At 71.1% G+C, this 115,343-nt stretch carries 85 protein-coding genes (2 of these 85 cut by a window edge); 38 read left to right on the top strand and 47 right to left on the bottom strand.

What is annotated here, in order from left to right; translation table 11 throughout:
• Positions 1 to 1,078 carry the 3' portion of an MFS transporter gene (locus HH310_RS23260; RefSeq protein WP_169177733.1) on the top strand. It extends 356 nt beyond the left edge of the window, so only the last 1,078 of its 1,434 coding nucleotides appear in the window; the start codon falls outside the window, past its left edge; its stop codon occupies positions 1,076 to 1,078.
• A gap of 350 nt (positions 1,079 to 1,428) precedes the next feature.
• On the opposite strand, the gene HH310_RS23255 is transcribed toward HH310_RS23260, so the two are convergent.
• The 7 genes from HH310_RS23255 to HH310_RS23225 form a co-directional block, all read right to left on the bottom strand.
• Positions 1,429 to 1,608 carry a hypothetical protein gene (locus HH310_RS23255; protein ID WP_169177732.1) on the bottom strand — a complete coding sequence of 60 codons (180 nt, stop codon included), beginning with the start codon at positions 1,606 to 1,608 and terminating at the stop codon, positions 1,429 to 1,431.
• 1,717 nt (positions 1,609 to 3,325) lie between these two features.
• Positions 3,326 to 3,679, bottom strand: coding sequence for a DUF6331 family protein (locus tag HH310_RS23250; protein ID WP_169177731.1), 354 nt, complete (start codon positions 3,677 to 3,679; stop codon positions 3,326 to 3,328).
• A gap of 383 nt (positions 3,680 to 4,062) precedes the next feature.
• Positions 4,063 to 6,078: an alpha-galactosidase gene (locus tag HH310_RS23245; RefSeq protein WP_169177730.1), complete on the bottom strand. Its 2,016-nt coding sequence runs from the start codon at positions 6,076 to 6,078 to the stop codon at positions 4,063 to 4,065.
• Positions 6,079 to 6,080: 2 nt separating this feature from the next.
• Positions 6,081 to 7,301: a cellulase-like family protein gene (locus tag HH310_RS23240; RefSeq protein WP_169177729.1), complete on the bottom strand. Its 1,221-nt coding sequence runs from the start codon at positions 7,299 to 7,301 to the stop codon at positions 6,081 to 6,083.
• Complete coding sequence (locus tag HH310_RS23235) at positions 7,298 to 8,179, bottom strand: carbohydrate ABC transporter permease (protein WP_169177728.1); 882 nt, start codon at positions 8,177 to 8,179, stop codon at positions 7,298 to 7,300. The genes HH310_RS23240 and HH310_RS23235 overlap by 4 nt, the downstream gene beginning before the upstream one ends.
• Complete coding sequence (locus tag HH310_RS23230; RefSeq protein WP_169177727.1) at positions 8,179 to 9,084, bottom strand: carbohydrate ABC transporter permease; 906 nt, start codon at positions 9,082 to 9,084, stop codon at positions 8,179 to 8,181. The genes HH310_RS23235 and HH310_RS23230 overlap by 1 nt, the downstream gene beginning before the upstream one ends.
• Positions 9,081 to 10,358 carry an ABC transporter substrate-binding protein gene (locus HH310_RS23225; protein WP_169177726.1) on the bottom strand — a complete coding sequence of 426 codons (1,278 nt, stop codon included), beginning with the start codon at positions 10,356 to 10,358 and terminating at the stop codon, positions 9,081 to 9,083. Before HH310_RS23225 ends, HH310_RS23230 begins: the two co-directional genes overlap by 4 nt.
• Positions 10,359 to 10,459: 101 nt before the next feature.
• On the opposite strand from HH310_RS23225, the gene HH310_RS23220 reads away from it, so the two are divergent.
• The 8 genes from HH310_RS23220 (at position 10,460) to HH310_RS23185 (ending at position 18,740) form a co-directional block, all read left to right on the top strand.
• Entirely contained in the window at positions 10,460 to 11,200 is a 741-nt protein-coding gene (locus tag HH310_RS23220; protein WP_169177725.1) for an SDR family NAD(P)-dependent oxidoreductase, read from the top strand.
• 12 nt (positions 11,201 to 11,212) lie between these two features.
• A complete protein-coding gene (locus tag HH310_RS23215; protein ID WP_169177724.1) occupies positions 11,213 to 11,932 on the top strand; it encodes a FadR/GntR family transcriptional regulator in 720 nt (239 codons plus the stop codon).
• On the top strand, positions 11,913 to 13,064 hold the full coding sequence (dgoD, locus tag HH310_RS23210; RefSeq protein ID WP_169177723.1) for a galactonate dehydratase: 1,152 nt from the start codon (positions 11,913 to 11,915) through the stop codon (positions 13,062 to 13,064). The genes HH310_RS23215 and dgoD overlap by 20 nt, the downstream gene beginning before the upstream one ends.
• On the top strand, positions 13,058 to 13,792 hold the full coding sequence (locus HH310_RS23205) for a hypothetical protein (protein ID WP_169177722.1): 735 nt from the start codon (positions 13,058 to 13,060) through the stop codon (positions 13,790 to 13,792). Before dgoD ends, HH310_RS23205 begins: the two co-directional genes overlap by 7 nt.
• Entirely contained in the window at positions 13,789 to 14,661 is an 873-nt protein-coding gene (locus HH310_RS23200) for a sugar kinase (protein ID WP_169177721.1), read from the top strand. Before HH310_RS23205 ends, HH310_RS23200 begins: the two co-directional genes overlap by 4 nt.
• Positions 14,658 to 15,251, top strand: coding sequence for a bifunctional 4-hydroxy-2-oxoglutarate aldolase/2-dehydro-3-deoxy-phosphogluconate aldolase (locus tag HH310_RS23195; protein ID WP_169177720.1), 594 nt, complete (start codon positions 14,658 to 14,660; stop codon positions 15,249 to 15,251). The genes HH310_RS23200 and HH310_RS23195 overlap by 4 nt, the downstream gene beginning before the upstream one ends.
• 11 nt (positions 15,252 to 15,262) lie before the next feature.
• Positions 15,263 to 17,287 carry a glycoside hydrolase family 27 protein gene (locus HH310_RS23190; RefSeq protein ID WP_312034273.1) on the top strand — a complete coding sequence of 675 codons (2,025 nt, stop codon included), beginning with the start codon at positions 15,263 to 15,265 and terminating at the stop codon, positions 17,285 to 17,287.
• Positions 17,288 to 17,471: 184 nt separating this feature from the next.
• Positions 17,472 to 18,740: a radical SAM protein gene (locus HH310_RS23185; protein WP_169177719.1), complete on the top strand. Its 1,269-nt coding sequence runs from the start codon at positions 17,472 to 17,474 to the stop codon at positions 18,738 to 18,740.
• Here HH310_RS23185 and HH310_RS23180 read toward each other — a convergent pair.
• Genes HH310_RS23180 through HH310_RS23165 form a run of 4 tightly spaced genes read right to left on the bottom strand, consistent with a single transcriptional unit; the run spans position 18,706 to position 22,717 of the window.
• A complete protein-coding gene (locus HH310_RS23180; protein WP_169177718.1) occupies positions 18,706 to 19,065 on the bottom strand; it encodes a hypothetical protein in 360 nt (119 codons plus the stop codon). The genes HH310_RS23185 and HH310_RS23180 overlap by 35 nt on opposite strands.
• 60 nt (positions 19,066 to 19,125) lie before the next feature.
• Positions 19,126 to 21,153 (bottom strand): hypothetical protein, encoded by a 2,028-nt coding sequence (locus HH310_RS23175; RefSeq protein WP_169177717.1) that lies wholly within the window; start codon positions 21,151 to 21,153, stop codon positions 19,126 to 19,128.
• Positions 21,150 to 22,367 carry a YqgE/AlgH family protein gene (locus tag HH310_RS23170; protein WP_169177716.1) on the bottom strand — a complete coding sequence of 406 codons (1,218 nt, stop codon included), beginning with the start codon at positions 22,365 to 22,367 and terminating at the stop codon, positions 21,150 to 21,152. Before HH310_RS23170 ends, HH310_RS23175 begins: the two co-directional genes overlap by 4 nt.
• An 8-nt stretch (positions 22,368 to 22,375) precedes the next feature.
• Complete coding sequence (locus HH310_RS23165) at positions 22,376 to 22,717, bottom strand: effector-associated constant component EACC1 (protein WP_169177715.1); 342 nt, start codon at positions 22,715 to 22,717, stop codon at positions 22,376 to 22,378.
• 189 nt (positions 22,718 to 22,906) lie between these two features.
• Here HH310_RS23165 and HH310_RS23160 point away from each other — a divergent pair, with 189 nt between their 5' ends.
• Positions 22,907 to 23,683 (top strand): SDR family NAD(P)-dependent oxidoreductase, encoded by a 777-nt coding sequence (locus HH310_RS23160; RefSeq protein WP_169177714.1) that lies wholly within the window; start codon positions 22,907 to 22,909, stop codon positions 23,681 to 23,683.
• A 7-nt stretch (positions 23,684 to 23,690) separates the two neighbouring features.
• Here the strand turns inward: HH310_RS23160 and HH310_RS23155 are convergent, their stop codons facing one another.
• Positions 23,691 to 24,491 carry a tyrosine-protein phosphatase gene (locus HH310_RS23155; protein WP_211192499.1) on the bottom strand — a complete coding sequence of 267 codons (801 nt, stop codon included), beginning with the start codon at positions 24,489 to 24,491 and terminating at the stop codon, positions 23,691 to 23,693.
• 143 nt (positions 24,492 to 24,634) lie between these two features.
• Here HH310_RS23155 and HH310_RS23150 point away from each other — a divergent pair, with 143 nt between their 5' ends.
• Together HH310_RS23150 and HH310_RS23145 are read left to right on the top strand one after the other, a co-directional pair.
• Positions 24,635 to 25,111 carry a hypothetical protein gene (locus tag HH310_RS23150; RefSeq protein WP_169177712.1) on the top strand — a complete coding sequence of 159 codons (477 nt, stop codon included), beginning with the start codon at positions 24,635 to 24,637 and terminating at the stop codon, positions 25,109 to 25,111.
• A 29-nt stretch (positions 25,112 to 25,140) separates the two neighbouring features.
• Positions 25,141 to 27,855 carry an AAA family ATPase gene (locus tag HH310_RS23145; RefSeq protein WP_169177711.1) on the top strand — a complete coding sequence of 905 codons (2,715 nt, stop codon included), beginning with the start codon at positions 25,141 to 25,143 and terminating at the stop codon, positions 27,853 to 27,855.
• A gap of 34 nt (positions 27,856 to 27,889) precedes the next feature.
• Here HH310_RS23145 and HH310_RS23140 read toward each other — a convergent pair whose 3' ends face one another.
• A complete protein-coding gene (locus HH310_RS23140; RefSeq protein WP_169177710.1) occupies positions 27,890 to 28,741 on the bottom strand; it encodes an alpha/beta fold hydrolase in 852 nt (283 codons plus the stop codon).
• A 140-nt stretch (positions 28,742 to 28,881) separates the two neighbouring features.
• Between HH310_RS23140 and HH310_RS23135 the strand changes: the two genes are divergently transcribed.
• Positions 28,882 to 29,982, top strand: a complete 1,101-nt coding sequence (locus HH310_RS23135) for a hypothetical protein (RefSeq protein ID WP_169177709.1) — start codon at positions 28,882 to 28,884, stop codon at positions 29,980 to 29,982.
• Between the two features lie 16 nt (positions 29,983 to 29,998).
• On the opposite strand, the gene HH310_RS23130 is transcribed toward HH310_RS23135, so the two are convergent.
• Genes HH310_RS23130 through HH310_RS23110 form a run of 5 tightly spaced genes read right to left on the bottom strand, consistent with a single transcriptional unit; the run spans position 29,999 to position 34,572 of the window.
• Entirely contained in the window at positions 29,999 to 30,259 is a 261-nt protein-coding gene (locus HH310_RS23130; protein ID WP_169177708.1) for a hypothetical protein, read from the bottom strand.
• Positions 30,223 to 30,951 carry a hypothetical protein gene (locus tag HH310_RS23125; protein ID WP_169177707.1) on the bottom strand — a complete coding sequence of 243 codons (729 nt, stop codon included), beginning with the start codon at positions 30,949 to 30,951 and terminating at the stop codon, positions 30,223 to 30,225. Before HH310_RS23125 ends, HH310_RS23130 begins: the two co-directional genes overlap by 37 nt.
• A 54-nt stretch (positions 30,952 to 31,005) precedes the next feature.
• Positions 31,006 to 32,793: an ATP-binding protein gene (locus HH310_RS23120; protein WP_169177706.1), complete on the bottom strand. Its 1,788-nt coding sequence runs from the start codon at positions 32,791 to 32,793 to the stop codon at positions 31,006 to 31,008.
• 33 nt (positions 32,794 to 32,826) lie between these two features.
• Positions 32,827 to 33,870, bottom strand: a complete 1,044-nt coding sequence (locus HH310_RS23115; protein WP_169177705.1) for an LLM class flavin-dependent oxidoreductase — start codon at positions 33,868 to 33,870, stop codon at positions 32,827 to 32,829.
• Between the two features lie 48 nt (positions 33,871 to 33,918).
• The gene (locus tag HH310_RS23110) at positions 33,919 to 34,572 is read right to left on the bottom strand and encodes a DUF3152 domain-containing protein (RefSeq protein WP_248294333.1); all 654 of its coding nucleotides are present in this window, start codon (positions 34,570 to 34,572) and stop codon (positions 33,919 to 33,921) included.
• Between HH310_RS23110 and HH310_RS44045 the strand changes: the two genes are divergently transcribed.
• Positions 34,523 to 34,756 carry a hypothetical protein gene (locus HH310_RS44045; RefSeq protein WP_248294337.1) on the top strand — a complete coding sequence of 78 codons (234 nt, stop codon included), beginning with the start codon at positions 34,523 to 34,525 and terminating at the stop codon, positions 34,754 to 34,756. The two genes, HH310_RS23110 and HH310_RS44045, sit on opposite strands and share 50 nt — an antisense overlap.
• A 61-nt stretch (positions 34,757 to 34,817) precedes the next feature.
• Positions 34,818 to 35,663, top strand: coding sequence for a PfkB family carbohydrate kinase (locus HH310_RS23105; RefSeq protein ID WP_169177703.1), 846 nt, complete (start codon positions 34,818 to 34,820; stop codon positions 35,661 to 35,663).
• 13 nt (positions 35,664 to 35,676) lie between these two features.
• On the opposite strand, the gene HH310_RS23100 is transcribed toward HH310_RS23105, so the two are convergent.
• From HH310_RS23100 to HH310_RS23085, 4 genes are all read right to left on the bottom strand, one after another.
• Positions 35,677 to 37,029 carry an FAD-binding oxidoreductase gene (locus HH310_RS23100; RefSeq protein ID WP_169177702.1) on the bottom strand — a complete coding sequence of 451 codons (1,353 nt, stop codon included), beginning with the start codon at positions 37,027 to 37,029 and terminating at the stop codon, positions 35,677 to 35,679.
• A 50-nt stretch (positions 37,030 to 37,079) separates the two neighbouring features.
• Positions 37,080 to 37,916 carry a helix-turn-helix transcriptional regulator gene (locus HH310_RS23095; RefSeq protein WP_169177701.1) on the bottom strand — a complete coding sequence of 279 codons (837 nt, stop codon included), beginning with the start codon at positions 37,914 to 37,916 and terminating at the stop codon, positions 37,080 to 37,082.
• Positions 37,913 to 38,449, bottom strand: a complete 537-nt coding sequence (gene def, locus HH310_RS23090) for a peptide deformylase (RefSeq protein ID WP_169177700.1) — start codon at positions 38,447 to 38,449, stop codon at positions 37,913 to 37,915. The genes HH310_RS23095 and def overlap by 4 nt, the downstream gene beginning before the upstream one ends.
• An 83-nt stretch (positions 38,450 to 38,532) precedes the next feature.
• Positions 38,533 to 39,357 carry a helix-turn-helix domain-containing protein gene (locus HH310_RS23085; protein WP_211192498.1) on the bottom strand — a complete coding sequence of 275 codons (825 nt, stop codon included), beginning with the start codon at positions 39,355 to 39,357 and terminating at the stop codon, positions 38,533 to 38,535.
• Between the two features lie 142 nt (positions 39,358 to 39,499).
• Between HH310_RS23085 and HH310_RS23080 the strand changes: the two genes are divergently transcribed.
• Positions 39,500 to 41,734 (top strand): ATP-binding protein, encoded by a 2,235-nt coding sequence (locus HH310_RS23080; RefSeq protein WP_169177698.1) that lies wholly within the window; start codon positions 39,500 to 39,502, stop codon positions 41,732 to 41,734.
• A 177-nt stretch (positions 41,735 to 41,911) separates the two neighbouring features.
• Here the strand turns inward: HH310_RS23080 and HH310_RS23075 are convergent, their stop codons facing one another.
• Positions 41,912 to 43,450 (bottom strand): MFS transporter, encoded by a 1,539-nt coding sequence (locus tag HH310_RS23075; protein WP_169177697.1) that lies wholly within the window; start codon positions 43,448 to 43,450, stop codon positions 41,912 to 41,914.
• Positions 43,451 to 43,682: 232 nt separating this feature from the next.
• Here HH310_RS23075 and HH310_RS23070 point away from each other — a divergent pair, with 232 nt between their 5' ends.
• Positions 43,683 to 44,339 (top strand): TetR/AcrR family transcriptional regulator, encoded by a 657-nt coding sequence (locus HH310_RS23070; RefSeq protein WP_169177696.1) that lies wholly within the window; start codon positions 43,683 to 43,685, stop codon positions 44,337 to 44,339.
• A gap of 3 nt (positions 44,340 to 44,342) precedes the next feature.
• Here HH310_RS23070 and HH310_RS23065 read toward each other — a convergent pair whose 3' ends face one another.
• Both HH310_RS23065 and HH310_RS23060 read right to left on the bottom strand, forming a co-directional pair.
• On the bottom strand, positions 44,343 to 46,208 hold the full coding sequence (locus tag HH310_RS23065) for a CBM35 domain-containing protein (protein ID WP_211192497.1): 1,866 nt from the start codon (positions 46,206 to 46,208) through the stop codon (positions 44,343 to 44,345).
• Positions 46,209 to 46,241: 33 nt separating this feature from the next.
• On the bottom strand, positions 46,242 to 47,414 hold the full coding sequence (locus tag HH310_RS23060) for an ROK family transcriptional regulator (RefSeq protein WP_211192496.1): 1,173 nt from the start codon (positions 47,412 to 47,414) through the stop codon (positions 46,242 to 46,244).
• Positions 47,415 to 47,514: 100 nt separating this feature from the next.
• Between HH310_RS23060 and HH310_RS23055 the strand changes: the two genes are divergently transcribed.
• From HH310_RS23055 to HH310_RS23030, 6 genes are all read left to right on the top strand, one after another.
• Complete coding sequence (locus HH310_RS23055) at positions 47,515 to 49,602, top strand: alpha-galactosidase (RefSeq protein WP_169177695.1); 2,088 nt, start codon at positions 47,515 to 47,517, stop codon at positions 49,600 to 49,602.
• Between the two features lie 17 nt (positions 49,603 to 49,619).
• A complete protein-coding gene (locus HH310_RS23050) occupies positions 49,620 to 50,876 on the top strand; it encodes an ABC transporter substrate-binding protein (RefSeq protein ID WP_169177694.1) in 1,257 nt (418 codons plus the stop codon).
• Positions 50,877 to 50,880: 4 nt separating this feature from the next.
• Positions 50,881 to 51,834: a carbohydrate ABC transporter permease gene (locus HH310_RS23045; RefSeq protein WP_169177693.1), complete on the top strand. Its 954-nt coding sequence runs from the start codon at positions 50,881 to 50,883 to the stop codon at positions 51,832 to 51,834.
• 56 nt (positions 51,835 to 51,890) lie between these two features.
• On the top strand, positions 51,891 to 52,700 hold the full coding sequence (locus tag HH310_RS23040) for a carbohydrate ABC transporter permease (protein ID WP_248294307.1): 810 nt from the start codon (positions 51,891 to 51,893) through the stop codon (positions 52,698 to 52,700).
• Between the two features lie 6 nt (positions 52,701 to 52,706).
• Complete coding sequence (locus HH310_RS23035; RefSeq protein WP_169177691.1) at positions 52,707 to 53,654, top strand: acetylxylan esterase; 948 nt, start codon at positions 52,707 to 52,709, stop codon at positions 53,652 to 53,654.
• A gap of 106 nt (positions 53,655 to 53,760) precedes the next feature.
• Positions 53,761 to 55,152, top strand: a complete 1,392-nt coding sequence (locus tag HH310_RS23030; protein WP_312034272.1) for an FAD-binding oxidoreductase — start codon at positions 53,761 to 53,763, stop codon at positions 55,150 to 55,152.
• A 10-nt stretch (positions 55,153 to 55,162) separates the two neighbouring features.
• Here the strand turns inward: HH310_RS23030 and trpC are convergent, their stop codons facing one another.
• The 6 genes from trpC to HH310_RS23000 all read right to left on the bottom strand — a co-directional run bounded on the left by trpC (position 55,163) and on the right by HH310_RS23000 (position 61,818).
• Positions 55,163 to 55,960: an indole-3-glycerol phosphate synthase TrpC gene (gene trpC / locus HH310_RS23025; protein WP_169177741.1), complete on the bottom strand. Its 798-nt coding sequence runs from the start codon at positions 55,958 to 55,960 to the stop codon at positions 55,163 to 55,165.
• A 120-nt stretch (positions 55,961 to 56,080) separates the two neighbouring features.
• Positions 56,081 to 56,722, bottom strand: coding sequence for an NADPH-dependent F420 reductase (locus HH310_RS23020; protein WP_169177690.1), 642 nt, complete (start codon positions 56,720 to 56,722; stop codon positions 56,081 to 56,083).
• Entirely contained in the window at positions 56,715 to 57,224 is a 510-nt protein-coding gene (locus tag HH310_RS23015; protein WP_169177689.1) for a MarR family winged helix-turn-helix transcriptional regulator, read from the bottom strand. The genes HH310_RS23020 and HH310_RS23015 overlap by 8 nt, the downstream gene beginning before the upstream one ends.
• A gap of 86 nt (positions 57,225 to 57,310) precedes the next feature.
• On the bottom strand, positions 57,311 to 60,088 hold the full coding sequence (locus HH310_RS23010) for a BTAD domain-containing putative transcriptional regulator (RefSeq protein WP_169177688.1): 2,778 nt from the start codon (positions 60,086 to 60,088) through the stop codon (positions 57,311 to 57,313).
• A 121-nt stretch (positions 60,089 to 60,209) separates the two neighbouring features.
• Complete coding sequence (locus tag HH310_RS23005; protein ID WP_169177687.1) at positions 60,210 to 60,647, bottom strand: hypothetical protein; 438 nt, start codon at positions 60,645 to 60,647, stop codon at positions 60,210 to 60,212.
• A 31-nt stretch (positions 60,648 to 60,678) separates the two neighbouring features.
• Positions 60,679 to 61,818 (bottom strand): DUF6745 domain-containing protein, encoded by a 1,140-nt coding sequence (locus tag HH310_RS23000; protein WP_169177686.1) that lies wholly within the window; start codon positions 61,816 to 61,818, stop codon positions 60,679 to 60,681.
• Between the two features lie 186 nt (positions 61,819 to 62,004).
• On the opposite strand from HH310_RS23000, the gene HH310_RS22995 reads away from it, so the two are divergent.
• Entirely contained in the window at positions 62,005 to 62,448 is a 444-nt protein-coding gene (locus tag HH310_RS22995; protein WP_169177685.1) for a thioesterase family protein, read from the top strand.
• Positions 62,449 to 62,453: 5 nt separating this feature from the next.
• Here HH310_RS22995 and HH310_RS22990 read toward each other — a convergent pair whose 3' ends face one another.
• The 4 genes from HH310_RS22990 to HH310_RS22975 all read right to left on the bottom strand — a co-directional run bounded on the left by HH310_RS22990 (position 62,454) and on the right by HH310_RS22975 (position 71,332).
• On the bottom strand, positions 62,454 to 65,687 hold the full coding sequence (locus HH310_RS22990; protein ID WP_169177684.1) for a S8 family serine peptidase: 3,234 nt from the start codon (positions 65,685 to 65,687) through the stop codon (positions 62,454 to 62,456).
• Between the two features lie 115 nt (positions 65,688 to 65,802).
• Positions 65,803 to 66,285, bottom strand: coding sequence for a sigma-70 family RNA polymerase sigma factor (locus HH310_RS22985; protein WP_211192494.1), 483 nt, complete (start codon positions 66,283 to 66,285; stop codon positions 65,803 to 65,805).
• Between the two features lie 1,632 nt (positions 66,286 to 67,917).
• The gene (locus HH310_RS22980; protein ID WP_169177682.1) at positions 67,918 to 68,466 is read right to left on the bottom strand and encodes an NADAR family protein; all 549 of its coding nucleotides are present in this window, start codon (positions 68,464 to 68,466) and stop codon (positions 67,918 to 67,920) included.
• Positions 68,467 to 70,360: 1,894 nt separating this feature from the next.
• Positions 70,361 to 71,332, bottom strand: a complete 972-nt coding sequence (locus tag HH310_RS22975) for a helix-turn-helix domain-containing protein (RefSeq protein ID WP_169177681.1) — start codon at positions 71,330 to 71,332, stop codon at positions 70,361 to 70,363.
• A gap of 95 nt (positions 71,333 to 71,427) precedes the next feature.
• Here HH310_RS22975 and HH310_RS22970 point away from each other — a divergent pair, with 95 nt between their 5' ends.
• Complete coding sequence (locus HH310_RS22970; protein WP_169177680.1) at positions 71,428 to 75,606, top strand: carboxypeptidase regulatory-like domain-containing protein; 4,179 nt, start codon at positions 71,428 to 71,430, stop codon at positions 75,604 to 75,606.
• Positions 75,607 to 75,649: 43 nt separating this feature from the next.
• On the opposite strand, the gene HH310_RS22965 is transcribed toward HH310_RS22970, so the two are convergent.
• Positions 75,650 to 77,059 (bottom strand): M20/M25/M40 family metallo-hydrolase, encoded by a 1,410-nt coding sequence (locus HH310_RS22965; RefSeq protein WP_312034271.1) that lies wholly within the window; start codon positions 77,057 to 77,059, stop codon positions 75,650 to 75,652.
• The gene (locus HH310_RS22960; RefSeq protein ID WP_169177679.1) at positions 77,056 to 77,877 is read right to left on the bottom strand and encodes a GNAT family N-acetyltransferase; all 822 of its coding nucleotides are present in this window, start codon (positions 77,875 to 77,877) and stop codon (positions 77,056 to 77,058) included. Before HH310_RS22960 ends, HH310_RS22965 begins: the two co-directional genes overlap by 4 nt.
• Positions 77,878 to 77,972: 95 nt before the next feature.
• Here HH310_RS22960 and HH310_RS22955 point away from each other — a divergent pair, with 95 nt between their 5' ends.
• Complete coding sequence (locus tag HH310_RS22955) at positions 77,973 to 79,553, top strand: AMP-binding protein (RefSeq protein ID WP_169177678.1); 1,581 nt, start codon at positions 77,973 to 77,975, stop codon at positions 79,551 to 79,553.
• A gap of 69 nt (positions 79,554 to 79,622) precedes the next feature.
• Positions 79,623 to 79,943, top strand: coding sequence for a YbaB/EbfC family nucleoid-associated protein (locus tag HH310_RS22950; protein WP_169177677.1), 321 nt, complete (start codon positions 79,623 to 79,625; stop codon positions 79,941 to 79,943).
• A 1-nt stretch (position 79,944) separates the two neighbouring features.
• Here HH310_RS22950 and HH310_RS22945 read toward each other — a convergent pair whose 3' ends face one another.
• On the bottom strand, positions 79,945 to 80,778 hold the full coding sequence (locus HH310_RS22945) for a hypothetical protein (protein ID WP_169177613.1): 834 nt from the start codon (positions 80,776 to 80,778) through the stop codon (positions 79,945 to 79,947).
• A 105-nt stretch (positions 80,779 to 80,883) separates the two neighbouring features.
• On the opposite strand from HH310_RS22945, the gene HH310_RS22940 reads away from it, so the two are divergent.
• From HH310_RS22940 to HH310_RS22900, 9 genes are all read left to right on the top strand, one after another.
• On the top strand, positions 80,884 to 81,450 hold the full coding sequence (locus HH310_RS22940) for a hypothetical protein (RefSeq protein ID WP_169177676.1): 567 nt from the start codon (positions 80,884 to 80,886) through the stop codon (positions 81,448 to 81,450).
• Complete coding sequence (locus HH310_RS22935) at positions 81,447 to 81,902, top strand: WXG100 family type VII secretion target (protein ID WP_169177675.1); 456 nt, start codon at positions 81,447 to 81,449, stop codon at positions 81,900 to 81,902. Before HH310_RS22940 ends, HH310_RS22935 begins: the two co-directional genes overlap by 4 nt.
• 94 nt (positions 81,903 to 81,996) lie before the next feature.
• Positions 81,997 to 87,642, top strand: coding sequence for a hypothetical protein (locus tag HH310_RS22930; protein WP_169177674.1), 5,646 nt, complete (start codon positions 81,997 to 81,999; stop codon positions 87,640 to 87,642).
• On the top strand, positions 87,639 to 90,257 hold the full coding sequence (locus tag HH310_RS22925) for a right-handed parallel beta-helix repeat-containing protein (protein ID WP_169177673.1): 2,619 nt from the start codon (positions 87,639 to 87,641) through the stop codon (positions 90,255 to 90,257). Before HH310_RS22930 ends, HH310_RS22925 begins: the two co-directional genes overlap by 4 nt.
• Positions 90,254 to 94,258 (top strand): type VII secretion protein EccCa, encoded by a 4,005-nt coding sequence (gene eccCa / locus HH310_RS22920; protein WP_169177672.1) that lies wholly within the window; start codon positions 90,254 to 90,256, stop codon positions 94,256 to 94,258. Before HH310_RS22925 ends, eccCa begins: the two co-directional genes overlap by 4 nt.
• Before the next feature lie 10 nt (positions 94,259 to 94,268).
• The gene (locus HH310_RS22915; protein ID WP_169177671.1) at positions 94,269 to 102,617 is read left to right on the top strand and encodes a hypothetical protein; all 8,349 of its coding nucleotides are present in this window, start codon (positions 94,269 to 94,271) and stop codon (positions 102,615 to 102,617) included.
• A gap of 30 nt (positions 102,618 to 102,647) precedes the next feature.
• Complete coding sequence (locus tag HH310_RS22910; RefSeq protein ID WP_169177670.1) at positions 102,648 to 102,977, top strand: WXG100 family type VII secretion target; 330 nt, start codon at positions 102,648 to 102,650, stop codon at positions 102,975 to 102,977.
• Between the two features lie 14 nt (positions 102,978 to 102,991).
• Positions 102,992 to 103,309, top strand: coding sequence for a WXG100 family type VII secretion target (locus HH310_RS22905; protein WP_169177669.1), 318 nt, complete (start codon positions 102,992 to 102,994; stop codon positions 103,307 to 103,309).
• Positions 103,306 to 104,664 (top strand): EsaB/YukD family protein, encoded by a 1,359-nt coding sequence (locus tag HH310_RS22900; protein WP_169177668.1) that lies wholly within the window; start codon positions 103,306 to 103,308, stop codon positions 104,662 to 104,664. Before HH310_RS22905 ends, HH310_RS22900 begins: the two co-directional genes overlap by 4 nt.
• A gap of 46 nt (positions 104,665 to 104,710) precedes the next feature.
• On the opposite strand, the gene HH310_RS22895 is transcribed toward HH310_RS22900, so the two are convergent.
• The 7 genes from HH310_RS22895 to HH310_RS22865 form a co-directional block, all read right to left on the bottom strand.
• Positions 104,711 to 105,631, bottom strand: a complete 921-nt coding sequence (locus HH310_RS22895) for an RICIN domain-containing protein (RefSeq protein WP_169177667.1) — start codon at positions 105,629 to 105,631, stop codon at positions 104,711 to 104,713.
• A 119-nt stretch (positions 105,632 to 105,750) separates the two neighbouring features.
• Positions 105,751 to 106,956 carry a D-mannonate dehydratase ManD gene (gene manD / locus HH310_RS22890; protein WP_169177666.1) on the bottom strand — a complete coding sequence of 402 codons (1,206 nt, stop codon included), beginning with the start codon at positions 106,954 to 106,956 and terminating at the stop codon, positions 105,751 to 105,753.
• Complete coding sequence (locus HH310_RS22885) at positions 106,953 to 107,768, bottom strand: ABC transporter permease (RefSeq protein ID WP_169177665.1); 816 nt, start codon at positions 107,766 to 107,768, stop codon at positions 106,953 to 106,955. The genes manD and HH310_RS22885 overlap by 4 nt, the downstream gene beginning before the upstream one ends.
• Positions 107,765 to 108,697 (bottom strand): ABC transporter permease, encoded by a 933-nt coding sequence (locus tag HH310_RS22880; RefSeq protein ID WP_169177664.1) that lies wholly within the window; start codon positions 108,695 to 108,697, stop codon positions 107,765 to 107,767. The genes HH310_RS22885 and HH310_RS22880 overlap by 4 nt, the downstream gene beginning before the upstream one ends.
• Complete coding sequence (locus HH310_RS22875; RefSeq protein WP_169177663.1) at positions 108,694 to 109,740, bottom strand: ABC transporter ATP-binding protein; 1,047 nt, start codon at positions 109,738 to 109,740, stop codon at positions 108,694 to 108,696. Before HH310_RS22875 ends, HH310_RS22880 begins: the two co-directional genes overlap by 4 nt.
• Positions 109,737 to 110,972, bottom strand: a complete 1,236-nt coding sequence (locus HH310_RS22870; RefSeq protein ID WP_169177662.1) for an ABC transporter substrate-binding protein — start codon at positions 110,970 to 110,972, stop codon at positions 109,737 to 109,739. Before HH310_RS22870 ends, HH310_RS22875 begins: the two co-directional genes overlap by 4 nt.
• 12 nt (positions 110,973 to 110,984) lie before the next feature.
• Positions 110,985 to 111,968, bottom strand: a complete 984-nt coding sequence (locus HH310_RS22865; RefSeq protein ID WP_169177661.1) for a LacI family DNA-binding transcriptional regulator — start codon at positions 111,966 to 111,968, stop codon at positions 110,985 to 110,987.
• Between the two features lie 194 nt (positions 111,969 to 112,162).
• Here HH310_RS22865 and HH310_RS22860 point away from each other — a divergent pair, with 194 nt between their 5' ends.
• Entirely contained in the window at positions 112,163 to 112,861 is a 699-nt protein-coding gene (locus HH310_RS22860) for a ThuA domain-containing protein (RefSeq protein WP_169177660.1), read from the top strand.
• A 5-nt stretch (positions 112,862 to 112,866) separates the two neighbouring features.
• On the opposite strand, the gene HH310_RS22855 is transcribed toward HH310_RS22860, so the two are convergent.
• Together HH310_RS22855 and HH310_RS22850 are read right to left on the bottom strand one after the other, a co-directional pair.
• Entirely contained in the window at positions 112,867 to 114,051 is a 1,185-nt protein-coding gene (locus HH310_RS22855; protein ID WP_169177659.1) for a hypothetical protein, read from the bottom strand.
• A 105-nt stretch (positions 114,052 to 114,156) separates the two neighbouring features.
• The gene (locus tag HH310_RS22850; RefSeq protein ID WP_169177658.1) at positions 114,157 to 114,879 is read right to left on the bottom strand and encodes a hypothetical protein; all 723 of its coding nucleotides are present in this window, start codon (positions 114,877 to 114,879) and stop codon (positions 114,157 to 114,159) included.
• An 85-nt stretch (positions 114,880 to 114,964) separates the two neighbouring features.
• Here HH310_RS22850 and HH310_RS22845 point away from each other — a divergent pair, with 85 nt between their 5' ends.
• A protein-coding gene (locus HH310_RS22845) for a response regulator transcription factor (RefSeq protein WP_169177657.1) crosses the window boundary here: on the top strand, positions 114,965 to 115,343 show its 5' portion. It continues 299 nt past the right edge of the window; 379 of the gene's 678 nt are visible here — the first part of the coding sequence; its start codon is at positions 114,965 to 114,967; its stop codon lies off the right edge, out of view.

The raw sequence follows: 115,343 nt of genomic DNA, 5'->3' as shown, positions 1-115,343 counted from the left end.
CGCGCTCACTCCGCAGGTGATCGCATCACTCACCACCGTGTACACCGGCAACGCCCGGGCCCGGGCGGTCGACGCGTACGCGTTCACACTAGGGATTGCCGGCGTGCTCGGCCAGCTCATCGGCGGCGCTCTGCTCCGGCTGAACATCGCCGACAGTAGCTGGCGTGCATGCTTTCTGGTCAACATTCCGGTTGGCGCGGCGATCGTGCTGGTCGGCCGGCGCTACCTCGTGGCCATCCCGACGCACCGCAACCGTTTCGATCCGGTCGGCGCTGGACTGCTGGGCGCCGGCTTGTTCCTGGTCATTCTGCCGCTGGTGGAGGGGCATTCACAGGGCTCGCCACCCTGGACCTGGGTGTGCCTGGCCGTGAGCCCGATCGTGATCGCGTTCTTCGTGCGGTACGAACGTCGCTTCAGCCGCCGCGGCGGATCCCCGATGATCGAGATGGCGCTGTTCCGCGAGCGCGCCTTCGCCACTGGAATTGGTGTACAGCTGGTGTTCTGGATCGGGCAGGGCGCGTTGTACTTTGTCCTCGCCCTCTATTGCCAGGACGGACTCGAGCTCGAGCCGATCAAGGCTGGACTCGTCATCCTGCCGGCGGGCGTCGGCTATATGCTGACCGCGACCATCAGCCGCCAGCTCGCCGCCCGGTTCGGCAAGCAGGTCCTGGCCGGTGGCTCGCTCGTGATGATCATCGCGCAGGCGGCCCTCCTGACGCTCCAGTCGCACGCCTCGCACGGCGATCCATGGCTGCTCTGTGCGCCCTTGTTCGTCAACGGACTCGGCACGGGACTGCTGGTCGCGCCGTTGGTGAGCACCGTCATGGCAGGCGTCGACACTCGGCACATCGGTTCGGCCGCCGGTGTGCTCAACACCGGGGTACAGGTCGGCACCGCCGGGGGCGTCGCGTTGATCGGCATCCTCTTCTACCGCGAACTCCACGGCGACTCAGCGAACGACGCCGTCCGGCACGCGTTCGTGCACGTGATTCCGTACCTGATCGGCCTGGCAGCTCTGGTCGCACTCCTGGCACAGCTGCTACCAGGTCGTGAGCCCGCGTCGGCTCGAAGCAGCTAGGGCCGTCTGGCGTATATATCACAATGAAGGCACTTGCCGAAGCGTACGCTTCGGAACTATCGTGGTTTGCATCGGACGATTCTTCACCTGCCGTTTGGAATATGACACCCGGCTCAGGTGCGATGAAATTGCACGTGGGTCCACAGGCTGCTTGTGGTGTCCGCCTTTCCTTCCTTTGGGCGGACCGAGACGTGGCTTGGCGCTGTGTGGCAGAGCGGTGCCAAGCCACGTTTTTGCGCGACCGGAAAAGTGTGGGGATCACGTGCTGAGTAACAAAGACGTGCGTGCCCCGAAGCGTATGGTTCGGCAACGTGGCGACAATTACAGGCGGCAGCCGCCTGCTGTGCGCGTCATATCAAGCCGGCCGCGCTGCGCAATTTCACGGCACGGAGTTTGCCGGCACCACCGACGACAAGGAGTCCTTCCGGCAGATCCTGTACGCACAGTTCCATCCGGCGGGTACATGTCGCATCGGCGACGACGAGAACGTCGTCCTGCGCCCTGTCGGTGACCGCCACCGGGTTCGACATGCAAGCTGATGGTCCACGGACTCACCGGGCAGCGTGTCCGATGCCTCGGTGATGTTCACGTCCATCCGGGCCAACCTCAACGCGACGGTGCTGGCCATCGGTGAGCGGGCGTCTCTGTTCAGCACGATGGGAAAGGACGAGTTGATGTCAGCGATCTGATCGCCGTCCGCCCGCCCACCGCCACCCTCTCGCATATCCGACATTTCTCGAGATTCAGTCGGCTCGGCTGGGCCGCTGCACGGCTGGGCTCGGCGCGCGGCTACACGGCGCTTCCATTCCGTGAGACAGGCGACCGCCTGCTGAGACCCGCGCCCGCATCATGGACCCACCGTCCGCGATGTGGGATCAGCGTCCATTGTAGAGAGTAGCTTTGTCACGTAACGAGGCTTTCGTCCCGCAGATTTCCCCGGCCGAATGTGAACCTTGGAGAGTTATGGCTCGTATGTGGGCGCAACTCTCCAAGGTTGACAAAATCCACGACGTGGAACTGTTCAGCTGGTTTTCGCGCCGCTCACCCTCCGATGCGTTGGCCTTCCGTGGCGGACCTGAGGGCCGCGGCTGTGGGGAGCTGGGACGTTTCGGCCGTGGCGGGTGCCCACACCTGCGGTGGGTCGCCACGTGTGGGGAGCCGCGGCCTTTCAAGCCGTCGCGACTGCCCACACCCGGGTGGGGTGGTCGTGGTGTGGGGGGAGCCGTAGCGTCCCCGGCGTCGCGATTTCCCGTACGTGGGTGGGGGTGGTCGTGGTGTGGGGAGCCGTAGCGTCCCCGGCGTCGCGATTTCCCGCACGTGGGTGGGGGTGGTCGTGGTGTGGGGAGCCGTAGCGTCCCCGGCGTCGCGATTTCCCGTACGTGGGTGGGGGTGGTCGCGGTGTGGGGAGCCACAGCCTTCCCGGCGTCGCGATTTCCCGTACGTGGGTGGGGGTGGTCGCGGTGTGGGGGGCCGTAGCGTCCCCGGCGTCGCGACTTCCCACACGTGGGTGGGGGTGGCCGTGGTGTGGGCAGCCACAGCCTTCCCGGCGTCGCGACTTCCCACACGTGGGTGGGGGTGGCCGTGGTGTGGGCAGCCACAGCGTCCCCGGCGTCGCGACTGCCCACACCCGGGTGGGGCGCCCATTGTGGGGAGCCGGGACCTGCCCGGGCCTGGCGGCGCCGCCTCGCACGGGGACTCCCGGCCGACGGAGCCAGCTGAACAGGTACACGATGTGACCGCGGTGTCCACATCGCGGGACCGCCCGGCCGTGAGTGGATCGCCACAGCGCCTCAGCTCTGCCACTACCGCGCCACCCGCCAGGCCGTGACCAGGTCGCTCACCCACGGTTAGGGCTTACTCGTCCAGGGCTACCTGGGTGAGTTCGCGCCCGTCTGACCACTGCCTTCATCGCGCCGGTCCGCCGGCGAGGTCGCATCCCGACGCCGGAAAATAACTGATCAGCGACCTTCGACTTCTCCCCTCCATGCTTGGCGCGTACCTGGCCACCCCGGGTATAACTCGCGGCGCCTTATCGCATTTCGGTCCCGCAAACCGCGCGTATCGCCCTCTGGGGCGTCGCCTGCCGCGCGGATCGCTGCCAGATGGCGGGGACGCGGGTGGGGTGCGTGGCGCAGCAAATGCCTGATCATCCGCGACTCCACCTCGCCGGCAGCCGAGCCCCGGTCCTCGGCAGGCATCCGGACGCCTGATCGCGCGGTGTGCCCGCCGTGGCGACGGCGTGGTCCGTCAGAAATCCTCGATTGACCAGCTCGCTCGTGATGCAAAACTGTCCGACAGTCCTACCTCGAACGCGGCCAGGAAGTTCAGCAGCTCGAGCCGTGCGGCGTCATTGATCGTGCGGTGGTTCAGGAACGTCGATGTCACGAGGTTCGAGCGATCCTCGACCAAGTCGATCAGGTCGGCAAGCTGACGGTGAGCGTCGATCGTCGCGTCCGGCCCGACCTCACGGCACCAGGCGTCGATAAGGTCGCGATCGGTGGAGACGGCGTCGATCCCGCAGCACCCGCGCACGCACACGACCTCGCACGCGATGATGCACTCCCTCAATGGCGAGGGTATTTCGACCGTTACGTCCATCATCGCCGCTCCCTCCGCCGAGCCCGCACCGGACCGGCCGTCGACGCTAGCTCCTGACCCGGCCGCACTCCAGCTATATGTCGGCCGGGGAGGCGGGCGCGACAATCTCGCACTTGGCAGACGTCCGCACCGACGTTGACGCTCGGTTACCGGAATTGAGCTCTCGCTGCCGGACCGGGTTGGGGTCAGACCAGGCCGTCACATGACGCATGCCCCTCGGCCACGTCGTGGACAGGGGACCCAGCCTCGCGGAGGCCATCCCAGACCGGGATGCGGGTCAGGTTGGGAAATGAGGTGGGACGGGGACGGTGTGGCGATCGAGGGGCCGCCGGGCACGACCAGGCCGGTGCCGGTCCCGCCCATCTCGGCCGGGTAGCAGCCGATGATCATGCGGGCTGTGCAAGGAGTGAGAACAGGTCGGCGTCGTACGACGGCGTCCAGCGCACGGGCAGGCCCACGGACATCAGGTGGCTGCCGGAATAGACAGCGTCGCCGCAACGGTAGCGCGCGGCCGGATCGAGACCGCGCAGCGGCAGCCGGACGTCGCGGCCGGGCACCAGATCGCGGCCGTCCAAGCCTCCCGCGTTCCACGCCAGCACCACGGTTCGTTCGTTCAATGTGTACTGGACGGCGCACCGAGCCGAATCCGGGTCGCCGATGCGATGCACCTCGCCGCGGGTGATCACGTCACGTACATCCTTGTACCGGGCCACCCACGCGGCCGCCTCCGAACGCTGCGCGGGCGTCCAGGTGGTGATGTCCGCGCCGATCCCGAGCACCCCGGCGCTGGCGAGCACGAACCGGAAGGCGAGCGAGCGGGGCCGCACGTCGAACATCCCGGTCGCGTCGGTCACCCACGAGCTCATCAGGTGCGGCGAGTGCGCGGACAGGAACCCGTGCTGAATCCGCAACCGGTCGAGCGGCGCGGTGTTGTCGCTGGGCCACACCACGTCGGTGCGGGCCGCGATCGCGTAGTCGACCCGGGCGCCGCCGGCCGCACACCCTTCGACGGTCACGTCCGGATGGACCGCCCGCAGGTGGTCCAGCACGCGGTACAGGTTGCGGACGTGCGCGCCGTCCAGGTCGGCGGACGGGGCAGCCTCGGTGCGCGGCCGGTTGAAGTCCCACTTCAGGTAACTGATCGGGTACGTGCTCAGCAGGGAGTCCAAGGTGTTCCGGACGAACTCGAAGACGTCCTCGCGTCCGAGGTTCAACAGGTACTGGTTCCGGATGGTTGTCCGTGGTCGCCCGTCGGTCTGATAGATCCAGTCCGGGTGCTTCTCGAACAGCGCGGACCGCGCGTTCACCATCTCCGGCTCGACCCACAGCCCAAACTCCATACCACGGGCCCGAACCGCGTCCACAAACGATCCGAAGCCGTCGGGGAACTTGGCTGGATCCGGTGTCCAGTCACCCAACCCGCCGGTGTCGTCGTGCCGCCCCACGAACCAGCCGTCGTCCACGACGAACGTCTCGACGCCCAGCGAGGCCGCGATGTCCGCGAGCGCGAGCTGCCCGTCGGCCGTCACGTCGAAGGTGGTCGCCTCCCACGAGTTGTAGATGACCTTCCGGGTACGCCGGAGCCGGTCCCCGGCGAGATGCCGCTCGTAGGCGTGCCATTGCCGCGCGACCCCGTCCACCCCGTCCGCGCTGTAGACCCCGGCCGCGACCGGCGTGGTCACCGACTCGCCGGGCCCGAGCGTGACCGGCGACCCGTCGAGCGACCGCCCGGCCTGCACCCGGGTCAGCCCCGCCACGTCCGCGGATGCCGTGATGTGCCAGGACCCGGACCAGGCCAAGCCGACGCCGTACGTGGCATCCCCGTTACCAACCGCAAGATACGGCGAGAACTGGTGTCCGGTAACGCCTTGCGCACTGCCGATCTGAAATCGACCACGATCGAGCCGGACCGAAGCCGGCGTGAACTCCTGTGCCCACTGCCCCCAGAGGTACGACAACGTCACGCCGGAGGGCGAGGGTATCGAGAACCCGGCCGAGTCAAGGCGCGTGACGGAAACCGGCGCCGAGCCGCCATTGTGGACCACAACCCAACGTTCGATGACGTCGGTGCCTGCCGCGAAACGCCACCGCAGCGTGACCCGCAACCCGGTCACGTCGTCGACGAAGAGCGCCCGCAGCCCGTCCTCCTCGGCAACCGAATCCAGCCGCCACGTCAGCACCTGCCCCGCCACCGCGAGGTCGGCCCCGAGGAATGGCCGCACCCCGTCCGGCGCGTACTCGGTCGCCGCCACGTCCCCGGGAAGCATGTACTGCACCTTCCCGTGGAACGCGTACGGCGAAGGGCCGTCGCTGACCCCGTGCGGCCCCCAGGCGACCAGGTCGATCCGGTCGCCGCCCGCGGCCACGGTGTATTCGGTGGCGGCACCGGTGATGGTCCACATGCTCAGCGGTTCTCCCGGAACTCGTCGTTCAAGCGGCGTTGCAGCGTCACGTTGTTCCACATCGGATGGTGCGGTGCCGCGTTCGAGCACACCACCGTCCCCCAAGCGCCGAGGGACCGCGCCTGACGCACGGCGTGCGCACAGATCTCGGCCCCGACCGGCCCTTCCTCGAAGCCGGCGTACAACGGGGTGTAGCCCACCCAGCCCTCGCCGAAGACCAGCGGAATGTCCCGCGACGCCGCATAGTCGGCGGCCACCGCCAGCCAGGTGTCCAGCGTCTCGCGCATGGCGATCCGGTGCGCGCCGTACCGATCATAAAGCCATTTGTCCCATTTAAGGGGGTCGCACCAGTCGTGGGTGTAGACCTCCCGATGCGGCACGATCGTCGCGTCCGTCTTCCACGACTCCGGCGGACGCCAGTCGGCCAGCATCGGCGCGTCCTCGCGCAGCAGCTCCGCGAAGGCCCGCTCCTGCGGGAACGGCCGCGTGGTGTCGCGCAACGCGAACTCGTCGTAGAGCTGCCCGAGTACGCCGTACACGTAAGGATGGAAGACCGCGACGTCCTGGTTGCGCGGCAGCCCGCGCATGGCACCGACCGGCACGCGGCTGTAGTTGGCGGCCATCAGGACGTCCGGATGGCGCTTCTTGAACCGGTCGATGCCGCGCTCCAGCGAGCGCTGGATCCCGAGCACGCCCGACCCGTCGTTGAGCCCGCTGTGCGTGACCTCGTTGTGCAGCTCGACGTAGGCGACCACGTCGTCCAGCCCGTGGTCGCGCAGGAAATCGATCAGCGCGGCGTGCGCGTCGGCCAGCACGACGGTCCGGTCGGCGAACGGCACCGCTTGCAACGCCTGGTGCCAGGCCGGGGACACCGAGAACGACGGGCTCTGCTGGTACTCCCAGCTCGACACGATCACCCGGCAACCGTGCGCCTTCGCCGCCCGGAACAGCGACAACAGATGCTGCCGGCCATCCAGGGCCGGCCCCGAGGAAGGCACGTCGTACCAGCGGGTCCGCTGGCCGAATGAACCGCCCAGACCGGAGAACCGCAGCGCCGACGTGTCCAGCCCGGAGCCGAACAGCAGGTACGGCATGGCGCAGATCCGGACCGTGTCGTAGCCGCGCTCGACGGTGTCCCGGAAGGCGCGTCCGAGATCGGCGAACTCAAGACCGGCCCGCGTGTACCAGCTGAAATCCCACAGCGTGATGGTCAGTGGCGTCATTTCGACGATCCCACCAGGAGGCCGGACACGAAGTGCCGCTGGAAGGCGAAGAAGACGATCGCGGTCGGCACCGCGGCGATCACCGAGGCGGCCGCCACCACGTTCCAGTTGCTCACGTATCCGCCCTGCAGGTTCAGCAGCGCCGCGGTGACCGGCAGTTTCGCCTCGGTGCGCAACACCGTGATGGCCCAGATCAGGTCGTTGAAGATCCAGGTGGTGGCGAGCGCCGCGAGGGCCGCCAGCGACGGCCGGCACAACGGCATGATGATCCTGGCGTAGATCGACACCACGCCGGCGCCGTCGATGCGGGCCGCCTCGGTCAGCTCGCCCGGCAGCGACCGCATGAACCCGTACAGCACGAAGGTGTAGAAGCCGAGCCCGAAGCCGACGTGGATGGCGATCAGCGCGACGAGCGTGTCGTACAGGCCGAGCGACTCCATCACCCGCGACACCGGGATCAGCAGGATCTGCGGCGGCAACAGGTTGCCCGCCAGCATGGTGAGCAGAATGGCGCGTCGCCCGGGGATTTCAAACCTACTGAGCGCGTACGCCGCCCACGACGCCAGCAGCAACGTGATGATGACGGCGGGCACCGTGACCTGGACGCTGATCCAGAGGGCCCGGCCCATCTCGCCGCGGCCGAACGCCTCCCGGAAGCCGTCCAGCGAGAACGACGTGGGCAGTGCGGCCGTCCCGCGTCCGGCGATGTCGTCGAACGAGCGGAACGCGAGCATCAGCACGAACACCATGGGCGCCACCCAGATGACGGCCAATGGCGCCATCACCGCGTGAAAACCCCATCGGCGGCGCTTGCGGTTCGGTGGCGTACCGGAAGCAACGGTGTCCTGGCGTACGGGATCGAGGGTTGCGGCGGTCATCAGCCGGCCTCCTCCTTCGTGGCCCTGATCAGATAGGTGATGATGAAGACGAGGGCCAGCGCGAAGATGACCACGGCGATCGCGGACGCGTAGCCGAGGTTCAGGAACGTGAAGCCCTGCTGGAACATGTACGTGCTGAGCAGCTCGGACGAGTGGTACGGACCGCCCTGCGTCATGGCCCAGACGATGTCGAAGGTGCGCAGCGAGTCGATCACGGTGACCGCGAACACGACGGTGTTGACCCCGCGCAGCTGCGGCCACGTGACGAACCGGAACCGCTGCCACGCGCTCGCGCCGTCCATCGCCGAGGCGTCGTCCAGCGTCGGGTCGGTGCCCTTGAGCCCGGCCAAGTAGAGAACCATGACGTAGCCCACCTGGCGCCACACCGCGGCCACCAGCACCGCGTACAGGGCGGTGTCCGGGTTGGCCAGCCACTGCTTCTCCCAGCCGTCCAGGCCGACCGCGCCGAGCAGCGTGTTGATGGTTCCGTCCGGCTGGTACTGGACTCGCCAGAACAGACCGGTCACCGCCAGCGAGAACACCATCGGGAGGTAGATCGCGCTGCGGTACAGGCCGACCCCGCGGCGAGGCCGGTTCAGAGCCACGGCCAAGGCCAGCCCACCGAGCACGGACAACCCGCCGAATCCGATGGCCCACACCACGTTGTTCTTCAGCGCGCCGAGGAACACGTCGTCGGAGAACAGGTTCCGGAAGTTCGCCAGCCCGACGGGCTTGGCCGCACCAAGCCCGTTCCACTCGGTGAGCGACAGGTAGAAGCTGTTCACCGCCGGCCAGAACACCATGCCAACCTCGACCAGCGCCGGGACCAGCAGGAACAGCCAGACCACCTTCGGGACGGCGCGCAGCCGGGATCGGCGCCGCGCCGGCGCCGCGACCGCGGTCACGAGCCCAGGACCTTCTTCGCGGACGCCTGCCACTCGGTGAGGATCGCGTTGACGTCACCGGGTTTGTCGAGGAACTTCGTCAGCGCGGTGTCGGCGGTGGTCTGCAACTCGTCGCTGGAGTCACGGTTGAAGAACTGGGTGAGACCCTTCGCCTCGCCGAGCATCTTGATGCCCTTCTGCACCAGCGGCGAGAACGTGCTGGTGTCGACCTGTGTGGAGGTCGGCAGGTTCGACGACTTGGCGAGCTGGATGAACTGCTGCTGCGCGGGCGCGGATGCCAGGTAGGACAGCAGGTCCTTGGCGCCGGCCGGGTTCTTCGACTTGGCGCTGGCGAAGTATCCGTCGGTCGGCGCCTCCTCGGCCACCGGCACGCTCGGATCGATGATCGGCACCTGGAAGAAGTCGAGGTCGTCGACCACGTCCGCGGGAACCGCCGAGGTGATGAAGGCGCCGATCAGGTACATGCCGGCCTTCTTCGACGCGAGCGGGGTGACCGCGTCCTGCCACGAGTACGACCGGCCCTTCGGGTCGATGAACTCGAGAAGCTGCTTGTAGTGGTCCATCACGGCCTTGACCTCGGGGCCGTCGAAGGGGTGCTTGCCGGCGAGCAGGTCGCGGTGGAACTCGGCACCGTTGATCCGCAGGTTCAGGTAGTCGAACCAGCCGGAAGCCACCCACGCGGTCGAGCCGGTGCCCATGGTGATCGGCGCGGCGCCCTTGCTCTTGATGGTCTTGCAGACGGTGATGAACTCGTCCCACGTCGTCGGGACCTGCACGCCCCACTGCTGGAACATGGACTTCCGGTAGAAGACGCCCCACCAGTAGTAATTCGTCGGCACGAAGATCTGCTTGCCGTTCGCGGTGGACAGCTCCTTGAGGGCGGGCGAGAAGTTCGCGCACGCGCCGTTGCCGGTCCACATGTCGGAGACGTCGAGCAGGAAGCCCTTGCTGGCGTAGTCGCGGGCGACCGAACCGGCGTACCAGGTCAGCACGTCGGGTGGGTTGCCCGAGTTCAGGTAGGTGGGCAGCTGCGCCCGGAAGGTCTCGATCGCGATGGTGTTGAGCGTGGTCTTCGTCTTGGTATAGCCCTCGACCACCTTCGTCAGGGCGGCCTTCGGGTCGGGGTCCGAAAGCGAGGACTGCAGGGTCAGCGTGCTGGAGGCGGCGCTGGAACCGCTGTCACTCCCGGTAGCGCATGCACCGAGGAGTCCGGCCGCACCGATGCCGCCGATCCCGGCGAGGAACCCACGGCGACTGAGGGGAGCAGAGATCATTCGTGCCTCCTGGTTGGTGTTTCCAGAAGGTTGCATCAGTGTCGATGGCCTGTCAACATATCTTCGTAATTAATGAAGACTTCTCGACGGCAGGGGTGTGCATGACCGGTCGTTTCGCAGGTCGTACGGCGGTGGTCACCGGAGCGGCCGGGGGCATCGGGGCGGCGGTGGCCCGGCGGCTGGGTGCCGAAGGGGCGGCCGTGGTGCTCGCCGACATCCGTCCCGCCGACGATGTGGCCAAAGAGATCCCGCGCGCGGTGGCGGTCGTGGCGGACGTGTCCGACGAGGACGACTGGGCTCGCGTGGCGACTACCGCACGTGACAATTTCGGACCGGTCGATGTGCTGGTGAGCAACGCGTACACGGTGGACGTGGCCCCGCTGGACGCGACAAGCCGCAAGTCGTGGGAGCGTCAGATCGGCGTCAATCTGACTGGTACATTTCTCGGGATAAAAGCTCTCTTATCCGATTTGTGCTCGACGGAGCGAGGCAGCGTCGTGGTGGTCTCGTCGGTCCACGCGATGATCGGGCTGCCCGGCCGGCCCGCCTACGCCGCGGCCAAGGGTGGCCTCGTCGCGCTGGCCCGCCAGCTCGCCGTCGAGTACGGTCCGGCGCTGCGGGTGAACACCGTCATTCCAGGACCGATCATGACGGCCGCGTGGGACTGGGTGTCCGAAGAGGACCGTGCCGCGAGCGTCGCCGAGACGGTGGCCGGCCGGTTCGGTACGCCGGACGAGGTGGCCGCCGCGGTCGCCTTCCTGGCATCGCCGGAGGCCTCCTACGTGACCGGGACGAGCCTGGTCGTGGACGGCGGCTGGACCGCTACCAAGTCCTCCACATGAAAAGGGATGCGCATGCAGTCGTACTCGCCCCGGGGCGTACACGGACAGACGGTGGAGCTCCTCGCCCAGCGGATCCTCACCGGCCAGCTCGCCGAGGGCGCGATCCTCGACCTGTCCGCCCTGCAGACCGAGTTCGACGTGAGCCTGACCGTGCTGCGCGAGGCGCTGCGGGTGCTGGCGGCCAAGGGACTGGTCGACGCCCGGCCCAAGCGCGGCACGTTCGTGCGGCCACGCGCCGCCTGGAGCCTGCTCGACGGTGACGTGCTGCGCTGGCAGTTCGCCCGCTCGCATCGCCCCGGCCTCTTCGACGACCTGCACGAGCTGCGCACCATCGTGGAACCCGGCGCTGCCTCACTGGCCGCCGACCGGGCCACCCCGGCGGACCTGGAAGCGCTGGACACGGCGCTGGCTGCCATGGCGGAGGCCGGCGACGACCCGGCCGCCGCGGTCGCCGCCGACCTCGCCTTCCACCGCGCGCTGCTCGCCGCGACCCACAACGAACTGATCCAGCGCATGGAGGTGGTCATCGAGACGGGCCTCGCCGAACGTGACCGGATGGTGCACGGCGCCGCCGGTCCCACCGACCCGGTGCCGAGCCACAAAGCCGTGGTGGACGCGATTCGCCGGCACCATCCCGCCCAGGCCGCGCGCGCCATGGGCACGTTGCTCGACCAGGCCATCGAGGACGTGGCCCGGTTGGAAAGGACCCGGCTTGAAGATCGACAGGATTGAAACCTTCCTGGTACCCCCGCGCTGGCTCTTCTGCCGCGTCCAGACCGACGAGGGAATCATCGGCTGGGGCGAGCCGGTCGTGGAGGGGCGGGCCGAGGTGGTCCGGGCCGCGGTCGACGTCCTCGCCGAGTACCTGATCGGCGAGGATCCGCTGCGCATCGAGCATCACTGGCAGGTGCTCACCAAGGGCGGCTTCTACCGCGGCGGGCCGGTGCTCTCCAGCGCGGTGGCCGGCCTCGACCAGGCGCTCTGGGACATCGCCGGCAAGGTGTACGGCGCGCCGGTCCACGCGCTGCTCGGCGGGCCGGTGCGGGACAAGGCCCGGGTGTACGCCTGGGTGGGCGGCGACGAGCCCGGCGAGATAGCGGACGCGGTCGCCGCACACGTCGAGGCCGGGATGACCGCGGTCAAGATGAACGCCAGCGGACGCCTGTCGCCGGTTCCGACCACCGCCGAGATCAACGACGTGGTGGCCCGGGTCGCGGCCGCCCGCGCGGCCGCCGGCGACGACCGGGACGTGGCCATCGACCTGCACGGCCGGTCCAGCCTGCCGGCCGCCCGGATGATCCTGCCGGCGGTGGCGCCGCTGCGGCCGTTGCTGGTCGAGGAGCCGCTGGTGCCCGAACAGACCCATCTGCTGGCCGATCTGGTGCGCTGCTCGCCGATCCCGGTGGCGACCGGGGAACGGCTCTACGACCGGGCCGGCTTCCTGCCGGCGCTGCAGGCCGGCGTCAGCGTGGTGCAGCCGGACCTCGCGCACGCCGGGGGCATTTCCGAGGTACGCCGGATCGCCGCGCTCGCCGAGACGTACGGCGCGTTGCTGGCCCCGCATTGCCCGCTCGGCCCGATCGCGCTGGCCGCTTCGCTGCAGGTCGCGTTCGCCACGCCCAACTTCCTGATCCAGGAGCAGAGCATGGGCATCCACTACCACCAGGGTTCGCCGGCCGATCTGCTGTCCTATGTGGCCGACGCGTCGCCGTTGCGGATCGAGGCCGGGCACATCGCCCGCTTCGACGGTCCGGGCCTGGGAATCACGATCGACGAGCAGGCCGTACGCCACGCCGACGCGACCGGCCACGCCTGGCGTAACCCGGTGTGGCGCCACGAGGACGGGTCGTTCGCCGAATGGTGACCGTTACCTTCGACGCGGCGCTGGGCGGTCGCTGGACCTCGTTGTCGGCCGCCGGGCGCGAATGGCTGTGGCACCGCCCCGCCCCGGACCGAGCGTTCCCCTCCGCCTCCTTTGTGGACGCCGGTGGGGTGGAGGAGTGCATCCCGACCGTCCGCGGCAACCCGGACCACGGAGACGCTTGGTCACGGCCGTGGGCGGTCCATGACGGCAGTGCCACGGTCACCACCAAAAATTTCTGGCTAAGTCGGAAATTTACGGAGGATGGAGACCGCCTGGTGGTCTCCTATCGGCTGACGGCGGCACCGGGGTGGCGGTTCCTGTGGGCCGCCCACGCCCTGCTCGACGTGTCCGAGGACGCGATCCTCCAGGCCCGTCCCGGCACCCGGACCCGCATCGACGGGACAGTCGACGCGACCTGGCCGACCCCGTTGCACAAACTGGGCCCGGACGACGGCACGGCGACCGGCGCGATCCTTCTGGACTGCCCAACCGCCACCATCGCCGACGGCCAACGGCTCACCTTTGGCCTCGAGGCGCCCGGCCAGCCCGTCTCCACCGCCCTCTGGCGCAACCTGCGCGGCTGGCCGGCCGGGAACCCGTACCGCAGCATCGGTGTCGAGCCGATGCTGGGCCACGTCTGGGACCTGGCCGAGGCCGGGCCGGGCGACGCCGCGGTCGTGCCGGCCTCGGGCGTCTGCGAGTGGCGTCTGACGGTGACCGCCGCATGAAGGACGTGGTCTGCGTGGGGGAGACCATGGCCCTGGTCACCCCCGACCCGCCCGTGAGCCTCGCACTCGGTGGGCCGGCGCGGCTCGACGCCGCCGGTGCGGAGTCCACGGTGGCCTGTTATCTCGCGCAGCTCGGCCTCGACGCCGCCTGGGTCAGCCGGCTCGGCGACGACCCGCTGGGCGAGCTCGTCCGCGGCACGGTCGCCGGTTTCGGGGTGGACGTCAGCCCGGTGACGGTGGATCCGGACCGGCCGACCGGGGTCTTCTTCAAGGATCCGGACGGCGAGAAGACCCGGGTCTTCTACGTTCGCGCCGGGTCCGCCGCGTCCGCCATGAGCCCGGCGATGAACGTTCCGGAGGCGCGGATCACGCACCTCAGCGGCATCACCGCGGCCCTGTCCGCGTCGTGCGCCGCGCTGGTCGAGCACCTTCTGACCACGCGGCGGTGCGGCTTCGACGTCAACTACCGGCCGCGACTGTGGCCGGTCGGCCGCGCCGCACCCGTTCTGCGCGGCCTGGCCGCCCGCGCCGCCGTCGTGTTCGTCGGCCTGGACGAGGCGCTCACCCTGTGGGACACGCGCACACCGGACGAGGTCCGGGCCCTGCTGCCCGAGCCGGAAATCCTGGTCGTCAAGGACGGCGCGGTCGGCGCGACCTCGTTCCATCCCGGCGGTGTCACCTTCGCACCCGCTCCGCGCGTCGACGTCGTCGAGGCGGTCGGCGCGGGGGACGCCTTCGCCGCCGGCTACCTGGCCGGCCTTCTCCGCGACCTCGGCGAGCCGGACCGGCTGTGCCTGGGCCACCGCACCGCGGGCGCGGCCCTGCGCACCACCGGGGACGTCGCCACCCTTCGAGAGGAGCACGCATGAGCTTCGACGCCATCTTCGACGGGCAGTCCGTCATGGCCATCCTGCGCGGGCTGGCCGCCGCCGAGACGGTCCGGCTGGCCGAGCGGCTCTGGGACGCGGGAGTGACCGTCCTCGAGGTCCCGATCGGCGCGCCCCCCGCGGTGGCCTCCCTCGCCGCCGCCGCCCACGCCGCCCGCGAACGCGGCTTGCACGTGGGCGCCGGCACGGTCATCACCGTGGATCAGGTGCGGGCGGCCGCGACCGCGGGCGCTCAATACACCGTCGCGCCGGGCCTCGATCTCACCGTCTCCGCCGCCAGCGTCGCGGCCGGCATGCCGCACCTGCCCGGCGTCGGCAGCGCCACCGAGGTGCAGCGCGCCTGGCTCGCCGGGCACCGATGGCTGAAAGCCTTTCCCGCGAAGGCCCTCGGCCCCGCCTGGGTCGCGGCGCTGCGCGGGCCGTTCCCCGACGTGCGGTTCGTCGCCACCGGCGGGCTCACCGCCGGCGACGCGCCCGCCTTCCTCGACGCCGGAGCGCGCGTGGTCGCGCTCGGCGCCGCGCTGGCCGACCCCGGCCAGCGAGAGCAGATCGGCAATTTGCTCCACAAATAGAAGGAGTATCCGTGCGCTTCCTCCGTACCGCTGCTCTCTCCCTCGCCGCGATCCCGTTGATGGCAACACCGGCGATGGCATCCCCCACCCCGGCCCCGGCGCATCATGCCGCCGCGCGGCCCCTGACCCCGTACATGGGCTGGAACACCTACTACGGCCTGGGCGGTGACCCCACCGAGGCCGAAATCAAGTCCATCGCTGGTTTCATGGCCTCGCACGGCCTGCGCGAGGCCGGCTACCGGACCATCTGGATCGACGGCAACTGGGCCGCCCCGGTCCCGCGCAACGCCGCCGGTGATTTGGTGGCCGACCCGGCCCGGTTCCCGTCCGGCATGAAGAACCTGACCAAGTACCTGCACGACCGCGGCTTCCAGGCCGGCATCTACACCGACGCCGGCCCGTACATCGAAGGCCAGTGCGGGCTCGGCAGCTACGGCCACTACCGCGACGACGTCAAGCTGTTCGCGTCCTGGGGCTTCGACGCGCTCAAGGCCGACTGGCTGTGCGGCCGCGCCTCCGGCATGGACCCGGAAACCGCGTACCGTCAGCTCGCCGCCGAGGTCGACCGCGCGCCGCGGCCCATGTTCCTGAACATCTGCAACCCGGTGAGCAGCGACTGGGGCGGCGGCCCGTATCCGCCGCAGAACCTGTCGACGTGGAGCTACACGTACGCCCCGGACGTGGCCACCTCGGCGCGCACCTACACCGACGTCGGGGTGGGCGACCCGACGCCGCAATGGCAGTACCAGTGGGTGCTGCGCAACATGGACGTCAACGCGTACCACCCGTCGGTGACGCGGCCCGGCTACTTCAACGACCCGGACTACCTGCTGCCGATGCGGCCGCTGCCGGACGGCACCGGGACCGAGCTCACCTTCGACGAATCCAAGACACAGCTGGGCATGTGGGCGATGATGGCGTCGCCGCTCGTCATCGGCTCCGACCCGCGGACGCTCCCGGCCGAGATGATCGCCGCGCTGAACAACCCGGAGATCCTGGCGGTCGACCAGGACCCGCCGGTGCGGCAGGGCGTCAAGGTGGCCGACCCGTCGGGGACGACCCAGGTGTGGAGCAAACCGTTGTCCGGCAATGGAAAGCGGGCGGTCGCTCTGCTGAACCGGGGGGACACCGCGCAGCAGATCACGGTCACCTTCGCGAACGTTGCGCTCGGTGGTGGCGTACGGGTGCGGGATCTTTGGGCGCGGCAGGATGCCGGCACCTTCACCGGTGGCTATACCACCACGGTTGCGGCGCACGGCGTCGCGATGCTTGGTCTTACCGGCACCGACCAGGTGGCCGGCACCGACCTGGGTGCCGCGTCGGCCGCACCCGCCATCGCCGGCGGGCAGGTCTTCGCACGCGGCACCGACGGGACGCTGCTGGGCAAGAAAATCGAAGGGCAACCGGCCGCGTACGCCTCCCCGGGCGGCCGCATCGACGTGTTCGCCCGTGGCACCGACAAGAAGATCTGGCACCGCGTCTCGACCGGCGGTGGCTGGGGTCCGTGGACCTCGCTGGGCGGCGCGGCGGCGGACGACCCGTCGGTGGCGTTCGCCGGCCCCACCGACTGGACCGTCTTCGCCCGCTTCGACGACAACCTGATCCACTTCCGGAGCGCGACCGGCGCGTGGACGCTGTTCGGCGGCCCCGACGGCAAGGCGGTGCGCGGCCGTCCGAGCGTGGCGATCGACGGTTCCGGGGCCGTGCATGTGGCGGTGCGAGGGCGTACGGAGGAAATCTCGGAGCGGGTGTTGTCCGGCGGTGTCTGGTCGGACTGGCAGAACCTGGGTGGCACGCTGAGCGGCAGCCCGACCCTGGTCGGCGCGTCCGGCCGCGTCTACATGTTCGCGGTGGCGGCGGACAACCGGTTGTGGCAGCGCAACTACGTCGACGGCGCGTGGGGCGGCTGGTTCCAGCGCGGCGAGTTCGCCACCGACGAGATCCAGGGCGCGGTGGCCGCCGAACCGGAGGCGGACGGCCACGTGACCGTCGTGCTGCGCGGCATCGACGGCCACCTGCATCGCACGTCGCTTTAGAGCGCCGGGCTCCCGGCAGCGGTGCCGGGAGCCCTTCCGGCGATGCACCGCGCGGTGGAATTTGTCGGTCTAACGTTACGAAGAGCCATTGCACAGGGTTATGACTGCCGGAAGGATGCACTCCGCATGGGTGACCGGCCGCGAGCCGGTATACCCGAATGACACTTGAGTTCGAGGACCGCCCGTGCCCGCAACCGACAGCCTTCCGCGCGCCGCCGACAACGACCCTCCGTTACGGGGTGGTCGCGCGCGGGCGGTCCGGTTACGTACGGAGAGATTCGGCTCGATCGTCTACGTGCCGGAACGGGATCATTTCTACGCTCTCGACCGGGAACACACCATAGCGCTTTCCCGGCTGGGCACCGGGCGCCCCGTCCCGGCGTACGATCGCGACCTGGTCGTCGCCATGGCGTCGGCGGGCATCTGCCGGACCGATCCGCCCACCCCGCAACGCGCCTTCTACGGCCGTTCGTTGCTCGGCTCGTTCGCCGGCGGAATCCCGCCCGTCCGGAAGCCCATGGTGGTCAATTGCTTCGCCACGGCACAATGCCCGCTGCGCTGCGGCTACTGCCATGCGGACGACCTGATGGCGTCCTACCGGGAGGAGGAACGACCGGAGTGGCTCGACGAGGTCATCCGGGTCGCGGCCGCCACCCCGGCGATGGTCGGCGTGGTGACCGGCGGTGAGCCACTCGCCCGCCCGGACAACGCCGAGCGGCTGCTGACCGCGCTGGCCCGCGACAAGGCGGTCGTGCTGGACACCTCCGGCGTCGGCGACCTGCGCCGGCTGGTGCCGACGCTGCGCCGCCACGACGCCCACGTGCGTTTCTCACTCGACAGCGCGCAGGCGTCGGTCAACGATCGTCTGCGCCCGATCCACCGGCGGTCCCTGCCGCCGGGCAGCGGCTCGTTCCGCGCCGCCACGGACGGCATCCGGCTGGCCGTGAGCGAGGGACTGGCGTGCAGCGTGCAGACCGTGGTGACGGCGCGGAACTGCGACCCGGCGGGCCTCGCCGAGCTGCGGGACAGACTGCTGAGCGCCGGGGTGCGCACGTGGGCGCTGCACGTGGTGGTGCCGGCCGGCAAGGCGGCCCGCAACGCCCGGGGGCTGCTGGTCGGCGACGACGCGGTGACCACACTGACCGGGCTCGTCGCGGAGACGGCGGCCCAGCGTCTGCCGATCGACATCCGGGTCACCAGCACGCACCGCGCGCCGAACTCGACAGTCCTCATCAGCGCCCGGGGAGAGCTGGCTATCCAGCAACCGGAGGGCGGCGGCAAGGAGATCGCGCCGGTTCCCCGGATCATGGCCCGGCGGAGCGTCCTGCGCCACTTCCGCCGGTTCGTCGACCCCGGGGGGCACGCCAGCCGCTACCTGAACGGGACCCTCGACCTCTACCCGGCGGCCGGGCCCGGCGTCACCGCGGTGCTGCCTGCGGCTGCCGCTGTGTGAGCCACTGGCTCGCGGCCTCCGCCACCATCGTGCCGATCGCCTCGTCCTCGCCTTTGTCGCGGATCACCCGCGCCGGCACATCGCCGGCGGCGCCGGCCTCGCGTAGCCACGGCTCGACCATCGCGAGCCTGTTCTCCGCGTGGAAGACCGCGATGACCCGGCCGGCCGCGGCGAGCCGGGGCGCGACGCGCCGCATGGCGACGTCACTGGACAGCCAGCGGCGGTACTCGCCGAGCGAGCGAGCCCCGGCCAGGTAGGCGATGAGTGACGGATCAAGAATCGCCGCGCAGAGCTCGGCATCCCTTGAGGCGGTTGGCGGACCCACGACCATCCCTCGACGGTAGTCGGCGACGCCCCGTCGCGCAGTCGGCCACGCGGCCCATTGCTAGCCCGCGGTCGTGCCTTGATACAGCTCAGTGGCCCGATGTGCCAGCATCTCGAGAACTCGCTCACCGTCGGCGAGCGCGGTCGCGAACGCGGCCCACGAGTCGATGACGTGGCCACCCACGGCCGGCAGCTCGAGCCTGGTCAGATAGGTCGGGAGCAATACCGCGTTCTGGAACAGCCAGTGGATGTAACGGCCCTCGTCGTCCCAATAGGGCAGCTCACGGAAGCGGTTCAGCTGATCGGCCAGCTCGTCCACGGAGTTCCAGCGCACCATGCCCGACTCGTGGGTGAGGCTCTTGATCCGCGGGTTGTACAGCTGGCTGATCCCGAATCCGTAGATCTGGCGCCACTGCTCCCAGAACAGGCCCTCGTCGCGGCCACCGAGGGTGATCAGCGAGGTGGTCGGGTTCTCGCGCAGCAGGTTGTGCAGGTAGGCCCAGGTCGTGGTCGGGGTCAGCAGCCGGTCGGCGTGGTGCCGCTGCAGGTCCTGCACGATCTTCGCGGCGTTGTCGTCCAGCTCGTAGGGCGCGAGATGCGGCAGCGCCTTGACCGCCGCGAGAGCCGTGTAGAGCGACACCGGGCGCCCGTAGAAGTCGCGGGCCACGCGCCAGGGATCGATCGGCCGTACGAGGGCTTCGTCGGTGGGCTGATCGGCCGGCTCCGGCGTGCCGACGAACGCCGACAGCGACTGCACCCGCACGTCGGCGTCCGGCGTGACGTAGCCGATCCACCGCCGCAGATCCGCCTCGAACGTCTGCCGTGGCTCGACGCCGGCCGGGACGCTCAGGTCTTCCAGCGCCACGACGATGCGGGCGTCACGCGCGGCGAGGGCGCCGGCGGCGAACGCCTGCACCATGTGGATCACCGAGGTCCGGCGACGCAGCCGGACCGGCCAGTACACGAGGGACGGTCCCTCCAGCGGCCCCGGCTCGGCCCACTCCACCCGCCAGGCGAACCGGCGCTCCAGCTCGCGCAGCAGGTCGGGCGGGTCGTCGGGCGGCGCGTTGTCCGGCTGGGAGACGAACAGCCGCTCCCAGGCCGGATGACGCACCTGCACGTTCCTGGTCGGCTCGGACGGCACCGCGACGTCCAGCCGCCGGGCGAGCAGGGGGAGCAGGTGCGAGTTGTCGATCGGGAAGACGTGACTGAGCGGCACGCGCTCCGGCAGCGCCGGCCCCGTGACCGGGGTGCCGCGGCCGTGCGACACCCAGATCACCTGCACCGGGTCCGGCATCGCCTCGATCGCCGCCCGGACCGTTCCGGACCGGTCGCCGGTGCCGAGCACGCACACCACGTCGCCGTCCAGAAGCGCGGCCGCGGACCGGCCGATCCGCAGCGCGGCGTCCTCGTCGAGCGCGTCGCTCAGGCGTGCCGGGGGCGACAGCGGCAGGGGGCGCCAGAAACCGTGCAGGTGATAGACGAGGATCGTGCCGACGGGGGCGGGGCTGGTGTCACCGACCAGGCGGCTCTGCGCGCGGCCCCAGGCCCGCCGGATCGCGATCTCCAGAAGCGGGTCGACGTTCGTCGTCAGAACGTGATGGCCGAACAGTTCGCGGCGGCCCGCCAGCAGGGCGCCCAGCGCCCGCATCGACGCCGGCATCCGCCACGACTCGCGATCGTTCTCCAGCGCCTCGCCGGTCCGGAAGGTCACCGGCTGCCACGAACCACGGCTGCTGAGCGCGGTGGCGTGCGGATCGTGCGGGCGGTACTGCTGCAGCACCGCCTGCTGGGCGATGGCGTCGAACTCGTCCGCGGACAGCCAGCCGGTCAGCACCCGCCGGTACTGCGGGTAGAGCGCGGCCAGCGACTGATCCGCGCAGTCCTCGCTCGCCTGCCGCAGAGCCTTCTGCAGGTCGCCGTCGTCGTTACGCCCGTCTGCGAAGCGGTCCGCCAGCTCGATGAAGTGCGAGACCTGCGGAACGTACTGGTCGTCGAGGCCGGAGCCGACCACCAGGGTGATGTGCTCGCCGTTGCGGTCGCTCTCCAGCAGCCGGTCCACGAGGGCGGCCGAGGCATCCTCGGTCACGGTGCGCTCTCCCTCGTGAAGGTGGCCCGCGGCGCCGGGAGATCGGCCACGGTCAGCACATCGTCGTTGATCAGCCGCTCCAGGCCGCCGGGCGCCCATCCCAGGTAGCCGACGAAGATCCGCATGTCGGCCACGCACTCGCGGACCGAGGGCTGCGCGTCGGTCAGCGGCAGGGAGCCGAGCTTGCCCTTGATCGGGGTGAACCGGATCGGGTCGTCGACTCCCGTCTTGATCCGGACCAGCGCGATGAACGCGTCGCGGGCGATCGGGCCGCCGTCGAAGAGCCTCTTCGGCTCACTGATCTTCGGCCGCCATCCGTTCATCGACTCGGGCAACGGATCGGACGGGCGGTTCAGGCGTACGCCGATGGCACCCGTGTCGTTGTGCCGGAGCACGAGCAGCCGCGCACCGCGGAGCTCACGGTCGGTGACGTCCTTGGCGGCCTCCAGCACCGAGCCCGTCAGATCCCGCCGCCAGATCCGGATGTTGCGCGCGAGCGGCAGGTCGGCCGCCCGGTTGCTCAGGCGCAACTCCGGCTTCTCGTGTCCGCCGGCGAGCAGCTGCTGCGTCACCTCGTCGGCGATGGTCCGGATGGTGAGCACCGGGTCGCTCAACGCCGAGCCGTTGGCCAGCAGATCCAGCAAGGCGCCGGTGAAGGCCGTGTTGCGCTCCCGCAGCGGGGCGCTGGCCGGCCGGTTGGCGCCGGCCGCGAGCAGCAGACACGCGTCCTCAGCGTCGTGATGCCCGAGCCGGTGCGCGGCGTCGGCGGCGGACAGCACCTCCCGGCCCGCGCGGCCGGCGAAGCAGCAGTCGAGCATGATGACCCGGCGCGGCGTACGGCTTTCGCGGGTGGCTTCGCGCAGCTTGGCGTACGGCAGGGTCTGCTCGTCGGGGTGCCGCGGATCCGTGTCGGGCAGGCCGAGCATGAGATCACTGGTGTCGATCAGCCCGTGACCGGCGTAGTAGTAGAGCAGCAGGCCGTCGGGCCGGGTGGCTCGCGCCGCCTCGCGCAGGGCCTGGTAGACGGTGACCGGGCTGGCCGGGTCGTCGATGACGGTGACGTTCCCGGCCGGCAGCCCCCACACGTCCGCATTGGTCAGCGCGTCCCGGAGATCGTCGAGATTGGCGCGGACGGACGGCAGCGGTGTCAGCTTGTCGTAGGTCGACGAGCCGATCAGCACCGCGCGCGAGCTCGCCGGGTTCGCGACATCCATGGTGCGTGTCAGCCGTTGTCCAGCCTGCGCACGATCTCGGCGACGGCATCGGGATCGGACGACTCGACGCGCACCACCGTCCCGTCGGGACGCTCCTGGGTGACCGTGACCGCCGGGGGACCGGGCCGGGTGCGCCGCCAGTCGAGAATCTGCAGGATCAGGCCGCCCGTGGTCAACGCGCTGCTGATCGCCAGCGACAGGACGTCGATGTCGACGCCCTGGTGCTCCGGGTCGGTGGCGCGGCCGTAGCGCAGATCACCGTCACGCTGCACGTTCGCGTCCGCTGCCAACCAGTCACGCAGGGACTCCGTCTCCTCCGGACCCGCTTCCACGCGGAGCTGCAATCGCACGTCTTCGTCCCATTTCTTGGTTCGGTGGCATAGGAACGATATCGAAGGGGATTGAATCTGTCACTATTCGTAATCGTCGGGAAATGGTCAGAGCGTTGCGCGGTCCGGTGCGGAAGGTCAGCGGCCGGCGAAAGCGAAATCCTCCGCATGTTCCGCGGCCGGTGTGCGGGCGGGGGAGACTTGACCGCTATGCGCCTTGATCTGACCGGTAAGACGGCACTCGTGACGGGATCCACCTCGGGCATCGGCCTCGCCATAGCGGCCGGGTTAGGTGCCGCGGGCGCCCGGGTCGGGGTGAACGGGCGTACGAAGGAATCGGTTGATCGTGCCCTGGGCGAGCTGCGGGAGGGCGATTTCGTGGGGGTGCCGGGGGATGTCACCACGGACGCCGACGACGTGCTCGCGGTGCTGCCGCGGGTCGACATTCTGATCAACAGCCTGGGGATCTACGGGGCACAGCCGGCCATGGAGATCACCGACGACGACTGGCGGCGATACTTCGAGACCAACGTGCTCGCCGGGATCCGGCTCACCCGCGCCTACCTGCCGGGCATGCGCGAGCGCGGCTGGGGTCGCGTCGTGTACATCGTCGGCGAGTCGGCGGTGGCGATCCCGGCGCACATGATTCACCTGGGGATGACGAAGACGGCGCTGCTGGCGGTGTCGCGCGGGTTCGCGAAGGAAGCAGCCGCCTCGGGCGTCACGGTGAACTGCGTCGTCGCCGGGCCGGCGCACACCGGTGGCAGCGAGGACTACGTCCGTGAGGTGGTCGGCAACGAGCTGCCGTGGGACGAGGCGCAGCGCGAGTACATGCGGCGCGTCCATCCGCAGTCGCTGATCCAGCGCCTCATCGAGCCGGCCGAGATCGCCAACATGGTCGTCTACCTGTCGTCGCCGATGGCCTCGGCGACGACAGGCGGTGCCCTCCGGGTGGACGGTGGGTACGTCGACTCCATCCTGCCGTGACGACGAACTAGACGAGCATGCGGGCCTTGATGGCGGCGATGTCGGCGTCGGTCAGGTGCAGGCCCTGGTGCAGGTAGCCGTCGAAGCTGCCGTACAGGTGGTTGGCCTCGGCGAACGCCGTGCGCAGCCAGGACACCTCGACCGCGTCCGGCTCGCCCAGGTAGGTGTTGCTGGCCAGGAAGTCGGACTCCACGGTGGACATCGGGACCCCCAGCAGGGTCAGCAGCACGGCGGTGGTCCAGCCGGTGCGGTCCTTGCCGGCCGTGCAGTGGTAGGCGATCGCGCCGCTGCCGTGGTTCTCGACGGCGACCAGGACGTCGTGGAACGCGTAGTCGGCGCCCACGAAGTTCACCATGAACGGGTAGCCCACCGACTGTCCCAGGTCGGACGAGCCGGAGAACAGGCCGGCGGCGAGGGCGGCGGCGAGCGTGCCGGCCGCGTTCTCGTGGAACTTGATGCCGTGGCTCAGCGACACCACGTCGGCGACCTGGTACGCGACGCCCGCCGCCGGACGGTCCGGGTCGTCCGAGCGCTCGACCGCGTTGCGCAGGTCGATGTCCAGGTTGACGCCGTGGCCGGTGACCGTCTGCCATTCGGCCGCGGTCAGGTCGTTCAGCTTGTTCGACCGGTACACCACGCCGGTGCGTACGGTGTGCCCGTCCGCCGTGGCGTACCCGCCGATGTCGCGGAAGTTCTTCGCGTCGGCCAGGTGCAGCGACCGGTCGAAGTCGGCGTGCGCCGGAGTGGCGACGCCGCCGAGGAAAGTGGCGGCCAGTGCCGTGGCGAGTACAGCGCGCAAGGGATTCATGCGGCTCATCACAGACCCGCCGGGGTACCGCGACGTGACGGCCGGTTGTAGGACGTACTGCCAGCCGGAAAACGGGGACGCGGGGAATCCATATCCGGCGGCGGCGACGGAGTCCGCCTCGGGCACGCCCTATTGTGATGCCCGTGAATCCGCTGCCCGATCACCTCAAGCGCCGGATTCCGGCTGCCGGTGTCGTTCTTTCCGTCGCCATGGTGCCGCTCGCGATCTGGGCGATCGTGTTGTTGTGCACCGACACCCGCGACGACTCGTTCGCCTGGCTGAGCGGCGCGAGCCGGGGCGTCACCGTGACCGAGCCGTGCCGCGGCGACTTCTGCCGTGGGGTGTGGGAAGACCCCACCGGCCGGAGCGTGCAGGGCCCGGTCCACCTGAGCTCGCCGCTGAAATACGCGCGGCCCCGCCCGTTCTTCGAGACCGCGGAGGTCAACGACGGAACGGCGTATCTGTACGGCCTGCGCAGCCTTCTCGGTCTGCTCGCTCCGGTGCTGCTGGTCATCGCCGCGTTGGAGTTGTTGCGGCAAGTGGTTCTGCACCGTCGCCGGGAACGGCGCCGGCACGAGGCGATCCGGGTCTGGCGGGCCCGGTACGAGCCCTCCTCATAACGAGCTGACCTCGGTGTACGCTGCCGGGAATGCGGTTGCGCGGACGCCGGCGGGAGCTCGCCATGCTCGACACGCTGCTGCGGAGCGTCCGCGCCGGGGACAGCCGCGTGCTCGTGCTGCGCGGGGAGGCGGGCGCGGGCAAGACCGCCCTGCTCGACCACCTGGCCGCGCACACGCCGCCGGGCCTGCTGACCCGGGCCGCCGGCGTCGAGGTGGAGACCGAGATCGCCTACGCCGCCCTGCACCAGGTCTGCGCCCCGCTGCTGGCCCACCTGGACCGGCTGCCCGAACCGCAGCGCGACGCTCTCGCCACCGCGTTCGCCCTGCGCACCGGTGAGCCGCCGCAGGAGCTGGTCGTCGGGCTCGGGGTGCTCGGCCTGTTCGCCGGGGCGGCCGCCACGCAGCCGGTGATCTGCCTGGTCGACGACGTGCAATGGCTCGATCCGATGTCCCGGCGGATCCTCGCGTTCGTGGCCCGGCGGCTCGGCGACGAGTCGGTCGCGCTGATCTTCGCGGTCCGCTCGCCCGGCGACGAGACCATCCTGACCGGCCTGCCGGAGCTGCGGGTCGAGGGCCTGCCCGAGGCGGACGCGCGGGCGCTGCTCGAGTCGGTGCTGGCCGGGCCGGTCGAGCCCGGCGTCCTCGACCGGATCGTCGCGGAGACCCGCGGCAACCCGCTCGCCCTGCTCGAACTGCCCCGCGGTCTCAGCCCGGCCGAGCTGGCCTTCGGCTTCGGCGTGCGGACGGCGGTGCACAGCCCGGCGCCGCTGGCGGGCCGGGTCGAGCAGGGCTTCCAGCGCCGCATCGCCACGCTGCCCGCATCGACCCGCACGCTGCTGCTCACCGCCGCCCTGGAACCGGTCGGCAACGTGCCGCTGCTGTGGCGGGCGGCGGACCGGCTCGGCATCCCGCCGGAGGCCGCGGAACCGGCCCAGACCGCCGGGCTGGTCGACTTCGGCACCCGGGTCCGCTTCCGGCACCCGCTCGTGCGATCCGCGCTGTGGCGGTCCGCGAAACCCGCCGAGATCCGGGCGGCGCACCGCGCCCTGGCCGAGGTCACCGATCCCGAGCGTGAACCGGACCGGCGGGCCTGGCACCGGGCCGGCGCCGCGGTCGGCCCGGACGAGCAGGTCGCCGCCGAGCTGGAGGTCGCCGCCGGCCGGGTGCTGGCGCGCGGCGGCCGGGCGGCGGCGGCCGCGTTCCTGGAACGGGCCGCGGAGCTGACCGTGGACCCGGGCCGGCGCGCGTCCCGGCTGCTGGCCGCGGCCCGGGCCCGGCTCGACGCGGGCGCCCCGAACCTGGTACCGGATCTCCTCGCGGCCGCCGAGATGGGCCCGCTCGACCCGCTGCAACGCGCCGGGGTGCAGCGCATGCGGGCGCAGATCGCGTTCGTGCTCAACCCGGGCTCGGCGGCCGGTCCCGCTCTGCTGGACGCGGCCCGCCGGTTGGAGACCCTGGACGAGGGCGCGGCCCGGCGCACCTATCTGATGGCGATCGGCGCCGCCCTGCGCGCGGGCCGGCTCGGCGGCGACACGCTGACCCGGGCCGCCGAGGCCGCGCGGCGGGTGCGGCCCGCCGACGACTTCGTCGGGCTGATGCTGGCCGGTCTGATCGCCTGGACGCTGGACAGTCACGAGGCCGCGGTCCCGTTGCTGCGGCGCGCCTTCGACACCCCGTACACGGACGAGGATCTCAGCCTGCTGTGGCTGACCGCGCCGATGGCGCACGAGGTGTTCCAGGTGGAGACCTCCGATCGGATCAGCGAGCAAGCCCTCCGGTACGCCCGTTCGACCGGCTCGGTCACGGCACTGCCGGCCGCATTGGTCTACCGAGCGGGCGCCCTGATGATGATGGGCCGGTTCGGCGACGCCTGGGAGCTGATCGACGAGGCCGAGGCGATCACCGGGACCACCGGCCTGCCGTTCGAGTCGTCCGCGACGCTGGCGCTGACCGCCTACCGGGGCCGGGAGGAACCGGCGCTGGACGTCATCACGGCCGCCGTCGAGGACGCCAAGGCGCGCGGCGAGGGCATCCTGATCGGCTACGCCGGATACGCGAAGGCGTTGCTCTATAACAGTCTCGGCAACTATCCGGTGGCGCTGGCGGCGGCTCGCACGGCGACCGAGTACCGGGACGTCGCGGTGTGCCTGTGGACGCTGGGCGAACTGGTCGAGGCCGCGACGTATACCGGGGACACGGCGGCCGCGGCGGAGGCCCGCGACCTCATCACGCGGTGGACGGCGATCGCGCCCACCGAATGGGCGCTCGGCCTGCGGGCGCTGGCCCACGCGCTGGCCGGGCCGCCGGACCGGGCCGGCGAACACTACCGGGAGGCGGCCGACCGGTTCACCGCCTGCCGGCAGACCGTGCTCGCCGCGCGAACCCGGTTGCTGCACGGGGAATGGCTGCGCCGGGCGGGACGGCGCGGCGAGGCCCGCACCGAGCTGCGGGCGGCGCACGAGGCGTTCGCCGTCATGGGCGCCACCGCGTTCGCCGAGCGGGCCCGGCGGGAGCTGACCGCGAGCGGGGAAGCGGTCCGGGGCGGGCCCGCGGGCGTACGGCCGGGATTGACCGCGCAGGAGACGCAGATCGCCCGGCTGGCCATCGCCGGCCGGACCAACCCGGAGATCGGGGCCCTGCTGTTCCTCAGCCCGCGCACCGTGGAATGGCACCTGCGCAAGGTGTTCGCCAAGCTTGGCATCGCGTCCCGGCGAGAGCTGACCGCGGCGATGCGCGACGGATGACCGCGATGGGGCGCCGGCGTCCTGCGCTGATTGCTCAGGAGAGGAGCCGGGCGGCCATCGCCAGGGCGAAGTCGGCGGGCTGCTCGACGTGGGCGAGGTGCCCGCTGTTCTCGAAGATCGCCAACTGGGAATTCGTGATGCCCGCGTGCAGCATCCGGGCCCAGCGCGGACCGCACACGAAGTCGTACAACCCGGTCATCACGATCGTGGGCACGGTTATCCGGTGAAGGTCGTCGCGGAGGTCGAACGCGAGCGATTCCCGCGCTTTGCTCGGAACCGCCCAGGCGCGTACCGACTTGACGAATGAGGTGAATTCCAGCCGGTGCGCCCAATAGTCCTCGAAGAAGACCGGCATCGCGCGCCGCAGATAGTCGGTCAGCGTCTCGTCGTCGGTGGCGGCCAGGGCGCGGGTCAGGGCGAGCGAGGCCGCGGCGGCCTCCGGGGTGTGCGGGAAACTCGCCGGATAAGCCGCCAGATTCGTCATCGCGGCGGTGGTGAACTCGGGCCCGGCAATCGGCGAGGTGGAATAGAGAGCCAGTCCGGCGACCCGTTCCGGGTGGGCGAGCGTGTAAAGCTGGGCGACCACCCCGCCGTACGAATGCCCGAGCAGGAACACCGACGGCACCCGGAGGTGGCCGATCAGCGCGTCCAGGAATCGTACGTAGGTTTCGGGGCGATACCCGGCCGGATCCGGCAGCCGCCCCGAAGCGCCGGTTCCGACCGGTTCGACGTAGGCCATGGTGAATTGGTCCTCGAGCTCCGGCGACCGCAGATAGGCATAGTCGACGCCCGGGCCGGCCGGGTGGGCCACGCATATCGGACCGGCTCCGGCGACGTGGAAGACCTGTCGCACGCCGTCGACCGTGATCGCGTGTTCACTTGTCATGCGTACGAACTTCCCTTGTGGATGGGGCGGAACTGTCACCTCTGCAAACGTGCCGCGCGCGGTAAGGCTCAACGCACCCCGCAGATCGGTGCTTGACAGGGCAGGCGGGGGTGGCCATTCTCACCGTTGAGGGGGCGGCCATGACGGCGACGGCGACTCTGGTGTTCCTCGCGGTGGTGGGCGCCCGATTTCTGGTCCCGCTGCTGATCTTCAAATATCCGCTTCCGGCCATCCTGGCCGCCCTGGTCCTGGACGCCGTCGACCAGACGGTCTTCCAGTCGTTCGGCTTCGACCCGCCCGGCTACCAGGGTTACGACAAGGCGATGGACGTCTATTACCTGGCGATCGCCTATCTGTCGACGCTGCGCAACTGGAGCAGCCTCCCGGCGGTCCGGGTCGCCCGGTTCCTCTATTTCTACCGGCTTATCGGCGTGGTCGCTTTCGAGCTCCTCGATTCGCGCGCGTTGCTGCTGATATTTCCGAACACCTTCGAGTATTTCTTCATCGCGTACGAGGTGGTCCGGCTGTTCTGGAACCCGGCGCGGGTGTCGATGCGCTCGTGGGTCTGGACGGCCGGCATCATCTGGGTTTTCGTGAAGCTTCCGCAGGAATGGTGGATTCACATCGCCCAGCGCGATTTCACCGAGACCGTGGCCGAGGTGCCGTGGTTCGGTCCGGTGGTCGTCGCCGGGCTGGTCGGGCTCGTCCTGGTGTGGTGGTTCGTCATCCGGCCACGGCAGCCCGCCCGGGACTGGTCCTGGCACGTGGCGGCCGACCCGTTGCCCACCTCGGCGCTCACCGTGGCCGCGCGCGACAGGTGGGTGGCCGAGCACGGCAAGCTGTGGTCCACCGGCACCCTGGAGAAGGTCGTGCTCGTCGGCCTGCTGTGGGTGATCTACGCGCAGGTGCTGCCCGGGGTCCAGACGACGAGCGGGCGGCTGTTCCTCGGGACGACCGCGTTCGTGCTGGTGAACTGCGCGGTCGCCCTCTGGGTGGCCCGGGCCGGGCACGGCGTGCAGCCGATCCTGGGGGCGTTCGGCGCGCGGGTGCTGCTGAACGCCGGGCTCGTCCTGGTGGCGTACTGGCTGCTGGCACGCGGCCGGGGCGACCTGGAGTGGAACGACGCGCTGTTCTTCGTCCTGCTGCTGAGCCTGCTCACGCTGCTGGACGACCGGTACCGGCCGATCTACGAGCTGCGCTTCTTCCCGGCGGCGCCGAAGGAACAGCCGGTCGCCGCGTGACCTTGCCCGGGGCGGGTCACGGTACGGCCGCTGCCACCAGGTCCTGGTAGGCGTCCACCCCGTCCGCGTCGGCGTAGGCACCGGCCGGCAGGGCGGTGGTGCCCAGGTACCAGTTGTCCAGTTGCCAGTAGCTGATGATGTGGAAGTTGTGGCTGGTCAGCCACGTCTGGGAGGCGCGGATGGCCGGGCCGCGCGACGCCCGCACACCCTGGTCGTCGTCGATGCCCCACTCGGGCAGCGTCAGCGGCTCGCCAGCGCGGCGAAGGCGTTGTACCACCGGATCATGCGCGGGTCGGCGCTCACGCTCACCGGGTCGTCCGGCTCGCTGCCCCGGGTGCTCGCCTGCCAATACAGATCGAGCCCGTACGCGTCGGCGTACGCGGCCGGGACGATCCAGTCCTGGATCTCGTCGTCGCCGCCGGTGCCGTTGTTCGTCACGTGGGTCGAGCCGGGCCGCCACTGGTAGGACATGTAGATCGGCACGATGTTCACCGCCGCGTTGGCCGCCTTGGCGACCTGGTACACGTGCTGGAACGCGGCCACGAACTGCACCCCGGTCATGTCGTTCTCGGGCTCGTGGTGGTACGTCAGGTAGCTGCCGGCGGGCATCGCGGCGGCGATGTTCTGGATCTGGGTGTCGCAGCCGCCGGACGCCACCGCGGTGGGCGTGCAGGTGGTCTTGAACGAATACCAGAGCGTGCCGCCGTACGTGTTATGGCAGGTCAGCGCGTCGGCGGGCGGCAGTTGCCCGGCCGAGGCGAACACCCGCCGGATGCCCAGGTTGCCCAGATGGGTTCGCTCGTCGAGGAAGCCGGCGCAGGTGTTGCCGCTGCCGACGGTGTCGGACGCCGAGGTGGTGGCACCGACCGCCAGCGTCGGCAGAGACGCCCGAGCCGGGGCGGGCAACGCCGCCGCGACGAGAACGACCGCGACGACGACCAGAAGTGAGCGATGCGTTGCACCTGTCATGCCCCCAAGGTAGGCAGATACATCGATAGATCGCCATACGACGATCTATGCCATTCAGGGGGCGCGGGCCGGGGCCCGGTCGTCGGCCATCGGCATGGTGAACCAGAAACGGCTGCCGCCGCCCGGGTTCGCGTCGACGCCGACCGCGCCGCTGTGGCGTTCCACGATGCGGCCGACGATGGCCAGGCCCAGGCCGGTGCCCTGGAACCCCTCGCTGCCGCTCGCCCGGGTGAACGCCTCGAAGATGTCGCGCCGCTGCTGCTCCGGAACGCCGATGCCGCGGTCCGCGACGTCGATGCGGCACCAGCCGGGATTCTGCGGGCAGCTGGTCACGCGCACCTCGGGGATCCGCCCGGGCGGCGTGTACTTGATGCCGTTGCCGATCAGGTTGTCGAGCACCTGCCGGATCAGCGTCCGATCGCCGCGCACCCGGGGCAGGTCCTGCGCGAACACGGTGCCGGAGCCGGTCGCGCGCTCGGCCGCGATGTCGCGCACCATCGCGTCCAGGTCGATGACCTCGGGCCGCAGCGCGACGTTGTCCGCCTTCGCGTACGCCAGCAGGTCGTCGATCAGGTCGCTCATCCGGGCCGCGCTCAGGCGTAACCGGTCGAGGAACTGCCGATGCTCCGCCGACAGCGTGTCCTCGGTCTCCTCGGCCAGCACCTCGGCCAGCGCCGACACGTTGGCCAGCGGGCTGCGCAGGTCGTGCGCGACCACCCCGGCGAACGCGACCAGCTCCTCCTCGCGTTGCCGCAGCTTGCGCTCGACGATCTCGCGGCGGCCGATGTCGTCGCGCAGCGCCCTGGTCGCCTGGTCCACCTTGCGCAGCGCCCGGTCCCGCGAGGTCACGATCGCACTGGTCAGGGCCGCCAGCAGCAGGGTGATGACGGTGCCGACGACGAGCGCCGCCTCGTCCAGCCGTTCCTCCGTGGCGGGCACCAGGTCCTCGGTCGCCTCGATACGCAATTCCCACGTACGCTGCGGCGCCGTCACCGCACGCCGCTGGACCGCGATCGCGCCGTCGAGCCGGACGCCCGAGTCCCACACCGCCACCGGGACGGGTTCGCCGCCAGTGTCGGACAGTTCGACGTTCGCCTGCTTCCCGGCGACCTGCCCGATCGCCGTGCGGAGAAAGTCGCCACCCCGGAACGCGAGCACGATCCAGCCGCGGAACTGGCCGGCCGCGGACGGCGGCGAGGTGGCGAAGACCGGCGCGGCCATGATGAACGACAACTGCCGCTCGCCGGCCGGCAGGTCCGCGTCGCCGAGCAGCGGATAGGTGGGGCTGACCGCGATGTCCCGGCTGGTCCGGGCCGTGGTCAGAGCCTGCACGGGTGGTGCCGCCGCGGCCGCGTCGATGCCGGTCCGCGGGGTGGCGCCGTCCAGCCGACGGGTCATCACCGCGAAATAGTGGGTGTCCACATCGGATCGTGGGTGCAGGGCCAGATCGGTGCTGCCGTGCCGCCGCCAGTACGCCTGGACCCGGCTCACGTCGCCGGTGGCGGCCGGCACCACCAGGCTCACGCCGACCGCGCCGGGCAGCCGCCGTTGCGTCACCGGCGCGACGATCGCCGCGAACTCACCGGCCTCCAGCTGCGTCTGCGCGCCGACCGCGGCGGCGACATCGGCCAGCGACGCCCGATAGCGGTCCAGCTCGGCGTCGATCGCCTGCTGAACGATCTGCGCCTTGGTCTCGACGGCCCGCTCGGAGCGGCTCCGGGACACGCTGTGCAGCGACAGGGCCGCCAGTATCGTGCCCAGGCAGCCGAGCAACGCCACCAAACCGACGGCTACGGCGGAGCGGTGTCGCAGACGGTCCCTCGGCGCCGGACGGCCCTCCACAGCTTCGACACTAGGGCGGTCGCGGGCCGAAACTCAGCCTGGCAACCGAACGGCAACCGAAGTCAGCTCGCGCACCCGTGGCGCCACCTCGCGCCCGAACAGCTCGATCGTGCGGGCCCGGGCCTCGCGCGGCAGGTGCATGATGTCGTACTTCAGGTCGAAGCGGCTGAGATGCAGGTCCCGGACCATCGTCGCGATCTTCTGCGCCACCGTCTCCGGCGAGCCCACGAACAGCGCCCCGGAGTCCAGCTCGGCCTCGTAGCGCGGCCGGCTCGGACCGTAGAAGCCGCGCTCCGCGCTGATCTGGCGCACCACCGGCTCCCAGTACTCCCACCAGGTGTCCGCGGCCTCCTGGTCGGTGTCCGCGATCAGGCCGAGCGAGTGCTGCCCGACCGGCAGCCGCGGCCGGCCGAACTGCTCGAGCGCCCGGAAGTACAGGTCGACGTGCCCGGCGAAGCGCTGCGGCCGGCCACCGATGATCGCCAGCATCAGCGGCAGGCCGTTCTTGGCGGCGCGGACCACCGAGTTCGGGTCGCCGCCGACGCCGATCCACGTGGGTACGCCACCGGGCCGCATCCGGGGCTGCGGCCGGTGACCGGTCAGTGGCGAGCGGGTCGTGCCGGACCACGTCACCGACTCCTCACGCATCAGGCGCAGCAACAGCTCCAGCTTCTCCTCGAAGAGATGCTCGTAATCGTTGAGCTGGTAGCCGAACAGCTCGAACGACTCGATCACCGACGCGCGACCGAGGACCAGCTCGGCGCGACCGTTGGAGACCGCGTCGAGGGTCGAGTACTGGTGGTACAGGCGTACCGGATCGTTGGTGCTCAGGACCGTGACCGACGTGCCCAGCTTGATCCGCTCGGTGGCGGTCGCCATCGCGGCCAGCAGCACCGGCGTGGCGGTGTCGTTGTGGCCGGGACGGTAGTGCTCGCCGATGCTGAACGCGTCCAGCCCGGCCGCGTCGGCGAGCTCGGCCTCCTCGACCAGCAGCCGGACGGTCTCGGCGTCGCTCAGATCCCGGCCGCCGCTGGACGCGACCTCGCCGAACGAGTTCAGCCCGAGTTCCAGTTCCATGGTGCCCTCCTATTGACACGTCAACTATGCGTCGACGTTATTGACATGTCAATCAGAGCCGCGGTCGCGGGGCGGTGGCGGATCGCCGTAAACACCGGACTGACCTGCGTAAAGCTTCCCGTCCGGGTAGGGCCAGGGATTGGCGTCACACCCGTGCAGGCCGAGCGTCTGCTGCTGCATCACCGGCGCCGGCCGCCCCTTGCCGGGGCAGAGCTGATGCCCCCAGCCCAGGCGGTGGCCGACCTCATGATTGACCATGTACGCCCGGTAGGTGGCCAGGCCCGCCCCGTAGTCCGGAACCCCCTTGACCCACCGGGCCACGTTCAGCACCACGCTCACCCCGTTCCGGCAGGACATGTATCCGTCGGGCGTGTCCCCGCAGAGCCCGTCGCGGGTGTCCGGCGTGGCCAGGTAGAGGATGAAGTCGTACGCCTGTCCGGGCCCGACCCGGCGGAACCGCCACGCGCCGCCCGCGGTCCAGCCCCGGCGATCCGCCAAGGTGGCGCCGGCCGCGTCCGCGAACGCGGCCGGGGAGAGGCCGTTGATGTCGCTCTCCACCTCGACCCGGTAACGCATGAGCCGCCCCGAGGTGCCGGCCGTCGAGGTGCCGGCGGGGGCGGTGAGCCACTTCCGGTGGCCGTGCGCGGGGTAGGTGATCTTCGCAGGCGACGGTGACGCGTCCGATGACGAATGCGGCGACAACGGCGGCGACGAGGGCGGCGACAACGGCGGTGACGAGGGCGGCGACAACGGCGGTGATGCCGATGACCTCGATGGCGCCGAGCGCGGCCCGGACCACACCCCGGGCGACGCCGCCGAGCCGCAAGCCGAAAGAACGAAGCAGGCCGTCAAAGCCATCAACCGTCGTAACGCCACACGAACATGACGACGCGGAACGATCAATGGTTGGCTGGAGTGCGAAATATTTTCCGAAGCACAATGGCCGGGTGCGGGAGCGGATTGCGTTTGTCGGGCGGGCCGTCGTCGACCTCACGGTCCGGGTTCCGGAACGGGCCGCGCCCGGGCGGGCGGCCTACGGCGGGCCACTCGTCGCGACCGCGGGCGGCAAGGCGGTCAACCAGGCGTACGCGGCGGCCCGGCTCGGCGCGGACGCGGGACTGGTCGCGAACGCCGGCGCGGATCACTGGGGTGACCTCATCGTGCGGTCTCTCGACGGCGTGAATCTGGACGGGTTCCGGCTCCTGCCGGGCGTGCCCACCGGCGCGGCGATCATCGAGGTGACCCCGGACGGCGAGTCGTACGTGACGCTGGCGCTCTCCGAAGGGGCCGAGTTGCGAGCCGAGCACGTGCGGGCGGCGTTGCGGAGGCGTACGGCGGAAATCGTGGTCTGCCAGTTGGATCTGCCGCCGGAGGCACTGGGCGGACTGCCCCGGCCGCGCCTGCTGGTGGGCAATCTGATCCCGCGCGACCCGTCGGTGCTGTCCACACTGGATCTGTTCGTGGTCAACGTGTTCGAGGCGGCGGCCGTGCTCGGTGCCGCCGTGACGGACCCGGCCGAGGCCGCCGAAGGGTTGCGCGACCTCGGCATCCCGGCCGTCGTCGTCACCGCGGGCGCGGACGGCGCGGTGCTCAGCGACCGGGACGGTACCAAGCGGGTGCCGGCTCCCGCGGTCGAGGTCGTCGACACCACCGGGGCCGGCGACGCGTTCCTCGGCGCGCTCACGGCCGGCCTGGCCGCCGGACGCCCCTTGGCGGCGGCCGTCGAGGCGGCGACCGTGATCGGCAGCCGGGCCGTGCAGCACGCCGGGGCCAGGGCCGCCGCCAGGGGATGACCGGACGGTTCCGTCAGATCTCGTGATTGGCCTGCAGCAACCCGCGCGGGTCGACGGACGCGCGGAGCTGCCGCAGCCGCTGCAGCGTCACCTCGTCGAAGGCCGCCGACGGATCGGCCTTGGCGTGCTGGAACGGCAGGTACGTCTTACCCCGCGAGTACGCCGCCAGCGAACCCATCACCACGTCGCACGCCGCGTACGTGGGCTCCTTCGCCTCGCCCATGACGAAGCCGCCGGTGATCATCTCGAACTCGCCGTCCAACGAGGACAGTGCGCCGCCGCCGGACGGCCGGCGGCTCAGCGCGCCGCCGAGGTGACGCAACTCGGTGACCGCGACCAGCGGCGAGAGCGTGTCCGGGCCGGCCACCGAAAGCAGCTTCCCGGCCGCCTCCACCGGCAGGTTGTCCAGCAGACCGCCGCGGCCGCCGCCCGGCGTGGGCTGCTCCGGGTCCATGTGGATGCGCGGCAGGGCCGCCGCCGGCATCCGGCCGAACGTGTCGATCTCCGGCCCGAACTCGCGCAGCGGCGCCAGGATCCGCTCCGCCTCGGCGTCGTCCTCGAGCACCGCGCCGTCGATGACGACCAGGCGACGACCCCGGATCGGCTCCGGGACGGCCTCCAGCGGCGGCATCTGCATGTGCCGGTACGACGTGGTGGCGCTCTCCGGCGCCCCGGCGGTCCACTCCAGCCAGCGCGGCAGCACCCGAGGGGCGAGGGCCAGATCAAAGGCGAGCATTCCCGCGTACGCCGATTCGAGCTCCAGCAAGGCGAACTCGACAGCGGTGACGACGCCGAAGTTCGCGCTCGCGCCGCGTACCGCCCAGAACAGATCCGGGTCGTGATCCGCGTCCGCCCGGACGAAACCGCCGTCCGCCAGCACCATCTCCACGGCGGTGACCTTGTTGACCGCGAGGCCCTGCGACCGCGCGTACCAGCTGATCCCGCCGCCCAGGTTGTAGCCGATGACACCGGTGTCCGGCGACGAACCGTGCAGCGCCGCCAGCTTGTACTTGCCGGCCAGTTCGGCGATCGGCAGCCACACCGCGCCGGCCTCGGCCCGCGCCGTACGCGTGTCCGGGTCGATCCGGATGGCGTTCATCCGCGACGTCTTCAGCAGCACCGAGCCGCTCAGATCGCTCAGCGGGTTCGAGTTGTGGCCGGTGCCCTGCGGCGCCACCCGCAGCCCGGCGGTGGCCGCGGCCCGCACCACCGCGGCGACCTCGGCGGCGTTCTCCGGCTCCGCCACCGCGGCCGGGCGAAGATCCTTCGCCAGCGACCACCCGGTGCGCGCCGCGTCGTACCCGTCGTCGCCGGGCAGGTGAACCGTGCGCGCCGCGTTCCGCAGCGCCGTGCTCTCGTCGGTCATCTCAGTTCCTAGGTCGAAGCGATCGTGCCTAGGCAACTTTTCCCGTGGACTCAGGTCCCTGCGAGGGCAAGGTTTTCCCCGCCAAGCTCGCTCAACCGGGCCGCCGCCGATGAACCCAGCGGCGCGGTGAACGTCACGAACAACTGCCCCGGGCCGTCCGCCTCCAGGATCTGCGCGCGCAGGTCGAGGACGCCGGCCACCGGGTGGACCAGGGTGACCGGGCCGCTGCGGCAGATGTGCACCTTCTCCCGCTGCCACAGCCGTTCGAACTCGGTGCTGCGCGCGCGTAACAGCGCGATCAGGCGCTCCGCGCGCGGGTCGCCGGTGCGCGCGTACCAGCCACGCAGCGTCGACACCCGCGCGTCGCTCTCCGCCTCCTGCTCCCCGGCCGGGTGCAGGGATCGCTCGGCCGGGTCGGTGAACCAGCGGTACATGCCGTTGCGGTTGATCCCGGTGAAGCGCGAATGGTCGCCGAGCAGGCCCTTCGAGGTGGCGTTCTGGGCCAGCGTCTCGCCGAGATCGCTCATCACCATGGCGGCGGCGCCCGGCATCGCGTCGAGCATCTGCCCCAGCGCCGGGTCGACCTCGGTGACGGCGTGCGGGCGGCGCGGCGGGTCCCGGTCGACGATCCGGAAGGCGTAGTCGCGCTCGTCCTCGGTGAAGCGCAACGCCCGGGCCACCGCCTCGAGAACCTGCGACGACGGCGGTCCGACCCGGGCCTGCTCCAGCCGGCGGTAGTAGTCGGCGGACATGCCGGCCAGCATCGCCACCTCCTCGCGGCGCAGGCCCCCGGTGCGGCGGGCGGTGCGGCTGCGCAGGCCGAAATCCTCCGGGCGCAGCCGCTCGCGCTGGGCCCGCAGGAAGCGGCCCAGCTCCGCCGAGCTCATGAGTGCGGGCTGACCCGGATGTCGGCGTCCCACCACTGCGCCGCGCGGAGCGTGGCGAGCAGCCGGGCCTGGCCGTCCGGGTCCTGCCGGTCGATGAACAACACGCCGTCGAGGTGGTCGGTCTCGTGCTGCATGCAGCGGGCGAGCAACCCCTGGCCCACCACCTGGACCGGGTCGCCGTCCTTGGTGTAGCCCTTGGCGGCCGTGTTCAGCCGGCGCTTGGTGTCCAGGAAGATGCCGGGGATGGACAGGCAGCCCTCGGGGCCGTCCTGGATCTCCTCGTCCGGGAACTCGAGCACCGGGTTGATCAGGTGGTCGAGGCGCGCCTCGTTGCCGGGCAGATCCGGGTTGATCGCGAAGACCCGCAGGCTCACCCCGAGTTGGGGGGCCGCCAGACCGGCGCCGTGCGACGCCTCCAGCGTTTCGTTCAGGTCCTTGACGAGCGTGCGGAGTTCGGCGTCGAAGTCGGTCACCGGCTCGGCGAGCTTACGCAGCACGGGGTCGCCGACCTTGACGATGGGCAGCACGGTCATCGAATATCTCCCTCAAACGGACTATCACCGGGATAGACGACAAGCCTGGCACCCAGGTTCACCGTCCGCGACCGTTGCGTTCGTCACAGCGCGGCGGCCGTCCAGGACGCAAGTATCTGCAGTCTTTCGTACGCCGACGAGCCCGGCCCGGCACTGAGCATCAACAGGCGCTGCCGCCCGCCGTCGGGCAGCTCCCAGACGTCGTAGTCGAGCGTCACGTCGCCGATCAGCGGATGCCGCAGAACCGCGGCGCCGGTGATCGCGGCACCGGAGCGTCGCGTCGCCCACCACGCCCCGAAATCCGGGTACCGCACGGACAACTCGCCGACCAGCTCGGCCAGATCGGGATCGTCCGGATCGTCCGCGGTCTCCAGCCGCAGTGCCGCCACCGCGGTCCGGGCCGCCTCCGGCCAGTCGGCGTGCCGGGCACGCATCGCCGGGTCTGCGAACAGCAGCCGTACGAGATTGCGCCGCGCCGCCGGGACCTGCGCGAAGTCGACGAGGATGGCGGCCGCGAGATGGTTCCAGGCGAGCACGTCCAGCCGCGGGCCGAGGACCAGCGCCGGGACGCCGGTCACCTGGTCGAGCATGCGGCGCATCGCCGGGCGCAGCGGCTGCCGCGGACGCCGTCGTGGCTTCGGGCGACCCGCCAGGGCGTACAGGTGGGTGCGCTGGGTGTCGGTCAGCCGCAGCGCCCGGACCAGGGCGGCCAGCACCGCCGCCGAGGCCACCACCCGGCCCTGCTCCAGCCGCTCGTAGTAGTTGACGCTGATCGCGGCGAGGGTGGCGACCTCCTCGCGGCGCAGACCCGGGACGCGGCGACCGGCGTCGTCGGGCGGCAGGCCGACGTCGCGCGGCTGCAGCTCGGCCCGGCGGGCGCGCAGGAAGGCGCCCAGTTCGTTGCTCACCTGACCAGTCTGCTCGCCCGCCGCCCGATCGAGGATGGTCAGATTTTGGCCTCCGTCATCGGCGCTCGCGAAGCGGGTTCGCCGGCGGGGCCGTGATCCCGGTCCTTCGCCGGTCGCCGGAGCTGCGCATACGCTGTGTCCCGTGCCGCTGATAGGACGCCGTCGCGAGCTCGCCGCCGTCGCGCGCCTCGTCGACCGCGCCCGGGACGGCGTCGGCGGTGTTCTCGTCATCGCCGGGCCGCACGGATCCGGGAAGACGGCGCTCGCCGACGCCGCGGCCGCGCTGGCCCGGTCCCGCGGGCTGCCGGTGGAGCGCACGCTCGTGCCCGGGGCGCATCTGATCGTGCTCGACGACGCCGACCGCGGCGCCTGGCCGGACGTCTCCGCGCTGACCGGCAGCGGCGCGGCGGTGCTCCTGACCACCACCGGCGACGCCGGGCACCGGCCCGACCTGCGCCTGGCCCCGCTCACCGAACCCGAGCTTGCCGAGCTGCTGCCCGGTCTTTCCGCGGACGCCGTGCACGCGGTGTGGCTGGCCGGCGCGGGCTGGCCCGGACCGGCGCTCGAGCTGGCCGCGAGCCTGGACGGGCTGGGGGAGCGCGATGCGGTTGTCGAGCTCGCTCTCACGACGCCGTCGCGGTCCGAGTTCCTCATCCTGGACGTGGCGCTGATCCGGCTGCTCGAGTCGGCGGCGGCCCGGCCACTGCCCGGCGCGACCCGGGCCCGGGTGCTCGCGCGACTCGCCCGGGAACTGCTCGGCGACCAGTCGGCGGCCGCGCGGCGCCGCGCGCTGGCCGACGAGGCACTGGCGCTGGCCCGCCACACCGGCGACTCGGGCACGATCGCCGAGGTGCTGGACGCGCGGCTGCACGCGCTGTGGGATCCGGCGGCGGCCGAGGAACGCCTGGCCACCGCGTCGGAGATCGTCGAGCGGGCGCGCGAGGCGGGCAACGCCACCGTGGAACGGCGCGGGCTGTTCTGGCGCTTCGTCGCGCTGGCCGAGCTCGGCGACCTGGACGCGGCGGAGGCGGCCCTGACCGCGTACGCCCGGGCCGGCGAGCTGGACGGGGACGCCGAGGCCGGGGTCGTGACCCTCGCACGGCAGGCGATGCTCGCGATGATCCGCGGACGCTTCGACCTCACCGAGGCACTCACCGAGGAGGTCGTGGTCGCCGGGCACGACGCCGGGCTGGCCGACACCGACCGGCTGTCGTTCACGCTGCGCGGCTGGCTCGCCATCCTGCGCGGCGACGCCGGGTCGGAGGCCACGCGGCTGCAGCGGTTCGCGCGGCGGCTGCCCGGCCAGTTCTTCGAGGCGACCGCGGCGCGCACGCTCGCCGAGTCCGGCCGCGACGCGGAGGCGCTGCTGGAGCTCGACCGCCTGCTCCCGTCGGTGCTGGCCGGGACCGGGCCGCGCTGGATCGGTGCGGTGGCCGACCTGGCGCTGGTGGCCTCGCACGGGGGCGATGCGGCCTCGGTGCGGGCGCTCTACGACGCGCTCGTCCCGTACCGGGGGAGGTTGGTGGTCTGGGGTGGCGCCAACATGATCACCGGGCCGGTGGACGACTACCTGGGCCGGCTGAGCAGGCGGCTGGGTGAGGTGGCCGGCGGTGCCCGGCACTTCGCGCAGGCCATGGAGCATTTCGACAATGCCGTCGCGCAGGAGGAGCGGCTCGGCACGTTGCCGTGGCTCGCCGCGACGCTGAAGATCCGAGGGCGAGACGGGGACGAGGAACGTGCGGCCAAGTTGGCCGCCCGCCTATATCCCGAAAAATCGGATGATAGCTGGACCAGCGGTCATGAGGCGAGCGACGCCGAGGGGTCGGCGCCGGCCGGCGCGGAATGGCGTCTGGAACGCGACGGCGACGACTGGCGGCTGGCGGCAGGCCCCGAGACCGCGCGCCTCAACGACGTCCGGGGCCTTCATTACCTGCGGACGCTGCTGGCCTCCCCGGGCCGGGAGATCGCCGCGCTGGACCTGGTCGCCGGTGGTGCCGGGCTAAACGTGGCGCCCGGCGAGCCGGTGCTGGACGCGACCGCGCGGGCCAGTTTCCGGCAGCGGCTCGACATGCTGGAAAGCCAGCTCGACGCCGCCGACCGCAAGGGTGACGTCAAGGCCGCGCGGACTCTCGACGCGGAGCGCACCGCCCTGGTCGCGGAACTGCGCCGGGCGGGCGGGTTCGGCGGCCGGCCCCGGCGGCAGAGCGCCGAGGCCGAACGCGCCCGGGTCAACGCCACCCGCGCCCTGCAGACCGTCCTGACCCGCCTGGAGGTCGCCGCCCCCCTGGCCGCGGCACACCTGCGAGCCTCGCTGCACACCGGCAACCGATTCCGCTACCAGCCGGCCCCGGGCGGCCCGGCGCGCTGGCGGGTCTGACCCGAGCGGCCGCCGCCCGGTCCGGCGACCACCGTTGCGCCGCCGAGCGGTTCCGCGCCGCCGAGCGGTTCCGCCGCCGACCGGTTCCGCGCCGCCGACCGGTTCCGCGCCGCCGAGCGGTTCCGCGCCGCCGCACGACGGCACGCCGCCGGCGAGCCGCCGATGGGAAGGCCGGCTTCAGCCCGCCGCCGCCGGAGTGCTGCTGTCCGGCTCGGCGACGGCTTGCTCGCCCCGGCCACCCGGAGCCGGTCGCCTGCCCGGCATCCAGACCAGAACGGCCAGCGCCCCGACCAGCGCCACCACGGTCGACACCATCGCGGCCTCGTGCATGCCGGACACGAACGCGTCGCTCGCCCGGCCGAGCAGCGACGTGCCGCCCTGGGCGACCGCCCCCGCCAGCGACTTCCCGGCCGGACCGTCCGCTCCCGACATCTTGCCGCGGTAGACCGCCGACAGCACCGATCCCAGTACCGCGACCCCCAGCACCGCGCCCATCTGCCGGATCGTGTTGCCGATCGCCGACCCCACCCCGGCCTTCTCCGGCGGGACCGAACCCATGGCGGTGCTGGTCGCGGACGGCATGACGTGGGCCATCCCGAGGCCGATCAGGAAGAAGGCCACCTCCAGGGCCACCACCGACGAACCGGCGGTGAAGACCATGAAGCCCGCCAGCCCCGCGGCGAGCACCACCAGACCGGCCGCGGCGACCAGCTTCGGGCCGAACCGTTCGACCAGTTTGGCGCTCGCCGGCGCGAACACGATCTGCGCGACCGCGGCCGGCAGCATCAGGGCGCCCGCCGCGAGCGGGCTGTCACCGCGGACGAGCTGCAGGTAGAACGCCATGAAGAACATCGAGCCGATGGCCGCGAAGAACGCCACGCCGAGCGCGATCACCGACGCGGAGAACCGCATGTTCGTGAAGAGCTTGACGTCCAGCGAGGGGAACGCGATGCGGCTCTGCACGACCAGGAAGACGGCCAGCACGGCGGCCCCGAGCACGATCGCACCCCAGGACCGTCCGGCGCCGAAGCCGTTCTCGCCGCCGTTGATGATGCCGTAGGTGAGCAGCGCCAGCCCGGCGATCGACAGCAGGACGCCGACCAGGTCGAGCCGTGGCGCGCGCGGGTTTCTCGACTCCGGCACGAGGACGACGGCCAGCACGGCGGCCACGATCGCGACCGGCACGTTGATGAGAAACACCGAGCCCCACCAGAAGTGCTCGAGCAGCAGCCCGCCGATCAACGGACCGCCGGCGACCGAGAATCCGATCGCGGTGGCCCAGATGCCGATGGCCTTGCCGTACTCGCGCGGGTGGAAGACGTTCATGATGATCGACAGAGTCACCGGCATCACCGCCGCGCCGCCCACGCCCATGATCGCGCGCGCCCCGATGAGCTGCGCGGGCGAGTCGGCGTAGGCCGCGAACAGCGACCCGAGCCCGAACACCAGCAGGCCGCCGATCAGCACGAGCCGGCGGCCGAGCCGGTCGGCGAGCACGCCGGTGGTGAAGAGCAGACAGGCGAAGACCAGCGTGTACGCGTTGACGGCCCATTCCAGCTGGCTCGGCGACGCCCCGAGTCCGCTGCCCGGTTCGGCCAGCGTGCGCAGCGCCACGTTGAGCACGGTGTTCTCGAGCACGACGAGGAAGAGGCAGAGCACCATCACGGCGAGGACCGACCAGCGCCGTGGATCGGCGGCCGGAGGAAGTTGTGTCATGCCCGTACACGCGTAAACCGGCGCCGTACGAACCGTTCATGACCGGGGTCACAGCGAGCCGAGGGCGGCCGGACGGCGTCCATGAGAGGGGTCGCCGGCCGGCCGTGGCGGTCAGTGACGGGCGGGGCGGCAGCGTCAGCCCGTCACGTTCTCCGCGCAAACGACCTTATTCTTTATAGGAGACTATGGCCAAGTGATGCGGCGGGGCTCACAAGCGCTACCATCCGGGGGCGTGAGCACCGCCAGATATCACTCGCCACGCCGTGCCGACGCGGCCGCCGCGACCCGGTCGGCCATCCTCGCGGCGGCCCGGGAGCTCTTCCTGACCGCCGGGTACGCGGATACGACCGTGCCGCAGATCGCGCGGGCGGCGCGAGTCGCCGTGCCGACCGTCTACACCAGCACGGGCGGCAAGGCGGACATCCTCGCCGCGCTGCTGATGCCGGTGGTGGGCGACCCGGCCGTCGGCGAGACCAGGACCGCCCTGGCCGCCGCCACCGATCCGGTCGAGGTCATCCGGCTCACCGGCGAGGGGGTGCGGCTCACCCACGAGCGCCACTGGGACATCGTCACCCGGCTCTTCCCGCAAGCCCAGTCCGAGGCCGCCGCGGCCGAGGTCTACCAGCGGATCCTCGACACGTACCAGGAAGCCCTCGGCCGGACCGCCGAGCGCCTCGACCAGCTCGGCGCCCTGAAACCCGGCATCACCGTGCCGGAGGCGCTCGACATCCTCTGGCTCTACCTCGGCGAGGGCGCCTGGCTGGCGCTGTGCCGCGACCGCGGCTGGAGCCTGGAACGCGCCCGCGACTGGCTCACCGCCGCGGCCGCGGCGGCCCTGATAGAACGAGACCCGCTCCGGGGGGCGGAGCGGGTCTCGTCGGGGGGATAAGCGTCAGCGCGGAGCCCGCGGCACCTCCAGGCGGTCGATGTCCGGGGAGTAGACAGTGGAGCTGCTGTCCACCTCGATGGTGTTCGTGCCGGCCCTCAGTTGCAGCGGCACGGTCGCGGTGGCCGGAATGCTCCAGCCGCCGCTGGACGGGAAGGCGTAAGTCACCGGGGACTGCCCGTTCGCCGAGACGGTGGCCGAGCGCGGGTCGCCGCTGACGTAGCGGATGTTGACCTGGTACGTGCCCGAGCGCGGCACGGTGATCCCGCGGACCTGCAGCGCGCCCCCGTTGTACAGGTTGCCCACCTTCGTCCCGCCGGAGCAGCCGTCACAGGCGGCCGGCCCGGCGCCGTTCGCCACCGCGCCCTTCTCCGCCTCGTAGACCGTGGTGCCGGTCGCCGGGGACTTGGGGGTGACCCGGTACAGCATCGCGCCGTGCGCCGGGATCGAGGCCGAGATCCCGCCGTCGTGCGAGCCGGCACCGCGACCCGCCCACACGTCGCGGACGTCCGCCTGGCCGGCGAAACCGAAGCTGGTCCACGAGGCCGAGACGGTGGCCGGGAACGCGCCCATGTTGAACAACGCGACCGTGTACGAGCCGTCCTTGTTCTTCATGCCCCACACCTGGCCGGTGCCGGACGGGGTGACCGGACGGGCCGCGACCCCCTGCTGGTCGATCGCGATCACCTCCCGGTTGGTGAGCAGCTTCAGCCCGTACGCGTCGAGCTGGGTCAGGTCGTCACCGGTGTAGAGCGGCGCCGCCGAGATGGCCCAGAGCGTCATGTACGCCCGCCGCTCGTCCTCGGTGATGCCGTCCATGGCACCGCTGCCGACGTCGAGCGAGTCCAGGTCGTTCCAGCCGCCCGGGCCGGTCCACGGGGTCCACGCCGGAACGTCGTCCCAGCGGCCCTTCACCGAGTTGTTCCAGGTGACCAGCGTGTCGCAGTAACACTCCACATCGGTCTCCAGGCGCCAGCCGTTGGCGTTGGCCTTCCAGTCGGCCGCGTAGTTACGGTCCAGCGACCAGGACAGCAGGAACCGGATCGGCCGCCCGGTCTTGTCGATCGCCGCCCGCCACGCCTGCACGTCGGCCACGTTGTTGTAGTTGTCGCCGCTCTTGAACGAGCCGGGCCCGACGCCGTCCAGCTTGAGGAAGTCGAAACCCCAGTCGGCGACCAGCTGCGCCTGCGAATCCACGTACTTGGCGGCACAGGGCTGGCTGAAATCGATTTCGTACGAGCTGTCCCAGCCGTTCGTGGTGCGCAGGTCCGGGTAGACGATGTCGCCGGTGGTGCAGCCCGGGGCGTTGAGGATCGGGACCGTGCCCTCGCCGTACGCCGTCTTGGCCAGGCCCACCGCGAGGTAGATGCCGGCCTTGAGACCCTTGCCGTGGATGTAGTCCGCGACGTACTTCATCCCGTGCGGGAAGCGGTCCGGCGCGGCGATCTCGCGGCCGTAGCCGTCGTAGTGGACGTTGTCCCAGACGCCGAGGTCACGCGACCAGCCGGCGTCGATGTTGACGTACTGGTACCCGTACGGCTTGAGCTTGGTCGTGAGGGTGTCGACCTGGGTGAGCAGGTTCTTCTCGGTGAGCCAGCTGCCGCCGCCGCTGGGGTTGACGCCGGGCCTGGTGGTGGATTCCAGGCTCCAGCTCGACCAGCCCATCAGCGGGGTGGCGGCGATGCCGGCCGGGTCGGGGGAGTCGACACCGGCCGGCGTGGGAGCGGCGGGGGACAGGGCACGAGCGGAAGCGTTGGCGGGACCGGGTTTGGGAGACGGGCCGACGGCCACCGCGGGAGCGGCGGCTGCGGACAGGAGGAGCCCGGCGCCGCACAAAGCCACGGCTAACCGGATTCCGGGGGTGGATCTCACTGCGGGAACCTCCTTGAGGACGATCAAGGACACTCAGCCGAGTGGGACGAGACGGGACTGGATGCTGACAGCGGCGGCCCCGCGCGCCCACTCCTCGAACGGAAGCGGACGGATCGAGAGCGGGCAGTCGGCGGCGGCGCCGAACGCCTGCCGCTCGAAGCCGGCCCGGATGTGCGGTTCGAACAGGTCGTACGCGGCCAGGCCCTCACCGGAGACGACGATGCGGGCCGGGCCGACCAGATTGGCGACCGCGGCGATGGCGAGCCCGATGGCCTCGCCGGCGCGGGCGAACACGGTGACGACGGCGGGATCGCCGGAGCGGGCGAGCTCCACCGCGTCGGAGATGGACAGGTCCGTCCGGCCGGCGGCCGCGCGCGCCGCGGCCACTATCGGCTCGGTCCCGGCGATGGCCTCGACGCAGCCCCGGCTGCCGCAGTGGCAGGCCGGCCCGGTCGCGTCGACCGACAGGTGCCCGATCTCGCCGGCCACGCCGTGCGAGCCGGAGACCGGCCGGCCGTTGACGACCAGCCCGCAGCCGATCCCGGAACCGACCGTGACCAGGGCGAACGAGTCGGCACCGGCGCCTTCGCCGAACCAGTGCTCGGCCGTGGTCAGCGCCTTGACGTCGTTCTCCACGGTGACCTGCAGGCCGGTGGCGGCCGCGGCCAGTTTCGCGAGAGCGACGTCGTGCCAGTGCAGGAACGGCGAGTACCGCACGTGGCCGGTTTCCCGGTCCACGTCGCCGGAGACGGCCAGACCCAGCCGGCGGGTCCGCGACCGGTAGTCCGGCGCACCGTCCAGCAGGTCGCCGGTGATCGCGGCGATCTCGGTGAGCACGTCGTCCACGGCCTGGCTGGCGAGGGTGCGGTGGGCGACCGCGCGGATCTGCGCGGTCAGGTCGCACACCACACCGATGAGCTCGTCGCCGGTGAGCTTGACGCCGACGAAGAACTCCCGGTCGGGGTGCACGGTGAGCGGGCTGGCCGGGCGGCCCGCCCCCGGACCGGTGCGCTCGGTGGCGCCGAGCTCGGCCAGGTATCCGGCGTCGATGAGCGGACGCGCCGCCTTGGTGACGGCCGCGGAGGAGAGCCCGAGCTTGCGCGCGAGGCTCACCCGGCTCTGCGGGCCCGCCGTGACCAGGGCGGTCAGGATCGCCGCCGCGGCCGGGGATGCGGCGAGCGCCACGTCGTCATCAACCGGAACCATGTCCGGAAAGCTAGGGGGAATAATTAACTTCGTCAAGTATTGATTTCTGTTCATCATCGCTCCTAATCTCTGCGCTGTTCATCACTTGGTAAGGATCTTGATGCGAGTCGCTTACGAACCCCGCCTGCGCCTGTGGCTGCTGACCGGGACCTCCACCGCCTACGCCGTCCGGCTCGACGCCGACGACTGTGTCCGCCATGTGCACTGGGGTGCGCCGGTCACTGTGGAGGAAGCGGCCGCGTTGGTCGGGCAGGAGCCCCCGGACCCGGCGGCCAGCAGCTTCGAGGAGAAGGCCGGCGCCGACGAGCTGCCGGTCGAGGGCGGGGCGCACTTCGGGCCGGCCGCGTTGCAGGTGCGCTGGGCCGATCTGGGCCGCGGCATCGAGTGGAAGTACCTCGGCCACGAGATCGTCGAGGACGCTCACCTGCGTATCGACCTCGCCGACCGGCACTACCCGCTGACCGTCAAGCTGCACTACCGGATGCGCGGCGACGTCGTGGAGCGCTGGACCGAGGTCACCAACACCGGCCACGAGCCGGTCACGCTGCAGCGCTGCGACTCCGCGGCGTGGACCGTGCCGGCCGGCCCTCGACGGCTCAGCCACCTGGTCGGCGCCTGGAACAGCGAGTTCCGCCTGCGGCGCGGTGAGCTCGCCGCCGCCGAGACCGTGCTGACCAGCCGCCGCGGCCTCACCAGCCATCACGCGAACCCGTGGCTCGCGCTCGACGACGGCACCGCGGGCGAGGAGCACGGCGAGGTCTGGAGCACGGCCCTGGCCTGGAGCGGAAGCTGGCGCGTCACGGTGCAACGGGACCCGGGAGGGCGTACGGGATGGACCGGGGGTTTCGGGCATGAGGGCCTGACCTGGACGCTGACCGCGGGCGAGACCCTGCGGACCCCGGTCTTCGCCGGTGTGTACTCCACGGCCGGCTTCGGAGGGGTGAGCCGGACGTGGCATGCGTATATAAGGGCAAATATTCTGCCGCATCCGGAGGAGCTGCGCCCGGTCCTCTACAACTCGTGGGAGGCCACCCACTTCGACGTGGACGAGGCCGGGCAGATCGCCCTCGCCCGGCGGGCGGCCGAGGTCGGCGCCGAGATGTTCGTGATGGACGACGGCTGGTTCGGGCGGCGCGCGAACGAACGCAAGGGCCTTGGCGACTGGACGCCGAACCCGGAGCGTTTCCCGCACGGCCTGACGAACCTGGTCGCCGCGGTACGGCAGAGTGGCATGAAGTTCGGCATCTGGGTGGAACCGGAGATGGTCAACCCGGACAGCGACCTCTACCGCGAGCACCCCGACTGGGTGCTGCACACCGCGAACCGCCGCCGCACCGAGATGCGCCACCAGCTCGTGCTCAACCTGGCCCGCCCGGACGTCCGCGACTGGACGCACGCCTGGCTCGACCGGCTCGTCGGCGAGCACGGCATCGACTTCCTCAAGTGGGACTGCAACCGCCCCTTCACCGAGGCGGGATGGCCCGGGCACGCCGACCCGGACCGGGTGTATCTCGACCACACCCGGGCCGTGCACCAGATCATGGATCGGCTCCGCGCCGGCCATCCCGGGCTGCGCATCGAGTCGTGCGCCGGCGGGGGCGGCCGGGCGGACCTCGGCATCCTCGCTCGCACCGACCAGGTGTGGCCGTCCGACAACACCGATCCGATCGACCGGATCGCGATCCAGAACGGCTTCGCTCAGGTGTTCCCGGCCCAGGTGATGGGTGCCTGGGTGACCGACAGCCCGAACGTGACCACCGCGCGGTCCACCCCGCTGCGGTTCCGTTTCCACGTGTCCATGGCCGGCGTCCTCGGCCTCGGTGGCGACCTGACCACCTGGACCCCCGACGAGCTTGAGGAGGCCGCCGACCTCGTCCGCGAATACAAGCGCGTCCGACCCGTCGTCCAGCACGGCACGGCGTACCGGCTCACCGGCGCCGGCACCCTGACCGGGGTGCAGTACACGCTGAACGACGATCACGTGATTCTCGCCTGGCTGCCGAGCCGCCCGTACGGCCACACTCCCGGGCCCCTGCCGTTGTCCGCGGTGGAGGCCGGTGCCGTGTATCGGGATCTCGACACCGGACGCACCTATCAAGGGGCCGTGCTTCAAGAAAAAGGGCTGCCCCTCGACATGCCGGCCGGCGACCACGCGAGTGCGCTCGTCCGGCTCACCAGACTGCCCTAATCCACCGTGGAGCTGTCATGCATCGTCGTTCCGTCCTCAAAGGAACCGCCGCACTAGGAGCCATCCCGATCCTCGCCGCGTGCAGCGGCGGCGACCCCGCCACCCAGGCCGCCGATTCCAAGGCCACCTCGCTCGGCTCCGGTCTGGCCGACGCCGTCCCGAAGTCCGGCATCCAGGCCATGGTCGACCTCTTCCAGCAGCAGTCCGGGGACACCGTCCGCCTCAACGTCATGCCCCGCGACCAGCTGGTCAACAACATCAGTACCTACCTGCAGGCCAACCCCGAGGACGTCATCACCTGGTTCGCCGGGTACCGGATGCGGTACTACGCCGGCAAGGGGCTGCTCGCGCCGGTCGACGACGCCTGGGAGACGATCGGCAAGAACTTCGGGGCCGGTCTCGCCGACGCGTCCGCGTACCAGGGCAAGAAGTATCTGATTCCCAACTACAACTACCCGTGGGCCGTCTTCTACCGCAAGAGCGTGTGGCAGCAGCACGGGTACCAGGTGCCGGGCACGTGGGACGAGCTGCTCGCCCTGTGCGCCACGATGAAGAAGGACGGCCTGTCGCCGATCGCGTTCGGCGACAAGGACGGCTGGCCCGCGATGGGCACGTTCGACTACCTGAACATGCGGACCAACGGCTACCAGTTCCACGTCGACCTGTGCGCGCACCACGAATCCTGGGACTCGCCCAAGGTGCAGGCCGTCTTCGACAACTGGACGGCGCTGCTGCCCTATCAGGACACCGGCGCGCTGGGCGCGACCTGGCAGCAGGCCGCGCACAACATGGCGAACAAGAAATCCGGCATGTACCTGATCGGCACGTTCCTGCTCCAGGAGATCACCGACAAGTCCATCGTGGACGATCTGGACTTCTTCCCGTTCCCGGCGATCGCGGTCGAGGGCACCGACGCGATCGAGGCGCCCATCGACGGCTTCGTGATGACCAGACGGGCCGAGAAGAACAAGGCCGCGATGGACTTCCTGTCCTTCCTCGGCACCGGTGCGGCGCAGGACGCGTACGCCTCGAAGGACTCGTCGAACCTGCAGACCGCGGCGGACGCGAACACCTCGACGTTCTCCCCGATCCAGAAGAAGGCCGCCGAGATGATCGCGCAGTCGAAGAAGGTGAGCCAGTTCTTCGACCGCGACGCGCTGCCGGCCATGGCGAACAACGTGATGATCCCCGCCCTGCAGAGCTTCCTGAAGGACGGCAAGGTCGACCTGAAGAACCTGGAGACACAGGCCAAGACCTTGTACGCGGCCGCGTGATCCGATGACGCAGACGACCGCTCCCGTGCCGGTCGCCACCGAGGTTGAGCGCGCGCCGCGTGCGCGTGCCGGCCGGGTGCGGCGTCTGACCGGCTCCGACCGGCTGGTGCTCGGCCTGATGGTGGGCGTGCCCACGCTGATCCAGGCCGTGCTCATCTGGATCCCCACGCTGCTGTCCATCGGGTTGTCCGTCACCCGGTGGAACGGGCTCGCCCTCTCCGGCATCAAGCCGGTGGGCCTGGACAACTACCGATACGCGCTGCGGGACTACCCGCCGTTCTGGCCGGCCATCGCGCACAACGTGATCTGGCTGGGGTTCCTCGCGCTGGTCGCCACCCCGCTCGGCGTCCTGCTCGCGGTCGTGCTCGACCAGCAGATCCGCTTCACCCGCCTGTATCAGAGCGTCTTTTTCACCCCGGTGATGCTGTCGCTGGTGCTCGTCGGCATCGTCTGGCAGCTGGTCTACGCCCGCAACGAGGGACTTCTCAACAACCTTCTGGGTACGGCCGGGACCAACGGCGCGGTGGACTGGCTCGGCGATCCGCACGTCAACCTGTGGGCGGCCTTGATCGCGACCGGCTGGCGGCACGCCGGCTACATCATGGTGCTGTACCTGGCCGGGTTGAAGGGGCTGGACCCGAGCCTGCGCGAGGCCGCGTCGATCGACGGCGCGACCGGCCGGCAGACCCTGTTCCGGGTCGTCTTCCCGGCGATGCGGCAGATCAACATCCTGGTCGTGGTGATCACGTTCATCGAGGCGCTGCGCGCGTTCGACATCGTCTGGGTGATCAACCACGGCACCAACGGCCTCGAACTGCTCAGCGTGCTGGTCATCCAGAACCTGGTCGGCGAGGGCCAGGTCATCGGCGTCGGCTCGGCGCTGGCGGTGCTGCTGCTGATCGTCTCGCTCATCCCGATCGTCATCTACCTGGTCCGCACGTTCCGGAAGGCAGACTGATGCGCCGCCCTACCCAAAACGTTAGACACAGTGGCACCCATGTGTTTCTGCTCGCCATGTCCGCGTTGTGGCTCGCCCCTCTGCTGTGGACGCTCTACACCTCGTTGCGGCCCAAGGAGGTCACCGACAAGTACGGCTATTGGAGCCTGCACGGGCCGTTCAACCTGCACAATTTCGGCACGGCCTGGACCGACGGCGATTTACCCCGATATTTCGTGAACTCGCTCTACATAGCCGTGCCGTCCGTGCTGCTCACCCTGGCGCTGGCGTCGATGATGGCGTTCGCGGTCAGCCGGTACACGTGGAAGTTCAACGTCACCCTGCTGATCCTGTTCACCGCGGGCAACATGCTGCCGCCGCAGGTCCTCGCCGCGCCGCTGTTCGAGATGTTCAAACACACCCCGCTCCCGTACGTGCTCAGCACCTCGGGATCGCTGCTGGACACCTACTACGCGGTGATCGCCGTCGAGGTCGCCTTCCAGCTCGGGTTCTGCACGTTCGTGCTGTCCAACTACATGAAGACGCTGCCCGGCGAGCTCACCGAGGCGGCGCTGGTGGACGGCGCCGGCGTGTGGCGGCAGTTCCGGCGCATCATCCTGCCGCTGACCCGGCCGGCCCTGGCCGCGCTCGCCACCCTGCAGGTGATCTGGCTCTACAACGACTTCTTCTGGCCGCTGCTGTTCCTCTCCAGCGGCGACCGGCTGCCCATCACCACCGGGGTCAACAGCCTGCAGGGCCAGTTCCTGATGAACTACAACCTGATCGCCGCGGGCGCCACCCTCACCGTGATCCCGACGCTTATCGTCTACCTCGCACTGCAACGGCACTTCGTCGCCGGGCTCACCCTCGGCGCCAGCAAAGGATAGGTCTGGATGGCACAGTTCGATCTGCCCGTAGCCGAGCTCGAGAACTACCGGCCCGTCGTCGAGGAACCGGCCGGCTTCGACGCCTTCTGGCAGTCCACGTTGGCTTCCCAGAGCACCGTGGAAGCCACGTTCACGCCGTATGACGCGCTGCTGCCGAACGTCGAGGTCTACGACGTGCGCTTCACCGGCTTCGGCGGCACGCCGGTGGCCGGCTGGTTCCTCACCCCGGCGGCGCAGGCCGGGCCGCTGCCGACGATCATTCAGTTCATCGGGTACGGCGGTGGCCGCGGCCGTCCGCACGAGTGGCTGGTCTGGCCCGCGGCGGGGTACGCGGTCTTCGTGATGGACTCGCGTGGCCAGGGCGACGGCGACACCCCCGACCTGCCCGGCGTCGGCCCGCAGCACGTCGGCCTGCTCACCCGCGGCGTGCTCGACCGTGACCAGTACTACTACCGGCGGCTGTTCACCGACGCGGTCCGGGCCGTGGACGCCGCGGCCCAACGCCCCGAGGTCGACGCGTCGCGGATCGTGGTGGCCGGGGCCAGCCAGGGCGGCGGCCTCGCGCAGGCGGTGGCGGGCCTGCGCACCGGGCTGGCCGGGGCGATCATCGACGTCCCGTTCCTCACCCATTTCCGGCGGGCCAGCGAGATCACCGACGGGTACCCGTACCGGGAGCTGGCCGACATGCTGAGGGCCAACCGGGACCGGGCCGACGACGTGTTCACCACTCTGGGTTACTTCGACGGCCTGCATTTCGCGGCCCGGGGGAGGGCGCCGGCGCTCTACACGGTCGCCCTGATGGACGACATCTGCCCGCCCTCCACCGTGTACGCCGCCTACCACCGGTACGCGGGCCCGAAGCGGTTGCAGGTGTGGCCGTACAACGGGCACGAGAGCGGCGACACGTTCCAGCCCCCGATCAATCTGCGCTGGCTACGTGATCTCTTCGCCTGACCGCCCGGCGTTCATCCGCAGGTCAATGGCGGTTCTCACACCTCAGGCACCGAGTTCTCCCCGCTAGCTTCGTCCCCGACGGAAGCACCACATAACTGGGGGAACTGTGACTGAGACAGCCTTGCTGGAGGTTGCCGAACTGCGCGCCACCGTCGCCGGGCCGGTATACCTGCCCGGCGACGAGGGCTACGCGGCCGAGGTGGCCTCGAACAACCTGAACAACCCGCTGGCGCCGGCCGTGGCGGTCGGGGTGCTCAGCGCGGCCGACGTGCAGGCCGCGGTCCGCTTCGCGGCGAGCCGCGGGCTGCCGGTGGCGGTGAAGGCGACCGCGCACCAGGTGACCCGCGACGCCGAGGGCGCCGTCCTGATCAACACGTCCCGGATGCAGGGTGTCCGGATCGATCCGGACACCCGGACCGGCCGCGCCGAGGCCGGGGTGCGCTGGCGGACGGTGGTGGCCGAGTCGGTCCCGCACGGGCTCGCGCCGCTGAGCGGTTCGGCGCCGGGCGTCGGGGTGGTCGGCTACACGCTGGGCGGCGGGCAGGGCCCGGTGCTGGGCCGCACCCACGGGTACGCCGCCGACCACGTCACCCGCATCGAGCTGGTCACCGCGGACGGTTCGCTCGGGGCGGTGACCGCGGACAGCGACCCCGGCCTGTTCTGGGCGCTGCGCGGCGGCAAGGGCAACTTCGGCGTGGTCACCGCGATCGAGTTCGAGCTGTTCCCGGTCACCGACTTCTACGGCGGGGGAGTGCACTTCGCCGGCGAGGACCTGGCCGACGTGCTGAGCGTGTGGCGGACGTGGGCGCCGGAGCTGCCGGAGGAGGCGACGACATCGTTCGCCGTGCAGCGGCTGCCACCCCTGCCCGACCTGCCGGCGCCGTTGCGGGGCGCCTTCGTGCTGCACGTCCGGTTCGCGTACCTGGGTGCCGCTGCCGACGGTGAGCGGCTGTTCGCGCCGATCCGGGCGGCCGCCCCCGCGCTGCTCGACGCGGTGCAGACGCGACCGTTCACCGAGACCGCGCTGATCCACCTGGACCCGACCGAGCCGATCCCGTACTACGACCGCACCACCACGCTGGGCGAGTTCCCGGCCGAGGCGCTCGACGCGCTGGTCGAATTCGCCGGGGCGGCCTCGGACAACCCGCTGGTCAGCGTCGAGGTGCGGGCCCTGGGCGGCGCCTTCGACCGCGAGCCCGCGGTGCCGGACGCGGTGTCCACCCGCGGCATCCCGTACGTGATGTTCGCCTTCGGGGTGGGCGGCCCCGAGCAGGCCGGCGAGATGCGCGGCTGGCTCGACCGGATGGTCGAGACGTTCGCGCCGTGGTCGGCCGGGGACCGCCGGATGGTGAACTTCCTGTCCAAGGAGGAGGCCACCACGCCGGGCGAGGTACGCCTGGCGTGGGGCCCGGAGCGGTTCGACCGGCTGGCCGGGATCAAGGCCCGCGTCGACCCCGGCAACATGTTCCGGATGAACCACAACATCCCGCCCGCCTGACGGGCACCGCTCAGCGGCTGGTCGTCGTCCGCGCTCCGGCGGCGACCAGCGCGGCGGCGGCCTCCCGCGGGCTCTGCGTCGTGACCAGGCCCTCGCCGACCAGCGCCGCGTCCGCGCCGGCCTCGGCGTACCGGATCAGATCCTGCGGGCCGCGGATGCCGGACTCGGCCACCTTCAGCACAGTGGCCGGCAGCTGCGGCGCGAGCTTCTCGAACTGGGCCGGATCCACCTCGAGGGTGCGCAGGTTGCGCGCGTTGACCCCGATGATCCGGGCGCCGGACGCGGCCGCGCGGGCCACCTCCGACTCGTCGTGCACCTCGACCAGCGCGGTCAGCCCCAGCTCGTCCTCGGCCAGCACCCGCAGCTCACGCAGCTTGTCGTCGTCCAGAGCCGCGACGATCAGCAAAATCACGTCGGCCCCGTACGCCCGTGCCTCGTACACCTGGTAGGCGTCGTACATGAAGTCCTTGCGCAGCACCGGCACGTCGACGGCGGCGCGGACGGCCCGCAGATCGTCGAGCGAGCCGTTGAAGCGCCGCTCCTCGGTCAGCACGCTGATCCACGTCGCGCCGCCGGCCTCGTAGTCGGCGGCCAGCGCGGCCGGGTCGGCGATCGTCGCGAGGTCACCCTTCGACGGGGACTTGCGCTTCACCTCGGCGATCACCGACACGCCGGGCCGGGCGAGAGCCGCGTACGCGTCGCGGGGCGCCGGCGACGCGGCCGCGCGTCGCTTGATCTCGTCCAGGCTCACCGTGGCGCGGCGCGCCTCGACGTCCTCGCGGACCCCTGCCAAGATCTGGTCCAGCACACTGGGAATCTCTGTCACGACCCCACCGTAGGCACGCGCTCGGGGCGTTGTGCGAGGTTTGTGCCGACGATCACCGACGTCCCTGTTCACCGGCGGTGCGGCGGGTTTCCGGCGCCGGGGTCAGGCCGCGCGCTGCGCGGGGACCAGCGCGGCCAGGAACTCGGCGGGGGTCATCAGCGCGCCGAAGACCGGGCTGCCCGGCTCGAAGTCGCGGCCGGCGGCCAGGCTGTCGAACACGATCGGTTCGTACCCGAAGCTGTCGACCAGCGCCGCGACCCGGGCCACGGCCGCCGGGTCGTCGCCGGCCACGCCCATCGCCAGCCGGTCCGGCGCCCCGGCCGGGCGGCGGCGGTCGTCCATGTCGTGGTAGCCGATGTGGTTCAGGGTCTTGACCACGGTGGCACCGGCCAGCCCCTCGGCCACGATCTCGCTGCTGCCGCGCCCGGCGACGTCGAACAGCGGCTGGTCGCCGTCGGTCGGCGGCCAGTAGTTCATGATGTCGATGACGAGCTTGCCCTCGAAGAGGGCCGGGTCGAGCTTCTGGAACGCGTGCAACGGCATCGCCAGCACCACGATCTTGGCGTCGCGGACCGCCTCGGCACCCCACCGCGGCTCGGCCCCGGGGACCAGCACCTGGGTGATCAGCGCGATCTTCTGCGGGTCGCCGGACGCGGACAGCGACACGTGATGGCCGGTCTCCACCCCCATCCGGGCGATGATCGGGCCGGTGTGGCCGGCGCCCAGCACGGCGATGTCACTCATGACGGCTTTCTCCCTGGACGGCGTCGGAGCTCAGGTGGTTGTTCAACGTGCAGAGGATCTCGTCGAGCGACTCGAACTGCTCGGGGCTCAGCGCGTCGGCGAAGTACTGCTTGATCGCGCGGGTGTGCGGCGTGGTCGCCCCGCGGAAGATGCGGGCGCCGTCCTCGGTCAGCTCGACCTCGGCGCCGCGGCTGTCGGTCAGACACTCGACCCGCCGGATCAGGCCACGTTTCTCCATCCGGCCGAGGTGATGCGACAGCCGGCTGCGTTCCCAGTCGATCGCGGCGGCCAGCTCGGACGAGCGCAGCTTGCGCTCCTGGGACTCGCTCAGCGCCAGCAGCACCGCGTAGTCTCCGGGCGACAGATTCGAGTCGCTCGCGAGCTGCACGGTGAGCAGCCGCCGCAGGTCCGTGGTGGTGTCGATGAGAGACCGCCAGATCGCCAGCTCGCGCGTGGTCATCCTCCGCCGGGTCGCGGCACCAGCCGGGGTGAGGTCACTCATGTCCGACTCCTTACTATTGACGTGTCAATAATGCCACGCTAGGGATTGACACGTCCACTACCTGCGGGCCGTGAGTGGTGTAACAGTCAGGCCTTGAGGCGGTCCTTCACGCTCACCGCGGCGGGCAGGCGCAGCTTCTCCAGGATCTCCAGCGCGGCCCGCCAGGCGGGATACGCCTCCTGGGTGCGGTCCACCGCGGCCAGCGCGTCCCCGAGGGCGATCAGCGCGTGCGCCTCGTCCGCCCGGTTCCCCACCTCCCGGTACGCGTCGACGGCCCGGCGCAGGTAGTCCATGGCCAGCCCGGCGTTGCCCGACTTCAGCCACAGGTCGCCCAGCCCCAGCAGGCAGCCGCCGAGCCCGTTGCGGTCGCCCAGACGCAGGTAGGAGCCCATCGCCTTCTCGTAGTTGTCGACCGCGGAGCGCATCTTGCCCAGCGACGCCTGGCACGCGGCCACGCCCTCGATCGCGCTGGCCACCCCCTTGCGGTGCCCGGCCTCGGCGTACAGCTTGCGGGCCTTGTCGAACTCGGCGGCCGCGTCCTCGTGCGAGCCCAGCGAGGACAGCACCACACCCATGTTGTTGTGCACGTACGCCTGTTCGGTGGCCAGCCCGAGCTCGGCGAAGATCTGCTGGGAGCGGCGCAGGTGGTCGCGGGCCTGGCCGTGGTCGCCGAGGAAGTGGCAGGCGCCGGCCAGGCAGCGCAGCAGGTGCGCCTGACCGGCCTGGTCGGCCTTGCTCTCGGCGGCCCGCAGCGCCGTGGTCATCGTGTCCAGCCACTCCCGGACCAGGCCGGTGCGCTGGTAGAACGGCAGCAACGTGGTGGCCAGCTGCCACCCGGCCGGGCCGGCGTCCAGGTCGGCCGACCATTCGACGAGGCGGTGCAGCACCTCGTGCTCGGCCTGGAACCAGGCCAGCGCGCCGCGGTAACCGGCGATCTCCTCGACGTGGAGACCGTCGGGCACCTCACCCACCGGGATCGGGTCGAGCAGCGGACGCAACAACAGATGAGCCGCGTACGCCGTGTGCCGGTACTGCTGCAGCAGCCGGATCCGGGCCGCGCGGCGTTCCGTCGCGCTGTCCACCGACTCGCACAGATCCCGGGCGTACGCCTGCAGCAGCACGTGCGAGGTGAGCCGGCCGGACGGCGTCGCGGTCAGCAGGTGCGAGCGGGTCAGCTCGACCAGCAGCGGGCGGACCTGCTGCGGGCTCAGACCGGCCAGCGCGGCCGCCGCGGCCGCCGACACGTCCAGCACCGGATGCAGCGAGAGCAGGCGGAACAGGCGGGCCGCGCCCGGTTCCAGGGTCCGGTAGCCGTGCGTGAACGCGTCCCGCAGCATGGCGGCGCCCTCGGTGCCGAACGCGTCCAGGTCGCTGCCCCGCCGCCGCAGGTCCGCCGCGACGTCGCTCAGCAGCGGCGCCGGGTAGACGGCCACGTCGGCGGCCACCGCGGTCAGCGCCAGCGGCAGCCGCCCGCAGGACGCCACGATCGAGTCCAGCGCGGCCCGGTCCGGCACCACGTCCGGCTCGCCGGTCGTCGCGCTGAGGCGGCGCGTCAGCAGCGTCCGGGCCTCGCGGGCGTCCGGGAGGTCCACCGTGAACAGTTCGGCGCCGTGCGAGGCGCTCAGGGCGGTCAGCCGCAGCCGGCTGGTGATCAGCACCAGGCAGCCCGAGTCGCCGGGCAGCAGCGTGCGGATCTGCTCGGCGCTCTCCGCGTTGTCCAGCAGCACCAGGATCTTGCGGCCGGCGATGTAGCTGCGCAGCAACGCGGCCTTCGCGCCGAGGCCGGGCGGCACCGCGGAACCGGTGACGCCCAGAGTGGACAGCAGCGAGTCGAGCGCGTCGTCCGGGCTCATCGGCGGGCCCTGCGGATCCTGTCCGCGCAGGTCGAGGTAGATCTGACCGTCCGGGAAGCGGTTCGCGGCCTCGTGCGCCCAGTGCACCGCGAAGGTCGACTTCCCGGCGCCGGGCATGCCGTCGATCGCGATGACCGGCATCACGCCGTCCTGCTCGGCGCCCTTGAGCAGGCCGTCCAGCCGGTCCAGCTCGGCGCGGCGGCCGGTGAACAACGGCAGGTCGCGGGGGAGCTGGGCGGGGATCACCTGGGCGGTGCGGGCCGGGCCGCTGACCGCGACCTTCTGCCGCGGGTGCAGCACCTCGTCGTAGGCGGCGCGCAGCTCCGGACCCGGGTCGACGCCCAGGTCCCGGGCGAGGTCGTCGCGGACCGACTGGAACAGCGCGAACGCGTCCGCCTGCCGGCCGTCGGCGGCCAGCAGCAGCATCAGCCGGGCCTGCAGCGCCTCGTCCAGCGGGTTCATCTCGGCCGCGCGGCGCACCGCGGGCAGCAGCGTGCCGATCTGGTCGAAGGCGACCGCGGCGCGGGCGGCGTCACGGGCGACCGACGCGTACTCCTCGTCGATCGACACGAACGCCGAGTAGCGGCGGATCTCGTTCGACCCGTCGTCGGCGCAGCGGCCGTGCGACTGGCCCAGCGCCTCGGCGTACCGGGCGATCGCCACGTCCCGGAAGCCGAACTGCTCGGCCTGGCGGGCCTCGTCGGCGAGCCGCCGGAACTCCATCAGGTCGATCGAACGAAGCGGCGCGACCAGCCGGTAGGCCGAGTCGCGCCGCAGCAGCCAGCGTCCCCCCGACCGGGCGGGCAGATCGGGCTCCAGGGTGCGGCGCAGCGCGCTGATGAACCGGTGCACGCTGTTCACGGCGCTGGCCGGGGCGGAGTGGCCCCAGAGCATCTCGATGAACTGGTGCACCGGCACGTCCCGGCCGACACGGGTCAGCAGCAGCCCCAGTATCTGGCGCTGCTGACGTGGGCCGAGATTCAGTTCCCGGTCGCCGCTCCAGGCGCGCACCGGACCGAGAACAGCGAATCGGATGGCTGGCGCGCTGGGATCCGTCACTTCTTCGTTCACAACGAGGACAAAGGTAGCGCGACGGCCACGGCGGTGCTGCGTGCCTCTCGGCGCGTGACGGTCAGTCGGCGACCAGGTACTCCGCGCCGGGGCGGGTGAGACGCACGTCCTGGGCCCGCTTGCGGTGGATCGCGTAGTAGCCGGGGCCGATGCCGTTGGCGCCGTGCTCGTCGGTGTGGATCAGCAGCGCGCTGTTGTCCGGCGCGACCTCCAGGTAGCCCAGGCGCACGCCGTGCCGGTCGAACACCCAGCGCACCGACGGCGAGTCGAGCCCGCGGTGCAGCCAGTGCGTGTTGCCGGTGGCCTCGCCGTAGATCACCTGGATGCCGGCGTCCGGGACGGTCTCCCACGCCAGGCCCCGCGGCGGCGCGTCCACCGGAACGATCATGAGGTCACCCTGGGCCTGCGGACCGTCCAGGATCGGCACGACGGCATCGGCGACCAGGTGATCCGGCACACTCACCCCGGAGCGGGCGAGTGCGGTGGCGTACGTGTGCATGCTCTTCTCCTCGGGTCGGGTCTCCAACCGGTCAGGTGCGGCGGGCGAGGTGGCGATAGGTGTCGGCCGGGATGTCGTACTGCCAGGCGGCGGCCTCGACCGGGTCGCCGAGGAACGCGGGCACCGGCTCGGCGTAGCGCATCGGGGCGCCGTCGCGGTCCGGGCTGCCGTTGATCATGACGAGGATCCGGCTGTCCCCGATCCGGCCCTCCGGATCCTCGTAGAGGGCCAGCTCGTGCGGCGGGTTGCCCGGGTCCGGGCAGCGCGCGACCAGCTCGAGCCCGGCCCGCGTCAGGTATTCGAACCAGCCCATCCGCTCGATCGCGGCGCGTTGCACCTCGCTGTTGTGCTCGGCGTGGATCCGCTCGACCGGCCACCCCTCGGTGATCAGGTCGAGCGGCACCTCGACGCCGTGCCAGAACGCGGCGCTCTCGCCGTCGATCCAGCTCAGCGCCGGCCCGTCGTCGCGGTGCAGGCGCAGGCCGCCGTCCGGCAGCGTCTCCAGGTGCATCTCGGCAGGCGGCTCGCTGACCATCACGAACCGCGGATGCGCCCACCACTCGACCGGCCAGGTGCCGATCCAGGCCTGGAAGCGGTGCCGCCACTCGTCGACCGCGTCCAGCCCGCCGTGCCGCAGCCACCACTCGCAGTGCGGGGTGTCGCTGCTCTTCTGGTAACCGCTGAAGCCGCGGACCGGGGCGACCGTCTCGGCCGGCGGCGCCTGCCCGGTGGCCGAACGCACCGCGCCGGTCACCGACCGTGTCAGTCCCGGGCCGGCCGCCGGCGGCAGCGGACGGTACATGGCGGTCCGCAACCGGTCCAGCGGGCTCAGCCCGGCGGCCGTCTCGGCGTGGCTGCGCGCGTCGAGACGCCCCATGACGGCGTTGTGCACCGGACCCGCGCAGGCCGCGAAGATCCGCACGGCGGTGTCGGCGATCGCCGCCTCGTGCCGCCGGGAGCGGCGCCGCCAGCGCGAGCTCTGCGGCGCCCAGTGCAGCGCGGCCAGCGGCGCCGCGGCGGCTCCCACCTGCGGTGACGGCACCCAGACGACGGTGTCGGGCCAGGGCAGTCCGGCCGCCGCGTAACAGGTGCGGATGGCCGCCTCCACCCCGGCGCGAGCACTCTCGGTGAGCGGGCCGGTGGCGTGGCAGCGACGCACCCAATCGGCCACGAACGGTGCGAACGTGGCTCGCTGGGCTGCGGTCAGCGCGTCGATGCCCCTCAGTATGGACCCGAAGGGCCACCGATCGGCACTAGTGAATCAGTGCCGATCTGGCCGGTCTCCTTGATCACGATGCGTGCTGGATCACACTCCTGAATAAACAAGCCTGGTGGTACGTCGTACCGGGTTATGACTTTGAGCGTTGAATTCGGAGCGGTACAGCCGGTCGAGGTGTACTTCGACCAGCTCGACGCGCTCCGGACCCTGCACCACGCGCAGTACGTCCTGCTGGTGGACCGCGCGGTGGCCTCCTACTGGGAGGAGAAGGGCTACCACCACGACGCCGAGCTGACCCAGCCGGACACGTTTTTCCTGGTCCGGGAGATCTCGATCACCTACGACCAGCCGATCCTGGACTACGGCCCGGTGCTGGTGCACCACTGGATCGACCGGATCGGGACCACCAGCTACGTGCAGGGCTTCCGGGTCGTCGCCGCGGACGGCGGCACGGAGTACGCGCACGGCACCCGCGTACTGATCAAGGTGGACCCGAAGACCATGCGTCCGTCGCCGATCACCGGGCCCGCGCTCGAGGATCTCCGAGGGCTGCTGCGAGCGGTGCCCGCCGAAGTCGGATAAAAGCTTCATTTCCGGTACGCGTCGAGGATCGTCTGGTCGATCGAACTGCCAGCGTCCCCGCTCGCGTGCACCTTCAAGGACACCGAGGGCCCGTCCGGGAGGGTCGCCGCGAAACCGCCCGCGGAGGCACTCACGTGGACCGGGTGCCAGGTCACGCCGCCGTCGAGCGACGCCTGAACGCTGAACGCGGTGACACGCTGCCGTTGTGTGCCGGCAGCCTGTCGCACGGTGAACGTCGCCGGACCCCCCACCGGTTTGTTCGCCGCGTCCAGGGCCAGCGCGTAGTCGACCGCGAGCAGTGGCAGCGGCGCCCGGTCGAGGCCCTCGGGCCCGGCCGAGCGGAAGCCCCAGGCGGTGCTCACCCTCGTGGAGAACGGCAGGAGCAGGCTGGTGTCCACGTCCAGGGTGAGCCGGTAGTCCGCGCGGCCGGGCGGCACCGCGAAGTCCTCGCGGCTGCCGTCGACGCGCCGCACCAGCGTGCCGTCGCGGTAGAGCGCCATCGTCCGGGTGATGCCGATCGAGCCGCCCGCCAGGCAGTCCTGACGGCCGTGCTGATCGGTCAGCAGCACCATGTCCACGTGCAGGTTGCCGCGGGTACGCGAGGGCGGCTCGTTGCACGTCGTCGGATCCACCGCGCCGTCGGCGAAGTCGGAGTGCAGCGGCTGCCGGGCCCAGATCTGCGTCTGGCGGCTCCCCGGGGCGTACGTGCGGCGCGCCTGCCGGGCCCGCAGCCCGCCGTAGATGCCGTCGTCCTGGTAGGTCACGCCGGGGGACAGGTAGTCGACGCGGTGCGTGGCGGGCTGGTCCGAGTAGATCTGCAACAGCCCGATGTCGTACGGCCCGTAGGCGTACCGGTCGTGCTGGGTGACCATGGTGTCCAGGTCGAGGTAGTGGAACTGCTCGTCGACGCGGGCCAGCTTTGCCTGCTCGCCGCGCGAGACGTGATACGCCGGGTCGTCGCCGGCCGGCAGCTCCCGCACCAGGTCGTACGCCACCCCGGGCCCGGCCAGGCTGAACGAGGTGAAGGTCCGCAGCTTCCCGGTGCCCGGGCGGCGCATCGGCGTGGCGACCAGCGGCGCGCCGTTGGCGGTGACGCTCTCGTAGAACGCCGGGCCCGACTTCGGGGTGTGCAGGAAGGTGACGGCGGTGGCGCGCTGCGTGGTCGCGACGCCGGACACGTCGGCGGTGACCGGGCGGCCCTTGGCGGGGGCGGCGTCGAAGGTGAGGTCGTCGCGCACCCGGACGTCCGGGTCGCCGATGCTGGCCCCGGCCTGGGCGCCGGTCTCCGGGTCGTAGCTGAAGTACGAGGCCATCACCGAGTACGTGCCGTCCGGGACACGCAGCGTGACGTCCTCGCCCGCCTGCACGAAGTCGCCGCCGGCGTACATGGTGAGATCGTCCATGTTGGCCACCGAGACGTTGACCAGGGTGTCGCCGGGCATCGTGGCGGCCGTCTTGATCGTCAAGTTGTGGCTGGCCGGTTCGGTGTAGTAGAGGATCGGCGTGGTCGAGATGTACGTTCCGTCGTCGGTTCGCGCCGTGACCGTGGCGGCCTGGAAGCCGGGCTTCCCGCGTACGACAGCAATCTCGGCCTTTTGTCCTGATTTAACGTGATTTGTGGATAACTTTGCCGCGCCTTCGACGCTGAGCTTCAGTTTTTCCGCGGGGTGGGCGTCGGAGGACCAGCTCAGGGTGGCCCGGGTGCCGGTCGTGCCGAGTGCGATCACGCCTTGGTCGGCCACCGTCGCCCCGGCCGCGCGGGCCACGTCGAGACGTCCGGCTCCCACCGCGTACGCGTCCTGACCCTGCAGTGGATCGGCGGATCCGACGAGAGCGGCCTTGAGGCGCGCGGCCGTCCAATCAGGATGGCGCTGCACCAGCACCGCGGCGGCGCCGGCCACGTGCGGCGTCGCCATCGAGGTGCCGCTGGACTCGACGTAGCGCGCGTCGATGATCGGGCCGAGCGCGGTCCCGGCCGCGCGGGCCGCCACGATGTCCACCCCCGGCGCGACGATCTCCGGCTTCGGGGCGGCGGTGCCGACCAGCGGCCCGTGGCTGGAGAAGCCGGCGAGCTGATCGTGCGCGTCGACCGCGCCGACGGTCAGCGCGTCCGCCGCCGAGCCCGGTTCGGACACCGAGCGCACCCCGCCGGCGTTCCCGGCGGCGATCACGAACAGCGCGCCGGTCTGCTCGGTCAGCGCGTTCACGGCCTGCGACAGCGGTCCGGTGCCGTCGTCCGCGAAGTTCCCGCCGAGGCTCATGTTGATCACGTCGGCGCGCGTCGAGGCCCACTCCATCCCGGCGATGATCTGCGAGTCGGATCCGGAGCCGGAGTCGTCGAGCACCTTGCCGATCAGCAGCCGCGCGCCCGGCGCCACGCCCTGACGTGCCCCGTGCGAGGCCGCGCCGGTTCCGGCGATGGTGGCCGCGACGTGCGTGCCGTGCCCGAAGTGGTCGACGGCGTCGCCGTTGACGGTGGTGAAGTCGGCCTTGCCGGCCACCTGCCCCGCTAGGTCCGGGTGGCTGAAGTCGGCGCCGCTGTCCAGCACGGCCACCTTGGCGCCGCGGCCGGTCAGGCCCTTCGACCACGCCTGCGGCGCGTCGATCTGGCTCAGGTTGGCGTCGAGGTCGCCGGCGGTGGTCGCGGTGGCGTGGACCTTGCGGTCGAGCCAGATCTTCCCCGGGCCGTACGTTGTTGCCTGTGCTTTTTGTGCTTTTTGGTCGTTTTGTTGCGGCTTCGCTAATCGGCCCGCGGTGGCGCCGATGCTGGGTAAGTCCCTGGTCGTGGTGATCCCCGACGGGAGGGCCATGGCCCGCACGTTCGCCGGCCGCTGCACGATGACCGGCAGGTCGGCGGTGTGTGCGTCGTCATAGCCCTCCGTCACCAGGGTGGTCACGTCGAACAGTGCCGGGTCGAGTACCGAGCCGATCTGGCCCGCCATCCGCGCCGGCACCACCCGTACGTGCCCGTCCGGTCCGCAGCTCTGCGAGATCACGCTGCCCGGCCGCGCGGGCCGGATCGTGACCGTGGCACAGCCGGTGCCGTTCGGGTGCACCGTCACCCGGTCTCCGGAGAGCAGGGTGACGGTGCGGTCGATCGACGGCCCCGGGGGTCCTTGCGTGACCGACGTCCCCTGCGTCGTCGGTGGTGCCGCGGCTGCCGGGATTCCGGCCCACCCGGCCGAGCTTCCGGCCAGGCCAGCAGCGACCAGTCCAAGGACCAGCGAGCGAACGACCATGTGCGCCTCCATGTTGCGAGTTGCGCAAGATCGTAAACATCGTGGGTCTTCGATCAATGTGGCGTCCGTCACGACGCCACATTCATTCACGTTCTTCAGTTGTCGTGTGTTTCGGTCAGGCGGTCAGTACCAGAGCGTCACGAAGAGTACGCAGTGCGTAGTGGGCACGGGACTTCACTGTCCCCACCGGAACGCCCAGCCGGGTCGCGGTCTCACGTGCGGACCGGCCCCGGAAGTACAACTCGGACAGGATGGTGCGGTGTGCGTCGCTCAGGCTCCCCACAGCCCGGCGCAACGAGTCGGCCGCCACCACCGTGTCGGTGGTGTCATCGGCGGTCGGCATACGGGTGAGATCCAGCAGGTTGGTCTCGGCCGGACGCACCTGGCGCATGCGCACCGCATCGATGGTCACCCGGCGAGCCACGGTGAACAGCCAGCGACGGCTGCCCTCGTGGTCCTCCGGGACCCGGTCGAGATACCTCCAAGCTCGGATCATGGTCTCCTGGAGCAGGTCCTCGGCGGCGTGCCGCTCCCCGTTGGTCAGTCCCAGCAGGAAGTTCAGCAGCGGTCCCGAGTGCTCTGCGTGCAGTTCTGCCATTCGTGCTGCCGCGTCGGCTGCCGTCATCGACGGTCCCCCCTCGGCTCGCAATTCGGTAGTCACGGTGGCGGTTTGGCCTTTCCGGAAAGGCTCCGTTCCTGATTGGTTCGAAGCCTGCGGTTGTGTGCAGGCTCGCTCGTGACGCCGTCCCCCCTCGGCAGGCCCCCCGAACGTGCCGCGCTGAGCGTAAGAACCCGTCAATTGATTCCCAATGGATTCCGAATGGTGTCCCGTCGGTAACCAGGGCCCCCAGGCCCCGTCCCGGGTCCTGTCGCCGCAGGTCAGGGGCCATTTGGACGCAACTTGAACGGCTTCGGTGACAAGTAGCCGACTTTTTGTCAATTCGCTGTTTTTTATGGCCGCCGTCACGGTTTGAAGACCGGCCGGAAAGGAAATACGGTGAGCGCCGTCGCACGGGTTGTGACGTGGCGCTCTCACTCCGTGGCACGTCCCCGTCTTCCAAGATCTCGATGTCGCCCATCGAGAGCCCGTCTCGGCGAGTATCGATACCCGTACGCAGTGTTGCGCCGCGTAGATCTTGTGTTCTCGCTGCCCGCGGCCGCAGAGACGGGTATCCGACACTGCGCCGTCAGCGGCCCTCCGATGAACCATGATCGTTCAAATACAGCGTACGCTGGGGGAGCCGAAAGGTGACTTGCGCTCGTTGCGGGGTGCGTCCACGGCTCCCGATTGGCGAGCGAATCGTCCTCGCGGCCGGCCGCCGGGTCATCGCCCGGGTGCTTTCCGTCACGGCAGTTGTGCCGCAAAGCACATCGGGCCCGGTTTTCCGCCCGATAAGCGATCCGAAAACGCTTCCCACGCTTATTCGGAGTGTTCTCCGCACCGCGTTGGCGTTCGCCGCCAAATACTCCTCTACCGAAATCGCCGCGCATTTACCCGCGCAATACCGGCTAGCCCCCACTAGTGAAATACCGGCTAGCCCCCATTGACGCGAACCGCGTTTCCGGCAGAGCGACTTGATCGCAATCCTGGGCGGCCCCCAAACCACCGATGCCGAGGCGCCGGCGCGCCCCAGTTTCGGCCCGGCGCGTGTCGGCTGCGTTTCGGGGGCGCATCCGGTTGCGTAAAGCTGCGGGGATGGTGAGGCGGTTGCGTGGGTGAGGCCGCTCGCAGGTCAGGCCGCGGTCAGCGTCGGCTGTCACCCAGCGTGTTTAAGTCGTCACCACATGGGGGCCTCGGGTCGTCAGGCGCCGGTCTCGGCCGCGTGCGCCTCGCCCCGCCCCGCGTCGCGTCGTGCCTCGCCCCGACTCGCGTTCGCGTTGGGTCGTGCTCGCGTTGGGTCGTGCCCGGGTCGGGTCGTGCCCGGGTCGGGTCGTGCTCGCGTCGTGTCGCGCCCGGGTCGGGTCTGGTCGCGCCCGCGTCAGGTCGTGCCCGCGTCGCGTCGAGTCGTGCCTCGCGTCGTGCCCGCCGCGATGCCGAAGCGCCTGTGCCACGACGCTCGCGGTCGATCCGCCGCCGCCGAACAGAGGCGGGAAGAACAGGACGCCGCCGCTGGGACCCTGCCCCTCGGCGGCCTTCTGTGCCACCTTCCGTGATCGACGACGAGGCATCGCACCGAGCGGCCCGGTCCGGTGGCCGCTGCCGGTGACGCAGGGATGCGCCGAGCGGACGTCAGGCGTGTCCGAGGGCGTCGCGGACCCGCATAAGCGCGAAGCCGAGCAGGTTGAGCCCGCGCCACCGCCTCGGGTCACCGGCGGCCGGGTCGTCGCGGCCGAGTCCGATGCCCCAGATCCGGTCAACGGGGCTGGCCTCGACGAGCACCCGCCGCCGGGTGCCAGGAAGGAATACCCGCAGGTCCTCGTGCCGGCCGAACTTCGCCATGTTGCCGGCGACCACGATGCCGAAGCGGTGCTCGTCCCACGTCTGCTGGTCGAAGCCCGCCACGCGCCCACCCAGCACCTTCGCCGCGCGAGGATGCGGCGCGGCAAGAATACGGCCGGCCATCACCCGGTCACCGAACAGCGTCGCCTTACGCCACATCATGTAGTGCTCGGCGGACGCGAACTCCACGCCGCCGACCGTGAACGGCGCGACCCACCACTGGCTCAGGCACCCGGCACCGGCGCGACCATCGGGCTCGGGCCGATCGCCCCAGAAGAAGACGAACTTGAGCCGCGAGCCACTGTCCACGGCAGTCACCAGATCCGTCCGGGTCATCATGATCAGGAGTGTGCCCCACCCAGCGAGCACCAGGGTCACCGATTTGGACGTGTCGCCCCACTGTCCGAAATCCCCGCACCCCGCACCCCGCACCCCGCACCCCGCACCCCGCACGCCCGCACCTTCACCTTTGCCGCGCCCGCGCCGACACCCCCCCGCGCGCCGACACCCCCGCGCGCCGGCACCCCCGCGCGCCCGTGAAGCCGACCAAGTCTTGCTTGCCTTGCCGGCAACCGGCTCCGTCGACGGTGTCCGGGCTGGGAACGTCCATGATGTGGGAGGAGCGTCCGTTGTGCGGGACCGGCGACCACATCGTGGCGGTGAGTCCGCGATGTGGGATTGACGTCTACTATGGACGGTATTTCCTCCCGCCTTGCGGCTTTTGTTCGAGCGGTTTTTCCCGCCGCGGGTGAACCTTGGAGAGTTGTGGCTCGTATGTGGGCGCAACTCTCCAAGGTCGACGCAAAATCCAGGATGTGGAACTGTTCAGCTGTTTCTCGCGCCGCTCACCCTCCGATGAGTTGGCCTTATGTGGCGGACCTGCGAGGGGCGTCGCTGTGGGGAGCTGGGATCTTCCGGTCGTGGTGGGTGCCCACACCTGATGGCGGTGGCCGCGGTGTGGGGAACTACGGCGTCCCTGGCGTCGCGACTGCCCACACCCGAGTGGCGGTGGCCACTGCGGGGAGCTGGGGCCTGCCCGGGCCTAGACGAGTAAGTCGTAAGCCGAGTCAGCGGCCGTAGGCGAGTCAGCGGCCGTAGGCGAGTCAGCGGCCGTAGGCGATCAGCGATCTGATCTCCATCCATCCGCCAGCCCTCGCCACCACTCTCGCATATCCGACATTTCCGAGATTTGCCGAATCGACTGGGTCGCCGGACAGGCGGGCTCGGCGCGTGGCCGCGCGGCGCTTCCATTCCGTGAGACGGGCGACCACCTGCTGAGACCTGCGCCCGCATCATGGACCCACCGTCCGCGATGTGGGACCAACGTCCATTGTAGAGCTTGTCTTTGTCACGTAACGAGGCTTTCGCCCGACAGCTTTCTCCGGCCGAATGTGAACCTTGGAGAGTTATGGCTCGTATGTGGGCACAACTCTCCAAGGTTCACAAAAATCCATGATGTGACCGCGGTGTCCACATAGCGGGACCGCCCGGCCGAGAACGAATCGCCACAACGCCTCAGCTCTGCACCACCACCCCACCGGAGCTACACCGCGACCAGGTCACTCACCGCCTCCCACCACGGTTAGGACTTAGTCGTCTGGTGCCGTGGCCTTGCACGGGGACTCCCGGCCGACGGAACCAGCTGAACAGTTACAGGATGTGGACGCGATCGCCACATTGCGGGATCGGGGAGGAGGGTGCGGCCGCCGGTGAGGCGCCGACGTCCGTAGAGCCGCGCCGCGACATCGTGCAGCAAGGGGAGCGCCAGGCGCCAACACCCGCGAGCTGTAGCCGACCATCGTTGAAGCGTCAACGAAGGGGCGGACGCCGGCTCCGATGTGGGCGCGCCGGCACGGGACGACCGGGATGCTCTCGAACGCAGGCGCGGTGACTCCGCCGCCGGTCTGGCGTCCGCGGACCCGGAGCCTGGCTCGGCGTGTGCCGGGTCGGTGGTTGGGTTCGGAGCCTGGCTCGGCGTGTGCCAGGGTGATGGCTGTGGATCCGGAGCCTGGTACGGCGTGTTGCCGGGTCGGTGGTTGGGTTCGGAGCCTGGCTCGGCGCGTGCCAGGGTGGCGGCTGTGGATCTGGAGCCTGGTACGGCGTGTGCCAGGTTGGTGGTTGGATCCGGAGCCTGGCACGACGCCTGCCCGGCCGGCGGCCGCGGATCGGGACCCGGCACCGCGTCTGCCGGGCCGCCGGCGGGCGTGGATCCGGAAGCCGGCTCCGGGAGGGGCTAGACCCAGCCTCGGCGGACTGCCTCCATGCCTAGCTGGAAGCGGGTCTGGGCGCCCACCGCGCGCATCATTTCGTGCATGTGTCGTTGGACGGTGCGGATGCTCCAGCCGACCGTGCGGGCGATCACCTCGTCGGTCGCGCCCGTTGCCAGCAGGCCGAGCAGCTGGCGGTCGGGGGCGTCCAGCGGGTCGCGCGCGTCCGTGCGCTTCACCGGCATCGCGCGCTCCCACGTGGCCTCGAACAGGCCCGCGGCCAGGTCCAGCAGCGACGAGGAGTGGATCACGTACGCCAGGCCGCGCTCGAAGTCGGCGGGGGAGGACACGATCGCCGCGGTGTTGTCGCAGAGCACCAGCTTGACCGGGAGGCCGGCGGCGACGCGGGCCCGTTCGCCGCGCCGGATGCCGTCCCAGATGTTCGACAGGCGGCCGGGCAGCGACACCGACTCCTGGTCGTAGATCACCCGGTAGCCGACCGTGCCCTCCTCGAGGTTGCGGCGCTCCTCCAGGTTGGGGCCCTCGTCCCCGTGCGCGCCGGGGGCCACGAAGTACGGCGGTTTGTCGAACGCCCGCACCTCGTACCGGGCGCCTCGCTGGATGCGTACGAAAGCCTGATAGATCTTGGTGGGACCCTCGACCACCTCGACGTGATCGCCCGGCTGCAGCGACGACAGGCCGGCCTGGAACGACTCCTCGAGGGTGTTCAGGTACTGCTGGAGCTTGCCCAGTTCATATTCGCGTTTCGCGATCAGCACCGAACCGGCCAGCGACGGCGCGATCGCCGTGTACCGCGCGGGCCGGCCAGGGGTCTTGCGCACCAGGCCCCGGCCGATCAAGCCGGTCAATGCCTTGGTGATGCGCGCCGGCGCCAGATCGAGCCGTCGGTGCAGGCCATCCACGGTGGACATGCCGTGCGGGATCAGGGCCTCGTAGATCTGCGCCTCGCTCGCCGGTATGCCGACGGTCTCCCACATCGCAGCCCCCTCGTGGCATGTTTACGACAGCTGTCGTGAAGTCGCATCGACCAAGATCTTGTCCTAAGTGACGCGAATATGACAGCGTCCCGAACATGATCCATCGGTCTATCGACATGCGCCGTCCGGGGGAGCTAATACTCCGCCTGCTGGCCATCGTCGCCCTCGTCACCGGTGCCGCCCTGTCCGCGGGGATTCCCGCGCAGGCCGCCCCGCCGCCCGCCACCATCCGGGCGGCGTGCAACACGCTGTCCGAGGCCAAGCTCGCCGACAAGATGCCGCACGCCCGCTGTTACGCGGTGGGCTGGCCGGACCCGTCCCGGAAAGCCCGCACCGCCGCGGACGGACCGCCGGAGGGTTCTCTCACGCCGGCCGATATCCAATCCGCCTACCAGCTTCCCGACGCCGGTGCCGGGATGACCGTGGCGATCGTCGACGCGTTCGGCTACGGCGCCGCCGAGGCCGACCTGGCCGTGTTCCGCGCGCACTACGGCCTGCCGCCGTGCACCTCGGACAACGGCTGCTTCACCAAGATCGACCAGCGCGGCGGCACCGACTACCCGGCCGACGACGCGGGCTGGTCCACCGAGACCGCCATCGACCTGGACGCGGTGTCCGCGGCCTGTCCGAAGTGCGACCTGCTGCTGGTCGAGGGTGACTCGGACGACGTGTCCGACCTCGCCCAGGCGGCCGGGACCGCCGCGCAGCGCCACCCGGCCGCGATCTCCAACTCGTACGGTGTGGACGGTGAGTTCCCCGGCGAGGACACCCTCGACGCGTACTACGACCAGCCGGGCATCGCGGTGACGGTGTCCAGCGGCGACAGCAGCGTGCAGAACTGGCCGTCGTCGAGCCCGTCGGTCGTCAGCATCGGCGGCACCGTCCTGACCAAGGACAACTCGCCGCGCGGCTGGTCCGAGACGGCCTGGGACTCGGCCGGGTCCGGCTGCTCGTTCTACGAGCCGAAGCCCGACTTCCAGAAGTCGGTCAGCACCGGCTGTGACACCCGGGCCACCGCCGACATCTCCGCGGTCGCCGGTACCGGCCTGGGCATCTACAACACGCTCAACGACAACGGCTGGGCGTCCTGGGGCGGCACCTCGCTGGCGTCTCCGCTGGTCGCGGCCATGTACGCGCTGGCCGGCACGCCCACGCCGGGGACGTACCCGAACACCTACCCGTACCAGAACCGGGACAAGCTGCTCGACATCACCACCGGCGCCAACGGTGACTGCGGTGGCCCGCTCTGCCAGGCCGGTCCGGGCTGGGACGGTCCCACCGGATTGGGGACGCCCGCCGGGGTGTCCGCGCTGACGCTCGGCGACTCGGGCGCGGTGTCCGGCAAGGTCACCGACACGTCCACCGGTGCCGGCATCGGTGCGGCCGGCGTCGTCGCCACCCGGTCGAACGGTGACAGCTTCACCGCGACCACGGCCGCCGACGGGAGTTACAGCCTGCACGCCCCGGCCGACACGTACGACCTGACGGTGAGCAAGTTCGGTTACGGGCAGCAGAAGGCGACCGGGGTCGCCATCACCAAGAACGCCACCGTCACGAAGAACTTCACGCTCACCGCCCAGCCCACCAAGACGATCTCCGGTCACGTGACCGACGGATCCGGGCACGGCTACCCGATGCGCGCGAAGATCACCGTGGACGGGTATCCGGGCGGCGCGGTCTACTCCGACCCGTTCACCGGCCTCTACTCGGTGAGTCTCCCGGCCGGTTCCACCTACCAGATGCACGTGACATCTGCCGATATTTCCGGGTATGCGGAGCAGGACGCGAGCGTCGCGCTGAGCACGGACGTACGCAAGGATGTCGCCCTCAAGGTGGACACCGTCGCATGTGACGCGCCCGGGTACGCGTACAAGGAAGAAGGCACGACGCAGGCGTTCACCGGCTGGACGGGCAACACCCCGAAGGACGGCTGGACGATCACCGACGCCAAGGGCAACGGCCAGACATGGCGCTTCGACAACCCGGGTGGCTGGGACGCGCCGCCGGGCGGGGACGCCGACTTCGCCGTGGTCGACTCCGACGCGTACGGGCAAGGCGGCAAGCAGGACACCTCGCTGGTGTCCCCGGTGATCGACATGACCGGCCGGGACAACCCGGAGATCGGCTTCGACACCAGCTACATCGGATTCCCGGACCAGACCGGCTTCGTCGACCTGAGCCTCGACGGCGGCTCGACCTGGAACACCGTGCTCACCCTGGACAGCGGCGTCCTCGACCACGTCGACGTGCCGATCCCGCAGGCCGCGGACCACGATCAGGTGCGCGTACGCTTCCGGTTCCTCGGTGACTGGAGCCGGCGCTGGGAGATCGACGACGTGGTGCTCGGCGCCCGCTACTGCGCCCCGGTCCCCGGTGGCCTGGTGGCCGGCGTGGTAACCGACGCGAACACCGGCGAGCCGATCGACGGCGCGGCGGTGACCAGCGACGCCGCCCCGGCCGAGCGAGGCGTGACCGGCGCCGACGGCTACTACTGGCTGTTCAGCTCCACGCTGGGCGCGACGCCGTTCACCGTCACCGCCAACCGGTACGCCACCGCCCACCCGAAGGTCACGGTCCGTGCGGACGGCGTCCGGGAGACCGGTGTCGCGCTCGAGGCGGGTCGTCTCACGGTCGGGCAGTCCGCGGTGTCGACCAGCATGACGCTGGGCGCCGCCAAGACGCAGAAGCTCACCTTCGGCAACGACGGCAAGGTGCCGCTCAGTGTCCACCTCGGTGAGGCGGACGCGGGCGTGACCCCGGCCGCCGCGAAGGGTGCGGCACCGCAGATCGTCCGGACCACGACCAGCATCGCGTCGGCCCCGAGCACGCCGGTTTCCCCGTCGGCGTTGCGGCAGTCCGCGCCGGCCGCCGCGCCGTGGACCGACCTGGCCGACTACCCGCTGCCCGTGATGGACGACGCGGTCGCCGCGCACGACGGCACGGTCTACGTCGCAGGCGGTAACGACGGCGTCAACAAGCTGGCCATCGCCGGTGTCTACGACCCGGACGCCGACGGCTGGCGGCGGCTGCCGGACATGCCCGAGGTGCTGAGCGCGGCGTCGGCCGGGTTCATCGGTGACACGCTGTACGTGACCGGTGGCTGGAACGAGTCGGGCTCGACGAATACGCACACGTACGCCTTGAAGCCGGACGCGACCGCCTGGACGAAGGTGGCGGATCTGCCGTCGGGTGTCGCGGCGGCGGGTAGCGCCGTGGTGGCCGGCAAGCTGTACGTGGCCGGCGGCTGCACCACGGGCAGTTGCCTGCCGGTGTCGGCGAAGGCGTACAGCTACGACCCGAACACCGACGACTGGTCGGCCGAGCCGAACCTGCCGTCGGCGGAGGGTTACCTCGCCTGCGGCAACATCGGCGCGACGGTGCTCTGCGCCGGTGGCACCGACGGCACGTCCAGCAGCAAGACGTACGCCTACCTGCCCGGTTCCGGCGGCTGGACGGCAAAGGCCGACCTGCCGATGGACGCGTGGGGTGCCGCGGCGGCGTCCGCCAACGGCCGGTTCGAGGTGCTCGGCGGCGCGATCAACGGCGGCGCGGCGGTCACCAACCAGGGATACGAGTTCGACCTGACCACCAACACCTGGTCGGCGCTGCCCAACTCGAACAACGCCACCTATCGCGGCGGCGCGGCCTGCGGCATCGTCAAGGTCGGCGGATCGAGCGGCGGGTTCAACCCGACGCAGTTCGCCGAGAGCCTGCCCGGGTACTCCGACTGCGGCGGCGACGTGCCGTGGCTGTCGGCGGACAAGACGGACTTCGCCGTGAACCCCGGCAAGACCGTCTCGGTGATCGTGACCACGGACTCGTCCGCGGTCTCCCAGCCCGGCACCTACCAGGGCCTGCTGACGATCAACTCGGACTCGCCGTACCCGGCCGCGAAGCCGGTGCAGGTCTCGATGACGGCCACACCCCCGGCCGCCTGGGGCAAGATCACCGGCGCCGTGACGGCCGCCAACGGGACGCCGATCGCGGGCGCGACGGTCGCGGTGTGCACGATGTACGACACCAAGACCGGAGCGTGCGGGCCGACCACCTTCACGCTGAAGACCGACGCGGCCGGCGGCTACCAGCTGTGGCTGAACAAGGGCTACACGCCGTTGCAGGTGATCGTCGCGAAGGACGGCTACACGCCGATCATGAAGATCGTGAAGGTGCAGAAGGGAGCGACGGTCACGACGAACTTCAGCCTGACCGCCAACAGCTCCTTCACCGCGGCGAAGGTCAGCCGCTATCTGAGCGACACGATGCACGACCGCTGATCCGGTAGGAACGGGCGGGTGGGCGTTGCGCTCACCCGCCCGCTCAGCCTTGCGCGTGCGCGGCCAGCACCATCGACAGAGCCTCGGTCACCCGGTACGCCTGGGCCAGGTTCAGTGACTCGTCCAGCCCGTGCATGTTCGAGTCCGGGCCGACCGCGCCGGTCACCAGGAACTGTGCCGCCGGGTACCGATCGGCCAGCTGGCCGATGGGCGGGATGCCGCCGCCCTGCCCGACCGAGACGCACGGCTTGCCGAAGACGCGCTCGCCGATCCCGTCGAGGGCGGCGGTCAGCCACGGCGCCGACGGGGGAGCGGCCCAGCCGTCGATCAGCAGGAAGTCGCCGACCTCCACCACCGCGTCGTACGGGACGTCGGTCGTCAAGATCCGGACCAGCGCGTCCCTCGCCACCGTGGCGCGCACCCCCGGAGGCGTACGGAAGCTCAGGCGCAAGGTGGTCTCGGAGCGCAACACCGCACCCGCCACCGCCGGTTCCGGCATGCCGGCCGCGCCGATCACCGAGAGGGTCGGCCGCCAGGTGCTGTTGAGCAGCAGCTCCGCATCGTCCTCGGTGACCGCATGCGTCCGTCCGGCGAACGGGAACGACGCGGCGGCCCCGGGACGTGCGGCCGCGGCCGCCGCCGCCTCGTCGCGGCGCGCGTCCGGGATCGCCACGTTCATCTCGGGGACGGTGACCATGCCGGTGACCGGATCCTCGACCCGGTCCAGCAGCTGCCGCATGATCCGGAAGGAACTCGGCACGATGCCGCTCGCCACGCCCGAGTGCTGCGGCTGGTCGAGGACGCGTACCGTCACGTTCGCCTGCACCGCGCCGCGTAGCGAGGTGGTCAGCCACAACCGTTCGTAGTCCTGGTTCGCCGAGTCGAGACCGATCACCAGCGTGACGTCGCCGAGCCGGTCCGCGAGCTCGCTCAGGTACGCGTCGAGGTCCGGGCTGCCGGACTCCTCACCGGTCTCCAGCAACAGCACGGTACGGGCGTGCGAAGGGCTCTCGGCCAGGGCCAGGACGGTGGCGTAGGGCGCGTATCCGTCGTCGCCCGCGCCTCGCCCGTAGAGCCGGCCGTCGCGGACCACCGCCCGCCACGGGGCGAGACCGGGCGACCAGTTGCCGAGCGGCGGCTGCTTGTCGAGATGTCCGTAGACGACGACGGTGCCGCGGTCCGCGCCGTCGCCGGGCCGGCCGTCCGCCTCGCCTTCGCCGTAGCGGGCGGCGGCCTCCGCGAACACCAGCGGGGTACGGCCGGGAAGCCGGATGACCTCGGCCGTCAGTCCGTCCTGCGCCGCGATCCAGTCCCGCACGTGCTCGGCGGCCCGCAGCAGGTGGCCGTGCTCCTGCCAGCCGGCGTCGAACGCGGGGGACACTGCCGGGATCTCGATCAGCCCGGACAGGCTGGGCAGGACGTCGGACTCCCAGCGCTTCTCGATGTCGCTCACCGCTCGTTCCTCCAGAGGTAGTTGCGCCGCACGTAGATCACCTTGAGCCCGGCGCGCAGCATGTTGTTGTACGACGGGTTCGATTCCCCGTCGGCCGGCTGCCCGGTCTCCGCCACCACCCAGCGGCAGCCGAGCTCGCGGGCCTTGGCGATGCGTGCGGCGATCAGCGCCGACTGCGCGCCACGACCCCGGCTCACCGCCGCCGTGCCGTCCGAGTTCAGCGACGCGATGCCGCCGTGGACGAACAAATTCGCGCCGCCGACGATGGTGTCGCCGTCCCACGCCGCGTACGGGAAGAATTGGGGATGACCGCAAGCGGCGGCGAAGAGACCCTGATTGCCCTCCGGCGGGAAGCCGAAGCTCTCCCGCACCACGGTGGCCCACGGCTCGGCGTCGTCCTTGGTGACCGGGGCGATCCGCAGGCCGGTGGTGCCGGGCGGGGCGAGGTCGCCGATCGGGGCCGCGAACTTGGCGACCCGTCCGCGCGCGGTCAGGCCACGCGTGCGGGCGATCCACTCCCAGTCGTCCGGGAGCACCTCGGGCGCGATCTGCAGCACCGCGCGCGGGTTGTCCTCGGCGCGGTAGACGTCGAGGACCTGGTCGATCAGGTCGGCGGTGACCGGTTCCTCGAAGCCGAGCCCCAGTGCCTTGCTCCAGTAGCGGCTGGGGTCGGTGCGCGCGGACAGCACGACGCCACCGCTCAGCCGCCGCGTCGCGATGCCGAGGACTTCCTGGTCGTGGGCCGGCATGGCGGCCTCGTACTGGTACATGAACTCGGCCTCGACGGCCTCGGCCTCCGCGGCTGACAGGCTCTCCATAACTCCGGCCAACGCCCGGGGGACCCGCGAATTCATTTCCGGTGCTGTGCCCTTGGTCACCTGAACCAAGGTGATCTTGGCGCCGTTCTGGTTGCGTGACCGATCAACTGGGAGAGTTCCGGGCGCCGGACGCCCTCGTCGAGCGCTATCACGCGGCCGGCCTGTGGCGCAGCGAAGGACCGATCGCCGACCTGCGGCGCTGGCGGCGGGAACGACCCGACGCCACCGCGATCATCCACTATCGAGACGGGGTCGCGGGCCGTCTTTCCTGGCGGGAGTACGCGACGTACGTGGAACGCTTCGCCGGGGCGTTAGGCGAACTGGGCGTCGGGCCGGGTGACCGGGTGGCCGTCTGGTTGCCGAACGTGTGGCAGGTCAGCGCGCTGATGCTCGCCTGCGCGCGGCTCGGCGCCGTGACCGTGCCGTTGCTGCCCACGCTGCGGGCGCGCGAGCTGTCCCGGATCTTCGCGCGGGTCGAGCCCAAGGTGTGCATCACCATCGACTCGTGGGCGGGCTTCGACCACGCCGCCGCGCTGGAGCTGCTGGCCCCGCCGTCGGCGCATCGGGTCGGGTTGGATTTCTTCGAGCGGTCGTCCGCCACGGTGGACCTCGACCCGGCCCTCGAGGATCCGGACCGGCTGGCCCTCATCTTCTTCACCTCGGGCACCTCGGGCGAGCCGAAGGGCGTGCTGCACAGCTTCAACACCATCTACGCCGGCATCCGGCCGATCGCCGAGGCCGAGAACATCGGCCCGGACGACACCATGTTCATCCCGCACGCTCTGACCTTCATCGGCGGCACCCTGTACGGCATCACGATGCCGCTGCTGGCCGGGGCCGCCTCGGTGATCCTGGACAGGTGGACCGGCGAGGCCGGGGTGCGGCTGCTGCGCGAGACCGGCACCACGGTGATGTTCGCGGCTCCGACGTTCCTGCACGACATTCTTGCGCGTTCGCCCGGGCCGCTGCCCGCGTTGCGGCTGCTGGTGACCGGGGCGACCACGATTCCGCAGCGGCTGGTCCGGGAGATGCCCGCCGCGCTGGGGCTGCCGTTGCGCACCCTGTGGGGGATGACCGAGGTGGCCGCGCAGACGTGGACCCGCGCGTCCGATCCGGACGACTGGGGTGCCTACAGTGACGGCTCGCCGGGGTCGGGCCTTTCCATCGACCTGCGGTCGTCGTCCGGCCCGGTCTCCCGCGAACAGCCGGCGCGTCTGTTCGTCCGCGGGGCCGGCGTCACCCTGGCGACGCTGGGGCGCGACAGTGGCGACCTCAACGTGCTGGCGGCGCACGACGACGGCTGGTACGACACCGGCGACCACGCGATCCCCGACGGCCGCGGCGGCATCCGCATCATCGGCCGCGTCGCCGACCGGATCGGTGGCCTGTTCATGATCCCGGTGAACGATGTGGAGAGTCAGCTGCTGGAGCATCCGGCGATCGATGACGTGGCGGTGGTGGGCTTCGGCGACGACCAGGCCTGCGCGGTGATCGTCTCCGCCGCGCCGCCCAGCTTGGCCGAGATCCAGGCCTTCCTCACGGCCGCCGGCATGACCGATTGGTACCAGCCCGTACGCCTCGAGGTGGTCGACAAGCTGCCCCGGAACTCGGCCGGGAAAGTCCGCAAGGACCTGCTGCGCCGTTGGCTGACGGACGGCACGTGGGGTACCGACTGAGCCGTGACCGACGTGACATTCCGGCCTCCGTACGGGTGAGCCGGCGAAGCCGGGATCCAGACTGCCGGGGTGCCTTCTCCCGAGGAATTCCGCCAGCTGGCCGACCGGGTTCGCCGGTTCACCGCGGACACCCAGAGCATCCGCGCGGAATACGACCGCGCGGAAGTGTCCGGTGTTTCGCCGGACGGTGCCGTTCGCGTGACGATGCGTGGCGGTCGTATCGCCGGGCTCGACATGGATCCGAGCGTGCTGAATCACGACAACGTCTACGTCGCCAACCAGGTGTTAGCGGCGATCCGGCGGGCCGAGGACCAGTCGGCCGAGTTTCTCGGCTCCCGTACCGCGCCGATGAACGACGCGGTGACCGAGATCCGGAATTTTCTCCGGTGAATCAGGATCCACCCTTGCCCGCCCACTGATCCTCGATGCCCTTCAGCGCGGCGCCGATCCCGGTGTCGTCGAAGGCGCCCTCGGCCTGCAGCTCCTTCGGGTCGGGGAAGATGGTCATCATGTCCATCTGGGCGTAGCTCGTGATGGTGGCGTCCAGCATCTCGATGAACAGGCCGCTGAGCACGAGCATGTCGGCGGCGCCCTGCAACGCGCCCTGCTGGGCCGGCGCCATCGCCTCGGCGAATTTCTCGGCCTCGACCGCCGAGTCCGTGGGGATGAAATTCGACGTCGGATCCGCGCCGTCCTCCACGGCCTTCGCCGACGGCTTGGACCAGTTGCCCTCGCCGCGCCCCCAGATCGGCTGGTCGAAGATGGTCTGCGACTGGTTCCGCAGGTAGGTGTACGTGCCGACGAGGGACATCGCGGTGGTGAGGATGTTCTGCTCGTACGCCGCCATCGCCTCGGTGTTCACCTCGACGTGGTCGTAGTCGTGCGACGTCGGCAGATTCGGCATGCCGGGCAGCACCGGCACGGCCTGCGGATTCCAGTAGTTGCTGTCCGGATCGGCGGTGGCAGGGTCGGTGCCTTTGTTTCCGCCGGCGGAACCGCCGCCGGCGCCGCTTCCGCCGCTTCCGCCGTTTCCGCCACCGGAACCGCCGCCGGTGGAACCGCTGCCACCGCTGCCGTGCGCGGGCGGCGGGGTCGGGACGTGCGGGTTCCACCAGTTCATCTTCAGGTTCGGTGCCGGGGCGTGCGCCGGTGGCGGATCGCCGCCCTGGCCGTCCTTCGGGTTGGGCAGTGGCTGGTCGTCGTAGCGGGACCACGTCGCGGGCATGCCCCCATGATGCCCCGGACACGATCTTTGCCCGTACGTCTCCGAATGCGGACCTGGCCTACCGCCGCGCGAAGATCTAGGGTCGCGCGGCGGAGGTGGTGCATCGTGGCCGAGGAAGTCACGCTGGCGCAGTACAAGGTGCTGATGGCGGAGTTCAGCGACGCGATCGACGTGGTCGCCGCGCAGAGCAAGATCGTCCAGGAGATGCTGGACGGCATCGATCAGGACTTCCGCACGGTCAGTGATCTGTGGCTCTCGCCGGCGGCGTTGACGTTCGATCCGCTGCGTACGGCGTACAAGACGAGCGCCGACGACCTGAACGAGACGCTCGCTTCGATCCTGCAGCGGATGCGGATCACGTACAACGACTACCTCGAGGTCGAGGCCCAGGCCGTGCGGAATCTGACGGCGGATTCGTCCGGTGGCGACGGCTCGACGGACAACTCCGCCGGCGGATCGTCTGACGGCTCCTCGTCCGACAGCTCGTCCGATGGCTCCTCCACCGGGGACGACGCCGATGGCGGCGACGCGAACCAGGACGACCGGGTGGTCGGCGACCGGGTGGCCGCGACGTCGACTCCGACCTTGCCCGTCTCCCCGGTGGGCGCCATGGATCGGGTGAAAACGGAACTCGATCCGTTGCTGCCGCTGACGCCGAGGACCGGCGCGTGACCGGCCCGGTGCCCGACGGGCACACCTACATCGATTCCGGTGTGGGACGCGTCAGCATGCGCGTCGGTGAGCTGCACATGCTCGCCGCGCACACCATCAAGGACAAGATGGACGCCCTCGGCGACGCGCTCAACAAGATCGTTGACGCGATGGCGAGTCTCCAGATCAGCTGGTCGGGCGACGCCCAGCAGGAGGCGCAGCAGCTCCTCGACCACTGGACCCAGGTGTCCAACAGCATCTTCGGCACCACCGAAGACCCGGAGCGCGGTGTGCTGAACCGCATAGTCGAGAGTGTGCGGACCGCCGCCTACACCTACAACCAGACCGAGGTCGTCGTCCAGCAATCGTGGACGAAGCTGCACGACGAGCTCATGACCATCCTGGCCGGCGGCACCCCCGGCAGTGACGGCGGATCGAGTGGCGATCTGACCCCGCCGATCGTTGAGGTCTAAACCTTCCATCGGGCTGTGACAAGGGGCACCCCGATGAAGTAATGCCGCTCCGGCGCGTTCCCGTCCGCAGGTTCATCGCGGAAGGGAAGCCGGTATGTCCGTCAACAACGCCGATGGCGCCGGCTCGAAGGACACCGGCGGGGGATCCGGCTCCGGCGGCGGGTCGTCATCCGGGTCGTCGTCCGGCGGTGGGTCCACGAGCACGCAGCACGATGGACAGCCGCCGGATTTCGACGCGATCTACCGCTACGCCGGGGCGTTCATCGAGCTCGGCGACATGATTTACGAGTACGCCCACCACACCATCAACGACGGCTTCCACGGTGTGGTCTGGTCCGGCGACAGCAACTCCGCCGCGAACACGGCGGCGACCACGCTTCAGCCGCTCATGACCCTGCTGGCCGGCTCCGACCAGCACGCGACGGTGCCGAGCGCGGCCCGGCTGCTGTGGAACATCGGCGAGTCGATCAACTGGTTCGCGATCAACCTGGAAGAGCAACGGGCGAAGGAGAAGAAGGACTTCATCATCGAGGTCATCACCACCCTGCTCGGCCTGTTCTTCCTGGGCATCTTCGGCGCGCTGTCCTTCATCCCGGCGACCGCGGAGATCATGGCTCAGCTGATGAGCGCACTGGGTGACCTCATCGCCGGTGTGCTGGACACCGTGTTCGAGGGCGTGGAGTGGCTGGGCACGCTGGGCCGCGGCCTCGGTGACGCCATCACCGGCGCCGGCCTCGGAATCGGACCGCAGCTGGCGTCCGAGGCGATCGGCGATCTGGCGGCTCACCAGGACATCCATTTCACCGCGAAGGACATCATCATCGGCGTGCTGACCGGCGCGGCCGGTGGCGTGATCTTCGGGCCGAGCATCCGGGAGGCGGCCGCCGCGGGCGCCGCGGCGAAGGCCGCCGCCCGGGCGGCGGGTGAGTCGGCCGGCGATTTCGGCGGGCTGCCCGATCCCCACCCGGGATTCGCGCCCGGCGAGGCAGGCCCGCACGGCGAAGGTGGTGGCCTGCCGAGCCTGACCGGACACGGGCCGGACGGGCTGCCCGGGCTGAACCCGTCGAACGTCGGCGTGCGGGGCGCGTTGCGCTTCGACCATGAGGGCGACGGCATCAACAAAGCGACAGACCACACCGGTACGACCACGTCGGTGTCCGACGGCGGCCTCACCTCCGGCGGCGGCTCGTCCCGGGTCAGCCTTCCGGGGCGTTCCGATCAGGGCGGCATCGCCCCGCCGGGCCGCCCGGTCGAGGACGGGACGCGTCCGGACGGCGTGTCGGCGTCGACGCGTCCGGACGGCGTGCGCACCGGACCGGACGCCGGTGTCGGCTCCGGCGCGGGCGCCCGCGGAGCCGCCGGCAGTGACGTGCGGACGGTTGCCGGCGACGGGCGGGGTACCGGCGGTGATGACGCGCGATCGGTCACCGGCGAGGGCCCGGCGGCCGGCCAGCGGGGGGTCGCCCCCGGCGGTCTGGACGAGCGACCCGGCGGCGGAGCGGTGCGGTCCGGTGGCGGCGATCCGGTGTCGAGCCCGGTCAGCCGGCTCGTGGCCGAGCAACGGGCCAACCAACTCCAGCAGCAGCTCGACACCGCCCGAGCCGAGCGACCCCCGTCGTCCGCAGGCCGAGGTGAGTCCGGAGGCGAGCCCAAGGGCGCCGGCCACGAGGGGGAAACGCCGACCGGGAGCCGGGGTCAGGGCGGCGCCGGTGACGACCTGGCGTCCCGGTTCCCGGCCGCGCCGACCGCGAAGCCGGTCACCCACGGGGCCAAGGACCTCGAAGCCGGCCTTGCGCGGGCACGCGCCGACGCCGAGTCCGCCGGCATGCCCCCGCGCGACATCAAGGAGATGGCGCAGAACGTGCGGACGGCCATCGACGACGGCCGCCTCAACGACGGCGCGGCGCACCTGGCCAAACTGCGTGCCACGGCCGACCGGCTGCAGGTCGGTCGCCGGCTGCAACATTTCCGGGAGCACATCGACGACGGATACCAGCGCCCGGCCGAGGTGGGCATCGACAAGGTGACCTGGCTGGAGAAGGCGGTCGCGGTCGAGAAGGCGGCCGCCGGCGGCCGGGTGAGCGACGTGGACCACCTGCTCAAGGACTACGACGCCACGGTTGGGCAGCATCTGCAGGAACTGCGCGCGCAGGACGCGGCCGCCGCGGGCGCGAAGCGGGCCCCGGGCGAGGAACCACCCGCCGAGTCCCAGGGTGGCGGCTCTTCGCACGGTGGCGACCAGGGCCCCGGATCCACGCCGGACGCCGACGACATCGGCATCAAGGACCTGGCCGACCGGCTGGCCGCGTTGCGCGCGGACCGGATCGACCAAGGCGGGCTGAGCGGCCGCCCGCACGACCAGCTGTCGGCCAAGGCGGCGGCGGTGGACAAGGCGCTGGGCAGCGCGAACAAGCCGGCCGACACCCCGCTCGAGAAGCTCGCCGGCAAGCTGCGGACACCGGAGGACGCCGACATGGCGAAGGTGGCCGCCTACCAGAAGGCGGCCGACCACGAACTCTCCGCCGCGGCGCTGCGCCGCGGTGACAGCCCGTTGCCGCCGGCCGAACTCAAGAGCTGGCAGGACAGCCTGGCGCAGTTCAAGGGCTGGAAATACCACGAGCAGAAGCTCATCGAGCTGTACGACCAACGGGTCAGCAGCTACGTGGCCGACACCCAGTCCCGGATCGGCGACGCCGCGTTCGCCCCGGACCGGTCGCGGCCGCTCAACAACCGGATCGACGATCAGCTCGCGCAGATCTCCAAGGATGTACGCCTGCAGAACGCGGCCCGCAACCTCGGCTCGGGGGAGCAGGCCAAGCCGGAGCCCCTCGTGGCCAAGCCGGAGCCGGAACCCGTCGCGGCCAAGCCGGACCTGGATCTCGACGGCCTGCGGCAACACCGCATCGACCACTTCGAGAACGCCGGCAAAGGGACCGTGGAGGTCGCGCCGGAGCCGGCGCCGTCGTCCGGTGGGCGAGCCGGCGACGCGGATCTCGACGGCCTGCGGCAACGCCGGTTCGATCACTTCGCGAACGCGGGCAAGGCGACGACGGAGGTTCCCGTCGAGCCGGAACCGCGGCCGTCGGCCGGTCCTGGTGCCGATACGCATCCGGCCGGTACCAGCCTGCGTGCCGATCACTATGCGAAGTTGAGTCCGCCCGTGGTCGACGTCCGGGCGGAGATGGCACTGGTCGACAAGGGGGCGGGCCGCGTCGAGGGCACGGATCTCGACGGCCTGCGGCAACGCCGGTTCGATCACTTCGCGAACGCGGGTAAGGAGACGGCGCAGGTCGAGCCGGGGTCCACCGGTGGCTCCCGGCCGGATCCGGCGCCCCCGGTCCGGGACACCGGCACCCCGCCCGCCGACGTGCCGCTGAGCCGGCAGGTGTTCCGCGTCGACAGCTCGGGCAAGGTCTCGCTGGCCGATCTGGGGAAGAAGCCCACGTTCCCCGGGAAGGGCCACACGCTCGGTGGTGACGAGGTCGACGGACCGCCGGCCGCCGGCCCCCGACCCGACGACGGGCACGCCTACTTCACGATCGACCCGAAGTCCGGCGAGGCCACGCCGGTCCACGTGCGCAACGACGAAATCATCAAAGACGTACGCCCGGCCGGCGGCTCGGCATCGCCCGACGGCCGCGGCGGGACCGGTTCCAAGGTCACTGTCTTCAAGGGAGACTCCTGGAACGTCGAGACGGTCCCGCACCTGGGCCCCGGCGAAACCCGGCCGGCGGCGCCCGAGGTCCCGAAGTCCACCGACTTCCAGATCCTGCGCCGGAGTAAAGACGACGGCAGCGTGGACCTGCTGACCTACAAACACGCACCGGTCCGGCCCGGCGCCGGTGACCCGGACGCGATCGATCCCGGCTTCGAGTTCCATCCGATCGACTCGGCGGAGGGGGTGTGGTCGGACGCGCGTGCGTTCGGCACCCCGTCGAGGGTCGAACATGTGGTGTCGGGCAAGGGCGGCGCGGCCCACGGAGTGCTGGTCCAGGGCGATGACGGCCGCTGGCAGCCGGTGCGTTCGGAGGCTGCCGGTGCGAAGCCGGAGCAGCCGCAGGTTTCGTTCTTCCGTCCGGACTCGGACGGCGGCGGTCTGCGGCCGGTGACGGTCAAGGACACGGCCTCCGAGCTGACCTTCGTGGACGTACGCACCGACGGCGGCGTCCGGGTCACCAAGTTCGGCGTGCACAGCGACGACCTGCCGAATTTGCGCATCGACCACGACAATGAGCTGGTCAACGTCGTGCCGGCCAAGGTGAGCCCGGATCAGCTCGTCGTCGACCCGAAGACCGGCGACCTGACCCTGCGGACGCCGGTCCCGGAAGGTGATCGACCGGGTGGCTCGGCCGGCGGGCCGCCGGGAGGCCGTCCCGGTCCGGGCGGCGGCCGGAGGCTCGGCGGAGGTCTCGGCCAGCGGGGCGCGAGCGACGGCTCGCACACCGTGGCGGCGCCAAAACGAACGCTCGTTCTCAAAGCGCAAGCCGACGAGCACGCGCCGCCGCCGGCACCGGAGAAGACCGCCGCTCCGAAGCCGGACACCGCCCCGCCACCGACCGGTGAAGCCGAGCGGCCGGGCGCGGCCGGGACCGGCGCACGGCCGGGCGCGGGGGCGACCGGTGCCCGGCCGGGGCCCTCCGCCGGCGGTTCCCGGACGGTGCCGCCGAGCCGCAGCGTGGTCGCGGACAAGCCGCCGGTCGCGGACAAGCCGCCGGTTACGGACAAGCCGCCGGTTACGGACAAGCCGCCGGTTACGGATAAGGCGCCGGTTACGGATAAGGCGCCGGTTACGGATGGCGTGCCAGGCCGCGTCGGTGCGCCCGGGTCGCTGTCGCTGGAGGACGGTCACGTTCTGCGGCTTGTGGAAGCCCGGCCCGGCGGCGAGTCGCGTTACGAGTTGCGCGACCTCGACGATCGGCCGGTGAATCTCGCCGCCGACGGCCTGCGGCTGCGCGCACCGCAGACCCCCGAAGGTCCGCTCTACCTGCGGCTGGTGGACGGCCATCCGGACGGCACACCGCTCTACCACGTGGTCGGCGCCGACGGCCGGCCGGTGCCGCTGCTGGAACCCGACGGGGACCGCGTCGTCTACCGGCCCCCGGCCTTGCGACTACGTGGGCACGACGGTCCGCAGCAGCCCGGCCCGGGTTCTCCCGCGACGCCGGAGCCGCAACGGGCCACGCCCGAGCCGAATCCGGTCCGGGCCGAGACGAAGGGCAGCGGTATGCACCATCCGGAAGTCCCGCCGCCGCCCGGTCACGAGCTCACCCCGGCCGCGCCGCCTGGCCGAGATGTGCGCCTGATCGCGAATCTGACCACGCGGGTGGTTGGATACCAGCCGGCCGACGGGCATGGCGTCCTGCAGGCCCTGCTCAAGGAGCGCTTCTTCGAGGTGGTCAAACTCAAGGGCGCCACCGGAGACGCGCCCGGGGCCTTCTACGGGATCGACTGGCTTCTCCGCGACCACAACGGTGCAGGTCCAGGCTGGAAGGCGACCCCCACCTGGCGGGCCGTCAAGGTGGCGGCACGCACCGCCGGCTACGGCGGTCTGACCCTGTTCCCGCCCGGGCGGCAGGGTTCCGCGATATTCCTGCACAACGGCCGCGACGACGTGGTGCGGGTGTTCGAGGTGGGTCCGGACGGGCAGCACCGGGTGACCGAGCTCGACCAGTACGCGAGCACCCACCCGGCCCCGGCCGCGGTGGCCGCGATCGACCAGTGCGGCGAGGTCCACGCATGAGCGTTCAGCGCGTCGCGCCCCGGGCCTGGGGCGCGCACCGCAGCATCGGTGCGGCGGTCCGCGCGGTGGACCCGTCGGCGAGCGCGACACCACCGGTGACGGTGCAGGCCGGCGCCTACACCGAGCGGCTCGTCCTGGACCGCCCGGTCACGCTGGCCGGCGCCGGCGACGTCCGGCTGATCGGGGCGAACGGCCCGGCACTGACGATCTCGGCCGGCGGCACCGTCCGGGGGCTGCGGATCGAATCCTCATCCGGCACGGTGGCCGTGCTGATCGACCGGGGTGCCGCCGTCCTGGAGGACTGCGAGATCCAGGGCGACGTGCGGATCTGCGCCGACGCGGCCCCGACACTGCGGCGATGCCGCGTCATCGGCGGCACCCTGCTGATCGAGGACGCCAGCCGTGCCGTGCTCGAGGACTGCGTGGTGGCCGACGCGGCTCAGGTGGCGGTGCTGATCCGCGGCGACGCCGCACCGGCGATCACCGGGCTGCGGGTGACCGGCCCGGCCGCCGAGGGCATCGTCTACGCCGGCGCGGCCCGCGGGGTGCTGACCGGCGGTGAGGTCAGCCGTGCCGCCCGCACCGGGGTGACCGTGCTGGACGCGGCCGCACCGGCCGTGCGCGGGCTGACCGTCCGGGAACCCGGCGGCGACGGTGTCCGCGTCGACGGCGTGGCCGGCCCCGGCGACGCGGTCCGCACCGGCGGCGGCCTGGTGTTCGAGAACTGTGCGGTGGTCCGGCCGGCCGGCGGTGGCGTGGTCGTCACCGGGTCGGTCGCCGTGCTGCTGCGCGCGACGACCATCACGCAGCCGGCGGCGGCCGGCGTGGTGGCCGGAGGCACCGCGGACGTCCGCCTGGCGGACTGCACGATCCGCGAGTCCGGCAGTTCGGCAGTGGTCGCTCGGGACACCGCGGTGGTGACCGCCGAGCGGCTCACGGTGGATCGGGCCGACGGCAACGGGGTTCTCGCCGAAGGCGGCGCGACCGTGCGGATCGCCGGCTCGGATATCGCCCACACGGTCAACACCGTCGTGCACGCCGCCGGGCAGGCCGCGGTGAGCGTGCGCGGCGGGCAGCTGCGGGAGACGTCCGAGTACGGGGTACGCGTCGTCGACCAGGCCGTGGTGCTGCTGGACGGCACCGGGATCAGCGCCGCGGCCGTGGCCGGCATCGGCGTCGAGGACCGTGGTGACGTCACCGCGAGCGGGTGCCGGATCAGCGGTGGCGCGGCCGGGGCGACCCTCGGCGGCGCGCACCGGCCGCTGCTGCGCGACTGCGAGATCGCCGACGTGACCGGCGCCGGCGTGCTGGTCGACGCGGACGCCGCCGTGCTGCTGCAACGCTGCACGATCCGGGGTGCGGGTGACGCCGGCCTGTATTTCGGCGAGGGGTCGACCGGCTACGTGACCGATTGCCGGATCGACGACATCGACGGGGCCGGCATTGTCGTGTCCCCCGGGGCGCGACCGAGCGTGCACGCCGGCACGGTGCTGCGGACCAAGAAGAACGGTGTGGTGGTGTTCGACGGCGGCCACGGCGACTTCACCGACTGCGCGGTGGGCGAGGCCGGGTACCCGGCGATCTACGTCGGCGCCGGTGCCGATCCGTCGTTCCAGCGGCTGCACGTCCACGACACCGCCCGGGGGGTGGCCCTCGACCCGGCGGCCGCCCCCACCTGGAACGCGTGCACGTCGTCCGGCGTCGCCGCCGACGACCTCCCGTCCGCCGCGACCGCCGTCGGCGTGCCACAAAACCGCGGGTCCGCCGTCGCGGTGGGGCAAGCCTCGCTCGGCGAGGACGACCCGGAGACGATCGAGGACCTGCTGGCCGAGCTGAACAGCCTGGTGGGCCTGGACGGCGTCAAAGAGGACGTACGGCGCATGGTCAACGTGATGCGGACCGTCCGGCAGCGGCGCGAGGCCGGTCTGCCCGCGCCGCCGCTCGGCCGGCATCTGGTCTTCGCGGGCAACCCCGGCACCGGCAAGACCACGGTGGCCCGCCTCTACGGGCGCATCCTGGCGACCCTGGGCCTGCTCGAGTCCGGGCACCTGGTCGAGGCGGACCGGTCGAGCCTGGTCGGCGAGTACGTCGGGCACACGGCTCCGCGGACACAGGCGGTGTTCCGGCGCGCGGTCGGCGGCGTGCTGTTCATCGACGAGGCGTACGCGCTGGTCCCGGAGGGCCACGGCAGTGACTTCGGCGCGGAGGCGATCGTCACCCTGGTCAAGCTGATGGAGGACCACCGCGACGAAGTCGTGGTGATCGTGGCCGGCTATCCGTCGGACATGGAGCGGTTCACCGCCTCCAACCCGGGCCTCGCGTCCCGGTTCAACCGCACCGTGCGATTCGAGGACTACGGCGCCGCCGAACTGGTCGGCATCGTCGGTAGCCAGGCCGCCGGCCATCAGTACCGCCTAGGGCCGGGCGCCGAGGACGCACTCACCGAGTATTTCGACGTGCTGCGCGCCGCGCCGCGTTTCGGTAACGGCCGCTCGGCCCGCCAGGTGTTCCAGGAGATGACCGAGCGGCAGGCCCAGCGTGTCGCCACGATGGCCGACCCGGGCACCGAGGACCTCATGACGTTGCTGATCGACGACCTGCCGGAGGCGCCATGAGCCGCACCGCCTTTCACCGAGCCGCCCGGGTGGTGCTGCCCGAAGCGCCGGCCGAGCGGATCGGGGTGCCGCTGCCGCCGCCACGGCAGCGCGGCAGCAACAACAATCTGTGGCTCACCTTGATGTTGCCGCTGTTCTCCACGGTGGCGATGGCCGGATACCTGATCTCCTATCAGAAGCCGTTGCTGATCCTGCTGGGGGTCAGCTTCGTGGTGCTGTCGGTGTTGTCCACGGTGGTCATTCGCTGGCAGATGACGCATGCGCAGGACGCGACCGCCCGCCGTCAGCGTGAGCGCTACCTCGAGGTGCTCGACGACGTGCGGGCCGAGGCGCGTACGGTGGCGGCCGCGACCCGGATGTCCGCGGTCGTCGCCCAGCCCAGCCCGGCTCGCCTGCTGGCCTTGGTTGCCGGGCGCCGGCGGACGTGGGAGCGGCGCCCCGAGGATGACGACTTCCTGCGGGTCCGGGTGGGTGCCGGGCGTGGACCGCTGGGGATCGGCCTGTCCGGCCGGGTCGACCCGATGGCCGACAACGAACGCGACCTGATCGCCGAGGCCGAGTCGGTGGTGGCCGGGCACCGCACGGTCGGGGAGCAGACCGCCTGGCTGGACCTCGCCGGCAGCGGGGTGGTGAGCCTGATCGGCTCGCCGGACGACACCCGGGCCCTCGCAAGGGCACTGCTCTGCCAGGTCGCGGCGTTGCACGCGCCGGAGGACGTGCTGATCGCGGTGGTCACCGGCGGCGCCGGCGAGTGGGGCTGGGCGACCTGGCTGCCGCACACGTTCGAGCCTGGCGTCGCGTCCGAGGCCGGGGTGACCTCGCTGGTCGCCGAGGACTTCGAGCGTCTCGAAGGCTTCCTGGAACACGAGCGGGACCGGGCCCGCGACGAGAACCGCAACCGCCGGGGTGGGTTCGGCAACGCCGCTTCGCTGACCCGGCGGCTCGTCGTGGTGCTGGACGGCTACCGGCCGGACGTGGCCTGGGCCCGTTCGCCGGTGCTGGAGTCGTTGTGGACCGAGGCCGGTCCCGGCCTGGGCATCACCGTGGTCTGCCTGAGCGAGCAGCGAGCGGTGGAGCCGACCCGGGTGGACGCGCGGGCCACCGTGGCGGCCGACGGCTCGCTGGAGTTGGACGGCACCGGCGAGACCTTCGGCGCCGTCGAGGACGGCCGGGCCGACCTGGTCGATCCGGTCCTGGCCGAGGCGATCGCCCGCCGCCTGACGCCGCTGCGGCTGACCGTGGACCGGGAGCCGGTGCTGGCCCGGGTCACCACGTTGCCGCAGATGCTGGGCGTGTCCGACGTCGGCCGGCTGGACCCGGCCAAGGGCCGGGCGGTGCCGTCCGACGACGCCATGCTGCGGGTACCGATCGGCGTGGACGGCGAGGGCGACCCGGTGCTGCTGGACCTCAAGGAGTCGGCGCAGCGCGGCATGGGCCCGCACGGTCTGGTGGTCGGCGCTACCGGCTCCGGCAAGAGCGAACTCCTGCGTACGCTGGTGGCCGGCCTGGCCGCGAAGCACAGCCCGGACCTGCTGAGCCTGGTGCTCATCGACTTCAAGGGCGGCGCCACGTTCGCCGGCGTCACCGACCTGCCGCACGTCTCCGGTCTGATCACGAACCTCGCGGACGACCTGGCCATGGTCGATCGTGTCCGGGCCGCGCTGGAGGGCGAACAGCAGCGGCGGCAGCGGATGCTGCGCGACGCCGGGAACATCGACTCGGTCCGCGACTACCAGATCCGCCAGGCGGCCGGCGGCACCGACGCCGCCGGCCGGCCGCTGCAGCCGCTGCCGTACCTGCTGATCATCGTCGACGAGTTCGGCGAGCTGTTGTCCGGGCGGCCCGACTTCGTCGACCTGTTCGTCCAGATCGGACGCGTCGGCCGGTCGCTCGGCATGCACCTGCTGCTGGCCACCCAGCGGCTCGAGGAGAGCCGGCTGCGCGGGCTGCAGTCGCACCTGTCGTACCGGTTGTGCCTGCGCACGTTCTCGGCGGCGGAGAGCCGCGCGGTGATCGGTACCCCGGACGCGTACCACCTGCCGGCGGTTCCCGGGTCGGCGTATCTCAAGGTCGGTGAGGACATCTACCGGCGCTTCCGGGTCGCTCACGTCTCCGGGCCGTACGTGTCGCCGGAGGACGCGGCCGGCTCTGCGTCCGGTGCGGTTACCCTGATCCCGCTGACCATGCGGCCGGACGTCACCGCCGAACCGGCCGCGCTCGCGCCGGCGGAGCCGGTGGACCTGGACGGGCGTACGGAATTGGCCGTGGTCGTGGATCGTCTCAGCGGTCACGACCAGCCGGTGCACCAGGTCTGGCTGCCGCCGCTGCCGCCGGCCATCCCGCTGGACGATCTGCTCGGACCGATCGACGAGTCGCCGCAGCGTGGGCTGGGCGCCGAACTGTGGCCGGTGCTCGGCGGCCTGCAGGTGCCGGTCGCGGTGGCCGATCTGCCGCTGAACCAGCGCCAGGAGCCGATGACCCTGGACCTCGGCGGCAAGGCCGGCAACGTCGCCGTCGTGGGCGCGCCGCAGTCCGGCAAGAGCATGCTGCTGCGCACGTTGATGCTGTCGATCATGCTGACCGGCACACCCGACGAGGCCCAGTTGTCGGTGATCGACTACGGCGGTGGCACGCTGCTGCCGTTCGCCGACGCGCCGCACGTCACCGGGGTCGCGTCCCGGCTCGAACCGGCTCGGGTGCGCCGTGTGCTGGCCGAGGCGAGCCGGCTCATGCGCGAGCGCGAGCAGCTGTTCCGCGAGCAGGGGATCGGCTCGATCGCCGAGTTCCGGCAGCGCCGCGACGCCGGTACGTTGCCGAGCGGCACCCGAGCGGCGGACCTGTTCGTCGTCATCGACAACTGGGCGGCGGTACGCGCCGACTCCGACGACTACGACGCCCAGGTCGTCGAGCTCGCGGCCCGCGGTCTGGGCGTCGGCGTGCACGTCGTGCTCACCGCCAACCGCTGGATCGAGATCCGGTCGAACCTGCGCGACAGCATCGGCGGGCGGCTCGAACTGAGGCTCAACGATCCGTTCGAATCCGAGGTCGGCCGGAATCTGGCCCGCCAGCTCACCGCGGCCCCGGCCGGTCGTGGTGTGGTCGCGCCCGGAGCGTTCTTCCAGGTCGCGCTGCCCCGGCCCGCGGGCGAGGACGCGGATCCGCTGGCCGAACTGTCCAAGGAGCAGGCCAAGCTGCTGACCCGGATCGAGACGGCCTGGCGTGGCGCGCGGGCCCCGCGCGTCCGGATGCTGCCCGAGCGCATCCTGGCCAAGGACCTCGCCACGTTGGACGCCACCGCGATCGGGCTGGACGAGGCCGACATGGCTCCGGTCGTCATCGACCTGCTCCGGGACCAGCCGCATTTCGCGGTGCTCGGCGACAGCGGATCCGGCAAAACCCACACCTTGCGTACGTGGATGCGAGCGCTCACCGCCACCGTGAGTGACGAGGGGGCCCGCTTCATGATCGTCGACTACCGTCGCGGGCTGCTGGACGTCGTGCCCGAGGGATACGTGGGCGCGTACGCCGGTGACGAGAACGCGGCCGGGGTCTACGCCAAGGCGCTCGCCGACACGCTGGAGGCACGCCGGCCACCGTCCGGCATCTCCGCTCGGGAACTGCGCGAACGCTCGTGGTGGTCCGGCCCCGAGCTGTATCTCGTCGTGGACGACCTGGACATGCTGGTGAGCGGGTCGATGTCGCCGCTGGCCCCGCTCCTGCCGTACCTGGGCAGCTCCCGGGAGGTCGGCTTCCACGTGGTGGCCGCCCATCGCACCGCCGGCATCGGCCGCTCGCTGACCAGTTCCGCCTTGCTGGGCCGGGCCCTCGAGATCGGTGCCGACGGGCTGTTGCTGTCCGGCGATCCGCGCGAAGGCGTGCTGCTCGGCGGCATGCGGGCCGCGCCGCAGCCACCCGGCCGGGGCATCCTGGTGCGCCGCGGCGGTTCGCCGGTGCTGGTTCAGGTGGCGATCGACCCCGACGACGAATACGCGACCAGGTGAGGAGGCGACCATGAGCATGCCCGGTTCCGGACTGAGCATCCCCGACTTCGGGAGCCGTTCCGGCCCGTCGTCACCGGTGGCCGAGAGGCCGGGCGACTCGCCGTTCGAGCTCGGCGTCCCGCCCGAGCTCGAAGGCCGGTTCCGCGACTGCGCCCGGGCCCGCACCCGGCTCGAGTTCGCGGGCGGCTTCCTCGACGTCACCGCGCCCTGGTCCGGTGACCGGCGCACGATCCCGGTCCGGCCCGGAACCGCGGAGAGCGGCGAGGCCCTGGCCCACCGCCTGCTGCGCGACGGCCTGCTGCCGGTCGAGGCCGACTCGATCACCTTGCTGACACCCGGCGGGATCGCCGGCGACCTGCAGCGGGAACTGGAACGACTGGGTCGTCCGCTGCGCGTGTACGAGCCGACCGGCGAGCTGGACACCGGATCCGGGTTCGTCATCCGCGACGGTGGCCACTGGGAGATACGCGGGCGGCGGACCGTCACCCACGACCAGGCGCTGACGATCGAGCTGGCCACGGCGTACGGGAATTTCTCGTACGCGCCGCGGCCGCCGGTGCCGCCCGGTCAGCGGATCCCGTTGTCCGACCGGGCCGCCACGGTGGAGCTCCTGGGAACGGCGTACGCCGCGGTCACCATCCTCTGGGGTGACAACCCCGGGCTCCTGGACCTCACCGCCGCGGCCCGCGTCCTGGACGGTCACGAGGCCCCGGGACTGCTCTGGCCCAGTCTCCTGCGACTGCTCCGCAGCCGGCTCGCGCGGGTCATCGACGTCGCCGACCTGTACGTCGACGACGACGGCCGCTGGCGTTCGGTGGACCTGCCGATCACGGTCCGCCGCATGTTCACCGCGACCGGCCCGTACCGTTTGTCCGACACTCAGGGCGTGCGTGCCGCCACCTTCAACAGCCCGACCTGGTTGCTGGCCGGGGCAGCCGCCGCCCGGCCGGACGACGAGTCCTTCGTCGCCTGGCTCGCCGAGTCGATTGTGGACCACAAGACGCGGGGACGGCCGGCACCGTCGGCGGACGCTTCCGGAGCGAACGCGCGCGAGCTTCAGCGAGCCGTGATCGCCCGGCTCGAGGCTCTCCACGTCAGTCCCCGGGACGCGCGCCTGTGGGCGGACGAAAGCTTCAACGCACCCCCGGCCGAGTTGACGGACCAGCAACCCGGGCAGTCAGCGCCGCAAACGGCGGCGGAGACGCCGTCCACCGAGGACGACATCCCGCTCCCGCTCGGCGGTGGCGTCCTGGGTCTTCTCCAGCACCTGCCGGCCGCGCAGCCCGCACTGGACGCCGGCTACGAGCTCGCGGCGCATTTCCTGCGCGACCGGTTCGACGAGCCGGTGCAGCCGGCCGACATTCCGCACGCCGTGCGTGAGTTCGCGCCGGCCGCCGTCGTCGCCGAAGTGGTCGCGTTGCTGCACCTCCGTATCCACGGGGTGACCGATCGCGACACGGTCCCGGTTCTGGTCCGCCAGTCGCTGCCGCTCATCCTCGCGGCGGCGGGCGCCGAGGTCGAGGCGTTCCTGTCCGCGCATGAAGCCGACGTCGAACGGGTGCTGGGCCAGACCTTCCCCACCCTCCGGGCCGGGGACCTCGCCGGCCTGTCCGGATCCACGCGGCCGAGGTCGGCTCTTTCGCGCGTGCCGGAACCCGAGCCGAGCACGGTCCCGCAGCCCATCGGCCCCTGGCACCAGCCGAACCTCGATCTACGCCTGACCGGGCAGGCGCCGCCCGACGTCGAGGAGATCGCCGAGCGTGCCCGCGAATCCGCGGCACTCGCCGCGGCTCTCAGCCTGGACGCCGGCCTGACCGAGGTGCGTGGCCGCACGGGGTCGCCGTTCGTGGGGATCGAGCAGCTGCGGAGCACCGTCAACCGCTACGTTTTCCGGCACCCGGAACTCGAGGGCGCCGGTCAGGCCGCGGTCCAGAGCTCGTACCGGCGTGATCTGGTGCCGTGGCTCGCAGCGGCCCTGGACGCCCTGCCGCCGTGGGACGGCCGGACAGACGCCAGCATCGAACGCGTCGGCGGTCTGCTGGCCCGTGCCGGGGTCATGGCCGCCGCTCCCGCCAGCGCGCGAACCTCGGCACTGGCGGACGCGCTCCGCGCCGACTGGACGAGGGTCGGCCCCAACCGTTTCGCCGAGCTTCCGAGCGGCGCGGTCGCGGTGGTGTGGGCGCACCGTGACGGCGCTCCCTCGCGGGCGTTTCTGGTCCAGCGAATCCGAACCGGCGGCGTGATCATCATCGACACGCAGACGGACGCCGGTGTCGATCTCGTGCGCGCGGCCAGCCCGGGAGATGTCGCGGAGCTCTTGGGTAGCCGGTTCGGCACCCTGGTCGACGCGCGCGGTCGTATCGTCACGCTCCAACCCCGGAGCACCCGGCCCGGCCCGGCTCCCGCGCCGCCGACGCCGGTCCAGGCGCCCGCGGCGGCCCCGGCCCACCGTCTGGCAGCACCGCGTTTCGGTGCTCCCTCGCCGAGGGTGCGGCCCCGGTCGGAGCTGGGGCAGATCGTCGAGGAGGGTCCGGAAGAACTGCCCGTTTCCACCGCGGACGTAGCGATCTCCACCGTGGTGCCCGAGCCGCCGATGGTGGCGCCGCCGGCCGTGGAGGCACCGGACGACCCGATGCCGGTCGTGGCCGCGCTCGCGAACCTTCACCTGATTCTGGACACGCCGCCGTCCTGGGTGCCGACCTGGGATCTCGACAACAGCAATCAGTTGCTCCTCGGTGCCGCTCGCGCCTTCGGCGAGAGGATCGCCGCCCAGCTGGCCTCCCGTCTGGCCGGAGCGCGGGTCGAACCGCACGATCTGACCGAATTTCTCCATATTGAATCGGTGGCGATCGTTCGCGGCCTCGCTAGTCTGGCCTTCCTGCAGGCCGCGGCGGCCCGGGAAGGATTCCGGCGGCTACCGATGCGATCGCGGCTTCCGTTCGCGCAGATCATCGACGGCTTGGACATCTTCGCCGCCGAACCGGGCGGTTCCGATGCTTTCACCGCGCGCGGGGCCCGCACCTTCCTGATGGCCCCGGGCTCCCTGTTCCGGGAGCAGCTGGCCGACCACCTGCGCAACTTCCTGCGCGACCGGTCGCTCACCACGGACACGCTGGAGATCGATCCGCCCGGCCGGTCCGACCCGGCGGCGGTGCCGGATGTCAACCCGAACCTGCCGGTGTCGATGGAGCTCGAGCTGCTCCGGCCGGGCCCGGCCGCCACGCCGCTGGGCATCGCCCACCTCGACACCATCACGGATCTGGCCGCGCGGTACGGCCCGCATTCGCCGTCGGCCCAGAACATGCGCGCCGACGCCGCCAGCGATGTGGGCAGACGGCGTATCGAGCAGAGCATCACGTCCGCGATGAATCGGCAGCAACGTCCGGGTGACAAGACCGGGCCGCGGCCGGCGGCGCCGGCGCCGTGGTCGGCGGACGGCGTCTTCACGTTCGTGCCGGGCGGCCAGCTCCAGCACCTGGCCGGAACCGTCCTGGCGCGTGCCCAGCGGACCACCTCGCTGCCCGGAACGGTGACCGTCGTCGGCCGGGTGTCGGGCCACGGCTACCAGGTCTTTGTCCTGAACGATCGGCAGGAGATCCGTCCCAACCAGTTGATCGCCGCGCACCTCGAGAGTCGTCTGCGATCAGATTCGGACACGCGGCCGGTCCTGGTGCTCAGCCTCGGCGGGAACGCGGACAATGTGCGGACGTTCGGCCGCCGGATGCAACGCGAGATCGACCGGCGGGCCCTGCTGGGTCATGCCGCCCCGGGAGTCGTCGTCGGAGTCGTCGACGGATCCGCCGTGACGACCTGGTACGTCCGGGAACCGGACACCGAGAATCTCGTGGCGGCGGAAAGCCTTGAAGCAGCGGTGCGGGCAGCGCGTGATCACGTTCCGCCACAGCTCGACGTCGCCGGGGAGCTGCGCCAGCGCATCGGCGGTTACACCAGCAACCGGCATCTGACCGCCGCGGAGTTCACCCAGACCGTGACCCGGCGCGGCGACACGGTGCCCGGCTATTCCGAACGTCACGAGACCAGCATCGGCTCGTTCCCGGAGACCGAGGTCGAGGTGCCGGTACGGATGGGTGCCCGGGGCGTGGAGTGGATGGACACGGCCCGGTCCTGGCTGAACCCGCAGGTGGTCCGCGAGGTGGTGAACGCCTCCCGGGGGCGGATCACGGTGCCGGTACGGATCGGGCCGGGACTTCGCGCCGTTGTGCACGAGCTTCCGGCGACCGCGGCGGAGCCCGCCACGAGCGCTCTCACCGTGACCCCCGAGACTCTGCCCACCCCGGGCGGCGTGCACCAGGTGTGGGTCAACCGGCACCGGCCGGTTCCGGGACGCGGCGGACGCCCGGTCGAGCTGACCGCGGTGCCGCTCAATCCGTACATCGACTGGTCGTTTCTGGACACGCTGCCGGTCGACGTCCTGGAGCACGTGACCGTCGAGACCGGACAGATCCGCAACGGACTGCTCGAGACCGGCGGCGAACGCCTCCCGGCCGCCGCCTACGCGTCGCGGCTGTACAACGAGAACGGCGCACCGATCGTCATCCTCACCGACCCGGATTGGAACCCCGACGAGTCACTTCCGTTCATCACGTGGTTGAGCGGCTCCGGCATTCCGGTCGTGCGATCGGTGGTGCGGGTCCACGGGGGCAACGAGCGATCTCAACGGTGGGAGATATTCCGCAACGGCAAACGGATCGGCGTGGTGAGCGATCATCGCAACGGTCTGGCCGACGCGCTCAGCAACTGGACCCGGGGCCGTCGCATCGTCACGCCGGACGATGCGCGACGCGGTGTCATCGACGGAACGCTCCGCGACCCGGGCAGCGACGCCGCCATGGTCCTGCGGCGTGGGATGGCTCGGGCGCCCCTGCAGCTCGATCAGAACGTCCGGGTGTGGATCTCGGTCCCGCACTCGATCTGGCCGCACGGTCCCATGCACGAGTTCCTGCGGCACTATCCGGCCGGGTTCGTCCCGGTGGGCCGGCACGACGGCATGCGGCACCTCGAGATCCACCTGCCCGCACGCTATGTCGGGCTGGTCGGGACCGGTGTGCAGCGCGGCTCCGTCGTCGATCTCGCCGAACTCATCGCGGACGGCGCACGGCTGGACCGCGACGGGCACGTCGTGTTCATGTCCCGTGAGGACGTCGCGCGAGGGGTGGTTCAGCGCGTCGGCCGCTTCATCGAGAACCAGCTCAGGCGGGCCCCTGCCGCGGAAACGGCCACGGAGCGGGCCGAGCGGCTGTTCCGGACACTGACCGGGCCGCCGCCGGTCGAGAACGAATCGGCCGCACTGGAGTGGGCGCGCAACGTCTTCGCCCGGCCGGGTCGCGTCTCGCCCCGTCATCTGCGGTGGCTCGGGCCCGGGGCGATCACCCCCGTGTGGCTCGCGGACGGCCGCCCGATCCTGGCGATCGGCACCGAGGAAGAGGGCCGGCCGTTGCTGCTCGAGATGGACGGCCGCGCGGCCGCGCCGGATGTCCTGGCCGACGGTGAGGTGGACCTTCTGCTCGATATTGAACAACGGCTGGCACAGCTGGATCTCAGCGTGCAGGGCGTGGTGGAGCCGGCCGCGCGCGGGCGCACCACCTTCGACCCGCTCCTGCCGTTGGTCCGCGAGGCGCAAGCCATTCAGGCCGCCGGGGGCCGGGTGCCGGACGAGCTGCGCCGGCGGATGAGCCGTCGGGTGAGCGTGGCGACCCGCCGGATGAGTGTGTTCGGCGGCGACCCGACGACCGTGGCAGAGGCTCAGGCGATCATCGGGGACCAGGAGCCGATCGACGAGGCTGTCAACCGGGCCGAGCTGCTCGACCGGGTGTCGACGTTTCTCGCCGGGAACGGGTCGGACCTGACCCGCGAGCAGATCGATGCCCGGCTCGACGAAGTGATCGGCGACATGCCGCCGGGCCGCAACGGGGAGCTTGCCGACGAAGTCGTCCAGGGCGTTGGTCTGGCCGTGACGCAACGCGCCGCCGGCCTGGCCACACCACCGCCCGAACCGGTCCCGGCGACCCCGCCGGCCGAGGCCGAGTCGACCCCGCCCCCCGAGGCCGACTCGGCTCCGCTGCCGCCCGCGGGGCGGCGGCTGCCCCAGCCACCGCCGGGGCCGCCGGGGGCACGGCCACTTCCTACGGCCCCGCTCCCGCCGCCGCCACGCCTCTCGACGCCGCTGCCCGCGCCGGAGGAGATCGAGCGGATGCGCACCCGCCTGGAGCGCCTGAGCGAGGACGAGTACGAACGCGTCCTGAACGCGGCCGGCATGTACCTCTACGGCCTGGGGTATCGGCTGCCGCCGTCGCTCGACGCCGGCGTCGACCGGGATCCGACGATCATCGAAGTGGCCTACGCTCTGCTGACCGAGGAGATCGAGCGCCGCTTCGACGGCGATCCGGCCGAGCCCCACCAGTGGCAGGCGCTCGCGCGGGAACGCGCCTCCGGCCGCAGGCACCCGACCCCGACCGGCCTTCCCGGTGGACGAGCCGGCACCGAGGCCGAGGATCACAGCGGCTTCCTCGAAGACCGGACCCCGGGTGCGTCCGGATCGTCTTCGGCGGGGTCGGGGCAGCGCGCTGCCAGCGGCGGCGTCCGGCTCACGGGTTTCGCGTCCCGCGCTGCGGCAACACCGCGTGTCAACTTGGACAAGGTGACCTGGGTCGCGCGACATGACGCGGCCGGGCTGAAGGTCGTCATCGACACCGGCGTCTTCCTGACCGACGGCCGCGGCCACTACGTGTCGCCCAGCCGGCCGGAGGACGGCTTCCGCCAGGCGTCCCTGCCGGTTCTCGAGTTCGTGACCGAGGATCCGCGGGCCGAGCTCGACGGCGATCCGGAGGCGGTTGCCGTCGACTCGCTCGAGACCATCGTGGCGACGTTGCAGGATCTGGCGGCGCGCGCCCGGCAGACGGTGCAACCCGGCGGCACCGCGGGCGTCCACTACCTCAGGGACATCTTCACGACGGGCCGGGGATGGCGGCTGAATCCGGAGCTGAGGAACGTCGTGTGGCGGGCGGTGATCACCGGCGGGGAGCCGACGGTGCTCGTCCACCACACGAGAGGAGTGCCGGTTCTCGCTCTGCGGGACGTCATGCGGGGCCTGACCGACCGCATCTGGGAGGCACCCGGGGAATCGCACCTCGACGAGCACCCGAAGCATACGCACGTCGACGGCGAGAAATTCGCCGGCCAGGTCTCGGGACTCTTCCACCTGCTCGACGACGGCACGGACGAATTCGCCGGCGAAGCCGTCATGCTGGAAGGCGCCATGTGGCTGACCTATGACCACGTGGCCGGGCTGGCGCAGGCCGCACTGGGCGACACCATAGGAGGCAAGAAGTACAGCCCGATCGCGATGCGGCAAAGCCTGAGCACGCTACGGCGGGAGCTGCCGCGGCGGGTGCGGGATTTCCTCGACCGCAACGCCGAGGCGATCGAGCAGTTCTTCGAGGAGACGCTCCTGGAGCGCATACCCGACTACAGCGATCATTATGTCGCCTATCGAAGCGCCGCCGCCCGCTCCCGGACCAGTCGCCGCTACGAGCGCGTGACCGAGCTGCCGCCGGGAACGCGCGTACGTCCGCTGGACGCCGTCCGTTACGCCTGGGTGGCGGAAGGGCATGGCCGTGGGTCTCTGCGGGTGGGCGACTATCTCGACACGATGCTCCGCAGCCGGTCGGCCGTGCTCAACCAGCACGAGGCCTTCGGCGTGCGCACGTATCACCAGGATCTGGACCGGGCCCGCCCGGACCGGCCCGGGTTGCTGCTCATCGAGATCCGCAACGACACGGGCGCGCGGATCGATCCGGAGCAGATCATCGCGCACGACCGGGCGTTGCGCGAGATCGTCCGGGAGGCGGTGCGCCGGGCGGAGCAACCGGGCACCGCGCCGGATCGGGTCACGCGCTTCGTCACCGATCTCAACGCCGAGGTCGGCGGGCAGAACGGCACCTCGGACGGCGCCTTGGCGGCGGCGACGGAGGTGCGTTTCCGCGGTGGACTTCGCAGCGCTCCGGTCGACGGCAGCGAGACGCTCGACCCGGGCCGATGGGTCGGCGAACGACTCGCCGATCCGGGGCTGCCCGGTAACCATCCGCTGCGGTCCTGGGACGACCTCAGCGCGCTGATCGATCGGGCGAGGCACGGCGGGATGGTGATCACTCCCGCCTCACGTGGCCAGGCCGCCGCCGTCTACATGAAGCTCGACGAGCAGGTCTGGCGCATCGAGGTGCATGACAACGGAGCCGGGGCGGCCGAGCAGTGGACCGCGCCTTCGACGGTGTCCGGCGAGGAACCGCCGGCGCGAGCGCTCGCTTTCAACCACTGCGCCGACTTCTTGCTGACGGCGTGAGCGAGAGAACCAGAAACAGGAGGAACGAGTGTGAGCAGTCCGTGGGGTGTGACGCCGGGGGACTTGACCCAGGGCGGCAATGACACCACCTATTCGGCCGAGTCGATCCAGGTCAAGCTGGCTCAGCTGCAGGCCTATGTCGAGCAGTTGAACGCGGAATGGAAGGGCAACGCCAGCGAGCAGTGGTCCACGCTGATGGACGAGTACAACCTGCACGCGACCCGGCTCCGGGCGACGCTGGACAACATCGGACAGAACCTGCACGGGAACAACAATGTCGTGGTCACGCACGAGGAGAACAACGTGTCGTTGCTGGTGCCCGGCGCCACCACCGCCGACCTCGCGCCGCCGCGCTTCTGACGAAGGGGAATTTCGTGCCCGACATCGAATCCAGCCGGATCGAGGTTCCGGCCAGACTCGCCGATGTGCACGCGGATCTGACCGGCCATTCGCAGCGGCTCCAGCAGGAGCTGGACGACCTCGCGCCGAAGCTGGCCGTGCTGCAGACGGATTGGACCGGCGACGCCGCCGGCGACTACAAGGACGTCCAGTCGCTCTGGGACACCGACGCCAAGGCCCTGTTCGATCCGCAGGACGGGGTGCTGAAAAGGATCGCCGAGGCGATGGCCAAGGTGTCCGACAACTATGACGTCACCCAGGCGACGATCCGGCAGACCTGGAGGAGTTTTTGAACGACACGCGGTGCCGGGTGACGGTGGTCGGCGTCGAGAACCGGGTCGACGTCGCGATCCCGGCCGACGCGCCGATCGCGCAGTACAACGACCTGCTCGCCCGGCTGGTCGGCCAGCCCGAGGACGACGCGCTGCCACCGGTGTGGAGCCTGGCCCCGATCGGTGCGCCCGCGTTCGCGATCACCTCGTCGCTGGCCGGCCAGGGTGTCGAGGACGGCGCGGTGCTCTACCTGCGGGACACCCTCGCCGGCGAGGATCAGGAACCGGTCGTGCGAAGCGTCTGGGAAGTGGTCGCCGACCTGGGCGAGAACGGGGTCCGCTGGGACGCCCGGGCGATCGGCCGGACGGCCGTCGTCCTCGGCGCTTTCTGGCTCGCCGCCGCGATCGTCTACGCCGGGTTCAGCGGCCACAGCGGCCTGGCCACCAGCGCGGTGGCCGCGGTGGTGGCGGTCGGCCTGGCCGTGCTGGCCCGGGTGACGCGCAGCCATCCGAGGGTGCTGCCGGAGCCGCTGCGGACCGTTTTCGGCTGCGCGGCCATCCCGGGCATCGCGGCGGTCGCGGTGCTGGCACCGGGTCATCTCGCCGTCGACGCGACTCACCTGATCTACTTCGCGGTGGGCGTGTTCCTGGGCTTCGTCGTCGCGCTCGCCGCGGTGCCGGGTGTCCTGCTCGCCACGCTCACGCTGCTCGCCGGCGTCGCCGGGATCCTGCTGGCCGTCCTGGTGGCGGCGCACGCCACGGCGTCGGCGGTCGCGGCCACCGTGGTCGTCGCCGGTGTCCTGTTCCTGGCCGTCGCGCCACGGGCGGCGGGCGTTCTGGTCGCCGCGTCGTGGTTGTCCATCTCGTCCGCGACGGTGGAGCCGGACGCCGACCCCGACCGTCTGGCCGGCCAGGTCACGCTGGCCCGCCGGGTGCTCGTCCTGCTGGTCGCCGTTCCGTCCGTGGCGGTCGGCGCCGGGCTCGTCGTGCTGACCCGGCTGTTCGACCCGTTCACCATGGCCGTGGCGATCGTCGCGACCGTCGTCCTCCTCGTCCGAACCGGCACGTTCGAGCGGGCCACCGAGGCGATCGTCCCGGCGATCGCGGCGACCACCGGGATCTTCGCTCTGCTGACCCTGCTGGACCGCAGCGCCGCGACCCAGGCGTACGTTCTGCCCGCCTTGTTGCTGGTGGGGGTGATCGCGATCGGGGCCGGCCTGCCGGTGCTGTTGTGGGGAGCCGGTGTGAAGCCCGGCGACGGCGACAAACCGTCGAGGTTGAGCCCGCTCCTGACGGTGGGCCAGATCATGCTGCCGGCGTTGCTGCTCGGCGTTTACGGCCTGTACGACACGCTCTGGCATCTCGGCGGCCGATGACACGTGCGGTCGTCCGGGGAGCCCGGACGACCGCACCTGCGACGGGTCAGAGATGCCACTTCTGGTTCGAGGTGCCTCCGCACGCCCAGAGTTGCAGCTTGGCGCCGTCAGCGGTGCTCTGGTCGACGACGTCGACGCACTTGTCGGCGTGCGTGTTCACCAGATCGTGGGCGCTGTTCAGGGTGAACTGCTGCGCGGCGCTCCCGGACGAGCACGAGCTCAGCAGCACGTGTGCCCCGTTCGCTGTCGAGCCACCGGCGATGGTGAGGCAGCGATTGCCGGCCCGCACCGTCCGGTCGCTGTAGAAGGTCCACTGCTGGTTCGGACCGTCGGTGCAGGACCAGATCTGCAACTGCGGGTTGGACGCGAACGCGCCGTCGGTCACGTCGACGCACTTGCCGCTGCCGTAACCGATGATCTCGCCGGGTCCGCTCGTCGCGGTGACATTGGTCCGGGCGGCCACCGTGGGTTTCGGCTTGGTTCCCCCGGACGACGAGCCCGATCCCGAGGTGGTGGCGGTGGTCGCCGGGGCCCGCACCACCGACCCGGTGACCGCCGTGCGTCCCGTCCCGGAAACCGAACCGGAGCCGGAGCCCGTGACGGTCACGGTGCCGGCCGGCGGACCGCCCGCGACACCGACCGGCCCTCCTCCGGTGACCGTGACCGCCTGCCCCGGCGGCCCGGCCGGCGTTCCGTTCCGCGTCGTCGTGGTGGCGTGGCCTGGGGCCTGAGATTGAGTCTGGGCGGGGACGTGTCCGGTGGACGCCGCGTCCGCCGGGCGCGCCCCGCCGGGCTTCAGAAGCACGCCCATGCCCACCACGGCGGCCGCCACGATGACCACCACCAGGGTGCTGACGGCGGCCGATCCCACGGCGGACCGCCGCTGTTCCCGCCGGACGGTACGCACGAACGCGCCGACGAACCCGCCGCGCGCACTCCGGGCAGCCCTTGCCTCGGGCTCTGACACCTGTTCCTCCTAGATCGTGCCGTACGGATGCCGCCCGTGAAGCGACTCCGGCGGGTAGGAGACGCACCGGCACGGCGGAGATTCGACGTCATGGTGGTTGTCACAGGGCGGCCGCGGATTCACCAATCGTGCAGGGTGCCGTCCTCCAGGCGATTCACCGGCAACGCGGCCGGCCGGTAGGGGTATCGCGCCGCCAGCTCCTCGTCGATGTCCACCCCGAGCCCCGGCTCCTCGGACGGATGCAGATAGCCGTCCGCGAACCGATAGCCGTGCGGGAACACCGCATCCGTCTCCGGTGTATGCGGCATGTACTCCTGCAGACCGAAGTTCGGGATCGCCACATCGACGTGCAACGCCGCGGCCATGCACACCGGCGAGAGGTCCGAAGCTCCGTGCGAGCCGCTGCGCACCTGATACAGCGCCGCCAGGTCGAAGATGCGCCGCAGGTGGGTGATGCCCCCGGCGTGCACGACCGACGTGCGGATGTAGTCGATCAGATGCTCCGAGATCAGCCCCAGGCAGTCCCAGACGGAGTTGAAGACCTCCCCGACGGCGAGCGGCGTCGTCGTGTGCCGGCGCAGCAACCGGTACGCCGACTGGTCCTCGGCCGGCACCGGATCCTCCAGCCAGGTCAACCCGTACGCCTCGAGCGCCTTCCCCAGCTGCGCGGCCTCCACGGGCGACAGCCGATGGTGAGCGTCGTGCAGCAACCGCAGCGAGGGCCCGAACGACGCCCGCACCGCCTCGAACACCGTCGGGATATATCCTAGATATCGGGTGGTGGACCACACGGAGGTGGCCGGAAGCGCCGACGACGCGGGCTCGTAAACCGGATCCGACGAGACGCCGTACACGGAACTCAACCCCGGGATCCCGCTCTGCACACGCACCGCTTGATAGCCCGAGGCGACCAATGTAGACACCGAATCCAGCACCCCGGCGATGTCCGGGCCGGACGCGTGCCCGTACACCAGCACCCCGGACCGCGACCGCCCGCCCAGCAGCTGGTAGACGGGAAGCCCGGCCACCTTGCCCTTGATGTCCCACAAGGCCGTGTCGACGGCCGCGACGGCGGTCATCGTGACCGGCCCGCGCCGCCAGTACGCGCCGCGGTAGAGGAACTGCCACGTGTCCTCGATCCGCGCCGGATCGCGCCCGATGAGCGCCGGCACCACATGCTCGCGGAGGTAGGCGACCACGGCCATCTCGCGCCCGTTCAACGTGGCGTCGCCGACGCCGGTGAGCCCGGACGACGTCACGATCTTCAGGGTGACGAAGTTGCGGCCCGGGCAGGTCACGATCACCCGGGCCGACACGATCCTCATTCCTTCACCCGGGCCACGAGCTGGGTCGGGTTCACGAACCGCAACGCGGCCACCAGTAATACCAGCATCATCGCCGTGTACATGACGGCCATCGCGTCCACCGACTGCTGCGCGCGGATCCCGGCCGCGGACATCGTGTAGTACAACGCGACCACCAGCGTCTGCGAGGACGGGCCCGCGGTCAGGAACGTCAGCTCGAACATCCCGACGGTGCGGACCAGCACCAGGATCGACGCCGCCAGGATGCCGGGCACCAGCAGCGGGGCGAGGACGCGCACGAAGACCTGCCAGGTGCGCGCGCCGCACATCCGGGCGGCCCGTTCGATCGCCGGGTCCACCTGCTCGATGAACGGGGTCATCGTCAGGATCACGAACGGGATCGACGGCACCAGGTTGGCCAGCACCACGCCGGACAGGTGACCGGCGAACCCGTACTTGTACAGCACGGTGGCCAACGGGATCCCGTACGTGAACGGTGGCATCAGGATCGGCAGCAGGAACAGCAGGTACAGCAGGCGGCGGCCGGGGAACGCGCGCCGGGCCAGCACGTACGACGCGGGCAGCCCGATCAGCACGGAGATGGCGACGACGAGCAGCGACACCTCGAGCGTCACGACGAGCACGTCGAACAGACCAAACTCATGCCAGGCGGCGCCGTACCACCGGCCGGTGAAGCTTTGCGGCAGCCATGTGTCGAACCACCGTGAGCCCAGCGAACTGACCACCACCGAAGCGATGACGCCGGCCAGGTTGACGAAGAAGAACGCCACCACGCCCCAGACGATCCAGGCGGCGGGCCGGAGCCTGATCATCCTTTGCCTCCCGTGGTCGATCCGGTGTAGAACAACGACCGCGCGCCCAGCACCAGCGCCACCACGACGAGCTCCACGACCCCCATCACGATCGCGATCGCCGACGCGAGCGGGTAGTCGTAGACCTCGTAGGCGGCGTGATAGGCCGCGATGGAGATGACCCGGGTGGAACCGGCCGGGTCGCCGACCAGCACCGCCGACGGGAAGACGCTGAACGCCAGCACGAAGGTCAGGCAGAACGTCGTCGCCAGCCCGGGCGCGAGCAACGGCAGCGTGATGCGCCGAAAGCGTTGCCACGGGCCCGCGCCGAGGGTGGCCGCGGCCCGTTCCAGCGTCGGGTCGATGCCGGACAGGTAGGACAGGATCAGCAGGAACGCGAACGGGAACCCGGTGATGACCAGCGAGAAGAACACACCCCAGTAGTTGTTCGTCAGCCGCACCGGCGCGTCGACCAGATGCAGCCAGAGCAGCACCCGGTTGAACCACCCGGTCAGCCCGAGGAAGTTCAGCAGCCCCTCGGCGGTGAGCACCGTCCCGAGCGTGATCGGCACGACCAGCACCGTGGTGAGCAGCCGCTTGCCGCGGAAACGGCCGCGCATCCGGTACGCGATCGGCACCGACGCGGCCACGTTCAGCAGCGCCGCGGGCAACGCGAGACCGAGGGTGGTCGCGATGGTGCCGCGCTGATAGGCGTCCGAGAAGAATTCCCGGTACGCCCCGAGCACCCCACCCGACGCGGGCTGGAACGACAATCCGAGCCCGTACGCGAAGGGGTAGACGAACAACACGATCACCGCGACGAGTGCGGGCAGCAGCAGGAGCAGTTGCCGGTCGATGCCGCGCTCGGCAAGCCGGTGCCGCAGCGCGGGCCGTCCGGTCGGCGGCGCGGCGACCGGAGTGGCCGCCCGCTGGTCTACATCGCCGGTCATGACGCGAACACCAGCACCCGGGCCGGATCCGCGACGACCGTGAGCTTGTCGCCGACGGCGGGCCGATGGTCCAGCAACAGTTCCAGCAGCGTGCCGGACGACGACCGCCCCTCCACGGCCACGTCCCGGCCTTGGTAGGAGACCACTTCGACGGTGACCGGCACGCCGTCGTCGCCCACGCGCAGGTCCTCCGGCCGGATGCCGGCCACCACCTCGTCGCCGTCCGCCATCGCGCCCACCGCCGTGCCGCGCAGCGTCATTCCCCGGCCGGTGACGGTGACGGCGTCGCCGGAGCGGGAGACCACCCGCATCGGCAGCAGGTTGCGATAGCCCATGAAGTCGGCGACGTGGGCGTTGGCCGGCCGCTCGTGCAGTTCCGACGGCGTACCGGTCTGCTCCACCCGGCCGTCACGCAGCACCACGAGGCGGTCCGCCATGGACAGCGCCTCCTCCTGGTCGTGCGTGACGTACACGGTGGTCAGGCCGAGGGACTGGTGCAGCCGCCGGATCTCGGTGCGCATCTCCAGCCGCAGCTTCGCGTCCAGATTGGACAGCGGCTCGTCCATGAGCACGAGCGCGGGTTCCAGCACCACGGCGCGGGCGATCGCGACCCGCTGCTGCTGGCCGCCGGACAGTTGACCGGGCAGCTTGGTGGCGTGCTCGTCGAGGCGTACCAGGCGAATGGCCTCGTCGGTGCGGCGCCGGATCTCGGCGCGCGGCACCCGCCGCATCTGCAGGCCGAAGGCGATGTTCCTGCGGACCGACAGATGCGGGAAGAGCGCGTAGCTCTGGAACACCATGCCGAAGCCGCGCCGCTCCGGCGGCACCGTGTCCAGCCGGCGGTCGTCCGACCAGATGCTGCCCTCGGAGAGCGGCAGCAGACCGGCGAGACAGTTCAGCGCGGTGGACTTGCCGCAGCCGGACGGGCCGAGCAGGGCGATGAACTCGCCCCGCTCGATCTCCAGGTTCAGGTCGCGCACCGCGTCCTTGCCGCCGAAGCGCCGGGTCACGCCGTCCAGGCGCAGCCGCTGGAAGCCGGTCACTTCTTCACCTTCGCGCCGCCCACTTCCCGGTCCCACTTGTCGAACGCCGCGACCAGCGACTTGGCGTCCAGCGGCACCTCGAGCGGGTGGTCCGCGATGAGCTTCTCGTACTCGGGGCGGCCGTACTCGCCCAGCGCCTGCTGACTTTCCGGCGGGGCCATGCTCAGCGGCACGTCCTTGACCGCCGGCCCGGGATAGAAATACCCCTTGTCGTACGCCTTGGCCTGCTGCGCCGGGGTGAGCATGTCCTGCAGCAGGTTGAGGATCGCGGCCTGCTCGCCGACCGGCACACCCTTCGGGATGACCGCGTAGTGCGCGTCGGTGACCCAGTGGAAGCCTTGCAGGGTCCCGACCGCGGCCTCCTTCGGCACCGTGCCGAGCACCCGCGGGTTGATGTCCCAGCCGGTGGTGCTGGCGATGATTTTCGCGGACCCGTTGGCGAGGTTCTTCATGGTCTCGGACGTGGTCGACGGGTACAGCGTGACGTACTTGTTGAGTTCCTTGAGGTACGCCCAGGTCTTGGACCAGCCGTTCACCGGGTCCTTCGGGTCCGAGTCGCCCAGCAGGTAGGGCAGGCCCATCAGGAAGGTGCGGCCCGGGCCGGAGTTGGACGGCCGGGCGTACTGCACGGCGCCCGGGTTCGCCTTCGCGTACGCCAGGAGCGCGTCCGCGGTCGTCGGCGGCGCCGGCACCTTGGCCGGCAGGTATTCGATCAGCGGCCCGGACGGGTAGTAGGTGACGGTCACCCCGTAGTCCCCGGCCAGTTTCTGCATGGCGGTGGCCCCGGGCAGGTAGTCGTTCATCCCGGGCAGCCGCGCCGCGTACGTGGGCAGGATCGGCACCCACAGGTCCTGGTCGATGCCGGCGGCGAGCCCGTCGACGCCGGTCAGGACCAGGTCGATGTCGACCCGGCCGGCGTTCTGCTGCGCCTTGACCTTGCCGACCAGTTCCGGGGCGGTGGCCTTGGAGTAGGTCACCTTGGCGATCTGGCCGGAGTTCTTCGACACGAACTCGTCGATCATGCCCTGGGTGAGCTGCAGGTTGCCGGCCACGTCGAGGATGTTGACGGTCACCGCCTTGTCCGGCTTGTCCGGCACCGGGCCGGCCGTCGCGCCCGAGCCGCCGCCCGGGCTGCTGGGGGCGGAGCAGGCCGCGAGCAGGACGGCGGCGGCGAGCGCGGCAGCGCCACCGAAACGGCTTCGCCGTACCGCGTGGCGGGGGATCTTTCGCATCTCGGGGACCTCCTAGCGGGGGATGGGGCCGGTGGAGCCCCGCACCATCAGCTGGACCGGCAGCTCGCGGCGGACCGCGGGCCGGTCGGGCTGTTCGAGCAGTTGCAGGAGCAGATCCACGCCGGCCCGGCCGGCCTGCTCCTTGGGGAGTGCGACGGTGGTGAGCGACGGGTGGACCATCGCGGCCGGCGCGATGTCGTCGAAGCCCAGCACGCTGATCTCGCCGGGCACCCGCACGCCGCGGGCCGTGAAGCGGTTGAGCAGCCCCAGCGCGACCAGGTCGTTGTAGCCGATGACGGCGGTCACGCCGGCCGCCAGCACCTGGTCGGCGGCGGCCACCCCGCCCTCGAACTGCGGCATCACGTTGCCGACCTCGACCACCTCCACGCCGGTGGCACCGGCCGCCGCCCGTAACGCCCGGACCCGCTCGCGGTTGGCCCAGGACACCCGCGGACCGGCCACGTACGCGATCCGGCGGTGCCCGAGAGCGGCGAGGTGGCTGACCGCCTGGCGCATCGCCTCGGCGAAATCCGGGATGACCGACGGCACCCGGGCCAGACGCCGGTTGAGCAGCACCAGCGGGGTGTCCGCGGCGAGCGTGCGCAGCTCGTCGTCGGTCATCCGCGGTGAGCACAGCACGATGCCGTCGACCTGCTTGGACAGCCTGCGCACGAGCCCGATCTCGGCGGCGGTGTCCTCGTCGGTGTCGGCCAGGAAGACCGCGTAGTCACCCTCGTGGGCGCGGGCCTGCACCCCCTTGACCACGCTGGGGAAGAACGGGTTGCCCAGGTCGGGCACGAGCAGCCCGAGGTTGCCGGTGCGGCCGGTGATCAGGCCGCGGGCGGCGCGGTTGGGGTGGTAGCCGAGGGTGGCCGCGGTCTGCCGGACCCGGTCGCGGGTGGCCGGATGGACCAGCTCGGGCGCGGTCAGGGCGCGCGTCACGGTCGAAGCGGAGACACCGGCCGCGCGAGCCACATCCTTGATAGTCACCGCCATGCCCGCCAAGTCTGAAATCCATTTCGGATCGAGTCAAGGCATCGACGCAGATCGTTTGATGATCCTTTTCCCGGCGGACCCGGGTTTCGTGATCAATTGTGAAAACGTTTGTGATGTTCGTGTCATGGAGCCCGCGCGCCGGCACCCATAGGCTGAACGCGGGGGGCGTGTGGCGGCAGCGAGGAGTGGATGGCGTGACCCATCGGAAGGCCCTGGTGGTCCGGGGCGGGTGGGAGGGGCACAAGCCGGTCAAGGCGACCGAGATGTTCCTTCCCTTCCTGGAGCAGAACGGCTACACGGTGCGGGTCGAGGCCTCGACCGCGATCTACGCCGACCCCATCGAGATGGCCGGCACCGACCTGATCGTGCAGTGCGTGACGATGGGGGAGATCACCCGCGAGCAGCTGCGCGGCCTGCGCGCCGCGGTCGAGGCGGGCACCGGGTTCACCGGCTGGCACGGCGGCATCGTCGACTCGTTCCGCGCCTCCGCCGACTATCTGCAGCTCATCGGCGGCCAGTTCGTCACCCACCCCGGCAAGGACCCGGCCGTCTGCGTCGGCGACGAGTCCGACAAGATCCTGCCGCACACGGTCACCTTCACCGACCTGGGCCGCGCGCACCCCGTCACCGTGGGTCTCGACGACTTCCCGCTCCGCACCGAGCAGTACTGGGTGCTGCACGACGACCTCATCGACGTGCTCGCCACCCTCACCCACCCCGCGCAGCCGTGGCACCCCTGGCACCGGCCGATCGTCTCGCCGGCCATCTGGACCCGGCACTGGGGCGCCGGCCGGGTCATGGTCACCACCCCCGGGCACACGCTGGACGTGCTGGAGGAGACGCACATCCGCACCGTGATCGAGCGCGGCATGCTCTGGGCGACCCGCGACTGAGCGTCCTATCCGGTCAGCTTGGAACCGCTCGTGGACGGCTTGCCCGCCCCCAGGAAGAAGATGCCGGGCAGGCCCGCGGTCTCGAAGCCGGCGCTCTTGTTGCGCCGCAGCGTGGAGTGGCGGATCGTCATGGTGCCGGTGCGGTCGTTGCTCACGAAGAACACCGCGCCGCCGCCCTCGACCGCCTTGTTGTCCTCGATCAGCGTGCCGTCCAGGGTCAGCGTGAACCGGTTCCCGTCCAGGTAGATCGCGCCGCCGCTGCCACCGCCCGGAGTGCCGGACCGGGCCGGGTTCGCGCCGTTGCCGACCGCCTCGTTGTCCTGGAAAACGCTGTTCAGCACGATCCAGGAGACGCCGATGCTGCTCAGCGCCGACCCGTTCGAGCAGACACCGCCGGTGAACGTGCTGCCGGACACGTACACCGGGTCGTCGCCGCCCTGATCCAGCACCCGCAGCGCGGCCCCGCCCAGGTCCGGCCCGGTACGGTCGCAGCGGTTGCCGGTGAAGCGCGAGTTGACCACCTTGACGTGACCGCCGCGCACGAACACCGCGCCGCCGCCCCCGCCCTCGGTCTTGTCGCCGGTGCTGTTGCCCTTGCTGAACACCAGGTTCTGCAGGGTCAGCCGGGGTGTGTCCTGGTCCTGGCAGTGCGAGGTGGTGAAGCCCTGCGCCTCGTCGCACGTGTTCATGTAGAGGATGCGCCGCTTGCCCCCGCCGCTGAGCGTGACCCGGCCACCACCGTCGAGCACCACCTGGCTGCTCGCGTTGCGCACCTTCGCCGTCGCGGTCATCGTGATCGTCACCGGCGCCGGACCGCAGTCGAACGTGATGATGCCGCCCGCCGCGACCGCCTTCACCACCGCCGACGAGGTGCAGCTCGCGGGCGTGCCGCTGCCCACCTTGCGGGTCGGGTGGCTGGTGTCGATCGCGCGCGCGGCCGACGGGACGGTGGCGTGCCCGTCCGGGTTGCCCGGCTTGGGCAGGAGCTTGGCCGGCGCCGACGTGCGCGACGGCGACGGTGACGACGACGGCTTCGGCTTCGACGGCGCGGACGCCGGCGGCGCGGGAGCCCCGGACGCCGCCGCCGACGGCTCCCCGGCCACCCGCCGCTCGGAAAGGGCCGACGAGGGCGCCGAGCACGCACCGAGCAGCACGAGAGCGGCGATGAGGGGGATCAATCGAGAACGCACCGGAGGATGGTACGACTCCCGTTGCTTAAGTAATACCGCGCGCACCTTTACGTCATTCGGCTCCGGGTTGCCGCCGTATTAAGTAAGCATTTGTCTCTTGAGGACTTAGTCGTCGTCCTTGGTCTCCGCGACCGGGGTGCCGTTGCTGCAGGAGATCTTCAGCTCGGATCGGCCCTCGTCGCCCTCGAAGCGCACCTCGACCTCGTGGTCCGGGCCCTGCTCGGCACGCTCCACGCTGTAGCCCGGCCGCGGCGACCAGCTCACCAGGTATGCCTCGGTGCCGGTGCAGCGGGCGATCGCCGTACCGCCGCTGGTGGTGAAGCTCGCCTCGACGCCGCGCGCCGGTGGTGCCTTCGTGGCGCCGGGTTTGTCGCCCATCTTCGACGTGGCGGTGGGCGCCGGGGCAGGGCGGCCGGTCGGCGGGGCGGCGGTCCGGTTCGCCGTCGGTCCGCCGGCGGTGGGCGCCGGTCCGGCCGGTCCGCCTCCGTCGTCGCCGCCGCTGTTATCGCCGCCGTTGTCGTCCGGCGGCGCGGCCGGGCCGGTTGCCGTCCCGGCGCCGGGCGCTGGCGAGGACGGCCGCACCCCGGCCGGTCCCGAGGGCCGCGCGAGGGGAGTGTCGAGCGGTGCCGCCGACGACCCGTCCGCCGCGACCGACGGCTGGGTGCCGAGCGCCCGTCGCACGTCCTCCTCGGTGAGCACTCCGCCCGGCGTACCGGTCAAATTGTCGCCCACCAGGCGGATGCCGCCCAGCCCGGCCACCGTGGCCACCAAGGCCGCGGCCACCCAGCCGAGAGCCACGGCCAGGGTGGGACGGCGGACGGGACGCATGGCCGCAACTATGCCGCACGGCACGGTAAAGATGTTTCCGGTCGAACGATAAGGGATGGTTAAGGCCTACTAGGCTCGGAGCCAAATGGCACGCCTGCTGCTCGTCGAGGACGATGCGACCATCCGTACGCCGCTGATGCGTGCCCTGCGCGAGCGGGGGCACGCGGTCGCCTCCGTCGGCTCCGCGCTCGACGGCGTGCAGTCCGCGCTCGCCGACCGCCCCGACCTGGTCGTCCTCGACCTCGGTCTGCCCGACCTGGACGGCCGGGAGATGCTGCGGATGCTGCGCGCGGTCAGCCAGGTCCCGGTCATCGTGGCGACCGCCCGCGACGACGAGAACGAGATGGTGCGGGTGCTCGACACCGGCGCCGACGATTATCTGGTCAAGCCGTTCACCGCCGCCCAGCTCGACGCCCGCATCCGCGCGGTGCTGAGGCGCGGCGCCACCACGGCGACCGACCCGG

Origin of the sequence: Actinoplanes sp. TBRC 11911, from assembly GCF_012933445.1 — a bacterium.
Classification (GTDB): Bacteria; Actinomycetota; Actinomycetes; order Mycobacteriales; family Micromonosporaceae; genus Actinoplanes.
The sequence above is the reverse complement of the archived record's forward strand: the minus strand, read 5'-3'. Positions and strand labels throughout refer to the sequence as shown.

Coding starts and splice junctions, on each gene's coding strand:
- HH310_RS23255 (WP_169177732.1), bottom strand. CDS start 1,608: ATGTCGAACCCGGTGGCGGTCACCGACAGGGCGCAGGACGACGTTCTC.
- HH310_RS23250 (WP_169177731.1), bottom strand. CDS start 3,679: ATGATGGACGTAACGGTCGAAATACCCTCGCCATTGAGGGAGTGCATC.
- HH310_RS23245 (WP_169177730.1), bottom strand. CDS start 6,078: ATGTGGACCATCACCGGTGCCGCCACCGAATACACCGTGGCCGCGGGC.
- HH310_RS23240 (WP_169177729.1), bottom strand. CDS start 7,301: ATGACGCCACTGACCATCACGCTGTGGGATTTCAGCTGGTACACGCGG.
- HH310_RS23235 (WP_169177728.1), bottom strand. CDS start 8,179: ATGACCGCCGCAACCCTCGATCCCGTACGCCAGGACACCGTTGCTTCC.
- HH310_RS23225 (WP_169177726.1), bottom strand. CDS start 10,358: ATGATCTCTGCTCCCCTCAGTCGCCGTGGGTTCCTCGCCGGGATCGGC.
- HH310_RS23220 (WP_169177725.1), top strand. CDS start 10,460: ATGACCGGTCGTTTCGCAGGTCGTACGGCGGTGGTCACCGGAGCGGCC.
- HH310_RS23215 (WP_169177724.1), top strand. CDS start 11,213: ATGCAGTCGTACTCGCCCCGGGGCGTACACGGACAGACGGTGGAGCTC.
- HH310_RS23205 (WP_169177722.1), top strand. CDS start 13,058: ATGGTGACCGTTACCTTCGACGCGGCGCTGGGCGGTCGCTGGACCTCG.
- HH310_RS23200 (WP_169177721.1), top strand. CDS start 13,789: ATGAAGGACGTGGTCTGCGTGGGGGAGACCATGGCCCTGGTCACCCCC.
- HH310_RS23195 (WP_169177720.1), top strand. CDS start 14,658: ATGAGCTTCGACGCCATCTTCGACGGGCAGTCCGTCATGGCCATCCTG.
- HH310_RS23170 (WP_169177716.1), bottom strand. CDS start 22,367: ATGGATGTCGCGAACCCGGCGAGCTCGCGCGCGGTGCTGATCGGCTCG.
- HH310_RS23160 (WP_169177714.1), top strand. CDS start 22,907: ATGCGCCTTGATCTGACCGGTAAGACGGCACTCGTGACGGGATCCACC.
- HH310_RS23155 (WP_211192499.1), bottom strand. CDS start 24,491: ATGAATCCCTTGCGCGCTGTACTCGCCACGGCACTGGCCGCCACTTTC.
- HH310_RS23145 (WP_169177711.1), top strand. CDS start 25,141: ATGCGGTTGCGCGGACGCCGGCGGGAGCTCGCCATGCTCGACACGCTG.
- HH310_RS23140 (WP_169177710.1), bottom strand. CDS start 28,741: ATGACAAGTGAACACGCGATCACGGTCGACGGCGTGCGACAGGTCTTC.
- HH310_RS23135 (WP_169177709.1), top strand. CDS start 28,882: ATGACGGCGACGGCGACTCTGGTGTTCCTCGCGGTGGTGGGCGCCCGA.
- HH310_RS23125 (WP_169177707.1), bottom strand. CDS start 30,951: ATGACAGGTGCAACGCATCGCTCACTTCTGGTCGTCGTCGCGGTCGTT.
- HH310_RS23115 (WP_169177705.1), bottom strand. CDS start 33,870: ATGGAACTGGAACTCGGGCTGAACTCGTTCGGCGAGGTCGCGTCCAGC.
- HH310_RS23100 (WP_169177702.1), bottom strand. CDS start 37,029: ATGACCGACGAGAGCACGGCGCTGCGGAACGCGGCGCGCACGGTTCAC.
- HH310_RS23095 (WP_169177701.1), bottom strand. CDS start 37,916: ATGAGCTCGGCGGAGCTGGGCCGCTTCCTGCGGGCCCAGCGCGAGCGG.
- def (WP_169177700.1), bottom strand. CDS start 38,449: ATGACCGTGCTGCCCATCGTCAAGGTCGGCGACCCCGTGCTGCGTAAG.
- HH310_RS23075 (WP_169177697.1), bottom strand. CDS start 43,450: ATGACACAACTTCCTCCGGCCGCCGATCCACGGCGCTGGTCGGTCCTC.
- HH310_RS23060 (WP_211192496.1), bottom strand. CDS start 47,414: ATGGTTCCGGTTGATGACGACGTGGCGCTCGCCGCATCCCCGGCCGCG.
- HH310_RS23055 (WP_169177695.1), top strand. CDS start 47,515: ATGCGAGTCGCTTACGAACCCCGCCTGCGCCTGTGGCTGCTGACCGGG.
- HH310_RS23050 (WP_169177694.1), top strand. CDS start 49,620: ATGCATCGTCGTTCCGTCCTCAAAGGAACCGCCGCACTAGGAGCCATC.
- HH310_RS23045 (WP_169177693.1), top strand. CDS start 50,881: ATGACGCAGACGACCGCTCCCGTGCCGGTCGCCACCGAGGTTGAGCGC.
- HH310_RS23040 (WP_248294307.1), top strand. CDS start 51,891: ATGTCCGCGTTGTGGCTCGCCCCTCTGCTGTGGACGCTCTACACCTCG.
- HH310_RS23035 (WP_169177691.1), top strand. CDS start 52,707: ATGGCACAGTTCGATCTGCCCGTAGCCGAGCTCGAGAACTACCGGCCC.
- HH310_RS23020 (WP_169177690.1), bottom strand. CDS start 56,722: ATGAGTGACATCGCCGTGCTGGGCGCCGGCCACACCGGCCCGATCATC.
- HH310_RS23015 (WP_169177689.1), bottom strand. CDS start 57,224: ATGAGTGACCTCACCCCGGCTGGTGCCGCGACCCGGCGGAGGATGACC.
- HH310_RS23005 (WP_169177687.1), bottom strand. CDS start 60,647: ATGCACACGTACGCCACCGCACTCGCCCGCTCCGGGGTGAGTGTGCCG.
- HH310_RS22990 (WP_169177684.1), bottom strand. CDS start 65,687: ATGGTCGTTCGCTCGCTGGTCCTTGGACTGGTCGCTGCTGGCCTGGCC.
- HH310_RS22985 (WP_211192494.1), bottom strand. CDS start 66,285: ATGGCAGAACTGCACGCAGAGCACTCGGGACCGCTGCTGAACTTCCTG.
- HH310_RS22980 (WP_169177682.1), bottom strand. CDS start 68,466: ATGATGACCCGGACGGATCTGGTGACTGCCGTGGACAGTGGCTCGCGG.
- HH310_RS22975 (WP_169177681.1), bottom strand. CDS start 71,332: ATGTGGGAGACCGTCGGCATACCGGCGAGCGAGGCGCAGATCTACGAG.
- HH310_RS22970 (WP_169177680.1), top strand. CDS start 71,428: ATGATCCATCGGTCTATCGACATGCGCCGTCCGGGGGAGCTAATACTC.
- HH310_RS22960 (WP_169177679.1), bottom strand. CDS start 77,877: ATGGAGAGCCTGTCAGCCGCGGAGGCCGAGGCCGTCGAGGCCGAGTTC.
- HH310_RS22945 (WP_169177613.1), bottom strand. CDS start 80,778: ATGCCCGCGACGTGGTCCCGCTACGACGACCAGCCACTGCCCAACCCG.
- HH310_RS22930 (WP_169177674.1), top strand. CDS start 81,997: ATGTCCGTCAACAACGCCGATGGCGCCGGCTCGAAGGACACCGGCGGG.
- HH310_RS22925 (WP_169177673.1), top strand. CDS start 87,639: ATGAGCGTTCAGCGCGTCGCGCCCCGGGCCTGGGGCGCGCACCGCAGC.
- eccCa (WP_169177672.1), top strand. CDS start 90,254: ATGAGCCGCACCGCCTTTCACCGAGCCGCCCGGGTGGTGCTGCCCGAA.
- HH310_RS22915 (WP_169177671.1), top strand. CDS start 94,269: ATGAGCATGCCCGGTTCCGGACTGAGCATCCCCGACTTCGGGAGCCGT.
- manD (WP_169177666.1), bottom strand. CDS start 106,956: ATGAGGATCGTGTCGGCCCGGGTGATCGTGACCTGCCCGGGCCGCAAC.
- HH310_RS22885 (WP_169177665.1), bottom strand. CDS start 107,768: ATGATCAGGCTCCGGCCCGCCGCCTGGATCGTCTGGGGCGTGGTGGCG.
- HH310_RS22880 (WP_169177664.1), bottom strand. CDS start 108,697: ATGACCGGCGATGTAGACCAGCGGGCGGCCACTCCGGTCGCCGCGCCG.
- HH310_RS22870 (WP_169177662.1), bottom strand. CDS start 110,972: ATGCGAAAGATCCCCCGCCACGCGGTACGGCGAAGCCGTTTCGGTGGC.
- HH310_RS22865 (WP_169177661.1), bottom strand. CDS start 111,968: ATGGCGGTGACTATCAAGGATGTGGCTCGCGCGGCCGGTGTCTCCGCT.
- HH310_RS22850 (WP_169177658.1), bottom strand. CDS start 114,879: ATGCGTCCCGTCCGCCGTCCCACCCTGGCCGTGGCTCTCGGCTGGGTG.